109 protein-coding genes, 2 tRNA genes and 1 riboswitch (1 of these 112 cut by a window edge) are annotated in these 111,985 nt (G+C 62.9%); of the genes, 58 read left to right on the forward strand and 53 right to left on the reverse strand.

Annotated features, from left to right (window positions below):
- Window positions 1–701 carry the 3' portion of an IclR family transcriptional regulator gene (locus tag NDI72_RS06560; protein ID WP_283799978.1) on the forward strand. 118 nt of this gene lie to the left of the window's left edge, so the window shows 701 of its 819 coding nt (coding positions 119–819); the start codon falls outside the window, past its left edge; the stop codon is at window positions 699–701.
- A gap of 55 nt (window positions 702–756) precedes the next feature.
- Here the strand turns inward: NDI72_RS06560 and NDI72_RS06565 are convergent, their stop codons facing one another.
- The gene (locus NDI72_RS06565; RefSeq protein ID WP_283799980.1) at window positions 757–1,530 is read right to left on the reverse strand and encodes a MarR family transcriptional regulator; all 774 of its coding nucleotides are present in this window, start codon (window positions 1,528–1,530) and stop codon (window positions 757–759) included.
- Between the two features lie 217 nt (window positions 1,531–1,747).
- On the opposite strand from NDI72_RS06565, the gene NDI72_RS06570 reads away from it, so the two are divergent.
- On the forward strand, window positions 1,748–2,626 hold the full coding sequence (locus NDI72_RS06570) for an SMP-30/gluconolactonase/LRE family protein (protein ID WP_283799982.1): 879 nt from the start codon (window positions 1,748–1,750) through the stop codon (window positions 2,624–2,626).
- Window positions 2,627–2,694: 68 nt separating this feature from the next.
- On the opposite strand, the gene NDI72_RS06575 is transcribed toward NDI72_RS06570, so the two are convergent.
- The 3 genes from NDI72_RS06575 to NDI72_RS06585 form a co-directional block, all read right to left on the reverse strand.
- The gene (locus tag NDI72_RS06575; protein WP_113153208.1) at window positions 2,695–3,978 is read right to left on the reverse strand and encodes a TRAP transporter large permease; all 1,284 of its coding nucleotides are present in this window, start codon (window positions 3,976–3,978) and stop codon (window positions 2,695–2,697) included.
- Between the two features lie 6 nt (window positions 3,979–3,984).
- Window positions 3,985–4,530 carry a TRAP transporter small permease gene (locus NDI72_RS06580; RefSeq protein WP_206553887.1) on the reverse strand — a complete coding sequence of 182 codons (546 nt, stop codon included), beginning with the start codon at window positions 4,528–4,530 and terminating at the stop codon, window positions 3,985–3,987.
- A gap of 166 nt (window positions 4,531–4,696) precedes the next feature.
- Entirely contained in the window at window positions 4,697–5,695 is a 999-nt protein-coding gene (locus NDI72_RS06585; protein ID WP_283799983.1) for a TRAP transporter substrate-binding protein, read from the reverse strand.
- A 326-nt stretch (window positions 5,696–6,021) separates the two neighbouring features.
- Between NDI72_RS06585 and NDI72_RS06590 the strand changes: the two genes are divergently transcribed.
- The 4 genes from NDI72_RS06590 to NDI72_RS06605 all read left to right on the forward strand — a co-directional run bounded on the left by NDI72_RS06590 (window position 6,022) and on the right by NDI72_RS06605 (window position 9,744).
- Window positions 6,022–6,933 carry a LysR family transcriptional regulator gene (locus tag NDI72_RS06590; RefSeq protein ID WP_283799984.1) on the forward strand — a complete coding sequence of 304 codons (912 nt, stop codon included), beginning with the start codon at window positions 6,022–6,024 and terminating at the stop codon, window positions 6,931–6,933.
- Window positions 6,934–6,970: 37 nt separating this feature from the next.
- A complete protein-coding gene (locus NDI72_RS06595) occupies window positions 6,971–8,566 on the forward strand; it encodes a sensor histidine kinase (RefSeq protein ID WP_283799985.1) in 1,596 nt (531 codons plus the stop codon).
- Complete coding sequence (locus tag NDI72_RS06600) at window positions 8,563–9,174, forward strand: response regulator transcription factor (RefSeq protein ID WP_113153204.1); 612 nt, start codon at window positions 8,563–8,565, stop codon at window positions 9,172–9,174. Before NDI72_RS06595 ends, NDI72_RS06600 begins: the two co-directional genes overlap by 4 nt.
- Window positions 9,175–9,261: 87 nt before the next feature.
- Window positions 9,262–9,744, forward strand: a complete 483-nt coding sequence (locus NDI72_RS06605; protein ID WP_090328370.1) for a GlcG/HbpS family heme-binding protein — start codon at window positions 9,262–9,264, stop codon at window positions 9,742–9,744.
- Window positions 9,745–9,877: 133 nt separating this feature from the next.
- Here NDI72_RS06605 and NDI72_RS06610 read toward each other — a convergent pair whose 3' ends face one another.
- The 5 genes from NDI72_RS06610 to NDI72_RS06630 all read right to left on the reverse strand — a co-directional run bounded on the left by NDI72_RS06610 (window position 9,878) and on the right by NDI72_RS06630 (window position 17,694).
- Window positions 9,878–11,863, reverse strand: coding sequence for a copper amine oxidase (locus NDI72_RS06610; RefSeq protein WP_283799986.1), 1,986 nt, complete (start codon window positions 11,861–11,863; stop codon window positions 9,878–9,880).
- 27 nt (window positions 11,864–11,890) lie between these two features.
- Window positions 11,891–13,324 carry an aldehyde dehydrogenase family protein gene (locus tag NDI72_RS06615; protein ID WP_283799987.1) on the reverse strand — a complete coding sequence of 478 codons (1,434 nt, stop codon included), beginning with the start codon at window positions 13,322–13,324 and terminating at the stop codon, window positions 11,891–11,893.
- 80 nt (window positions 13,325–13,404) lie between these two features.
- Window positions 13,405–14,373, reverse strand: a complete 969-nt coding sequence (locus tag NDI72_RS06620; RefSeq protein ID WP_206546158.1) for a helix-turn-helix domain-containing protein — start codon at window positions 14,371–14,373, stop codon at window positions 13,405–13,407.
- A 112-nt stretch (window positions 14,374–14,485) separates the two neighbouring features.
- Window positions 14,486–16,567 carry a TRAP transporter permease gene (locus NDI72_RS06625; RefSeq protein ID WP_283799988.1) on the reverse strand — a complete coding sequence of 694 codons (2,082 nt, stop codon included), beginning with the start codon at window positions 16,565–16,567 and terminating at the stop codon, window positions 14,486–14,488.
- A gap of 116 nt (window positions 16,568–16,683) precedes the next feature.
- The gene (locus NDI72_RS06630; RefSeq protein ID WP_206546160.1) at window positions 16,684–17,694 is read right to left on the reverse strand and encodes a TAXI family TRAP transporter solute-binding subunit; all 1,011 of its coding nucleotides are present in this window, start codon (window positions 17,692–17,694) and stop codon (window positions 16,684–16,686) included.
- 198 nt (window positions 17,695–17,892) lie between these two features.
- Here NDI72_RS06630 and NDI72_RS06635 point away from each other — a divergent pair, with 198 nt between their 5' ends.
- Window positions 17,893–18,288: a VOC family protein gene (locus NDI72_RS06635; RefSeq protein ID WP_283799989.1), complete on the forward strand. Its 396-nt coding sequence runs from the start codon at window positions 17,893–17,895 to the stop codon at window positions 18,286–18,288.
- Window positions 18,289–18,364: 76 nt separating this feature from the next.
- Here NDI72_RS06635 and NDI72_RS06640 read toward each other — a convergent pair whose 3' ends face one another.
- The 5 genes from NDI72_RS06640 to NDI72_RS06660 form a co-directional block, all read right to left on the reverse strand.
- Entirely contained in the window at window positions 18,365–19,567 is a 1,203-nt protein-coding gene (locus NDI72_RS06640) for a beta-ketoacyl-[acyl-carrier-protein] synthase family protein (RefSeq protein ID WP_283799990.1), read from the reverse strand.
- 1 nt (window position 19,568) lies between these two features.
- The gene (locus NDI72_RS06645; protein WP_113153197.1) at window positions 19,569–19,868 is read right to left on the reverse strand and encodes a hypothetical protein; all 300 of its coding nucleotides are present in this window, start codon (window positions 19,866–19,868) and stop codon (window positions 19,569–19,571) included.
- 18 nt (window positions 19,869–19,886) lie between these two features.
- Window positions 19,887–20,690 (reverse strand): SDR family NAD(P)-dependent oxidoreductase, encoded by an 804-nt coding sequence (locus tag NDI72_RS06650; protein ID WP_283799991.1) that lies wholly within the window; start codon window positions 20,688–20,690, stop codon window positions 19,887–19,889.
- A gap of 66 nt (window positions 20,691–20,756) precedes the next feature.
- Entirely contained in the window at window positions 20,757–21,419 is a 663-nt protein-coding gene (locus NDI72_RS06655; RefSeq protein ID WP_283799992.1) for an outer membrane protein, read from the reverse strand.
- Window positions 21,420–21,529: 110 nt separating this feature from the next.
- Entirely contained in the window at window positions 21,530–22,525 is a 996-nt protein-coding gene (locus NDI72_RS06660; RefSeq protein ID WP_283799993.1) for a helix-turn-helix domain-containing protein, read from the reverse strand.
- Between the two features lie 351 nt (window positions 22,526–22,876).
- Between NDI72_RS06660 and NDI72_RS06665 the strand changes: the two genes are divergently transcribed.
- A complete protein-coding gene (locus NDI72_RS06665) occupies window positions 22,877–24,292 on the forward strand; it encodes an amidohydrolase (protein ID WP_283800040.1) in 1,416 nt (471 codons plus the stop codon).
- Window positions 24,293–24,364: 72 nt separating this feature from the next.
- On the opposite strand, the gene NDI72_RS06670 is transcribed toward NDI72_RS06665, so the two are convergent.
- The 8 genes from NDI72_RS06670 to NDI72_RS06705 form a co-directional block, all read right to left on the reverse strand.
- Entirely contained in the window at window positions 24,365–25,576 is a 1,212-nt protein-coding gene (locus tag NDI72_RS06670; protein ID WP_283799994.1) for an aminotransferase class V-fold PLP-dependent enzyme, read from the reverse strand.
- 13 nt (window positions 25,577–25,589) lie between these two features.
- On the reverse strand, window positions 25,590–26,075 hold the full coding sequence (locus NDI72_RS06675; RefSeq protein WP_283799996.1) for a RidA family protein: 486 nt from the start codon (window positions 26,073–26,075) through the stop codon (window positions 25,590–25,592).
- Complete coding sequence (locus NDI72_RS06680) at window positions 26,062–27,027, reverse strand: ABC transporter ATP-binding protein (RefSeq protein WP_283799997.1); 966 nt, start codon at window positions 27,025–27,027, stop codon at window positions 26,062–26,064. The genes NDI72_RS06675 and NDI72_RS06680 overlap by 14 nt, the downstream gene beginning before the upstream one ends.
- The gene (locus NDI72_RS06685; RefSeq protein ID WP_283799999.1) at window positions 27,020–28,018 is read right to left on the reverse strand and encodes an ABC transporter ATP-binding protein; all 999 of its coding nucleotides are present in this window, start codon (window positions 28,016–28,018) and stop codon (window positions 27,020–27,022) included. Before NDI72_RS06685 ends, NDI72_RS06680 begins: the two co-directional genes overlap by 8 nt.
- On the reverse strand, window positions 28,015–29,130 hold the full coding sequence (locus tag NDI72_RS06690) for an amidohydrolase/deacetylase family metallohydrolase (RefSeq protein WP_283800000.1): 1,116 nt from the start codon (window positions 29,128–29,130) through the stop codon (window positions 28,015–28,017). The genes NDI72_RS06685 and NDI72_RS06690 overlap by 4 nt, the downstream gene beginning before the upstream one ends.
- A gap of 3 nt (window positions 29,131–29,133) precedes the next feature.
- Window positions 29,134–29,994, reverse strand: coding sequence for an ABC transporter permease (locus NDI72_RS06695; protein WP_206546170.1), 861 nt, complete (start codon window positions 29,992–29,994; stop codon window positions 29,134–29,136).
- Window positions 29,995–30,200: 206 nt separating this feature from the next.
- Window positions 30,201–31,142, reverse strand: a complete 942-nt coding sequence (locus tag NDI72_RS06700) for an ABC transporter permease (protein WP_113153187.1) — start codon at window positions 31,140–31,142, stop codon at window positions 30,201–30,203.
- A gap of 67 nt (window positions 31,143–31,209) precedes the next feature.
- Window positions 31,210–32,772, reverse strand: a complete 1,563-nt coding sequence (locus NDI72_RS06705) for an ABC transporter substrate-binding protein (RefSeq protein WP_283800001.1) — start codon at window positions 32,770–32,772, stop codon at window positions 31,210–31,212.
- A gap of 142 nt (window positions 32,773–32,914) precedes the next feature.
- Here NDI72_RS06705 and NDI72_RS06710 point away from each other — a divergent pair, with 142 nt between their 5' ends.
- The 7 genes from NDI72_RS06710 (at window position 32,915) to NDI72_RS06740 (ending at window position 39,480) form a co-directional block, all read left to right on the forward strand.
- Window positions 32,915–33,685: an IclR family transcriptional regulator gene (locus NDI72_RS06710; protein ID WP_283800002.1), complete on the forward strand. Its 771-nt coding sequence runs from the start codon at window positions 32,915–32,917 to the stop codon at window positions 33,683–33,685.
- 551 nt (window positions 33,686–34,236) lie between these two features.
- A complete protein-coding gene (locus NDI72_RS06715; protein ID WP_113153184.1) occupies window positions 34,237–34,980 on the forward strand; it encodes an ABC transporter ATP-binding protein in 744 nt (247 codons plus the stop codon).
- Window positions 34,980–35,744, forward strand: coding sequence for an ABC transporter permease (locus NDI72_RS06720; protein WP_224924960.1), 765 nt, complete (start codon window positions 34,980–34,982; stop codon window positions 35,742–35,744). The genes NDI72_RS06715 and NDI72_RS06720 overlap by 1 nt, the downstream gene beginning before the upstream one ends.
- On the forward strand, window positions 35,734–36,522 hold the full coding sequence (locus tag NDI72_RS06725) for a nucleoside phosphorylase (protein WP_206546173.1): 789 nt from the start codon (window positions 35,734–35,736) through the stop codon (window positions 36,520–36,522). Before NDI72_RS06720 ends, NDI72_RS06725 begins: the two co-directional genes overlap by 11 nt.
- Window positions 36,523–36,531: 9 nt before the next feature.
- Window positions 36,532–37,521, forward strand: a complete 990-nt coding sequence (locus NDI72_RS06730) for an ABC transporter substrate-binding protein (protein WP_113153182.1) — start codon at window positions 36,532–36,534, stop codon at window positions 37,519–37,521.
- Window positions 37,522–37,524: 3 nt separating this feature from the next.
- Window positions 37,525–38,268, forward strand: coding sequence for an ABC transporter permease (locus tag NDI72_RS06735; protein ID WP_113153181.1), 744 nt, complete (start codon window positions 37,525–37,527; stop codon window positions 38,266–38,268).
- Between the two features lie 3 nt (window positions 38,269–38,271).
- Complete coding sequence (locus NDI72_RS06740) at window positions 38,272–39,480, forward strand: phosphopentomutase (protein WP_283800003.1); 1,209 nt, start codon at window positions 38,272–38,274, stop codon at window positions 39,478–39,480.
- A 107-nt stretch (window positions 39,481–39,587) separates the two neighbouring features.
- Here NDI72_RS06740 and cls read toward each other — a convergent pair whose 3' ends face one another.
- Window positions 39,588–41,006 carry a cardiolipin synthase gene (gene cls / locus NDI72_RS06745; protein ID WP_283800004.1) on the reverse strand — a complete coding sequence of 473 codons (1,419 nt, stop codon included), beginning with the start codon at window positions 41,004–41,006 and terminating at the stop codon, window positions 39,588–39,590.
- A gap of 220 nt (window positions 41,007–41,226) precedes the next feature.
- Window positions 41,227–41,301 (reverse strand) — tRNA-Gly (locus tag NDI72_RS06750).
- Window positions 41,302–41,516: 215 nt separating this feature from the next.
- Here NDI72_RS06750 and NDI72_RS06755 point away from each other — a divergent pair.
- The 4 genes from NDI72_RS06755 to NDI72_RS06770 all read left to right on the forward strand — a co-directional run bounded on the left by NDI72_RS06755 (window position 41,517) and on the right by NDI72_RS06770 (window position 44,109).
- Entirely contained in the window at window positions 41,517–42,014 is a 498-nt protein-coding gene (locus NDI72_RS06755) for a prolyl-tRNA synthetase associated domain-containing protein (protein WP_113153178.1), read from the forward strand.
- A gap of 90 nt (window positions 42,015–42,104) precedes the next feature.
- Window positions 42,105–43,136, forward strand: a complete 1,032-nt coding sequence (gene trxA / locus NDI72_RS06760; RefSeq protein ID WP_206546176.1) for a thioredoxin — start codon at window positions 42,105–42,107, stop codon at window positions 43,134–43,136.
- A 66-nt stretch (window positions 43,137–43,202) separates the two neighbouring features.
- Window positions 43,203–43,874, forward strand: a complete 672-nt coding sequence (locus tag NDI72_RS06765; RefSeq protein ID WP_206546177.1) for an LON peptidase substrate-binding domain-containing protein — start codon at window positions 43,203–43,205, stop codon at window positions 43,872–43,874.
- A 22-nt stretch (window positions 43,875–43,896) separates the two neighbouring features.
- Complete coding sequence (locus tag NDI72_RS06770) at window positions 43,897–44,109, forward strand: Trm112 family protein (protein ID WP_246751836.1); 213 nt, start codon at window positions 43,897–43,899, stop codon at window positions 44,107–44,109.
- A 66-nt stretch (window positions 44,110–44,175) separates the two neighbouring features.
- On the opposite strand, the gene NDI72_RS06775 is transcribed toward NDI72_RS06770, so the two are convergent.
- The 3 genes from NDI72_RS06775 to NDI72_RS06785 form a co-directional block, all read right to left on the reverse strand.
- On the reverse strand, window positions 44,176–45,105 hold the full coding sequence (locus tag NDI72_RS06775) for an ABC transporter permease (RefSeq protein ID WP_206546247.1): 930 nt from the start codon (window positions 45,103–45,105) through the stop codon (window positions 44,176–44,178).
- A gap of 8 nt (window positions 45,106–45,113) precedes the next feature.
- The gene (locus NDI72_RS06780; RefSeq protein WP_206546178.1) at window positions 45,114–45,893 is read right to left on the reverse strand and encodes an ABC transporter ATP-binding protein; all 780 of its coding nucleotides are present in this window, start codon (window positions 45,891–45,893) and stop codon (window positions 45,114–45,116) included.
- 70 nt (window positions 45,894–45,963) lie between these two features.
- On the reverse strand, window positions 45,964–46,950 hold the full coding sequence (locus tag NDI72_RS06785) for an ABC transporter substrate-binding protein (protein WP_283800005.1): 987 nt from the start codon (window positions 46,948–46,950) through the stop codon (window positions 45,964–45,966).
- A gap of 258 nt (window positions 46,951–47,208) precedes the next feature.
- Between NDI72_RS06785 and NDI72_RS06790 the strand changes: the two genes are divergently transcribed.
- The 8 genes from NDI72_RS06790 to NDI72_RS06825 all read left to right on the forward strand — a co-directional run bounded on the left by NDI72_RS06790 (window position 47,209) and on the right by NDI72_RS06825 (window position 54,876).
- Complete coding sequence (locus NDI72_RS06790) at window positions 47,209–47,979, forward strand: GntR family transcriptional regulator (RefSeq protein ID WP_113153173.1); 771 nt, start codon at window positions 47,209–47,211, stop codon at window positions 47,977–47,979.
- The gene (locus NDI72_RS06795; RefSeq protein WP_283800006.1) at window positions 47,976–49,388 is read left to right on the forward strand and encodes a hypothetical protein; all 1,413 of its coding nucleotides are present in this window, start codon (window positions 47,976–47,978) and stop codon (window positions 49,386–49,388) included. Before NDI72_RS06790 ends, NDI72_RS06795 begins: the two co-directional genes overlap by 4 nt.
- A 286-nt stretch (window positions 49,389–49,674) precedes the next feature.
- Window positions 49,675–50,979, forward strand: coding sequence for an ABC transporter substrate-binding protein (locus NDI72_RS06800; RefSeq protein ID WP_206553864.1), 1,305 nt, complete (start codon window positions 49,675–49,677; stop codon window positions 50,977–50,979).
- A 140-nt stretch (window positions 50,980–51,119) separates the two neighbouring features.
- Complete coding sequence (locus tag NDI72_RS06805; RefSeq protein ID WP_113153170.1) at window positions 51,120–52,001, forward strand: branched-chain amino acid ABC transporter permease; 882 nt, start codon at window positions 51,120–51,122, stop codon at window positions 51,999–52,001.
- Entirely contained in the window at window positions 51,998–52,963 is a 966-nt protein-coding gene (locus tag NDI72_RS06810; RefSeq protein ID WP_283800007.1) for a branched-chain amino acid ABC transporter permease, read from the forward strand. Before NDI72_RS06805 ends, NDI72_RS06810 begins: the two co-directional genes overlap by 4 nt.
- Window positions 52,951–53,691 (forward strand): ABC transporter ATP-binding protein, encoded by a 741-nt coding sequence (locus NDI72_RS06815; protein WP_283800008.1) that lies wholly within the window; start codon window positions 52,951–52,953, stop codon window positions 53,689–53,691. Before NDI72_RS06810 ends, NDI72_RS06815 begins: the two co-directional genes overlap by 13 nt.
- Before the next feature lies 1 nt (window position 53,692).
- Complete coding sequence (locus NDI72_RS06820) at window positions 53,693–54,400, forward strand: ABC transporter ATP-binding protein (RefSeq protein WP_206546181.1); 708 nt, start codon at window positions 53,693–53,695, stop codon at window positions 54,398–54,400.
- 134 nt (window positions 54,401–54,534) lie between these two features.
- Window positions 54,535–54,876 (forward strand): GIY-YIG nuclease family protein, encoded by a 342-nt coding sequence (locus NDI72_RS06825; protein WP_206548345.1) that lies wholly within the window; start codon window positions 54,535–54,537, stop codon window positions 54,874–54,876.
- A 205-nt stretch (window positions 54,877–55,081) separates the two neighbouring features.
- On the opposite strand, the gene pncA is transcribed toward NDI72_RS06825, so the two are convergent.
- Window positions 55,082–55,681 carry a bifunctional nicotinamidase/pyrazinamidase gene (pncA, locus tag NDI72_RS06830; RefSeq protein ID WP_283800009.1) on the reverse strand — a complete coding sequence of 200 codons (600 nt, stop codon included), beginning with the start codon at window positions 55,679–55,681 and terminating at the stop codon, window positions 55,082–55,084.
- A 166-nt stretch (window positions 55,682–55,847) separates the two neighbouring features.
- Between pncA and NDI72_RS06835 the strand changes: the two genes are divergently transcribed.
- The 6 genes from NDI72_RS06835 to NDI72_RS06860 are packed head-to-tail and all read left to right on the forward strand — an operon-like array spanning window position 55,848 to window position 62,921.
- On the forward strand, window positions 55,848–56,702 hold the full coding sequence (locus tag NDI72_RS06835) for an FAD binding domain-containing protein (protein WP_283800010.1): 855 nt from the start codon (window positions 55,848–55,850) through the stop codon (window positions 56,700–56,702).
- Window positions 56,699–59,446: a molybdopterin-dependent oxidoreductase gene (locus NDI72_RS06840; protein ID WP_283800011.1), complete on the forward strand. Its 2,748-nt coding sequence runs from the start codon at window positions 56,699–56,701 to the stop codon at window positions 59,444–59,446. The genes NDI72_RS06835 and NDI72_RS06840 overlap by 4 nt, the downstream gene beginning before the upstream one ends.
- A complete protein-coding gene (locus NDI72_RS06845) occupies window positions 59,443–60,969 on the forward strand; it encodes a 6-hydroxynicotinate reductase (protein WP_206548341.1) in 1,527 nt (508 codons plus the stop codon). Before NDI72_RS06840 ends, NDI72_RS06845 begins: the two co-directional genes overlap by 4 nt.
- On the forward strand, window positions 60,966–61,883 hold the full coding sequence (locus NDI72_RS06850; protein WP_283800012.1) for a UPF0280 family protein: 918 nt from the start codon (window positions 60,966–60,968) through the stop codon (window positions 61,881–61,883). The genes NDI72_RS06845 and NDI72_RS06850 overlap by 4 nt, the downstream gene beginning before the upstream one ends.
- Window positions 61,876–62,460 carry an amino acid synthesis family protein gene (locus NDI72_RS06855; protein WP_283800013.1) on the forward strand — a complete coding sequence of 195 codons (585 nt, stop codon included), beginning with the start codon at window positions 61,876–61,878 and terminating at the stop codon, window positions 62,458–62,460. The genes NDI72_RS06850 and NDI72_RS06855 overlap by 8 nt, the downstream gene beginning before the upstream one ends.
- The gene (locus tag NDI72_RS06860; protein WP_283800015.1) at window positions 62,457–62,921 is read left to right on the forward strand and encodes a MarR family winged helix-turn-helix transcriptional regulator; all 465 of its coding nucleotides are present in this window, start codon (window positions 62,457–62,459) and stop codon (window positions 62,919–62,921) included. The genes NDI72_RS06855 and NDI72_RS06860 overlap by 4 nt, the downstream gene beginning before the upstream one ends.
- A gap of 105 nt (window positions 62,922–63,026) precedes the next feature.
- Here NDI72_RS06860 and NDI72_RS06865 read toward each other — a convergent pair whose 3' ends face one another.
- The gene (locus NDI72_RS06865; protein ID WP_283800016.1) at window positions 63,027–63,659 is read right to left on the reverse strand and encodes a queuosine precursor transporter; all 633 of its coding nucleotides are present in this window, start codon (window positions 63,657–63,659) and stop codon (window positions 63,027–63,029) included.
- Window positions 63,660–63,806: 147 nt separating this feature from the next.
- Complete coding sequence (gene rpmB, locus NDI72_RS06870; RefSeq protein ID WP_113153159.1) at window positions 63,807–64,106, reverse strand: 50S ribosomal protein L28; 300 nt, start codon at window positions 64,104–64,106, stop codon at window positions 63,807–63,809.
- A gap of 257 nt (window positions 64,107–64,363) precedes the next feature.
- On the opposite strand from rpmB, the gene NDI72_RS06875 reads away from it, so the two are divergent.
- Together NDI72_RS06875 and yddG are read left to right on the forward strand one after the other, a co-directional pair.
- On the forward strand, window positions 64,364–65,128 hold the full coding sequence (locus NDI72_RS06875; RefSeq protein WP_206548338.1) for a DUF3108 domain-containing protein: 765 nt from the start codon (window positions 64,364–64,366) through the stop codon (window positions 65,126–65,128).
- Between the two features lie 27 nt (window positions 65,129–65,155).
- Complete coding sequence (gene yddG / locus NDI72_RS06880; RefSeq protein WP_206546190.1) at window positions 65,156–66,046, forward strand: aromatic amino acid exporter YddG; 891 nt, start codon at window positions 65,156–65,158, stop codon at window positions 66,044–66,046.
- A gap of 35 nt (window positions 66,047–66,081) precedes the next feature.
- Here yddG and gloB read toward each other — a convergent pair whose 3' ends face one another.
- Complete coding sequence (gloB, locus tag NDI72_RS06885; protein ID WP_283800017.1) at window positions 66,082–66,849, reverse strand: hydroxyacylglutathione hydrolase; 768 nt, start codon at window positions 66,847–66,849, stop codon at window positions 66,082–66,084.
- 104 nt (window positions 66,850–66,953) lie between these two features.
- Here gloB and NDI72_RS06890 point away from each other — a divergent pair, with 104 nt between their 5' ends.
- Together NDI72_RS06890 and NDI72_RS06895 are read left to right on the forward strand one after the other, a co-directional pair.
- Entirely contained in the window at window positions 66,954–67,739 is a 786-nt protein-coding gene (locus NDI72_RS06890; RefSeq protein ID WP_206546192.1) for a class I SAM-dependent methyltransferase, read from the forward strand.
- Between the two features lie 5 nt (window positions 67,740–67,744).
- On the forward strand, window positions 67,745–68,812 hold the full coding sequence (locus NDI72_RS06895; protein ID WP_113153154.1) for an NAD(P)H-dependent flavin oxidoreductase: 1,068 nt from the start codon (window positions 67,745–67,747) through the stop codon (window positions 68,810–68,812).
- A 5-nt stretch (window positions 68,813–68,817) separates the two neighbouring features.
- Here NDI72_RS06895 and metA read toward each other — a convergent pair whose 3' ends face one another.
- Window positions 68,818–69,753, reverse strand: a complete 936-nt coding sequence (gene metA, locus NDI72_RS06900; RefSeq protein ID WP_283800018.1) for a homoserine O-acetyltransferase MetA — start codon at window positions 69,751–69,753, stop codon at window positions 68,818–68,820.
- Between the two features lie 76 nt (window positions 69,754–69,829).
- Window positions 69,830–69,907: riboswitch (SAM riboswitch) on the reverse strand.
- Between the two features lie 117 nt (window positions 69,908–70,024).
- Here metA and hisC point away from each other — a divergent pair.
- Both hisC and NDI72_RS06910 read left to right on the forward strand, forming a co-directional pair.
- The gene (hisC, locus tag NDI72_RS06905) at window positions 70,025–71,125 is read left to right on the forward strand and encodes a histidinol-phosphate transaminase (protein WP_206546194.1); all 1,101 of its coding nucleotides are present in this window, start codon (window positions 70,025–70,027) and stop codon (window positions 71,123–71,125) included.
- Between the two features lie 3 nt (window positions 71,126–71,128).
- Complete coding sequence (locus NDI72_RS06910; protein ID WP_283800019.1) at window positions 71,129–72,064, forward strand: prephenate/arogenate dehydrogenase family protein; 936 nt, start codon at window positions 71,129–71,131, stop codon at window positions 72,062–72,064.
- A gap of 3 nt (window positions 72,065–72,067) precedes the next feature.
- Here the strand turns inward: NDI72_RS06910 and NDI72_RS06915 are convergent, their stop codons facing one another.
- Window positions 72,068–73,063 carry a DUF2125 domain-containing protein gene (locus NDI72_RS06915; protein WP_283800020.1) on the reverse strand — a complete coding sequence of 332 codons (996 nt, stop codon included), beginning with the start codon at window positions 73,061–73,063 and terminating at the stop codon, window positions 72,068–72,070.
- A gap of 75 nt (window positions 73,064–73,138) precedes the next feature.
- On the opposite strand from NDI72_RS06915, the gene NDI72_RS06920 reads away from it, so the two are divergent.
- Entirely contained in the window at window positions 73,139–73,675 is a 537-nt protein-coding gene (locus tag NDI72_RS06920; protein ID WP_206546196.1) for a gamma-glutamylcyclotransferase, read from the forward strand.
- 15 nt (window positions 73,676–73,690) lie between these two features.
- Here NDI72_RS06920 and NDI72_RS06925 read toward each other — a convergent pair whose 3' ends face one another.
- The 4 genes from NDI72_RS06925 to ftsE all read right to left on the reverse strand — a co-directional run bounded on the left by NDI72_RS06925 (window position 73,691) and on the right by ftsE (window position 77,020).
- Entirely contained in the window at window positions 73,691–74,482 is a 792-nt protein-coding gene (locus NDI72_RS06925) for a lysophospholipid acyltransferase family protein (protein WP_206546197.1), read from the reverse strand.
- A gap of 98 nt (window positions 74,483–74,580) precedes the next feature.
- Complete coding sequence (locus tag NDI72_RS06930; RefSeq protein ID WP_283800021.1) at window positions 74,581–75,297, reverse strand: YdcF family protein; 717 nt, start codon at window positions 75,295–75,297, stop codon at window positions 74,581–74,583.
- Between the two features lie 81 nt (window positions 75,298–75,378).
- Entirely contained in the window at window positions 75,379–76,368 is a 990-nt protein-coding gene (locus tag NDI72_RS06935) for a cell division protein FtsX (protein ID WP_206546199.1), read from the reverse strand.
- Window positions 76,361–77,020 carry a cell division ATP-binding protein FtsE gene (gene ftsE, locus NDI72_RS06940; protein ID WP_113153146.1) on the reverse strand — a complete coding sequence of 220 codons (660 nt, stop codon included), beginning with the start codon at window positions 77,018–77,020 and terminating at the stop codon, window positions 76,361–76,363. The genes NDI72_RS06935 and ftsE overlap by 8 nt, the downstream gene beginning before the upstream one ends.
- A gap of 170 nt (window positions 77,021–77,190) precedes the next feature.
- Here ftsE and NDI72_RS06945 point away from each other — a divergent pair, with 170 nt between their 5' ends.
- The 3 genes from NDI72_RS06945 (at window position 77,191) to NDI72_RS06955 (ending at window position 78,887) form a co-directional block, all read left to right on the forward strand.
- Window positions 77,191–77,838, forward strand: a complete 648-nt coding sequence (locus NDI72_RS06945) for a hypothetical protein (protein WP_206546200.1) — start codon at window positions 77,191–77,193, stop codon at window positions 77,836–77,838.
- Between the two features lie 68 nt (window positions 77,839–77,906).
- Window positions 77,907–78,449: a hypoxanthine phosphoribosyltransferase gene (gene hpt / locus NDI72_RS06950; protein WP_113153144.1), complete on the forward strand. Its 543-nt coding sequence runs from the start codon at window positions 77,907–77,909 to the stop codon at window positions 78,447–78,449.
- A 72-nt stretch (window positions 78,450–78,521) separates the two neighbouring features.
- Window positions 78,522–78,887: a response regulator gene (locus NDI72_RS06955; RefSeq protein ID WP_283800022.1), complete on the forward strand. Its 366-nt coding sequence runs from the start codon at window positions 78,522–78,524 to the stop codon at window positions 78,885–78,887.
- A gap of 63 nt (window positions 78,888–78,950) precedes the next feature.
- Here NDI72_RS06955 and NDI72_RS06960 read toward each other — a convergent pair whose 3' ends face one another.
- From NDI72_RS06960 to argH, 5 genes are all read right to left on the reverse strand, one after another.
- The gene (locus NDI72_RS06960; protein WP_206546202.1) at window positions 78,951–79,304 is read right to left on the reverse strand and encodes a cupin domain-containing protein; all 354 of its coding nucleotides are present in this window, start codon (window positions 79,302–79,304) and stop codon (window positions 78,951–78,953) included.
- 91 nt (window positions 79,305–79,395) lie between these two features.
- Window positions 79,396–81,972: a TIGR02302 family protein gene (locus NDI72_RS06965; protein ID WP_283800023.1), complete on the reverse strand. Its 2,577-nt coding sequence runs from the start codon at window positions 81,970–81,972 to the stop codon at window positions 79,396–79,398.
- Between the two features lie 124 nt (window positions 81,973–82,096).
- Window positions 82,097–83,368, reverse strand: a complete 1,272-nt coding sequence (lysA, locus tag NDI72_RS06970; RefSeq protein ID WP_283800024.1) for a diaminopimelate decarboxylase — start codon at window positions 83,366–83,368, stop codon at window positions 82,097–82,099.
- Window positions 83,369–83,500: 132 nt separating this feature from the next.
- Window positions 83,501–83,704 carry an LPS translocon maturation chaperone LptM gene (gene lptM / locus NDI72_RS06975; protein WP_113153139.1) on the reverse strand — a complete coding sequence of 68 codons (204 nt, stop codon included), beginning with the start codon at window positions 83,702–83,704 and terminating at the stop codon, window positions 83,501–83,503.
- Window positions 83,705–83,740: 36 nt separating this feature from the next.
- Window positions 83,741–85,162 (reverse strand): argininosuccinate lyase, encoded by a 1,422-nt coding sequence (argH, locus tag NDI72_RS06980; protein WP_283800025.1) that lies wholly within the window; start codon window positions 85,160–85,162, stop codon window positions 83,741–83,743.
- 32 nt (window positions 85,163–85,194) lie between these two features.
- Here argH and tlpA point away from each other — a divergent pair, with 32 nt between their 5' ends.
- Window positions 85,195–85,875 (forward strand): thiol:disulfide interchange protein TlpA, encoded by a 681-nt coding sequence (tlpA, locus tag NDI72_RS06985; RefSeq protein ID WP_283800026.1) that lies wholly within the window; start codon window positions 85,195–85,197, stop codon window positions 85,873–85,875.
- A 54-nt stretch (window positions 85,876–85,929) separates the two neighbouring features.
- On the opposite strand, the gene NDI72_RS06990 is transcribed toward tlpA, so the two are convergent.
- A complete protein-coding gene (locus NDI72_RS06990; protein WP_113153137.1) occupies window positions 85,930–86,286 on the reverse strand; it encodes a 6-pyruvoyl trahydropterin synthase family protein in 357 nt (118 codons plus the stop codon).
- Between the two features lie 274 nt (window positions 86,287–86,560).
- Between NDI72_RS06990 and NDI72_RS06995 the strand changes: the two genes are divergently transcribed.
- Together NDI72_RS06995 and NDI72_RS07000 are read left to right on the forward strand one after the other, a co-directional pair.
- Window positions 86,561–87,088: a putative pterin-binding protein gene (locus tag NDI72_RS06995; protein WP_206546207.1), complete on the forward strand. Its 528-nt coding sequence runs from the start codon at window positions 86,561–86,563 to the stop codon at window positions 87,086–87,088.
- 44 nt (window positions 87,089–87,132) lie between these two features.
- Window positions 87,133–89,526, forward strand: a complete 2,394-nt coding sequence (locus tag NDI72_RS07000) for a putative bifunctional diguanylate cyclase/phosphodiesterase (RefSeq protein ID WP_222474110.1) — start codon at window positions 87,133–87,135, stop codon at window positions 89,524–89,526.
- 12 nt (window positions 89,527–89,538) lie between these two features.
- Here the strand turns inward: NDI72_RS07000 and NDI72_RS07005 are convergent, their stop codons facing one another.
- Together NDI72_RS07005 and NDI72_RS07010 are read right to left on the reverse strand one after the other, a co-directional pair.
- The gene (locus NDI72_RS07005; protein ID WP_283800027.1) at window positions 89,539–91,176 is read right to left on the reverse strand and encodes an AMP-binding protein; all 1,638 of its coding nucleotides are present in this window, start codon (window positions 91,174–91,176) and stop codon (window positions 89,539–89,541) included.
- Between the two features lie 85 nt (window positions 91,177–91,261).
- A tRNA-Leu gene (locus NDI72_RS07010) sits at window positions 91,262–91,346 on the reverse strand.
- Between the two features lie 157 nt (window positions 91,347–91,503).
- Between NDI72_RS07010 and NDI72_RS07015 the strand changes: the two genes are divergently transcribed.
- Together NDI72_RS07015 and NDI72_RS07020 are read left to right on the forward strand one after the other, a co-directional pair.
- Window positions 91,504–92,085, forward strand: a complete 582-nt coding sequence (locus NDI72_RS07015) for a YqaA family protein (protein ID WP_113153134.1) — start codon at window positions 91,504–91,506, stop codon at window positions 92,083–92,085.
- A 9-nt stretch (window positions 92,086–92,094) separates the two neighbouring features.
- A complete protein-coding gene (locus tag NDI72_RS07020; RefSeq protein WP_113153133.1) occupies window positions 92,095–92,601 on the forward strand; it encodes a disulfide bond formation protein B in 507 nt (168 codons plus the stop codon).
- 20 nt (window positions 92,602–92,621) lie between these two features.
- Here NDI72_RS07020 and NDI72_RS07025 read toward each other — a convergent pair whose 3' ends face one another.
- Together NDI72_RS07025 and NDI72_RS07030 are read right to left on the reverse strand one after the other, a co-directional pair.
- Window positions 92,622–93,179, reverse strand: a complete 558-nt coding sequence (locus NDI72_RS07025; protein WP_113153132.1) for an HNH endonuclease — start codon at window positions 93,177–93,179, stop codon at window positions 92,622–92,624.
- Between the two features lie 132 nt (window positions 93,180–93,311).
- Window positions 93,312–93,956: a DNA-3-methyladenine glycosylase family protein gene (locus NDI72_RS07030; RefSeq protein WP_206553842.1), complete on the reverse strand. Its 645-nt coding sequence runs from the start codon at window positions 93,954–93,956 to the stop codon at window positions 93,312–93,314.
- An 88-nt stretch (window positions 93,957–94,044) separates the two neighbouring features.
- Between NDI72_RS07030 and gluQRS the strand changes: the two genes are divergently transcribed.
- Window positions 94,045–94,929, forward strand: a complete 885-nt coding sequence (gluQRS, locus tag NDI72_RS07035) for a tRNA glutamyl-Q(34) synthetase GluQRS (RefSeq protein ID WP_283800028.1) — start codon at window positions 94,045–94,047, stop codon at window positions 94,927–94,929.
- Between the two features lie 105 nt (window positions 94,930–95,034).
- On the opposite strand, the gene NDI72_RS07040 is transcribed toward gluQRS, so the two are convergent.
- On the reverse strand, window positions 95,035–95,325 hold the full coding sequence (locus NDI72_RS07040; protein ID WP_206546248.1) for a hypothetical protein: 291 nt from the start codon (window positions 95,323–95,325) through the stop codon (window positions 95,035–95,037).
- Window positions 95,326–95,517: 192 nt separating this feature from the next.
- Between NDI72_RS07040 and NDI72_RS07045 the strand changes: the two genes are divergently transcribed.
- Window positions 95,518–96,423, forward strand: a complete 906-nt coding sequence (locus tag NDI72_RS07045) for a DMT family transporter (protein ID WP_206548321.1) — start codon at window positions 95,518–95,520, stop codon at window positions 96,421–96,423.
- On the opposite strand, the gene NDI72_RS07050 is transcribed toward NDI72_RS07045, so the two are convergent.
- Entirely contained in the window at window positions 96,387–97,241 is an 855-nt protein-coding gene (locus NDI72_RS07050) for a YihY/virulence factor BrkB family protein (protein ID WP_162742204.1), read from the reverse strand. The two genes, NDI72_RS07045 and NDI72_RS07050, sit on opposite strands and share 37 nt — an antisense overlap.
- 101 nt (window positions 97,242–97,342) lie before the next feature.
- Between NDI72_RS07050 and NDI72_RS07055 the strand changes: the two genes are divergently transcribed.
- From NDI72_RS07055 to NDI72_RS07085, 7 genes are all read left to right on the forward strand, one after another.
- Complete coding sequence (locus NDI72_RS07055; protein WP_283800029.1) at window positions 97,343–98,176, forward strand: SDR family oxidoreductase; 834 nt, start codon at window positions 97,343–97,345, stop codon at window positions 98,174–98,176.
- A gap of 19 nt (window positions 98,177–98,195) precedes the next feature.
- Window positions 98,196–98,396: a twin transmembrane helix small protein gene (locus NDI72_RS07060; protein ID WP_113153126.1), complete on the forward strand. Its 201-nt coding sequence runs from the start codon at window positions 98,196–98,198 to the stop codon at window positions 98,394–98,396.
- An 8-nt stretch (window positions 98,397–98,404) separates the two neighbouring features.
- Window positions 98,405–98,986, forward strand: coding sequence for a cob(I)yrinic acid a,c-diamide adenosyltransferase (locus NDI72_RS07065; RefSeq protein WP_283800030.1), 582 nt, complete (start codon window positions 98,405–98,407; stop codon window positions 98,984–98,986).
- A 41-nt stretch (window positions 98,987–99,027) separates the two neighbouring features.
- Entirely contained in the window at window positions 99,028–99,795 is a 768-nt protein-coding gene (locus tag NDI72_RS07070) for a rhomboid family intramembrane serine protease (RefSeq protein WP_206546216.1), read from the forward strand.
- Window positions 99,796–99,984: 189 nt separating this feature from the next.
- Complete coding sequence (locus NDI72_RS07075) at window positions 99,985–100,734, forward strand: electron transfer flavoprotein subunit beta/FixA family protein (RefSeq protein ID WP_113156027.1); 750 nt, start codon at window positions 99,985–99,987, stop codon at window positions 100,732–100,734.
- A 16-nt stretch (window positions 100,735–100,750) separates the two neighbouring features.
- Window positions 100,751–101,680 carry an electron transfer flavoprotein subunit alpha/FixB family protein gene (locus NDI72_RS07080; RefSeq protein ID WP_206546217.1) on the forward strand — a complete coding sequence of 310 codons (930 nt, stop codon included), beginning with the start codon at window positions 100,751–100,753 and terminating at the stop codon, window positions 101,678–101,680.
- A gap of 214 nt (window positions 101,681–101,894) precedes the next feature.
- Window positions 101,895–102,776: a 3-hydroxybutyryl-CoA dehydrogenase gene (locus NDI72_RS07085; protein ID WP_113153122.1), complete on the forward strand. Its 882-nt coding sequence runs from the start codon at window positions 101,895–101,897 to the stop codon at window positions 102,774–102,776.
- 54 nt (window positions 102,777–102,830) lie between these two features.
- Here the strand turns inward: NDI72_RS07085 and NDI72_RS07090 are convergent, their stop codons facing one another.
- The 4 genes from NDI72_RS07090 to secA all read right to left on the reverse strand — a co-directional run bounded on the left by NDI72_RS07090 (window position 102,831) and on the right by secA (window position 110,785).
- Window positions 102,831–105,116: an acyl-CoA dehydrogenase gene (locus NDI72_RS07090; protein WP_283800031.1), complete on the reverse strand. Its 2,286-nt coding sequence runs from the start codon at window positions 105,114–105,116 to the stop codon at window positions 102,831–102,833.
- A gap of 90 nt (window positions 105,117–105,206) precedes the next feature.
- Entirely contained in the window at window positions 105,207–106,409 is a 1,203-nt protein-coding gene (locus NDI72_RS07095) for a GNAT family N-acetyltransferase (RefSeq protein ID WP_502888378.1), read from the reverse strand.
- 68 nt (window positions 106,410–106,477) lie between these two features.
- Window positions 106,478–107,890 (reverse strand): lipopolysaccharide biosynthesis protein, encoded by a 1,413-nt coding sequence (locus tag NDI72_RS07100; protein ID WP_283800033.1) that lies wholly within the window; start codon window positions 107,888–107,890, stop codon window positions 106,478–106,480.
- Between the two features lie 165 nt (window positions 107,891–108,055).
- Window positions 108,056–110,785 carry a preprotein translocase subunit SecA gene (secA, locus tag NDI72_RS07105; RefSeq protein ID WP_283800034.1) on the reverse strand — a complete coding sequence of 910 codons (2,730 nt, stop codon included), beginning with the start codon at window positions 110,783–110,785 and terminating at the stop codon, window positions 108,056–108,058.
- Window positions 110,786–111,028: 243 nt separating this feature from the next.
- Between secA and NDI72_RS07110 the strand changes: the two genes are divergently transcribed.
- Entirely contained in the window at window positions 111,029–111,946 is a 918-nt protein-coding gene (locus NDI72_RS07110; protein WP_113153117.1) for a peptidylprolyl isomerase, read from the forward strand.
- Window positions 111,947–111,985 lie beyond the last annotated feature (39 nt).

Consider the following 111,985-nt stretch of genomic DNA (forward strand, 5'->3'; position numbering starts at 1 on the left):
ATTCCGACATTGTCGAGCGCACGCATCTGCCGGCTGCTACCGTTGCACGATTGACCAAATCCCTCGCGTTGATGGGGCTTTTGCATTACAGCGCCAGCCGTCGTCGCTTTCGCCTGGCTCCAGGGGTTGTGCGGCTTGGATATGGTGCGCGCAGCGAAGCGCAGATCGTCGAGCTGACGCGCCCCTATCTGCAGGAGATTGCGGACAATTTTCGGGTTCACACCGCTCTTGCCGTGATCGACGGCACCGACGCGCTGCATCTGGAAGTGTGCCACAGCAGCGCCACGCTGGTCACCTTACGCCTGGAGGCCGGCTCGCGCATTCCGCTTGCCGCCTCGCCCATCGGCCACGCGCTGATTTCCTGTCTTGAAGAAACACAGCTCGGGCACCTGATGGCGGCTTTAGAGCGGCATCACGGTGGGGACTGGTCGCACCTGGCGCAGCATGTCGAGCAGGGGCTCTCGGAGATAGAGGAGCAGGGCTTTGCGCTGTCGCTGGGCAACTGGCACGAAGATGTGCATGGCGTGGCGGTGCCACTGCGACCTTCGGGCCAGCTGAACGCGATGTCTATCGCCTGTGGTGCGCCGCGCGCCCATACGCCACCATCGCGTCTCAGGGAGCTGGGGCAGGAACTCCTGCATCTGTCTGCTGCCTTATCGACCCGCGCCCAGAACCCCCAGTTTCTCCAGCACGCCGTTTGAGGCGAGGCCCTGCCGACGTCAGGCGTGTCCGCCTGACGCAGAAACGGATGCCGTTTCAGGAATCTTCCAGATAGCGCACACCGAGTGTCGAGCATTTGCGCTGGATCAGCTCGACGGCTGCCAGAAGCTCCTTGATCGCCACTGTCGGATCCTGGCGGGCGCCAGATCCATCTGGAATTGCGAGTTCCAGCGCCAGAACGGCATTGCTGAGATGGAGCGGCGCGCCGAGCAAAAGCAGATCGCATTCGGGAAGCGGCGTCCGGAAGCACCCTGATGCACAGAAGAACGCAAAGCTCTCTTCGAGCGCCCTGGTTTCGACCTCGTTGTAGCCGCGCTCTGCAATCGGTTCGTCTGCTGCATTGTGCATGGTGAAGAGCAGGGCGTGTCCGCCCGCCGTGAATGGCAGGGGGTATGTCGAGCCCACATGGCATTCATGGGCATTCTGGCGGGTCGGGCCGCTGCAGGTGACCAGAAGAAGGGCTTCGTCCCGGTCCGCCACCACGAGCGTTCCGATTCCGTCATGCTGGTCGGCAAGCGCCTGAAGAACGGGGCGGACGATGTCGGTAACGGGCGTGTCGCCAAGAAATTTCTCTGAAAGGGTTCCAGCCATTCTGCCTGGCTGGAAGCGTTTGGCGAACCGTGCGGGTTCGACAAAACCGTGCATTTCCAGCGTTTTCAGAAGTTTGGCGGTCGTGTCGCTTCTCAGGGAAAGGCTCTGTGCCAATTCCTCACTGGTCATCGGACCTTCGTCGGAGAGACGGCGAACCAATTCCAGACCGTTCTGCAATGCGACTGTGCTGCTATTCCCGTCTTCTATCCGTGCTTTCACCGTATGCTTCGCCTTGATGTAGGGCCCCCACGCCTTTTTAAGTGAAAGATCGCCGGTATATCAATATGTTGACGGCTTCTGACGGTGTGCCAGGCGGCATTCTCTCCAAAATGTGATCAAGGCTGGGTCAGGACTCCTTCCGGTGCATTCCGCTTGAAGGCGATGCGGAGGCAGCGCTAAATCTGCGCTGAGGGGCATATGGGCAAAGGAGGGGCATTTGACCGGAACGGTTTGGGAGCGGCTTGAAGGTTTCCGCTGCACGCTGGGCGAGGGGCCGACTTATGACCGGCACACGGACACGGTCTGGTGGTTCGACATACCCGGCAGGGTGTTGTTTGAGCATTGCTTTACAGGCGGCGTAACGCGCCGGCATGGCTTGCCCGAACTCTCCAGCGCGCTCGCGCGGATCGACGGCGAGCGGCAATTGCTGGTGACGGAGAGCGGTCTTTACCTGCGCAGCATTGCCGATGGCAGTCTCAGCCTGCACATGCCGCTGGAGGCGGATCAGCCGCAGACACGCTCGAACGATGCCCGCGTGCATCCGTCAGGCGCCTTCTGGATCGGCACGATGGGCAAGGATGAGAAGGAAGGCGCGGGCTCGATCTACTGGTATCGCAAGGGCGCGCTGCGCCGCCTCTTTTCAGGCATCACGGTCAGCAACGCGATCTGCTTTTCGCCGGATGGCCGCCTGGGTTATTTCACGGACACGCCGACCCGGCAGATCATGCAGGTCGTGCTCGACGCTGGCACCGGTCTGCCCATTGGCGCGCCAACGCCATTCGGCGCACCTTTCGAGGACGGCATGCCCGATGGCGCGGTGGTGGATGCGCAGGGCAATCTCTTGGTGGCGTGCTGGGGAGGGCACGGGGTGCAGGTCTACGCGCCAGATGGCGCATTTCTTCGCAAGATCGCGCTGCCGGCCGCCCTGACCACCTGCCCGGCCTTTGTCGGGCCTGAGGCGGAGCGCCTTCTCGTGACATCGGCCTCGGTGAACATCGACCCTGAAAGCCCCGGCGCGGATGCGGCCGGGGGCGTGTTTCTTGTCGATCTGGGTATGCCGACGGGCAAGTTTGAACCCGACGTTCTGATCGGCTGACGCTGGTCTGACCGGCTGACGCCAGCGGGGGCTGAAGTTAGAGCATTCCCGCTTTTCCCGGAATCGCTTTAGTAGCCGCTGAGGCTTGGCAGCCAGGTCGACAGCGCCGGGATGAAGGTGAGCGACAGCAACACGATCAGATGCACGATCAGGAAGGGCGGCATCTCGCGGATCATGTCGCTGACCCGGATCTTCACCGCTGACGACACGACGAACAGCAACGCCCCGACAGGGGGCGTCAGAAGCCCCAGCGTCAGGTTGACGATCACCACGATGGCGAAGTGGATGGGGTCGATGCCCAGCGAATAGGCGATGGGGCTGAGGATCGGCACGAGTATCATGACGCCCGGAAGTGGGTCCATGAACAGGCCGAAAGCCAGGAGCAGCACGTTGACCGCCAGCAGGAACACGATGGGGCTGAGATCCCATGCCACGATGGTGGCCGCGATGCTCTGCGGGATGCCCTCGATGATGATGATCCAGGCGAAAGCGCGGGCCGCTGCCAGGATGAGCAGAATGGCGACGGTGACGAGCGCGGAGCGATAGATGATGTCCGGCAGGTCGCGAATCCGCAGCGAGCGGTAGACGAACATGCCGCACAGAAGGGCGTAGAACACGGCCACAACCGAGGCTTCGGTGGGGGTGAACATGCCGCTGCGAATGCCGCCGATGATCAGCACGATCAGGAAGATTGCGGGCAGTGCCTGAAAGCTGGTGCGCAGCATCTCGCGCGCGGAGGGGCGCGGGGCGCTGCTCTTGAAGCCACGCTTGCGGCAGACATACCAGTTGGTCGCGGCCATCGCGAGCGAGATCACGACGCCGGGAATGAGGCCCGCCATGAACAGGGCGATCACGGAAACCCGCTCGTCCTGCATGGCGTAGAGGATCATGATGATCGATGGCGGGATGATGGGGCCGACCACCGAGGCCGACGCCGTGAGGGCGCTGGCATAGGACTTGTCGTACCCGTCCTTCTCCATCATGCGGATCATCATTGCGCCGGGGCCGGCAGCATCGGCGAGCGCGGAGCCGGAGATGCCGGCGAACATGGTGGACGACACCACATTGGCGTAGCCCAGCCCGCCACGCAGATGGCCGACAAACTGCGAGGCGAAGCGCAGCAGGATCTGCGTCATCGCGCCGCTCGACATCAGCTCGGCCGCCAGAATGAAGAACGGCACCGCCATGAGCGGGAAACTGTCCAGCCCCGAGAACATCTCCTTGACGATGACGATCTGCGGATAGGTGCTGCCGAGGCTGATCGCGGCCCAGACGGCAAGCGCCAGCGCGAAGGCCACCGGCATGCCGATGATGAGAAGGAGGAAGAAGGATGCAAAGAGGATCAGCGCCACGGCCGTCTAGTCCCGGTTGGCTGCGATATGGGTGTCACCGCTCTCGGCGAGCGCGGCGGATGGGGTGTCGGTCTCGATGTCGACAAACCGGTTTTCCATCACGAAGGAGCGCGCGACCAGAAGCAGATGCACGATGAGCAGGCTGAAGCCGATCGGCATCGCGGCGTAGATGTAACGGAAGGAAACGCGGGTTGCCGGCGTGAGCTGAAAACGGGCGCGCTCCATGTAGTTCAGGCCCATCCAGATCATGAGCGAGAAGAAGGCCAGAAGCAGAAGCAGGATGAGGATGCGCACTGCGCGCTGGCCATACTTGCCGAGCATTTCCTGAAAATTGCTGATTGCCACATGGCCACCGGTGCGCAGGGCAAGGCCGGCGCCGATGAAGGTCATCCAGATCATCAGGTAGCGGGCGACTTCCTCGGACCAGGTGATCGAGTAATTCGTCAGGTAGCGCAGCGTAACATTGGCGAAGACGATGACCGCCATGGCGCCGAGAAGCAGCACCAGCGCCCACTTGTTGAGGGCAACAAAATATCGCTCGAACGTTTTCACCGATCTTCCCCGCCTGGCGGCCGGTTGCGCCGCAGCCCGTTGAACGGGCTTTGTTTAGCCCATCCCCACGAGCGGTGGGAACCGTCTGGCCCGAAAAATTACATTCTGAAACAGAATTCGGACGGCGACCACGGGGCCGCCGTCCGGACGTGATGGCGCGAAGCGCTTATTTCGTCGCGATGATCTGGTCGATCAGCGCCTTGTCATACTGTTCGTAGTACTGCTCATAGGCAGGCTGGACGGCCTGCTGGAAGGTGGCCTTCTGCTCGGCGGTGAGTTCGCCGACATCCATGCCTTCTTCCTTGAGCTGTGCGACGCCGGAGGTCTCGACATTGTCGACAAAGGCGCGCATCGCCTTTGCGGCTTCGGTCGCACCCGTCTGGAACGCCTGCTTGTCTTCGTCAGACATGCCTTCCCAGAGCTGCTTGGAGACGAGCAGCATGGCCGGCGAATAAACGTGGCCGGAGAGCGTCAGATACTTCTGGACCTCGGAGAGGTTGGTCGACGTGATGACGGAGAGCGGGTTCTCCTGGCCGTCGATCGTGCCCTGCTGGAGGGAGCTGATGACTTCCGGCCATGCCATTGGGGTCGGCGCTGCGCCGAGCGTCTCGAAGGCGGTGATGTGGATCGGGTTTTCCATCGTGCGCAGCTTCAGGCCGGCGACGTCTTCGGGCTTGCCGATCGTGTTGCGGTTGTTGGTGATGTGGCGGAAGCCCTGCTCGCCCCATGCAAGCGCAACCAGGCCGACATCATCGAACTTGGCCAGGATGTTCTGGCCGATTTCGCCGTCGAGCACGTCGCGTGCGTGGTTGAGATCACGGAACAGGAAGGGGATGTCAAACACGCCGGTCTCGGGCACGAAGTTGCTGAGCGTGCCGGAGGAGACGATGGTGGCTTCGATCGTGCCGATCTGCAGGCCTTCGATCACTTCGCGCTCACCGCCGAGGCCGGAGGAGGGGAAGTGACGGAAGGAATAGCGGCCATCGGTCTTGGCTTCGACTTCTTCCTGCCATTTGTCGGCGGCGACGCCGTAATGCGAGTTCGGCGCAAGCGCGTAGCCGAGCTTGATTTCCTGCTGAGCCTGCGCGGACTGCGCGCCAGCTAAAATGCCCAGTGCCGTAGCGAACGCTGCCGCAGACGCAAGATTTCTTGCGAAAAGTTTCATCACTCTCTCCCTTTATGGAATTTCATTGCGATTGTTTTCTCCCATTCGCCCAAAGGATCGGGCGTGTCAAACCCATTCGGTCCCCAATTATTCAATCTGACACTGTTCGCCGGGGCGGCGGGATTTGCGGAAATGGCCATGTCCCCCTTGCGATTGTCCGCGCCGCTGCATCGCCGGACCGAGCGCCGGCGGCGCTGTTCCGGGACCCGTCCTCAAGCGCCGTTTCAGGCGATGCGCCACCATCCGGGCAGAGGCTATGGGTGTTTGTGTGATATGAGAAATATATATATCGTATTGAATTAAGTTGCTTTGCAGATGAGAAGCGCATGGACATCCGCCAGATACGGCACTTTGTCAGCGTTGCCGAGGAACTGCATTTCGGTCGTGCCGCAGAACGTCTCGGCATTACCCAGCCACCTCTCAGCCAGAGCATTCAGGCGCTGGAGGCGGAGCTCGGCCTGCCGCTGTTCGAGCGCACGAGGCGCAGCGTGGCGCTGACGCCCGTGGCGCGCGAGTGGCTGCCGCATGCGCGGCGTGTGCTGGAGGAGGCCGGCGATTTGCCGCAGGTGGCGCAGCGTCTGTCGCGCGGCGAAATCGGCACGGTGCGGCTCTCCTTCATCAGTTTCGTCAGCTACAGTTTCCTGCCGGAGCTGGTCAGCCGCTTCAAGGCGCGGTTTCCCGAGGTGGAACTGGTTCTGAGCGAGGCCACGAGCGATGTGCAGATCGCCGAACTGCTCGACGGCACGCTGGATGCCGGCATCGTCATCACCCCGCCGCGCGGCGCGCTGCATTCGCCCCTGCGCTACCGCCCGGTGGAGAAGGACAGGCTGGTGGTCGCCGTGCCGGAGGAATGGGTGATCTCCGGTCGCGTGCGGCCCCGTGGCGGCAAGCTGGACTTTGCAGCCCTGCGTGATCTTCCGGTCATTCTCTTTCCCCGGCATGGCGCGCCGGTGCTGCACGATCTCGTGACCCGCTATTATGCGGAGCGGGGCGCTGCGCCGCTTCCGGGGCAGCAGGCCATGCAGATGCAGACCATCATCAATCTGGTCTCCGGCGGGCTTGGCGTCGCCTTCGTGCCGAGCACGATGCGGCGAATGGTGCGACCGGGTGTTGCCTATTTCCGGCTTGCCGGCGTGCAGCCTGAAATCGAAATCGGTTTTGCGTGGCGAGAGGCCGGTGCCGGCGCGGCGCTGCAGCATCTGGCGGAAATCGTGGCCGAGATGTTTCCGGCACAATGAGCTTGCAAAAGCCCCGCCCTTCCTCAAGATCGCGCGCATGAAACAGAATTCTTCCGACAATCGCATGGGCCTTGGGGGCCCTGGGGGCTTTCGGGGCTTCGGCCGACCGGTCTGGTTCGTTGCCGCGTGGTTCGTGCTGGCGCTCGCAACCATTGCCGCGATTGCCGCCAATGAGCGCTGGCGGCTGCTCTCGGAACTCGATGATGAGAGTGCGGCGCTGCATCGCCTTGCCTCGCAGCGGGCCGGTCAGCACGACGCGCACATGACGGCGCTCTCGGCGGTGGCGCTTGCCGGCGGTGAAAGCGGGTTCGATCTCTTTCTCGACGTGGCCAATGCGCTCCGCCGGTTCTATCCACGCATTGAGGCTGTCGATCTCGTGCCCGTGGATGAGGGCGGCAAAGGCGTGACGACCCGCGCCTCAGCCGATCCGGCGGTCGATGCGGCGATCCGCGCAGCGGTTCAGGCAACCGATGGGTCGCTGGTTCTGGGTCCAATGCCCGGCGGTGTGCCGGGGCACTATCTTCTGGTCAAGCGCAGCCCGAACAGCGATGCGGCGATCTATGGTCTGGGTCTTGAGATCGACGCGCAGGGACTTCTGGAGAGTGACCGCGATTTCTGGCAGACCGCTTCGGCAAGCCAGTCGCTTGTCTTTCCCGATGGCGCGCTTCTGATTGGCGATGAAATCGTCGGGCCACCCGCTTTCGAGAGAACGCTGGGCAGCGCCTCGCAGCCGCTTGTGCTGCGCACGGCAGTCACCCAGCACATGGCGGCGCTGTTCCCCATGTCGAAGATCGTTCCGGCGCTGATCGTGATGTCGGTGCTGTTCCTGGCCGGTCTGGCGTTGTGGCAGCAATGGGCCGGGCGCATGCAGGCGGAACGTGCAGCGAAGCTCTCTGCGCGCGAGACGCGGCTGGCCCATGCCTCGCGGGTCAATTCGCTGGGCGAGATGGCAAGCGGCATCGCCCATGAGCTGACCCAGCCGCTCACCGCCATTCTGACCCAGGCGCAGGCGGGCCGCCGCCTGCTTGGCAAGGGCGATACGCAGGCCGTGGCGTCCGTGCTGGACGAACTTGTCGCGCAGGCACGGCGCGGCGCGGACATTCTCTCGCATCTGCGCCAGTGGATCCGTCCGCCGCGCGGTGAGACCGGCATGACCGACCTGAATGCGGCCATCGGCGGCGTTGAGGCGCTCCTTGCGCCCGAGGCGCGCAAGCGTTCGGTGAAGCTGAAGCTGGACCTTGCCGATGAGGCGCTGGCCGTGCGCGCCGACCGGACGGAGCTCGAACAGGTGATTTTCAATCTCGTGCGCAACGCCTTTGAGGCGCTGGAAGAAACGCAGGACGGGCAGGTGAGCGTCACAAGCCGCCGCGAGGCGGGGCTCGCCATTCTGGACGTGTATGACAATGGGCCGGGCGTGGATGAAGCGCTGGCGGGGCAGGTGTTCGAGCCTTTCGTGACCGGCAAGGAGCAGGGCACCGGGCTTGGCCTCTCGCTCTCGCAACGCATCGTCGAGCGCATGAATGGCGAGATCGAGCTATTGCCCTCGCAAGGAGGCGCCCGCTTTCAGGTGCGCCTCCCTCTGGCGAGCCAACGGCACGAGATCAAGCACGATGACGGGAGGGTTTCGGCATGAGTGGCAGGCCGGTCTATCTGGTGGATGACGACGAAGCCGTGCGCCGCGCTCTGGTGCTGCTTTTGAGCACGGTCGACGTCGACGTGAAATCGTTTCCCGACCCGGAGAGTTTTCTGGCCGCGCTCGGCAAGCTGCCGCCCGGCTGTCTGATCTTCGACATTCGCATGCCCGTGATCTCGGGCCTGAAGCTTCAGGAGCGCCTGATCGCGCAGGGCATAGACTGGCCGACCGTGGTGATCAGCGGCCATGGTGATATCGAGGCCTGCCGCCGGGCTTTCCGCAATGGCGCGGTGGATTTTCTGAGCAAGCCCGTCGATGAGCAGGATCTGATCGACGCCATCCAGAAGGCGCAGGACATGCTGGACCGCTCTGAGCGGGAAGCGGCCGAACACGCCGAAACGGCGGATCTTCTGGCGAGCCTGACGGGCCGTGAAAGCGAGGTTCTGGAGCGCATTGCCGGCGGCTTCACCACCAAGGAGATTGCCGCTTCCATGGCCGTTTCGCCACGCACGGTGGAAAGCCACCGCGCTTCCATCGGCGCAAAGCTCGGCACGACATCGGCGGCGGAAATGACGCGGCTCTGGCTGCAGGCGAACAGGCATCCGTAGAACTACGGAGCCCCCCGCCAGCGCTACCGATGCGGTGGAGCGGGGCAGCTTGCTAGAAACGGATCATCCAAACCCAAGGAGTTCCCGATGATCCGTTCGATTGTTCTTTCCGCCTCGCTTCTGGCCGCGACCGCCGTTTCGGCTCAGGACCTGCCCACCGCTCCCTACCTGCCGCTCGACATGGCGCAGAAGGCTGCTCAGGCTGCACTCGACGCCTGTGCGGCTGAAGGTTACGCGGTGAGCGTTGCCGTGGTGGAGCGCAGCGGCGCAACCAAGGTTCTCGTGAAAGCCGACAATTCCGGCCCGCACACGACCGGCAGCAGCGTCGGCAAGGCCTTCACCTCCGCAAGCCTTGGCCGCGACACGGCTGGTCTGGCCAACTTCATCGGTGAGAACCCGCAGAATGACGGCCTGCGCGACATGGATTCCCGTCTGGTGATCCAGGCCGGTGGTCTGCCGGTGCGCATCGGTGGCGCTCTGGTGGCGGGCATCGGTGTCGGCGGCGCGCCTTCGGGCGACATTGACGCCACCTGCGCCCGCGCCGGTCTCGACGCAATCGGCGCCGAATAATCACCCCTACGGGTTGAACAGAAGAGGCGCGACCTTTCGGTCGCGCCTCTCTTCGTTTCTGCCATCTGATTTATTGATGGAGCATCGGAATGATCCGAAAACCGGACTCCATTTTTCGGTCCGATGCTCTGGCCTATTTGGGCAGTCGCACGGTGAGCGCCGGATTGTGCGGGAAGAAGTTGTAGGGTTTTAGCGTGATGCCCTTCCACATGGTCGACATGACCGGCCAGTCCTCCATCTGCGGCACATGATGGAACCCCATCGTGTACCAGGTCACGATGTCGGTGTTGTCGATGCTGCGGTCCTGCTTCACCCACTCGGCGAGCGTGTCCGACCCGTCGCTCTGGAAAGCGTATTCGCCGCCGGCATAGCGTTCGTTTGCCGCATAGGGCGTGTTCCAGAACGTGTAGTCGATATAGGCGTTGCGCTTTGCGGGCGGATCGTTCTCCGTGTCCAGCGGGCTGTAGGCGACGCTGTTCTGCGGCAGGATCATGTAGCCCGGCGCATGGCCGACGCCGATTTTCCGGCCCATGTTCATGATGTGATACATGGCCGGCGTTGCCGGGTTCACGCGATAGCGCGCTTCCATTTCGGTCTTCGGCATTGTCGCCTCGGTCACCCACATGGAGCGGCGCGGCACGCCATCTGGCATGTCGCCCTTCACGAGGCCGGTGCGCATGAAGACATTGTCCTGACCGTCAATGTCGAAATCGAGCCGGAAGTTGAAGAAGTGGTCGTGGTTGGGTGCAACCAGATTGGGCACGATCAGCGTGCCGTAGCGGGTTTCCTGTTCGGCGGTTGCGTCCTCCATGGAGGTAGAGGCAACGCCCTTCACCGCATCGAGGCCGGTTGCGCCGACCATCACGCGGATGCGCCCGTTCTGCTCGAACACATAGTCGATAAGATAGTCGTAATTGCCCACTTGTGAGGCGGAACGCACCACCAGCTCGCTTGCCGGGCGGCCTTCCGCAGGCACGGACTGTTCCTCGCTCTGGGCGAAGATCTCGTAATGCCGCCAGGCGGGGTCGCCGATATTGCGTTCGAAGATGCATAACGCATCCGGAATTTCGATCGGGTTGCCCAGATCGTCATGCACGGTGGCGGGCAGGAAGCGCGCATAGGCGGGGCAGTCCACGCCCGCGCGCAGCGGGCTCAGGAAGATGCCGAAACCATATTCGCCGCTGTCCATATAGGTGCGCCAGTACCAGCCTTCGTCCGGGTCCATATAGGGCACGAAGACTTCCGACAGATGGGCCTGATAGAGCACAGAGCGCCAGTCGTCGCGGTCATTGACCTCGATGTTGGACAGAACCACGCCGGGGCGCTTGTCGACGCGCCAGCGGAAGCGCCAGATGTCCCAGTTCACCATGCTGCCGTCGATGGTGAAATTGGGATCGCCTTCCTGGCGAAGCGTGGCGGGATTGCTTTCGGGCCGCAGCGCGCCCGTTCGCGCCTCGACCTCATCTTCCATGTAACCCCAGGCATCCTGCGGCACCGGCACGACGCCATTGTCGATCACCTCGACCACGGATTTGCCGGCGAGATCGACCACGGCGTAAAGCCCCTCGATGGGCTTGGCGTAGAAGTTGGAGCCGGTCGGATTGACGTAGCAGGGCACCTTCATCAGGCGCTGACCGGCTTCCGCCTCCATGTCGAACGAGCCGGCCGTGAGCGGCAGGCAGAACACGTCGCCGGGCTCCAGATCGCGCTTTGCGAGGGCGGCGACGAAGTTTTCGTCGGAAAGGGCCAGATCCATGGCCCCGATGAATTCTTCCAGAAGCACCATGTGCTGGCCGCCAATGGCGCCGAAATCGCTGATTTCTCCGGAAACGAGATTGACCTCGGCCTTGTAGGTCTCGTCGCCCGAGATGACATGGACGGTGGCGGCGCGTGGGCCTTCATCGCCTTCTTTCCAGGCAAGCACTTCGGCCTTTTCCGGTTCTTTCAGCTCGATCAGCGGAAAGCGGGCCTCGTCGGAAATCCGGTCATCGGATTTCATGATGGTGACGACCTCGGCGATCTCCTCTTTCGACAGGCCGTCCAGCGGGTGAGCCAGAGCGCCGCCGCATAAGGCGGTGAGCGCCATGGCCGCGCAGGTGGCGGATAAGTGTCTCTTCATCGTGTCTCCTCCTCTTGAAGCGTGCCGTTACATGATCAGGGTCTGGCCGACGGTGTTCTCCATCAGCCCTGCCTCGGCGAACTGCACGCCGACGCCGGATTGCTTGATGCCGCCAAAGGGGGCGTTGGGCTGGATCATGCCGTGCTTGTTGATCCATGCGGTGCCGCATTCGAGTTGCAGCGCCAGCGCCTTGGCGCGTTCGGTGTCCTGCGACCAGACGGAGCCGCCAAGCCCGTTCGGATTGTCGTTGGCCCGCGCAATCACGGCCTCCACATCCGTGTAGCGGATGACCGGCAGGACCGGGCCGAACTGCTCTTCATCGACAAGGCGCATGCCGTGTTCGGCATCGGCGACGATGGTGGCGGGATAGAAATAGCCCGGCCCGCCGGAGGGCGCGCCGCCAGTGAGAATGCGCGCGCCGGAAGCCCTTGCCTCCTCGACCAGCTCTTTCACGCGCTCGAACTGCATGACGTTCTGCACCGGGCCGAGCGCGACGCCATCCTGCCGTCCGTCGCCCATGGGAATGGCGGCGGCCAGCGCCGAGAGCGCATCGCAGACGGCGTCATAGATGCTGTCATGCACATAGAGCCGCTTGATGCAGGCGCAGGTCTGGCCGTTGTTGAGGAACGCGCCCCAGAAAAGCCCTTCGGCGACCGCCTGCGGATCGACATCGGGCAGCACGATGGCTGCATCATTGCCGCCGAGTTCAAGCGTCAGGCGCTTCACCGTTTCGGCGGCCGAGGCCATGATCTTGCGGCCGGTGCCGGTGGAGCCGGTGAACACCATCTTGTCGATGCCGGGATGGGCGGACATGGCCGCGCCGATTTCATCTGCGCCACACACGATGTTGACCACGCCGGCCGGCAGCACCTGATTGATGATCTCGACGAAGCGGATCGTGGCGAGCGGTGTGTTGGGCGAGGGCTTGATGACCACGCAATTGCCGGCGCGCACGGCGGGAATGATGTGCCAGGCGGCGATCAGCACGGGAAAGTTCCACGGTGTGATGGAGCCAACCACGCCGATGGGCTTGCGGTGCACCTCCACGCGGCCCTCATTGTTGTCCTGCAGGACGGAGACCGGCAGTTCGAGGCCTGCCGTGTGCCGGGTCCATGCGGCGGCAGCCCCGATTTCCCATTGCGAGCCGAAACCGCCAATGGGCTTGCCCTGCTCAGCCGTCAGAAGGGGCGCAAGCTCCGGGATCGCCTGTTCGAGCCGGTCTGCGATCTTCAGGCAGGCTACCTGACGGTCCGCATCGCTGGCAGCCGCCCATGCGGGAAAGGCTGCGCGGGCGGCGTCCACCGCCGCTTCGAGATCCTCAACCGTGCCAAGCGGCATCTGGCCGACCGGTGTTCCGGTTGCCGGATCAAGCACGGGCTGGCTTCCCGCGGTTGGCGCGGGGCGGCCATTGATGATGTTCTGGAACGCATCTGCGCCTGTGGCTGTCGCGGTGTCTGCCATCGTCTTCCTCCTCCGATAGCGCCGCCTTTCAGGCGGCATCAATCGGGCATAGTGGAAGCGGGCCGGCCACCGGTCTTGGACTATTGCGTCACGCTTTTGGCCGATGGCGTCGCCGCATGCAGGCGGTATTCGCCGGGCGGCACCCGGTAGCGGGCGCGGAACTGGCGGTTGAAATAGGACAGGTCGTTGAAGCCCGCGTCGAAAGCGATCGTCGAGATGCGGTCCGAGGTTCCCGCCGCCTCCTGCGCCATCAGCCGCTGGCACACATAGTCGAGCCGCGCGCCGATGAGACATTCCGACAGGGAGGAGCCGGCGGCCTGAAACCGGCGCTGCAGGGCGCGCAGGCTGACGCCCATGGCGGCTGCGACGTCTGCCGGCGTGCATTCCGGATCGCGGAAACGCTGCCGGATATAAGCCCGCGCCTTGGCCATGAGCAGTTCGTTGCTCGTCTCCGATGAGGGCAGGTCGCCTGCCTCCATGCCGCAGAGATAGGCCCCCATAAGGTTGAAGAAGGCCTCGCCGATGAAATGCTGCTGCGCGGCAGCTCCCTCGCCATCGACGATGCGGTCGATGGTGGCGCGCAGCGCCATGCCGATATCGGTGGAGCCGGGGATCGGACAGCCACCCAGCGCGCAGGTGCCAAAGCGATGGGCGAATTCGGCGCGGTTGAGGTGCACGGAATATTGCAGGCTGCCACTGTCGCCATAGAGGAAGCGGGAGGGATAGGCGGAGTCGATCATGATGAAGTCGCCGGGCGCAAGCCGTACATCGGCATCGCCCTGACGCATCACCGAATGGCCCGCCTTCTGCAGAACCAGAAACAGGTGCTCGGCGGAATCCTGCCTGATGCAGCGCCAGTCGCGGTTGATCCGGGCAGCACTGTTGCGCACCACGGCAACCGCCAGCGCTTGACGCTGTTTCAGTGTGATGATGCCGCGCATATCCCGTGCGCCGTCCGGCGGCGAAACCAGGAACTGCCCGCAAACATTGCGTACGCCAGCCTGGAAGGCGTCCAGCGGCGCCAGGCTGTTCGTCTCGTCAGACGGCATGTTTCTCCTCCCGCCGTCGCCTGCCATCGCATTGCGGGCAGGAAGCGGCGGGGGAAGCGTAGTCAGCTTTCAGCGGCTCGGCAAGGTGGGGTATGCACCGCCCCTGCCGTCCTCAGTTTTCCGCCGTGACGGTGTCTGCCTTGCGCGCCGAGACCTGGCGGACGAAAACCGGCGCGGCGATGATGGCGCCGGCCAGCGTGGCGTAGAGATCCGGCGCGACGAACAGGATGGCGGAGAGCGCGAGCAGCAGCCGCTCATAAACGCGCAGCGGCGCGAACAGCCAGCTTGAGAACGCCGCCGACAGCATCCAGATGCCGAGCATCGCGCCGATGGTCGCCAGGAAGAACTCGTTCCAGGTGAAGCTGTCTGTGACCAGCAGCATGGAGGGCGAGAAGACGAAGACGAACGGCACCAGCGCCTTGCCCATGCCGAGCCGGAAGGCGGTGTTGCCGGCCTTGAAGGCATTGGCCCCGGCAATGCCGGCCGCCGCATAGGCCGCCAGCGCCACCGGCGGGGTGATGTCTGCCAGAACGCCGAAATAGAACACGAAGAAATGCGCCACGATGGGCTCGACGCCGAGCAGGCTCAGAATGGGGGCCGCGACGGCGATCATGATCAGATAGTTCGCCGTGGTGGGGATGCCGCAGCCCATCAGAACGCAGACAATTGCGGTCATGATCAGGGTGAAGAGCAGGGTGAGCGTGCTCACGCTGAAGAGCTCGAACGGCAGGAAGGCGAGACTGTCGGCCACGCTCTGCGCCCAGCCGGCGGCAACGGATGTGACCATATAGGCGATCTTGAAGCCGACGCCGGTGAGCGTGACCACGCCGATGATGACACCGACAAGGGCTGCCGCCGCCGTGACGGAGAGCGAGTATTTCGCACCGACAACGAACCCGTCCCACGTTTCGCGCACGCTTTCGCGGATCGCGGTCTTGATGTCGTGGCGGATGAAATTCTGGATGACGAGCACCAGAAGACAGGCCGTGATGCCCCAGAAGGCGGCGAGATAGGGCGTTTTGCCCGACAGGAGAATGGCCACCAGCACGAAGAGCGGCAGCGTGGTGAGCCAGCCGGCCTTGAAGACGGTCCAGGCGACGGGCAGCTCATCCCTGGTGAGGCCGCGCAGGCCGCGACGGCGGGCTTCCAGATGCACCTGCACCAGAACGCCGAAGAAGTGCATGAAGGCGGGCACGAGGGCAGCGGTCAGAATGGTGGTGAGCGGCACGCCCAGATATTCGATCATCAGGAAGGCGACGGCGCCCATGACCGGCGGGGTGATCTGACCGCCGGTGGAGCTTGCCGCTTCCACGGCGGCTGCGAAATGGCGCGGATAGCCGATGCGGATCATCGCCGGGATCGTCAGCGAGCCGGTGGTCACCGTGTTGGCGATGGACGAGCCGGAGATCGAGCCGAGCATGGCGGAAGAAAGCACAGACACCTTGGCCGGGCCGCCGGAATAGCGTCCGGCAAGGGCCGAGGCGAGGTCGATGAAGAGCTGGCCGAGGCCGATGCGCGTCGCAAGAACGCCAAACAGCACGAAGTGGAACACATAGGTGGAGATGACGCCCAGCGCGGTTCCGTAAATCCCCTGGCTCGTCAGGTAGAGATGGTTGACGATGTTGCTCCAGCTCGCGCCCGGATGCGCCAGAATGCCTGGCATGGACTGACCGAAATAGGCATAGGCGATGAAGAGCAGGGCGATGACCGGCAGGGGCCAGCCCATGGCGCGGCGCGTGGCCTCAAGCAGCACGACGATAAGCACCGTGCCCATGAACACGTCGATGGGCAGGGGATCGCCGACACGGAAGGCGAGATCGTTGAAGATCCACGGCACATAGAGCGCCGCCACTGCGCCCGCGATGGCGAGAACCCAGTCGATGACCGGCATGCCGAGCGGGTAGAGCAGGCCCTTACGCGGCTCGCGCGGCTGGTTCCAGGCGGCGAAGAAAACGAAGATCAGCGCCAGCGTGAAGGCCAGATGCACGCCGCGATGCGTGGTCGCCTGCGGAATGCCGAAACCGGCCGTGTAATAGTGATAGCAGGAGAGGACGAACAGCGCGCCGCCGGCGATCCAGCCGAGCAGTTCGGGCAGGGGTCTGAAACGGACTTCCGGATCATAGCGCTCTTCGAGCGCCTTCATCTGTTCTTCGGTCAGCGCTTCCGCGCGTTCGGATTCAGATGGATGGGCCATCCTGCAAAGCCTCTCTGGAAATCACGTTTGGTGCGCGCGTCGACGCCTGAAAAGACGGACCCGGCCCGTGGTGACAGGCCGAGTCCGTTTGCGTTGGCGATGCTTGCCGGCAGGGCTTAGTCGCCCAGCACACCCGCTTCGCGGTAGAACTTCTCGGCGCCCGGATGCAGCGGGATGCCGACGCCGTCAAGCGCGGTGTCGAGCGTGATCTGGCGGCCCTTCAGGTGGCCGGCGTCCAGAAGCTTGCGGCTGTTGTCGTTCCACAGCGCCTTGGTGATCTCGTAGACCATCTCTTCGGGCTGGTCTGCGCTGGTGATCCACTGTGCGCCGACGGAAAGCGTGGTGACGTCTTCACCCACGCCCTCATAGGTGCCGGCAGGAACCGTGTTGGCGGCAAAGAAGCCATGCTCGCCCGTCACCTTGGCTGCTTCGTCGCCGGAGATGGAGACGAGCGTGATGTCGTGCTGGCTGGCGAGCTCGGCAATGGCGCCGGCGGGGAAACCGCCAACGAAGAAGAAGGCGTCCATTGCGCCGTCGCGCATGCGCTCGGCAGCCTGGTCGGGCTTCAGGTAATGGGCTTCAACGTCCTTCTCGGTGAGGCCGTAGGCATCGAGAATGATGCGGGCGTCAACCAGCGTGCCGGAGCCCGGCTCGTCGAGGGAGACGCGCTTGCCTGCCAGGTCATCGACGCTGTCGATGCCGCTGGACGCGCTGGCGACCAGGTGGATCGTCTCGGGATAGAGATTGGCGATGGCGCGCAGTTTTTCGACCGGATCACGCTCTTCCCAGATGCCCGTGCCGCTGTGCGCCCAGGTGGCGACATCCGACTGCGAGAAACCGGATTCCAGCGAACCGCCGGCAATGGCGTTCACATTGGCAACCGAACCATTGGCCGAAAGGGCGGTGGCGATCAGGCCGGGAACACCGCAGGAGCCGCCTTCCTCACAGGGGCGCGAGCCGGGCGGATTGGAGATGGCGTTGGCGATGAGGCCGCCGATCGGATAGTAGGTGCCGGCCGTGCCGCCGGTGCCGATGCGGAAAAACTGCGGCTGCTGGGCAAGCGCCACACCGCTCGCGGCGATGCCGCACAAGACTGCTCCAATAATCGCAAAACGCCGTCTGTTCACGGAAACCTCCCAAGAGATAAAAACAAGTAACGTAACGTGAGCTAGCATTCCTGCCGGTCAGCATCAATCTTTCAAGTGAGATGGTGGCAAGATACCATCACATTTATGCCTCAACTCTGTTATTCGGGTGCCTCGACAACGGAAAATCAGGCGCCCGGTAGATTAGCCAGCGCCGCTTGAAACGCTATTGGAGGCATCTTGGCCAAGTGCATTCACACCATGATCCGCGTTCTGGACGAGGCAAAATCGGTCGCTTTCTACAAGGAAGCGTTCGGCCTTAAGATTGCGGACCGTCTCGATTTCGACAGCTTCACGCTGGTCTATCTGAGCAATGCGGAGACCGGCTTCGAGGTCGAGCTCACCATCAACAAGGATCAGACCGAGCCCTATGATCTGGGCAATGGTTATGGGCATCTGGCGGTTGTCGTCGATGATCTCGATGCCGAGCACGCCCGTTTCAAGGCGGCCGGTCTTGCGCCGCGCGACATTGTCGCCTTCGAGCGCGAGGGCACGCTTCTGGCGCGTTTCTTCTTCGTGCAGGACCCGGACGACTACAAGATCGAAGTGCTGCAGAAGCACGGCCGCTTCCATTAACTGCCAGAGAAATTCCGGCAGAACCGGCAACCGGTTTTGCGTCCGGAGTTTCTCGAGATCAATGAAATGGAACGTTTCAGGCCCGTCGCACGACGAGGCTTGCATTGATGCCACCGAAGGCGAAGGAGTTGCAGAGCGCAGCGTCCATCGCCGCCGGCCGGCGTTCATTGGGCACGGGATCGAGCGGAATTTTCGGGTCGGCCCCGAGCCAGTTGATCGTGGGCGGCGCGATCTGTTCGCGCAGGGCAGCGACGGTGACGATCAGCTCAATTGCGCCAGCCGCACCGATGCAGTGCCCGTGAACGGGTTTGGTGGATGAGACCGGCAGGTCTTGAAGGCGTGCGCCAAACACGGTGCGCAGCGCCTCGGCTTCCGCAAGATCATTGTAGACCGTGCCCGTTCCATGGGCGTTCACATAACCGATGGCGTCGGGCGCGAGGCCGGCCGATTGCAGCGCTAGCTGCATGGCGCGGGCCGCGCCATCGGCATCGGGGCGCAGCATGTCGCGCGCATCGCTGGTGGTTCCATATCCGGCGAGCAGGGAGAGCGTTTCAGCGCCGCGCGCCCGCGCGCTTTCTTCAGCCTCAAGCACGAGAATGGCTGCGCCTTCGCCCAGCACCATGCCATCGCGGCGACGGGAAAAGGGGCGTGAAGCGACGGGCGTGAGAACGTGCAGCATTTCCCATGCGCGGAAAACGGCGGGCGTGAGCATGGCCTCCGATCCACCGACGATGACCCGGTCCAGCGCACCGGAACGGACTAGCTCGAAGCCGAGGCCGATGGCCTGGGCCGATGAAGCGCAGGCGGTGGAAATGGTCAGTGCGGGGCCGGTCATGCCGTATTTCATCGAAAGAAGCGAGGCGGCGGCATTGGGCATGACCTTGGGCACGCTCATCGGCTCGGCGTCCACATCCTTCACATAGAATGCGCGGGCGTTGCGATCCGTGCTGACAGCGCCGCCAGCACCAGTGCCCAGCACAATGCCGCAGCGCTGGCCGAAGGCTTCGCCCGGCAGGTTCGCCTGACCGAACGCTTCCCGTGCCGCCAGAAGCGCCATGGCTGCAAAGCGGTCCGTGGTCGTGTTGGTGTGTTCCGCGATGCGCGCGTCCGTCGCCTCATCCAGCGCCGCAGCGATGTTGACGCGCGCCTTTTCCCGCCCCGGCAGATCGACGGTGCGAACGGCGGAGCGCCCGGCCGCTGCCGCGTTCCAGAGCGTGTCCGCACCAATGCCCGCCGCCGTGACGGCGCCCATGCCGGTGATGGCAACCTGCCTTGTCATGTCAGCAGGCTTCGCTTGCGGCGGGTTCCGCCTGCGCCTGATGCTCCATGATCCGGCTGGTGAGGAGGCCAAGCAGCTGATCGAGCGTTTCGACATCGGCGAAATCGCTGTCGACGGCGACATAGAGGTCGAAAGTTTCCTCGATGCTCATCAGCACGAGAACGAGATCGTGCGAGGCGATGCCGATCGTGTCGAGTGTGGCTTCGGGAATGAGGCGCTCCGGCGCGATCTCGCCCTCGCGGGCGATGATCCGCGTCAGTTCTGCCCTGATGGCGGTGCCTGTGTGCGGTGGTTTGCTCATGGTGCCTCGCGGGTCGTCTCAGCCAAGACTGTCTCTGCCCCAGATCACGCCGCCATCGGCCACGATGTCGGAGCCTGTGACGAAGGCGGATGCATCGGAAGACAGGAAAAGCACGATCTCTGCGATGTCGCCCGGCTGGCCGAGATGCGGCAGCGCCTGACGGGAGACGAACACCTTGCCGAGCCCCTGCACGAAGCGCGCGCCGCGCGCCTCGCTTCCGGGAATGGCGGCGGCGTGAATGTCCGTCGACACGAAGCCCGGCGAGATCGAGTTCACGCGGATGCCATCCTTGCCGAATTCCGCCGCTGCGCAGCGCGTGAGGTGCTGGAGCGCGGCCTTGCTGACCGAATAGGCGACGGATGATGCGCCGACACGGTGCCCGGCGATGGAGGCCATGTTGACGATGCTGCCGCCGGCCGGGCGCATCAGCGGCGCAAGCGCGGACATGGTGAGCCATGGCGCGCGCAGATGGACGGCAAGCGTCTGATCAAGCGCCTCGGGCGTGGTGTCTTCGACGCCCTGCGGGCTGCCCAGGCTGCCTGCGTTGTTTACGAGGATGTCCAGTCTCTCGAAACGCTCGCGCACCGCTTTGGCGATGTGGTCGGCATGGTCCGGGGCAGCGGCGTCGGCGCGCAGAAAGGTTCCGCCCATGCGCTCCTGCGCCTGCCGGCCGCGGTCGGCATCGGTGCCGGTGAACAGCACGCTGGCCCCCGCCTCAAGCATGCGTTCGACCACAATGGCTCCGATGCCGCGCGTGCCGCCGGTGACGACGGCAAATTTGCCGTCGAGGTCGGCGAAGCTCGTCTTGTTGTCCGGCTTCATTCTGATGCGGGCCGGCTTGGGTATGCGTGTGGTTTCTGTGTGTGCATTGCGCGCGTCGAAGCCTGTTCAGAACTGATAGTTCAGGCCAATCGTGACGTTGGGCGCGTTTTCTTTGTAGCCCGAGGGGCAGGAAAACCCGCCGGTGCAGAAATCGTAATCCTTCTCATTGGAGAAGCTGTAGACGAAACGACCGTCGAGCGACCAGTTGTCGGCAAACATGTATTCGACGCCCGCGCCCACAACGCCGCTGAGATGCGTTGCGCTGGAAGACGTGCCCACGGGGTCTGTGACCTTGACCCGCGCGACGCCGAGGCCGAACAGGCCATAGGGCATCCACTGGCCATAGGCGCGGCCGATCTTCACGCCGGAATAGGCGGCCCAGCGCGGATCGACGTCATAGGTGCCGAAGATCGGCACGTCTGCGTCTTCCTGCGGCTTGAGAAGCGGAACATTGGCGAAGACGCCGAGCACCCAGTTCTGGTCGACGGCAAAATTATAGCCGACTTCCACACCGCCAACCGCACCGCTCAGGTCCAGATCGTCGCCGCAAATGCCGTTACAATAGGTGTTCTCGATATTGCCCCAGTGATAGCCCAGCCATGCGCCGGCATAGAAACCCTGCCACTTCTCGGCTGGCGCTTCACCCGCCGAGGGAAAGGTGTCGGCGGCGTGGACACTGGTTGCGCCGACGGCGAGCAAAAGCGCGGTCGCGATGGTCAGTCGTTTCATGTAACCCCCCGGGAACCCCCTTGAACATTTTCCGGAGCCTTATCAAAAAACGGCCATGCAGGGTGTCTCACGGCTGTGCGCAGGGTCTCAAACGACACAGATGAACCGGCTTATCTGTCGGTTTCCTGATGGCGCTCGCGGTAATCCGATGGGGTGAGGCCCGTCGCGGCGCGAAACGCGCGGGCGAAGGCGGCGGCGTCGGCATAGCCGCAGCCATGGGCGATCTGCTTCACCGGCGTGTCGGGGCGATTGACGAGCTGTGTCGATGCAAGGTCGATGCGGGCGTTTCTGATGGCGTCACCAACAGCCTGCCCATTGGCCGCGAAGACGCGGTAAAGGCGGGCCCGTGAGCAGCCAATCGCGTCGGCGATTGCGGCTGCGGTGAGGTCGAGCTGGCTGGTTCTGGCGCGGATGTGGCGCAGCGCTGCGGTGAAGATCGCGCCGTCATGGGGCCTGTCCGGTTTCGTTTCCAGCGCATCGCGTGTCTGGGAGAGTGCGCCCAGCGCGAGATCGGTGGCGACCTTCAGCGCCAGTTCGGCAGAGCGTCTGTCCATGCCGTCGCCCTCACGGGCGATCATCTGCAAATGGGCTTCCAGAATGCGCGACAGGCCGCTTTGCGGAAGAAAGGCGAGGCCGTCTTTCAGGACGCCCGTTTCCTCTCCGGCAATGGCGGCAACCATGTCGCGCGGTAGCGTCATCCAGAGCGTGGCGTGTCCGTAGGTTTTCGTCCGGAAGGGCTTTGTGCCGTCCAGCGCGAGAAGGCCGGATGCGGCGTCGATCACATGCCGGCGGTCGCCGGAGAGCTCAAGCTCCGCGCGGCCTGAAAGCGTGAGGTTGAGCAGCACGAAATCGCTTTCCGGCCTGGCGAAACGCGCATGGGTGTTGTCATTCGCGCCGAAACCGAACACGCACCCGTCCGGCGCCTGGTAGCGCATCAGCTTGGCCTTGAACTGGCGAATGCGGCTCTTGTCCGAAATGTCGAGCTCGATAAGGGGAAACAGGCTGCGCCAGAATTCGAAGCGCTGGTCGGGTCTCTGGTCGAGGGTGGAGACGCTCGCAAAGGCGCTGCCGGGTGGTTGGTCGCCGGTTTCCTGCTCCCCTGTCATGCGCGTTCCCCCTGTCGGTAGTGTTGCCTGAAGCCGACTACCTTGTTTCCCCTAGGAAAGGTGGAGGAGGGGCGGGTGTCAAGGGTGCGGACTTTGCATGATTTCCGGGCTTTGTAGAGTTTTCTTTCTGTTTATGTGTTTACAGAAAACGTGCGAAAAATACATGCGGTTTCATCATATTTCTCTCTCTGGAAAATAGAGAATCCGCATTTTTCAAAGATCGTCTGTCGAAAAGCGCAAATTGTGCTTCCTCATGGTTCCAATCCGCTGCTAGCCTGCTTTGCCAATTAATAAAACTACGAGGATGCAATGAGATTGTCGGTTACGTATGCGTTGGCTGCGGCCTTGGCTATGGCGAGTGCGCCGCAGGCTCTGGCTGCGCCGCTTACGGAGGAACAGCGTGCGGAACTGGCCGGGCTGGTGCAGGACTACAGCCCGCGCATGAACGAGATCGCGACCCAGATGTGGGCCAATCCCGAGCTGGGATATCTGGAGGAGGAAACTTCAGGTCTGCTGATCGCGGAACTGGAAGAGGCCGGTTTCGAAGTGGAGCGCAATGTCGGCGGCATTCCGACGGCTTTCATCGCCCGCAGCGGGTCCGATAGCGGTCCGGTGATCGCCATTCTGGCGGAGATGGATGCGCTGCCGGGCATGTCGCAGGCGGCGGTGCCGCATGAGGAAGAGGCCGAGGGCGTTGAAAGCGGGCATGCCTGCGGCCATCATTTGTTCGGCGCGGGCTCGGTTGCAGCCGCCATCGCGGTTTCCAAATGGCTCAAGGAAAACGGTGTCGAAGGCCAGGTCCGGCTCTATGGCACGCCGGCTGAGGAAGGCGGTTCGGGCAAGGTCTACATGGTGCGCGACGGTCTGTTTGACGATGTCGACGTGACGCTGCACTGGCACCCCTCCAGCACCAACCGCGCAGGGCAGGGCCGTTCGCTCGCCAATGTCAGCGCCAAGATCCGCTTCGAGGGCGAGTCCGCCCATGCGGCCATGTATCCCGAGCGCGGTCGTTCCGCACTCGACGGTGTCGAGGCCATGCATCACATGATCAACATGATGCGCGAGCACGTGCCGCAGGAAACCCGCATCCACTATGTGATCACCAATGGCGGCGCGGCCCCGAACGTGGTTCCGAATTCGGCGGAAAGCTATCTCTATGTGCGCCATCCCGATCCTGCCGTTGTGGCCGATGTGTTCGAGCGCATTCAGAAGGCTGCCGAAGGCGCGGCACTGGGCACGGGCACCGAGTTCTCCGTCGAGCGGGTCGGCGGCGTCTATTCGGTTCTTCCCAATGACGTGCTCGGCAAACTGATGGACCGCAATCTGCTCGCTGCCGCTCCGATCGAGTGGGACGCGGAGGAAACCGACTTCGCCACGAAGCTCCAGACCACGCTGCGCAAGAAGCCGGCCCTGAGCTCGGTGGCGGATGTGCAGGACTATTCGTTCGGCGGTCAGGGCTATTATTCCACCGATGTGGGCGATGTGAGCTGGGTCTCGCCGACCGTGGGCCTTGGAACGGCAACCTGGGTGCCGGGAACGGCCACGCATAGCTGGCAGGCCGTTGCGGCGGGTGGCATGTCCATCGGCCACAAGGGCACGCGCCTTGCCGCCGAAACGCTGGCGACGGCGGCGGCTGAACTGTTCCAGTCTCCCGACGTGATCGAGGCCGCGAAGGTCGAGTTCGAAAACGCGCGTGGCGAAGAATTCAGCTATTCGGCCCTGATCGGCGACCGTGAGCCGCCGCTGGATTACCGTCTGTCCAACTGATTGTCGGACACAATGCGTCGGCCCCACTCCCTCTTGTGGGGCCGACACACCGGCGCGACCTGAAAGGCCGGCTCAGGAGAGCCAGTTGAGATAGGGATCGACGCCGCCATTGCGGGCCGCGTGATAATCGTCGGGCCGTTCTTCCAGATCACCTGCTTCCGCACAGACCTTTGCCAGAATTTCTGCGGCGACTTCGGCCTGTCCCGGTTTCAGATTGCACGGATCGAGCTGGAAATAGCCAAGCTCCACCTCATGATTGCGCACGATGAGGCGCGGTTCCTGCTCGCCGAGCGCGCGGGCGATTGTCGCTGCGCTTGTGCCAAGCTTCTGCGCATCGATATGGACCTGAAGACGCTCCAGCGGATTGCCAGTGGGGTCCGGCACGATCACCGGGTTGATGCCGGCGAAGGCGGAGAGCGTTTTCTGCCAGAGCTCCAGCGCGGCGCGCTCCTGCCGGCGGATGCCCTCATGATCGCGCTTCTGCCATTGCCTCAGAGCGGCGATGGCGCCGGCGATGCTTTCCTTGCCGACCTTCATGCCGCGCCCGATGCCGATGTTCTGAAGATAGGCGGCGCGCACCAGATCGCGCCGTCCGGCGATGAGGCCGGATGTGGGGCCGCCGAGGAATTTGTGGCCGGAGTAAATCACGATATCCGCCCCCTGATCGATGAACCCGGTGAGGTCGTATTCCGAAGCGGCGTCGACGATGACGGGAACATTGGCGCGGTGGCAGATCTCCACAAAACGGGCGAAGGGGATCTGCCCGTAATGGACCACATGGTGCGACACCACATAGAGGGCTGCCGCCGTCTTTTCGCTCAGCGCGCTTTCAAGCTGGTAGTCCATCACATGGGTAGACTGGCCGATTGGGCGCACGGTTGCGCCGGTCAGGTCCACGGCCTGCGAGACGGGCGCGCCATAGCCGCAGAGATGACCAAGCTGGACGACCACTTCATTTTTCTCGCCGGGATTTTTTGGCAGAGCCTCCACGCGGCCCGGGTTCAGGCCGGTCATGCTGGCTGCGATCGCAAGCGAGATGCCGGCACTCGCCGATGCCGTGACGCAGCCGGCTTCCGCGCCCGTCAGGTCGCAGATGGCGCGGCTGGCGTGCGCCTGCAGCTCATGCATGTTGACGAATTCGCCCATGATGGCCGCCGTCTCTTCCTGCACGGCGGGGCTGGTGATCGAGCCGCCCAGGCTCGTCATGGTTCCCGATAGATTGATCAGCCGGGAGCAATCATGGGTGTCGTGCCAGGACCACATGCCGTTTGTTTCGCCTGCCATTTTCAAAAGTCCCCTAGTCGTGCAGCTCGAAGACCGCTTCGATTTCCACGGTGATGTTGTTTGGCAGCGAGCCTACGCCGAATGCGGAGCGGGCGTGAATGCCGTTTTCTCCAAAAATGTCGGCGAACAGGGTGGAAGCGCCATCGATGACATGCGGGTGCCGCTCGAAATCCGGCGTCGCGTTGACGAGCCCCAGAAGCTTGATGACGCCGCTGATGCGCTCAAGCCCGCCCAGATGGTCGCGCAGCGTGGCGAGAATGTTGAGCGCCACGAGTTGCGCATGTTCGCGGGCCGTGTCTGCGTCCACGTCTGCACCCACCTTGCCGCGCAGCAATGTGCCGTCCGGCAGAACGGGGCCCTGGCCGGAAACATAGGCAAGGCGACCTGTCTGGCGCACATTGCAGAATGCGCCGATGGGCGAGGGAGCGGCAGGCGGCAGCTCGATGCCGAGCGCTGCGAGCCGTGCGGAAGCGGGTTCTTTGAGATCAGGCTGGGGCATAGAGTTCTTCTGTTCGCTTGCAAAAGGAATGGTGGTCGGGCCCCGTTTCAACGGGAGCGGGAACGCCTTCGGCGCAGATGTCGGCTGCATGCGGACACCGTGTGCGGAAGACGCAGCCCGATGGCGGATCGAGCGGGCTTGGAATGTCGCCGCGAAGAATGGTGCGGCTGTGATCGCGCGCCGGGTCGGGCACGGGGATCGCTGAAAGAAGCGCGCGTGTATAGGGGTGGCGGGGATCGCTGTAGAGTGGCCGCGAGGGGCCTTTCTCCACCAGCCGCCCGAGATACATGACGATGATCTGGTCGCAGAGATACTCCACCACCGAAAGATCGTGCGCGATGAAGAGCATGGTGAGGTTGCGACGCTCGCGCAGGTCGAGCAGCAGGTTCAGCACCTGCGCCTGAATGGAGACGTCGAGCGCCGAGACGCTTTCATCCGCGACGATGAACTCCGGCTCCAGCGCAAGGGCGCGGGCAATGCCGATGCGCTGGCGCTGGCCGCCGGAAAATTCATGCGGAAACTTGTTCATGTGATCGGCCTGAAGGCCGACCTCTTCCAGAAGTGCGGCAGCCTTGTCGCGCCGTGAGGCGCGGTTGCCGATGCCGTGGGCGCGCAGGCCCTCGGTGATGATGTCGGCAACGCGCAGGCGTGGATTGAGCGAGGAAACCGGGTCCTGATAGATGATCTGCATGCGCCGGCGCGCATCGCGCAGCTCAGAGGCGCTCAGCGTGTTCAGATCCTGCCCGTCGAAAATGGTCTGGCCTTCGGTCGGTTCGACAAGGCGAAGCAGCGTGCGGCCAAGCGTGGTCTTGCCGGAGCCGCTTTCGCCCACCAGACCGGTGATGGAACCGCGCGGTATGTCGAAGCTCGCATCGCTCACCGCATGGATGGTGCCGCGCGGCGTGACGAAACGCTTGGACAGATTGCGGATCTGCAGAAGCGGTTCAGACATGGGTCACCTCCCGTCCGGCGTGGAAACAGGCAACACGGTGGTTGGGCGCAAAATCGCTGAGCGAAACCGGTTTGCGACAGGCTTCATCCGCCAGCCCGCAGCGCGGTGCGAAGGCGCAGCCCTCCGGCATGGCGTGGAGCGGGGGAACCGTGCCGGGAATGGGCACAAGGCGCTCGCCCTCCGGCCTGCCGGGCATCGGGATCGAGTTCAGCAGACCGCGCGTGTAAGGGTGGCTTGGCCGCGCGAACAGTTCGGCAGCACCGGCCTGCTCGACGATTGCGCCGGCATACATGACCGCCACATCGTCGGCCATTTCCGCCACCACGCCCATGTCGTGGGTGATGAACAGGATCGACATGCCGAGTTCTTTTTGCAGGCGGCGCATCAGGTCGAGGATCTGCGCCTGAATGGTCACGTCGAGCGCCGTGGTCGGCTCGTCGGCGATCAAGAGGGCGGGATTGCAGACCATGGCGAGCGCGATCATCACGCGCTGGCGCATGCCGCCGGAAAGCTCGTGCGGATAATTGTCGATGCGGGATGCGGCGGCGGGGATTTCCACCAGCTCCAGCATTTCCAGAACCCGCTGGCGGCGTTGCCGGGCGTCGAGATCGGTGTGCAGGAGCAGCATCTCGCCAATCTGGTCGCCGATGGTGAACAGCGGATTGAGCGAAGACATGGGCTCCTGAAAGATCATGGCGATCTCCGCGCCGCGTCGGGCGCGCATCTCGCTCTTCGATGCTTTCGTGAGGTCCGAGACGCTGCCGTCCACCGCGCGATAGTGGATCGTGCCACCCGTCACCGCGCCATTGGGCGGCAGAAGCCCCATGATGGCGAGCGAGGAGACGGACTTGCCCGAGCCGCTTTCGCCCACCAGCGCCAGTGTGCGGCCCGGGTGCAGCGTGAAGCTGACATCACGCAGCGCCGTCACCGAAGAGCGGCGTGCGCGGAAGGCGACCCGCAGATTGCGGACGTCGAGAACGGGTTCGTTCATCCGCTCCTCCTCGCGGCCGGCATGGCCGATGCGCCGATCACCGTGAGGCGCGGCTCGAACAGTTGTTCGAGTTTCAGATGCCCGCCGAGACTGTCGACGGCATCGATGTTCGCGGCATCCACATCGAAGATCGTGAAATCGGCTTTCTGGCCCGGTGTCGCGCCGCCCGATGCGCCAAGGCCCAGAACGGAGCGGGGCCGTTCGGTCACGCCGGCGATGACGTCTTCGAAGGAAAGGCCCACCGCCAGCAGTTTCGACATGGTCGTGGCGAGGTCGTAAACCGGCCCGTTCACATTGCGCAGATGCAGATCGGTGGAGATCGACCAGGGTTTCAGCCCGTTGGCGATGGCTTCGCGCGCGGTATCGAAGCTGAACGAGGCGACGCCATGGCCGATATCCATGCGCACGCCGTTCCCGGCCAGTTGCTGCGCCTGCGCGAACAGCGCCTTCGTATCGCGGATCGAGCCGGCCTTCTTGCCGTTGAAGCAATGGGTGACGATGTCGCCGGGGGTGAGAATGTCGAACACTTCGTCGATCAGCGGCGGCGGTTCACCGATATGAACCATGAGGGGCAGATCGAGAATTTCCGCGACCCGCTTGGCGATCTTTGCAGGCGTGATGCCCCATGCGCCGGAAATGACGCCGCTTGCCCGCACCTTGATGCCGCAGATGACATCGCGGTTCGCCTCGGCGACGGCCAGCGTGCGGTCCACATCGATGGAGCGCAGATCGATCAGCTCCGGCACGCGGTTGCAGGCGACAAGCCCGATGGAGCCGATGTTGAGGAAGGCGCGAACCGTCTCCTGCTGCTGTTCGATCACATATTCGCGCAGGCCATGAAATGCAGCTTCGCCGGATGAGCCAGCATCTGCCATGGCGGTAACGCCGGTCCTGCGGCCCGCATCGGAAGCGCGCACCGAAATATCCGTGCCGCCGTGCCAGACATGCACATGCAGATCGCACCAGCCGGGCGAAAGATATGCGCCCTTGCAGTCGATGGTTTCCGCGCCGGCGATCTGCGCGCCGGCCACAAGCCCGTCATCGCCGACGAAGATTTCAGCCGGTGCGTTGTCGAGGCCGACAGGGCGGAAATTGGTAAGCCTGAGCGCCATGTCTCAAAGATCCTTGCTCAAACGGGGGTCGAGCGCGTCGCGCAGTCCATCGCCGATCAATTGCAGGGAGAGCACTGCGATGGAGATCGCGATGCCGGGGAAGAAGATCAGGAATGCGGCCTGATCGATATATTGCCGGCCCTCATTGATCATCGTGCCCCAGCTTGGCGTTGACGGATCGATGCCGACGCCGAGGAAGGAGAGCCCGGCCTCCGCCAGCATGGCGTAGGCGAAGATGAAGGTTGCCTGCACGATGATGGGCGACAGGATGTTGCGCAGCACATGGGTGGTCATGATGAAGAAGGTGGAGGAGCCGAGCGAGACCGCCGCCTCCACATAGGGCAGTTCGCGGATCACCAGCGTTGAGGCGCGCACGATGCGTGCAATACGCGGTGCGTAGACGATGGAGAGCGCGATCACCACATTGACGATGGAACCGCCGAGGATCGAGACCAGTGCGATGGCCAGAAGAATGTCCGGGAAGGCCATCATCGCATCGACAAGGCGCGACATTGGAGCGTCCAGCCGGCGGAAGAAGCCGGCCATCAGGCCGATCACGATGCCGATGGCCGAAGAAACAGCGGCAACGCCAAGCCCGATGGAGAGCGACACGCGGCCCGCATAGAGAAGACGTGAGAACACATCGCGGCCGAATGCGTCGGCGCCCAGAAGATAATCCGCGCCGGGCGCGGTGAGGCGTGCGCGCACCGACATTTTCGCCGGATCTGCGGGCGCGATGAGCGGGGCGAAGACGCACAGAAGGACCAGCACGACGAAGATGACGAGTGCGATGAGAACGGCGCGCCTTGAGAAGAGGGCGGTGAAGAATTTTGGTTGATCTGCGACAGCGGATGCAGCGGCCATGATGCCTTCTCCCTAGAGCGCCGTGCGTCCATTCGGACGCACAAAGGACGCTCTAACCTGTTGAATCTACGCATTGCGCTTTCCGGAAATCGATTCCGATTTCCGGGCCGATGCGCTAGTACCGAACACGCTTGTCGACGGTCAGATAGAGCAGGTCCNACGCATTGCGCTTTCCGGAAATCGATTCCGATTTCCGGGCCGATGCGCTAGTACCGAACACGCTTGTCGACGGTCAGATAGAGCAGGTCCGTGACAAGGTTGATGAGCACATAGAGCGACGCGACGACGATGAGCGCGCCCTGAATGACGGGGTAGTCGCGGCGCAGGACCGCGCTGACCACCAGGTTTCCCATGCCGGGAATGTTGAACACGCGCTCGGTGACCACCGCGCCGGAAACCAGAAGCGCGAAGGTGAGGCCGATGACCGTGATGATGGGAATGGCCGCATTCTTCAGCGCGTGGCGCAGCACGACGCGCGGTTCGCCCATGCCCTTGGAGCGGGCGGTGCGGATATAGTCCTCGCCCAGAATGTCGAGCATGGACGCGCGGGTGAAGCGCAGGATGAGCGCGGAATTGACGATGCCGAGCACGATGGAGGGCAGGATCAGATAGCCCATCCGCTCGATGAAGCTGGCGTCCGGCCCGCCATAGCCCGATGCGGGAAAGAGACCGAGATCGGTGGCCAGATAGCGCTGGAACATGAGGCCGGTCCAGAAGCTGGGAATGGAGGCGGCGAGCATGGCCGTGCTGATGGCGCTCTGGTCGAGAAACGAGCCCCGCCGATAGGCCGCGTAGATGCCGATGGGTGTTGCGATGACCAGCGCGAATACGAGAGAGAAAAGCGCGAGGAAGATGGTGGGCTCTGCCCGCGCCGCCAGCACCTGCGTGACCGGCTGGCGGAAGAACAGCGAGGTGCCGAGGTCGCCCTGGGCCGCGTTCACGACGAAGGTGAAATATTGCACCACGATCGGGCGGTCGAGGCCGAGTTCGGTGCGCAGCGCGGCTGTTTCTTCAGGCGTTGCCTCCGGCCCCAGCATCAGGGCGGCGGGATCACCCGGCGCAAGACGAACGATCAGGAAGGCAATCGTCAGTACGAGAAAGATGACGATGAACATTCCCAGGATGCGCTTGAGGATATAGCGCGTCATACGCGTTCTCCGAACTCAGATCGAAAAAGGGGCCGCCGGGAGCGAAGCGGCCCCTGAAGAGTGGCCGTTACTGGACCTGTGCGTTCCAGAAGAAGGGCCACGGAGAAGCCGGCACACCTTCAAGACCCTTGCGGGTGCCCTGAAGCGCGTTGAATGCGCCGATCTTGATGAAGCCTACATCCTCGAAGACCTGCTTCTGCAGTTCGGCGAAGAGCTCCTTGCGCTTTGCAATGTCGGTCTCGCTGGTGAACGCGTCGAGGATCTTGTCCTTCTCCGGGTTCGACCAGCCAAGGCGGGACGACTTGTCATAGAGCGAGGTGAGCGCCGGCTCGGGCAGGAAGGGCGAATGGGTGATGTAGATGTCCCATACGGCCGGATCGTCGCGGCGCTGGCCGAGCGTTGCCCAGTCGACCACGTCCATCTGAACTTTGAAGCCTGCCGATTCCAGCGCCATCTTGGCCACTTCGGCCATCTTGAAATGGAACTCATACTGGCGCGAGGTGAGGATGCGCAGCGGGGTGCCGTCATAGCCGGCTTCCTTGAGCAGCTCACCGGCCCTGGCCTGGTCGTTCTGGTTGAACAGTTCGGCGCCTGCTTCCGTGCGCCATGCCCAGCCTTCCGGGTAGAGCGGCCCGTCGGTGATGAAGAAATTGTCGTCGCCAAAGGCGGCAAACAGCATGTCATCGATGGGCAGCGCCGCCTGAACAGCCAGACGGATGTTCTTGTCCGTCAGGAGGCCATCCTTGTGATTGACGGCGAAGATCGGCCAGCCGAACGGCTTGAGAAGCAGCGGGTCGGCCGTTTCGTTCTCTTCAAGGCGCTTGTAGCTTTCAGCCGGCAGGCCGTCGGCGAAGTCGAACTGGCCGGACAGAAGGCCTTCGACGCGGGTGTTCGGATCGGGAACCGGAATGAAGCGGATTTCATCGGCCAGCTGTGCGCGCTTGCCGGCAGCGCCGTCCGGCGCTTCGTCGCGCGAGGCGTAATCTTCAAAGCGCACGAGCTGGAGATGCTGGTCCGGCATGTGCTCGGCGATCTTGTAGGGGCCGGTGCCAACCACGGTTTCAATCGTGTCGGCGATGATCTCTTCCGGATAGACCGCGGCGGCGGAATTGGAGAAGGCCAGCAGCGACAGGAGGGGCGAATAGGGCTCCTTCATCGTGATGGTGACTTCGTAATCGCCGGTCGCTTCGACCGAGGCCACCTTGTCGGCCACGCCCTTGCCGCGTGTGGCCACTTTCAGCCAGCGGTCGAGAGACGCCACGACGTCCTTTGCATCCATGCTGGAGCCGTCATGGAAGGTGACGCCTTCGCGGATGCCGATCTTGTAGGTGAGGCCGTCATCGCTGATTTCCGGCAGCCCGGTCGCCAGAAGCGGCGCAATGTTCCAGCCGCCATCGAACGTATAGAGCGTCTCGACGAAATGCTGGGTGACGATGGAGACCACGTCCTTGGTCGACATCATCGGGTCGAACGTGTCGGCCTCACCGATGATCGCGACGTCCAGCGTCTTGCCCTCGGCAAATGCCGGGCCTGCTGAAAGCGAGAGCGCGCTTCCGGCCAGAAGGGCGGCCAGAGGGGCGCTCAGAAGGGATGATTTTCCGGTGAACTTCCCAGTGATCTTCAATGCCATTTTCTCCTCCATTATTATGTATTATATTTTACAATAACGGTATATGCGTGCTAAACATCCGTCAAGTCTGCGTGCGCCCTCTGCCCGTTGGGTGCGGGTGCGTGCTAAGGCGGCTGAATGGAAACGGCAGCGGGAGCGTCAGATGAGCGGTGAAGCGAGAAAGCGGGTTGGGGCCATCGACCGGACGCTTCAGATTCTGGACATTCTGACCGAACGCCAGCAGCCGATGAGCACCTATGATCTGGCGCGCTCCACCGGTGCGCCGGCCTCGACCATCTACAAAATTGTCGATGAGCTTCTGGAGCGCTCCATGCTGTCGCGCAGCGGGGAGAATTCCGTGTGGCTCGGCCCGCGGCTGATGCGCTACGGCCTCACCTATCGTTCACGCATGGATGTGTTCAAGGAAGCCAAGCGCGAGATGGAAGCTTTGGCGGAAGAGCTGGGCGAAACCATTCAGATCTGCGCGCGCGACGATGACATGATGACGGTGATCGGCATGTCGCGCGGTGAGGATCACTTCAATGTCGCGTCCGATGTGGGCACGCGTGTGCCGCTTAACTGGACGGCGTCGGGCCGTTTGCTGCTGGGCCATCTCGAGGAGGCCGAGCGCGTGCGCATCTTCAGTGAAATCGCGCGGCCCTCCACCACCGGGCGCGCCGAGACCGATGCGGTTCTGCTTGCCGAACAGGCCGGGCGCGAATTCAGCGAGCGGCTCGCAGTCCAGATGAGCGCATCGGAATATGCCGTCGCCTGCATTGCCGCGCCGATCTGTGATGAGACGGGGGCCTGTGTGGCGACAATCTCCATCGTGCTGCCGGAGACCAAGGCGCGCGCCGAAACGCAGCGCCTGTCCGACGCCGTGCGCCAGTCGGCCCGCAACATCGAGACGGCCCTGGGGCGGCGCGCCGGCTAGGCTGAGCGGTCGAATAATCGTTTCCCAGCAAAATTGATTGTTGATTGCCGCAGCAGCGTCTGACGAGCCGCGCAATTATCCGCTAATCACCCGTTGAACTGTTAGCCGGGTCGCGCGTTTTCGCGCTTCCCCGGGCTTGTTGTGACGTGGGCTGAAATTTTCTCGATGGCCGGTCCGGGGCGTCGGGAGACGGAGCAGAAAACGACTTGTATCAATAATTAGAATTCCCCCTCCAGTCTCTGGTGCGCGTCGCTCTTCTATGCGTGTTGCAGAAATTAGTCGGCGTCATGTAATGCTCGATGAATATTCTGGTGTGTCTGTTTCTGTTGTGGCGGTCTACTTTTAATGTGCTGAATTCTTTTGAGAATTTTTCTCTCTTGTCATGACCTCCCAAAACGCTTTGGAAAATCCTGTGATGATCCGCGTCGCATTCACGACAGGCGCTGCCTTCCCGGCGTCGCTGGACAAGGTGTCTAAATTTTGAGAATATGCGTTGAAACGTCGCATTTTTATGCGTCTAATCGGTTCAGTTACCTCTGAAAGGTCTCAGATTGATAACAACCTCTGGTCTGACGAAGAGCTTCGATCTTGATGGTGGAAGCATCCTCGCCCTGGCGCCTCTCGATCACCGGATTGAAAAGGGTGCATTTGTCTCCATCGTCGGGCCGTCCGGCTGTGGCAAGTCCACTTTCCTTCGTCTGATCGCGGGGCTGGAAGACGCTTCCGGCGGCACGATCGAACTCGATACGGGTTCGGCCAAACGCCCGGTCGGTTTCGTGTTTCAGGACGCCGTTCTGCTGCCGTGGAAGACCGTTCGCGACAACATCCGCTTTCCGCTCGACACCGCCGGTGTGCGCCGCGACGAGGGCAACCGGATCGTCAGTGAACTGATCGAACTGGTGGGGCTCTCCGGCTTTGAGGACGCGCTGCCCAAACAGCTTTCCGGCGGCATGCGCCAGCGTGCGGCCATTGCCCGGGCGTTGTCCGACGATCCGCCGATCCTTCTGATGGACGAGCCGTTCTCCGCCGTGGACCTTCTGACCCGAGAAACGCTGAACGACGAATTGCTGCGCATCTGGCAGCGCACGGGCAAGACCATTCTTCTGGTCACGCACAGCGTTGAAGAGGCGGCTTATCTCGGCAGCGAGGTCATGGTCATGTCGCCGCGTCCCGGTCGACTGAAGAAGACCTACACGGTGGATCTGCCGCATCCGCGCGGCGAAGCCACCAAGCTTGATCCCGCTTATCATCAGCTGGTCGCGGAGCTGCGCCAGGACATGCGGGAAACGGAATGATGAGCCGCTTTCGTCCCGTTTTCGAATATGGTGTGGCGCTGGCGCTGCTGACCGTGGCCTGGTGGTACGCCAGCGGGCCGATGGGCATTCCCAAATATCTCCTGCCGTCGCCGCAAAGCACGGTTTCGACGCTCTGGGATTCGCTTGTGAGCGGCGAACTGTGGCCGCATCTCTGGTTCACCGTGCGCAACATTCTTCTGGGGCTCGGCATTGGCAGCGTGGCAGGCATCGCCGTCGCCTACCTGCTCTACAAGATGCCCCGGCTTTCGACCTTTCTGGATGGCCCTCTGGTCGTCTTCCAGACCGCGCCGAAGATTGCGCTTGCGCCGCTGTTCGTCGTCTGGTTCGGCCTTGGCCTCACGGCCAAGATCGTGCTCATCGTCTCGCTGGTTTTCTTCCCGGTTCTGATGGGCGCGCTTGCCGGCTTCCGCAGCATCGACAGCCGCATGCACGACCTTGCGAAGCTCTTGAAGCTGAACCCGTTCTCCCTGTTCTGGCGCATCGATCTGATGGCGGCGCTTCCGGGCATCTTCGTCGGTCTCAAGATCGGCGCGGTGCAGGCGCTCGTCGGCGCGATCCTTGCCGAGTGGATCTCCGGCAGCGACGGCCTCGGCTATCTGATGACCTTCGCCTCCGCCACCTACAAGACGCCGCTGCTGTTCGGCGCGGTGCTTCTGACTTCGCTTTTGGGCATCGCCCTTCACGGGCTTCTCGGTGTGATCGAGGGGCGTCTCTTGTCATGGAAGGTGCAGGATGGCCGATAGTTCAAAACCCACCGCGCGGCTGCCGTTTTCCGGCGGTCGCCCGCCGCATCTTCCCTGTGGGCCGGGCGATGTGGCCGAAGATGTTCTGGTGCCAGGTGATCCCGACCGTGTTGCGCTGCTGCGCGACATGCTCACCGATGTGCAGGATTTCGGCCGCAAGCGCGAGTTTGCGCTTGTAACGGGAACGTTTGAAGGCCGGCGTCTGACCATCTGTTCCAGCGGCATTGGCGGTCCGTCGACCGAGATCGCCATGGTTGAGCTCGCCATGCTGGGCGCAAAGCGTCTCATCCGCATCGGCGGGTGCTCCGCGCTGGTGCCGGAAATTCCAACGGGCGATTACATCGTGCCGCACACGGCGACCGGCCTGACCGGCGTTGCAGCGCTCTATGCCGAACACGGTTACACGCCGGAGGCCGATCCCGCACTCGCGTCTGCGCTGGAAGAAAGTGCTGCGGCGCTGGGGCTTGGCGCGCACCGGGGCATGATCGCCTCGACCGACAGTTATTACCTCGGGCAGGACCGGCCGCTCAGGCTTGATGCGGTCGACAGCCCGGACGCTGGATATCTGGACCGTTTCCTTGCCGAGGGGGCCATCGGAGTGGAAATGGAATCGCAGGTGATCCTGGCCGTTGGCCGGGCTCTTGGCCTCAGGGCGGCCTGCCTCTTGGGTGTGCACGGCAATCGCGCCACCGACAATTGGCTTGTCGATTATGAAAACACGCAGCGAAACCTGCTCCGCATTGCGGGCCGGGCTCTCGCGCATGATGCGTCCCAATAGGAGAGAACAATGAATGTGATGCTGAAAACCGGCGTAGCCACGCTTGCCCTTATTGCTTCGGGTGTTGCTGCACTTGCTGCCGACAAGGTGGTCATGCAGATCGACGGCGCTGCAGTGCCTTTCTATTCGCCGCTTTATGCCGGTGTTGAAAACGGCTTCTTCGCCGATCAGGACATCGAGGTTGAATTCATCTATGCCGGCGCGTCCGACATCCTGACCAACATTGCCGCCGGCAATGTGGATTTCGGCTTCCCGAACGGCGACGCCGTTGTGGCGGCTGCGGCCAACGGCCTGCCGGTGAAAGTGGTTCATACCACCTACCAGCGCGGCATTGGCGCATTGCTGGCAAAGGCTGAAACCGGCATCGAAACCTATGCAGATCTGAAGGGCAAGACGGTCGCCGTCACCTCGCTCGGCTCGCCCAACTACCTGCAGCTTCAGGTCGGCCTCCAGGATGCGGGCCTCTCGCTCGACGACATCAAGCTTGAAGTCGTTTCCACGGGTGCAATCGTTCAGGCGCTGCAGAGCGACCAGGTCGACGCCATCGTGTTCTCCGAGCTGCGCAAGTACAATCTGGAAGGCGCCGGCGTCGATGTCACGATGATCCTGTCCAACGATTTCCTGCCGTCCTTCGGCAATGTCGTTGTCACCTCCAGCCGTCTGCTCGAGGAAAATCCGGATCTCGTGAAGCGCTTCACCAATGCAGTCACCGCATCCTATGAGTGGGTGATCGACGGTCACGTGGACGATGCTCTCGAAATTTCCTTCGAGAAGTACACGCCGACCTGGGCCGACCAGAAGGAGCTTCTCTCCACGGCATTCAAGAACAGCTTCGTCGCTTCCGTCTGGCAGAGCGACCTGACCAGGGAAAAGGGCCTCGGCGCTGCCGATCTCGACGCCTGGCAGGCCAATGCCGACATTCTGGCGAAGTATGAAGTCGTCGACGAAGCGCCGAAGGCTGCCGACTTCGTGGTCGATCCTTCCTCGATCGGCGAATAAGCCATGCTGAAGCGCGGGATCGCGGGCCTGGTTCTCATCGTCGCCCTCTGGGGCGGCGGTGTGTTCCTCTTCAATGTGCCCGATTATCTGTTGCCAAGCCCGGCAGCCGTCATGGAGCGGATGGTGTTTCTCTACAAGAACGCCAATCTTCTGGGGCATGTCTATGTGACATTGATCGAGATCTTCTGGGGCTTCCTGCTCGGCGCTCTGGCCGGTGTCGCGGCCGCATTGCTGTTTGCCCGCTTTCCCGTTGCCGAGCGGATGTCCACGCCGCTCATTCTGCTTCTGCAGACCGCGCCCAAGATCGCCATCGCGCCATTGCTTTTGCTCTGGCTCGGTCTTGGGCCGGCTCCCAAAGTGGTGCTGATCGCCATCGTCACCTTCTTCCCGGTGATGACGGGCATGCTTTCGGGCCTGCGCTTCGTCAACAAATCCTATCTGGATCTGGCGCGCGTGCTGAAGCTCTCGCCCCTGCAGCGCTTCCTGCATATCGAACTGCCTTCGGCGCTGCCGACGCTCTTTGCCGGCGCGACAGTGGCGACCACGCTTGCCATGACGGCTGCCGTGATCGGCGAGCTGATGGGCGCCAATGAGGGCGTGGGCTACCTCCTTTCTTCTGGACAGGAGAACGCCGACACGGCCACAGTGATCGGCATGGTGCTGCTCCTCTCCCTCATGGGCTGGAGCTTTTATGAAATATTCGAAGCGTTGCGGCGTCGCATGGAGGCGCGCTTCGCGGAAGGGTGACGAATGTCTGTGAACGGTCGTGTCTTCCTGTGCGTTCTGGATTCGGTGGGCATAGGCGGCGCACCGGATGCCGAGCGGTTCGGCGATGCCGGTTCCAACACGGTTCTGCACATCGCCGAAGCCTGCGCCGCAGGCCGGGCGGAAGAGGGGCGCTCCGGCGCGCTTCATCTGCCCAATCTTTCCGCGCTTGGCCTTGGCGCCGCGCTCGAACTGGCCTGTGGCCAGTCCGCGCCGGGGCTTTCCGCACCCGAGGCCCATGCTTCCTGGGCCGCGCTTCAGGAAGAAAGTGCCGGCAAGGACACCCAGACCGGGCACTGGGAGCTGGCAGGCCTGCCGCTCACCAGGGACTGGCACTATTTCCCACACGAAGTTCCGGCCTTTCCGGAAGAGGCGATGGCGCGGCTGCGGCGCGCAGGCGGGCTGGAACGCACGCTTTTCAATGCGCATGGTTCGGGCTCGGATGTGCTGGAGCGCTTTGGCGCGGAGCACATGGAGACCGGCGCGCCGATCGTCTACACCTCGGCTGACAGCGTGGTGCAGATCGCTGCTCATGAGGAGACATTCGGCCTCGAACGGCTGTTACGTCTGTGTGAGGCGGCAGCCGGGATTTTCCATCCGATGAATGTGGGCCGCATCATCGCGCGGCCCTTCGTCGGGGACGCGGAGAACGGCTTCACCCGCACCGCCAACCGGCGCGATTTCGCCATTCCGCCTCCCGGCGACACGATCTGCGACCGTGTGGTGGCCTCTGGCCGCACCGTGCATGCCGTGGGCAAGATCGGTGATATCTTTGCTGGCAAGGGCATTTCCCGCGTGCTGAAGGGGCCGAACGACGACGCGCTGTTCGACCGGCTTCTGGAGACGGTCGAAAGTGCCGCCGATGGCGATCTTGTCTTTGCCAATTTCGTCGAGTTCGACAGTCATTACGGCCATCGCCGCGATGTGGCGGGATATGCGCGGGCGCTGGAGTGGTTTGATCGCCGTCTCGCCGGGCTTCTGCCGAAACTGCGCCCCGGCGACCTGCTCATGCTGACCGCCGATCACGGCAACGACCCGACCTGGACAGGCACGGACCACACGCGCGAGCGGGTTCCGCTGCTTCTCGCCGGCGATGCGAGGCCATGGCAGGGAAGCGCCGGCGTGCTGCCGTTCACGCAGGCTGCGGCGATTGTCGCCGAGCATCTGCAGATAGATCCGGACAACGGGGACTGACGCGCCGCGCCGGGGCCGTACCTCCAGTCCGCATGCAGGCGGGTCTAGAGTATTGTTTTTACGCAATTCCGGACGGAAAACCGGTCCCCACTTTTCCTGGAATTGCTCTAGAGTATCGGCCCCACAATCGCGAGTGCGTTCTGCTTGAGCCGCTGGAGCATGCTCCAGCCGCGCACCTCCTCAAGCGTGATTGGCCGGCTCTGGGCGAGATACTCCTCCTGCCGCGCGCGCATTGCGGCGGTGGTCTGCGGGTCGTGCAGCAGGATGTTGTTTTCGTAATTCAGGTCGAAGCTGCGCCGGTCCATATTGGCCGAGCCGATCAGCGTCACGTCTCCATCCACGGTCAGCGACTTTGTATGCAGAAGGCCGGGCTTGAACTCATGCACTTTGACGCCCGCTTCCAGCAGGCTTTCATAATGGCTGCGGCAGGTCGCGCCGACGGCAAAATCGTCGTTGCGGGCGGGGAAGATGATGGTGACATCGACGCCGCGATTGCCGGCGGCGCAGATCGCAGCCTGAAGCGCCTGTGTCGGCACATAATAGGGGGTGGTGATGAACACGCTGCGCCTCGCCGAATAAATCAGGCTCTCGAACATTTCGGGCATGGCGGAGGCGCGGAAGGTCGGGCCGGTCGCCACCACCTGCGCGAAGAAGCCGCCTTTCGGCGCTTCCACGGGCTCTTTCAGAATATCGGTGATGTCGTCGCCGCCATTGCCCATCCAGTCGCTGGCGAAGAGGTGCTGGTTCTGGCGCACCACTGGCCCGGTGAAGCGCATGACGGCATCGAACCATGGCGCGAATTTCGCCTTGGGCAGAAATGCGGGATCGGCGCAGTTCTGGCTGCCGCAATAGGTGATGGCGTTGTCGATGACGAGCACCTTGCGGTGATTGCGCAGATCGATGCGGCCATCGAGAATGCGCAGGAAGGGATTGCCCACGGGCAGGGCGGTGCGCGTGTGCACGCCGGCCTCCGAGAGCTTGCGCCAGAGCGGCGCCTTCACCAGGGCGCGTGAGCCGATGTCGTCGACCATGGCGCGGCAGGTGACGCCGCGGGCGGCGGCGCGCATCAGCGCATCGGCGATCTTGTTGCCATTGCCGTCATCCAGCCAGATGTAGAAGACGAGGTGCACGTGATCGCGGGCCGCGTCGATATCGGCCACCATCGAATCAATCGCGGCATCCGAATCCTTCATCAGCTTTGCATGGTTGCCGCTGACCGGCTCATAGCCGGAGATGGAGCGCCCGACCCGGAACAGGGCTTCGTCCCATGCTGAAAGCGGTGTCCGGGCTTCTGCGTTCTGCGTCGGGGGGCGCGGCAGGTCGTTGAAGGCGCTGGTCAGCCTCTTGATGCGCTTGCGGCCAACGCTGGTCTGACCGAGCAGCAGATAGGCGAGGGCTCCGAGATACGGAAGCGTCATGACCACGACGAGCCACGCCATGCGCGATTCCGGCTGTCTGTTGCGGCGCAGCAGGATGTGGAGCGTCGCAGTGGTGACGATGGTGATATGGATAAGGACAGCCAGCATTCTCGAAACCTTCAGCTAAATCACGGTCAGCATGGCATAAGCCGGCTGCCGGACAAGCGTCGGGTTGCATGAATTCGCGCTGGCTGCAAGGCGTCTGGCCGTCTGCCGTGCGGGCGCTTGGCCAGTGCCGGTTTCACAGAGGAATTTTCGGGAGCGCGATTTTCCTGATCCGGAAAACACAAAAGCCGCGGATGACCGCGGCTTTTTGAGTTTCGGAAACTGGAGCGGGCGATGAGATTCGAACTCACGACCCCAACCTTGGCAAGGTTGTGCTCTACCCCTGAGCTACGCCCGCTCGCTTCGTCGCTTCCGACGATGGGCTTATAGTCTGATCCCGCTCGCAGATGCAACAGGAAATCGACAGTGATGTTGCGTTTTTTTAAAAACGCCTTCGCAGGCGCAAAAAAGTCGGCGGTGGAGGAACCTTCAATGTCGCTCAAGGGCTTGCATTTGCTGGCTTTCAGCGGCTAGTTCGCTCTGAAGACGCCGTTGTTGAAAAGGGGTGAAACCGTGCCGAAAACTCCCGAAAACCTGCTCGAATATCTCGAAACGCTGGGAATCGACGCGAAAACCCATCGGCACCCGCCGCTTTTCACCGTTGCAGATTCCCAGTCGCTGCGCGGGGAGATTGAGGGCGGGCACACGAAGAACCTCTTTCTGAAAGACAAGAAGGATAATTTCTTTCTTGTGACCGTCGACGAGGATGCGCAGGTCGATCTGAAGACGATTCATCACAAGATCGGCGCTGCCAGCCGCGTTTCCTTCGGCAAGCCTGACAGGCTGATGGAATTTCTCGGCGTGGAGCCGGGCTCGGTGACGGTTTTTGGCGTGATCAATGATGAAGAGCACAGCGTAAAGGTGGTGCTCGACGCGGATTTGATGGAAAATGATCTCATCAACGCGCACCCGCTCACCAATGAGGCGACCACATCCATCCGGCGTGACGACCTGATGCGCTTTCTGGAAGCGGTCGCACATGAGCCGCTCGTCTTGAAAGTGACCGAGTGATCGCCACATTTGGAGCGACGAAACGATTTCTATCGGCCGGCCGGGCGCTGCACGAACAGCGAGCCGGACCGCAAGCAGGAAGAGGCTTTTATGAACAACGGTGACAATCCTTACGGGAAGTCCGGCGGTTATGGCGCAGCCGGTGGGGACTACACCACCAATGTGGATTTCGGCGGCGGCGCAGCGCCCGCATCCGCTCCCGAGCCGGCTTCGCAGACCTTCACGCTGTCGGATGAGCCCCAGCTCGCAGCGGCCGATCTGATCAAGGACACGACGACGGCCGCTTTCACGGCTGACGTGATCCAGGAATCGCGCAATCAGCCGGTTCTGGTGGATTTCTGGGCGCCCTGGTGCGGCCCCTGCAAGCAGCTCACCCCGATCATCGAAAATGCGGTGCGCGCGGCGGGCGGCAAGGTCAAGCTGGTGAAGATGAACATCGACGAGCACCCGGCCGTTGCCGGCCAGCTCGGCGTGCAGTCCATTCCCGCCGTCTTTGCCTTCAAGGATGGGCAGCCGGTTGACGGGTTCATGGGCGCATTGCCTGAAAGCCAGGTGAAAGCGTTCATCGACAAGCTCACCGCCGGCGCGGGCAATGACGAGATCGCCGGCGCGCTTGAGGCCGCCAAAGAGGCTGTCGCCAATGGCGACCAGCAGATGGCGGCACAGATCTATTCCGCGATCCTTCAGCGTGAGCCGGAGAATGTGGACGCCATTGGCGGTCTTGCCGATCTGCTTTTCGAAGCGGGTCAGACTGAGCAGGCGGCACAGGTGCTTGCGCAGGTTCCTGAAAAGCAGAAAGATGCAGCGCCCATCGCCGCCGTGCAGGCCAAGATGGCGCTTGCCGAGCAGGTGGCCGATCTGGGCGACGCAGCCGCTCTGGAGCAGCGGCTTGCCGCCGACCCGAACGACCATCAGGCCCGCTTCGACCTGGCGCTTCTGCAGAATGCGAAGGACGACCGGGCGGCGGCGGCGGAAAGCCTGCTGGCCATCGTGCGGGCGGATCGCGAGTGGCAGGAAGACGGCGCGCGCGCCCAGCTTCTCAAATTCTTCGAGGCCTGGGGCGCAACCGATCCGGCAACGCTTTCGGCGCGGCGCAAGCTGTCGTCGCTTCTGTTCTCATAAGCTGCCCGATTATTTGCCTATTGGCGAGGCTGCTCCAGATATCGGGTAAACATCGGGAGACGTCGTGTGAAGGCAGGTAATTTTTCGTATCGCAGCGGCCGCGATATCGACAGTGTGATCCCCGTGTTTCCATTGTCGGCGGCCCTGCTTCTGCCGGGTGGACGATTACCGCTCAACATTTTCGAGCCGCGCTACCTGGCCATGACGGACCATGCGCTGTCCGGTGGGCGGCTCATCGGCATGGTGCAGCCGCGCCTTGATGGCGCGACGCGGCCCGATGGCGAACCGGCTCTCTGCGATGTGGGGTGTGTCGGGCGGCTGGGTTCCGTTTCCGAGACGGGAGACGGGCGCTATCTGATCACCCTGATCGGCATTTGCCGGTTCCGGCTGCTTGAGGAACTGAGCGTCAAGACGCCGTTCCGCCAGTGCCGCATCCTGCCCTTCGAAAGCGATCTGCATGACGATCCGGAAGAGCCGGAGGTGGACCGTGCGGCGCTGTTGCGGGCGTTTCGCGCCTATCTGGAGGCCAATGATCTCGAGGCCGACTGGGACAGTGTTCATCAGGCCGAGGATGCGAGCCTCGTCAACGCCCTGTCGATGATGGTGCCTTATGGTCCGGCGGAAAAGCAGGCGCTTCTGGAAGCGCCTGATCTGAAGACGCGGGCCGACACGCTGATCGCCATTACGGAGATTGTTCTGGCACAGGGTGAGGGCGACGCCACGCACCGGCTTCAGTGACGGGTTCTCGAGGGAAAAGACGATGAATGATGAGAAACAGGGCGGTCAGGCGGTCTCTGCGGTCGCGCCGATGGATGGCAAGCTTCTTGAGCTTCTGGTCTGTCCGCTGACCAAGGGCCCGCTGCGCTGGGACCGGGAGAATGGCGAACTGGTCTCGAAGAGCGCCAAGCTCGCCTATCCCGTGCGTGACGGTATTCCGATCATGCTGCCTTCCGAGGCGCGGCCCCTCGATTAGAACATCCGCCCTAATAGGTCCTGACCCTAGAGCGGTAAAATGCTCTGAGGCCGCGCCCGGAGTTTTCTACTCGCGGAAGCTCTCGCGCGGCGTCGCCGCCTGCCGGCTGCGCGCGGCGCGCAGCGTGGGCAGGGCCAGCATCAGCAGCACGAATGCGCCGGTTGCAAGCTTCAGGTCGGGTGGAGGCATGCCTGCCGCCAGACACAGCGAGACGAGCTGGTAGTAGACCATCGCGCCGGCGAAGGGCGCGAGGAGCTGCCGCCACACGGTCGCCTTGCCGACGATTGCCTCGCCGATCATCAGCGCCGCAAGGCCGTTGATGAGGATGCCGAGGCCCATGTTCACATCGGCGAAGCCCTGCGACTGCACCATCAGCGCGCCGCTGAAGGCCGAGAACGCGCCGGCAAGGCCGATGCCGCCAATGGTTGCCGCCCAGACATTGATGCCCTGTGCTTCCGCCATCACCGGGTTTGCGCCCACGGCGCGCACTGCCGTGCCCTTCTCCGTCGTGAAGAAGAAGTTGAGCGCCAGGAAGATCACCAGCGTGATGAGGCCGACGGCGATGATCTTGGCGAGCGGGAAGCCCGGCTGTACGAACGGCACCCAGTCGAAGATGGTTTCCGTGCCGAACACCGAGAGGTTCGAGCGCCCCATGATGCGCAGGTTCACGCTGTAGAGCATGGTCATCACCAGGATGCCGGCCAGTAGCGTGTGGATGCGGAAGCGCAGATGGATGAAGGCGGTGCAGCAGCCGGCGATGAAGCCGGTGAGCAGAGCCAGTCCGATGGCCGTGAGCGGGCCGAGGCCGGACGCAAGCGCCAGGCCGCAGACGCAGCCGCCCAGCGGAAATGCGCCCTCGCTGGTGAGATCCGGAAAGCTCAGCATGCGGAAGGGGATCATGATGCCGGCGACGACGAAGCCGAGGATCAGGCTTTGCGCGAGCGTTACGGGGATGAGTGCGACGAAGCTCGTCAGAGTGGTTTGCAGAAAATCGATCATCGGGGTCAGCTCGCGAGCAACATGCTGTCGGTCTTGATGGCGAAATGGCCGACCAGGTCGGCCACGGTCACATTGGCCTTTTCTTCTCCGCCGATTTCCAGATGCACGCGCCCGGCATTGAGCATGATGACGCGATGGCCGTAATCGACGGCGTGCTGCATGTTGTGCGTCACCATAAGCGTGGTGAGCTTCAGCGCGTCCACCGCGCGCACGGTCGCTTCCATCACGATGTCAGCGGTGCGCGGGTCGAGAGCGGCCGTGTGCTCGTCGAGCAGCAGGAGGTCGGGCGAGCCGCCCACCGCCATGATGAGCGACAGCGACTGGCGCTGGCCGCCGGACAGAAGATCGACGCGTGTTTCGAGGCGCTCTTCAAGGCCGAGGCCCAGAATGGCGAGCCTGTCGCGGTAATCGGCAAGGCGCTTGGCGTTGAGCCCGTGGCGCAGCGTGCGCTTCTTGCTGCGCAGCTCTGCAAGCAGCATGTTTTCCGCCACCGTCATGCTTGCGGCGGTGCCGAGCATGGGGTCCTGAAACACGCGGGCAATGCGGGTTGCGCGCTTGTGCACGGGCAGGGCCGTGATGTCGTCGCCATTGATGAGGATCTGGCCTGAATCAAGCGAGAGCGACCCGGAAATGGCATTGAGCATGCTGCTCTTGCCCGCTCCGTTGGAGCCGATCACGACGCCGAATTCGCCAGTTTTCAGGGTGAGGTCGAGCCCGTTGAGGGCAATCTTTTCGTCGGGTTGTCCCCGGTAGAACACTTTGCGTGCGGCACGAACTTCAAGCACCGGCACCTCCCTTAAAGCTGACGCGGCGTCCCGGAAAAGGGGGAGACGCCGCGTCTGGTCTCTTGCCGTATCAGTCGACGATGCAGTTGCAGTCGGCGAGCTCTTCGGGGATCTCGAGGCCGAAGGTCGCCATGGCCTTTTTCGAGATGCGCGGCGAGTGATCTTCATAGGCCGGGTTCATCGGCGGGATCGACTTGGGGTCCGTGCCGTCGAGGATCTGCAGCGCGATCTTGCCGGCGTTGAGGCCGACCTGCTGGTAGTTCACGGCGAAGCTTGCCGGAACCACGCCATCGGAAACGGCGCCATCATCGGAATTGATGATCGGGATGCCGGCCTGTCGGGCGGCAGCCGAAACGGCGGCGATGGCCGGCTGCAACAGGTTGGAGGCGGGCGTGTAGATCACGTCGGCCTTGCCGGCCAGCGACGCGACGCGCTGCTGAATGTCATTCACATTGTCGACGCCCACGGCCACGACCTCGAAGCCGGCGGCGGGAGCGGCTTCCTGGACCTTTTCAAGCAGTGCCACGTCGTTGGCCTCGCCCGGATTGTAGGGCTGGCCGATGCGCTTTGCGTCCGGAACGAGCTTCTTGGCAAACTCCATGACGGCGGCGACATCCTGCAGGTCGGTCGCGCCGGTCATGCCTTCATCGCCGGCTTCCCAGGAGGGGACGAGCTTGGCGGCCACCGGATCGGTGACGGCGGAAAAGACGATCGGAATGCCGGAACCGGCAAGCGCCTTCTTGGCGATCTGCGAGACCGGCGTCGTCACGGTGTACATGAGCACCGGACCTTCGGCCTGCAGCTTGGCGATCATCTGCGGCACGAGCGATGCATCGAAATTGGTGTGGCTCTCGGAGTAGACAACGTCCTTGCCTTCCTCGTAGCCGCCGGCGGCCATGGCGTCTTTAAAACCCTGGATCGCGGTGTTGAGCTGCGGATGCTCACCGAAATTGGCGATACCGATGCGGATCGGCTCGGCGCTTGCCGCGCCAAGACCCAGAGCCATAGCGCCGGCGGCAACAACGCCGCGCAGCCATAAGCGTGATTTTACAGTCATGTCATTCCTCCCGTGGGGGCCCGAGGGGCCTGAAACATGAGGATGGCCTCCACGCCATATCTCATGTCAAACATCAAATCAGAGGTCGCCGGTTTGCCCGCATCAACCTCTGTCGGATGGGCTTTGCATGCTGGATGCGTCTCCTCCCATCCGAATGCGTAGGGCATCATATCGCGGGCGCTATGCCTGTCAAACGCTATATATAATCGTTGAACACCTCTTGAATTATATATACTTTTGTTCTGAGGAGGAGCCATTTTGCATCATACGGTCGTGGACGATGACGCGCCTTTGACGAAGACGGAGGCAGCCTATCACCATCTGCGCCGCGACATTCTCGCGACGCGCCTGATGCCGGGGCAGCCGCTGCGGATTGCGGCGCTGCGCGATGCCTATGGCTTTGGCTGGACGCCGCTGCGCGAGGCGCTTTCACGGCTGGAGGCCGAGCGCCTCGTCACGGCGGAGAGCAATCGCGGATTTGCCGTTGCGCCCGTTTCGCGCGCGGAGCTTGAAGACCTCTCCAAGGCGCGGCTTGCGGTGGAAACCACGCTTTTGGAGGAATCCATTCGCAAGGGCGACGCCGACTGGGAGGCTGCTGTCGTCACGGCGCATTATCGTCTTTCTCGCTGCCAGATACCGGCCGAGGGGCTTTCCGACGACGCCTTGCATGAATGGGTGGAGCGGCATCAGGCCTTTCACGAGGCGCTGCTTTCTGCGGCGGACGCCACCTGGCTAAAGCACTTCTACACCCAGATCTGGGGGCAGCTCTGCCGGCATCACATCTTTCTGACAGTCACGCCGACGCTGCGCGCGGCGGCGGGTGCGGAGGATGGCCATGAGGCGGCCATTGCCGCGCTCGATGCGGCCATGTCCCTTGACCAGCACACGCAACTCATGGAGCTTGCCCTGGACAGAAATCTGGAGGGGGTGCTGGCGCTGATGAAAGAGCATGTGGGGCTGACCGTCGACGTGTTCACGCTTGCCGATCTTGATGGAGCAACGGCTGGAGACCACGGAAAACAGGCATGAAAACGCTTGTATCGCGTGCGTTTCTGACCGGGGTCGCCTTATGCGCCGCCGCCGGTGAGGCGCTGGCGCATGCCTCCGAGCGCGGCCATGTTCTGCTTCTGCCGACCGACTATTATCTGTTCGGCGGCATGCTCTCCGTTGCGCTGAGCTTTCTGGTTCTGGTCTTTCTGCCGGTGCATGGTTTCGAGCGGCTTTCGGCAAGAAGGGTTGCGCTGTTTCCGATGCCGCTGGATGGGCGTTCGCTTTTAAGCACACTCTCATTCCTTGCGCTTGCAGGTCTTGTGTTTGCCGGTTTTCACGGCAGCCGCGATCCGCTTTCCAATCCGCTGCCGCTGGTGATCTGGACGCTTCTGTGGGTCGGCGTGACCATTGTGCAGGGCGTTCTTGGCAATGTCTGGGACTGGATCAACCCCTGGTATGGGCCGTGGCGCATGCTGGTGCGTGCGGGTGTTCCGAAAGACGGGTTCTGGCGTCTGCCCGCCTGGCTGGGGATGTGGCCGGCCTTCGTGACGCTGTTCGGCTTTGCCTGGTTCGAGCTTGTCTATCTTGCGCCTTCCGACCCCGAAAGGCTTGCGATTGCCGTCTCGCTCTACTGGGGCTTCACCTTTGCGGGCATGGTCCTGTTCGGGCATGAGCGCTGGAGCGGCCGGGTGGAGTTTCTGTCGCTGTTTTTCACCATGCTTTCGCGCCTTTCTTTCTTTGCGCTGGAGGCTGGCGACAGGGGGCGGCGGCTGGTGATCGGCCTGCCGGGCTACAAGCTTGGAGAGGCAGCGGCGCTGCCGCTTTCCGGCATCGCCTTTCTGCTTCTGGCCTTAAGTTCGGTGTCCTTCGACGGGCTCACGCACACATTCTTCTGGCTCGATCTCATCGGCATCAACCCACTGGAATTCCCCGGCCGTTCGGCGGTTGTCGGGGCGAACTCGCTGGGGCTCGCCCTGATGTTCGTGCTTCTGTTTTCCGCCTTCATGGGCGCGGTCTGGCTGGGTTGCCGGTTTGTGGGGGAGGCGGATGTCGTGAAGACGGGCGGTCTTCTGGCCTGGTCGATCATTCCCATCGCGCTCGCCTATCATTTCTCGCATTATCTGGTGGGGTTCACCATCAACAGCCAGTATGCGCTTGCCGCGCTCTCCGACCCGTTGATGCAGGGCTGGAACCTGTTCGGCACGGCGGGGATGCATGTGCAGGCCGGCGCGACGCTCGGCGCGCGGTCTGCGTGGCTGATCTGGAACGCGCAGGCGGTGGCGATCATTGGCGGGCATGTGCTGGCCGTTGTTCTGTCGCATCTGATCGCCTATCGGCATTTCGGCTCTGCGCGGGTGGCGACCATCAGCCAGATTCCGCTTGCCGCGCTGATGGTCGGTTACACCGTTTTTGGCCTCTGGCTGCTCTCCGCGCCCACCGTGGGCTGAGAAAGCGGATTAAAATTTCTTGATCCCGGCATTTGCGTTACGGCTGTTTCTGCCGGGTGGACCTTCTTGGTAACTCTTTGTTTCTTCGTCACTTTGTCCCCCATCTGCAATTCCGCTGCGACTTAAAATGTTTTAAAAGACAGGCGCGTTTCCCTTGGGGCATGTCCTGTTGCCAAGGGATTGGATTGGTGATTTAGTTTGTACACAAGTGATTTTTCCAACGCTGGAAAATGCTTCCAACCGTTGGAAATGCTCGGTCAAACGATCACAACAATGGGGAACCGGCATGAGTGAAAATCGCAAGTCTCTGGTTAATTTAAACAGCGGTCTCAGCCGCAGGTCGGCGCTCAAGGGCCTCGGCGCTGCGGCCGGTCTCATCGCCGCGCCCGGCTTCGTGCGTTACGGGCAGGCGCAGTCTTCCGAGCCCATCAAGATCGGTTTCCAGTGCCACCGCACGGGCATCGGCGCGGCCTATGGCCGTTGGTACGATCGCGTCACGGCGGCGGCAGCCAAGCGCATCAACGATGCCGGCGGCATCAACGGGCGGCCGCTCGAAATCGTGATCGAGGATGACGGCACGGACCCGAAGCGCGGTGCCGAGGTGGTCGAGAAATTCGCCAACCAGCACAAGGTCGATCTGGTTTACGGAACGCTGTTCAGCCACGTGGTCGTCGGTTCGGCTCCGGCGGCGGGCGAGCTGAAAATCCCCTATTACGTGGTCAGCGAGGGCTATCACGTCGCATCCGGCAAGCTGAACCGCTACTGCGTGCAGCCGGGCATCACCGATGTGAAGTCGCAGGCCCGCTCCATGGCGCCGTGGATCGCCGACAATCTCGGCAAGAAGGTCACGCTGGTCTATCCGGACTATGCGTTCGGACATGACCACCGCGACTTCTTCACCCCGGCCATCGAGGCGCAGGGCGGGCAGGTGGTGGCCAAGGTGCCGATCCCGCCGACGGAGACCTCGTTCACGCGCTATTTCCCGCAGATCCCGCGCGACACGGACGTGATTTATCACGTCATGGTCGGCCCGGCCGTGCTCACCTTCGTGAAGGAAATGGGCGAGTTCTTCGGCTCCGGCGGGCCGCAGCTCTTCGGCTTCATCGACTCGCTCGAGGCCGTCGATATCGCAAGCCCGGGTCTGGAATTCCTTGAAGGAAGCCATTTCTGGGAAGGCATGCCGCGCTACGCGCAGCCGGATCAGCCGGACTATGTCACCGCCTATCGCGAGACGGTGGGCATCGACGACAATGGCGCGAGCGTGAATGACGGCAAGGACATCTCCACCGCCGCTCACATGTTCGGCTGCTGGGAGACGCTCAACGTCATCAAGGCCGCGATGGAAGCCTGCGACTACAAGGGGCCGGATGACCGCGCCGCCATGATCGAGGCCACCGAGGCGATGACCGGGATGGAAGCCGGCCCGGACCATCCGCAGGGCAAGAAGCTGTTCAACGGCAAGATCCACCAGGTCTTCGGCGAGCAGAGCATCAGCCAGGTCAAGGACGGCAAGCTCGAAGTTGTGCACCGCACCTCCATCGAGGACGGCGCTTACGAGCCCGAGGCCGACTACACGGCGATGTCGTTCTAAGACATCAAGGCGGGCGGTGTTTGCCCCTCACCCTTGCCCTCTCCCCGCACGCGGGGAGAGGGGACGTCAGCGTTGCGGCTTTTCCCATGGGACGGTTCGGCGGCGTGTCTTCGGCTCCTTTCATGAAAGTGCGTTTGTGAATGGCCTTCGGTCCGTATTTTCTTCTCGCCACGCTTGAAGGGCTGGTGACGGCGGCTGTGCTGGCGCTGATGGCGCTTGGCCTGTCACTGGTCTTTGGCGTCATGCGGGTGGTGAACGTCGCCCATGGCGAGTTCTACATGCTGGGCGCGGTGCTCGCCTGGTGGTTCGCGTCGCTGTTCGGCGGTCATCCGGCGATCGGCTTTCTCGTGGCGCTGGTGCTGAGCCCGCTTGTGGTGGCTGCCATCGCCTTTGTTGCCGAGCGGCTGGTCTTGAGCCGTCTCAAATATGAGCCAGAGGCGACCATCGTCGCCACGATCGGCCTGATGTACATCATCCAGCAGCTTGCCCTGACTTTTTACGGGCCGGAGGCGCGGCCGGTCGAAGCGCCGTTCAATTACCGCATGCAGCTGCCCTGGTTTGGCTATTCCGCCTACAAACTCGCGGTGATCGGCTTCTCCATCCTGATGATGCTGGCGACATGGTTTGTGCTGACGCGCACGAAGATCGGCCTCGTCATGCGCGCCACCCAGTTCGACCGTGAGACGGCGCAGGCCTTCGGCATTCCGGTCGGGCGCGTCTATGCCGGCGTGTTTGCGCTGGGGGCGGGGCTTGCCGCCGTGGCGGCCGTGCTGATCGTGCCGATCCAGCAGGCGCATTACCTGATGGGTCACGATCCGCTGCTTCTGTCGTTCATCGTCGTGATCATCGGTGGTCTGGGCTCGCTGCGCGGCACGGTTCTGGCGGCGGTGCTGATCGGCCTGTCGGATGGCATCATCTCGATGTTCTTCTCGCCGACGCTCGCCAAGATGCTGGCGACGCTGGCGGTCGCGATGATCCTGGTGTTTCGCCCGCAGGGCCTTTTCGGAGAGGCCGCGCGATGACCAGACTGACCCCTTCTGCAAAGACCATTGCCCTTCATGTCGGCGTGGTCCTCCTGCTTCTGGCGCTCAACTTTCTGCTGCCGGAATATCATCGCGGCGTGTTTGCGCGCGTTCTAGTGCTGGCCGTTTTCGCCATGGGCTACAATCTGGCCTTTGGCTACACGGGACTGCTCAGCCTCGGCCACGCCATGTTCTTCGCCGCCGGGCTCTATGGGGCGGGGCTGACGATCTACCATCTGGAATGGAGCGTCTGGCCGGCCTTCGGGACGGGGCTTGCCGCCGGTGCGGCGCTGGCGCTGGTCGTCGGCTTTCTGGCGCTGCGCACAACCGGCGTCGCGTTCATGATCGTCACGCTGATGTTCGCGCAGGTCTTCTATCTGATGACCCTTTACTTCACGACCTATACGCGCGGCGAGGAAGGGCTCGTTCTGCCGCAGGCCTCGCGCGTTCTGGAATTTCCCGGCGGGGCGCTCGATCTCTCCGATCCCTCCACCCGCTATCTCGTGGCGCTTTCGCTTTTCACGCTGGTTCTGGGAGCGATCCTGTTTCTGGTGTGCGCGCCCTATGGCCGCTCGCTGATCGCCATTCGCGAGAACGAGGAGCGCATGCGCATGCTGGGTTATGACGTGTTCGCCAACAAGCTCATGTCGATGGTGCTTTCGGGCATTTTCTGCGCCGCCTCGGGCGCTGCCTATGCGGTGCTGTTCGGCTATGTCGGGTCTGGTTTTGCGGCGATCCAGTATTCCATTCTGCCGCTGCTCTGGGTGCTGGTCGGCGGTGCCGCGACGACACTCGGCCCGCTCATCGGCACCCTGTTCATGTTCTATGTCATCGACACCGCGTCGAGCTACACCACCGCGCATCTGCTGGTGGTCGGTCTGGTGCTGATCGGCGTCATTCTGTTCTTCCCCAAAGGCATCACCGGTACGGTGCGTGAAAGGTGGTTGCCATGGCTGCCGTGAGCCCGCTTCTTGAAACCATGGGGCTTGCACGCGCCTTCGGCGGCCTGCGCGCGGTCGATGGCGTCGACTTCTCGCTGCCCGAGGGAGAGACCCACGCCATCATCGGCCCGAACGGGGCCGGCAAGACGACCTTTGTGAGCCTCATCTGCGGGCGTGTCGCGCCGACGGAAGGACGCGTGGTTTTCGACGGGCAGGACATTTCGCAGATGCCGGCCCACAAGCGGGTGCGCGCCGGCATCGCCTACACGTTCCAGATCACCAGCGTGTTCGCCAATCTGACGGCCTTCGACAATGTGGCGCTGGCGGTTCAGCGGCAGTTGATCGATGACCACGCGCGGGGGCTTTCAGCGCGCGCGCTCACCGAACACGGCATGGACGCGCTGGAGAAGGTGGGCCTTGCGGAGCACGCGCAAAAGGTGGCCGGCAATCTGTCTTACGGGCATCAGCGGCTGCTTGAAGTGGCGATGGGGCTGGCGCTGCGGCCGCGTCTCCTGATTCTCGATGAACCCACGCAGGGTCTCTCCGACAGCGAGATCGAGAATTTCATCGCGCTGGTGCGCCAGATCGGCGAGGAGGCGACGGTGCTTCTGATTGAACACAACATGGATGTGGTCATGGCGCTTGCCGAGCGCATCACGGTGATGGAGCAGGGGCGCATTCTTGCGCAGGGCGCGCCTGCCGAGATCCGCGCCAACCAGGCCGTCCAGCAAGCCTATCTCGGAGGTTGAGATGACGGCTGCCCTGAAAATGGAAAATGTCGACAGCGCCTATGGCCATGTGCAGGTGCTGCGCGGTTTCGATCTGGAGTTACGCTCCGGCGAGGTGCTTTGCCTGCTTGGCCGCAATGGCGCCGGCAAGACCACGGCGCTGAAGACGATCATGGGTCTGGTGCCGGCAACGGCAGGCCGCATTCTGCTTGGCGATGTGGAGTTGAACAGCCTCGCGCCGCACGAGGTTCCGAAAGCCGGCGTTGCCTATGTGCCGCAGGGGCGTCGGCTGTTTTCGGAACTGACCGTGGGCGAAAACATCGAGATCGGGCTGATGACACGCGGCAAGGGTGCTGCCACGCGTGACAGCGTGCTCGAGCTCTTCCCGGTTTTGCGCGAGCGGCTGAAGCAGCGCTCCGGCACGCTTTCGGGCGGCGAGCAGCAAATGCTGGCCATGGCGCGCGCACTCTGCCTTGAGCCGCAGGTGCTGCTTCTGGATGAGCCGACGGAGGGTCTCATGCCCTCGATGATCGCGCGCATTCGCGAGACCGTGGCGGGGCTGCGCGAGCGCGGCGTTTCCACCATCCTTGTCGAGCAGCGGGTTGATGCCGTTCTGCCCGTGGCGGATCGCGTTGCCTTCATCGAGAACGGCCGCAACCGCGAGACGGTGGATGTGGAGCGCCTGCGGGAAGACCCGGATATGGTGCACCGTTATGTGGGGGTGGGGTGACGCGGGACGTTGGTGCCAGGCGCCCTCGCCCTTCAACAGCCCTCATCCTGAGCTTGTCGAAGGGCGAGGGCGCTTGACTCCGTGGCCCGCATGAAATGCAATCACAGGATGCATTTATTCTGGCGGGAAGCGCGATGGAAGCCACGGTCTATATCCTGCGATGCGCGGATGGCTCCTACTACACCGGATTGACCAAGCAGCCGGTTGAAGCGCGTGTGTGGGAGCACAATGCGGGCATTCTTGAGTGTTACACCAAGCCTCGCCGCCCGGTGGAGCTGGTGTTTACCGAAACCTATGATCGCATTCTCGACGCCATTGCCCGGGAACGGCAGATAAAGGGCTGGTCGCGCGCCAAGAAGGAAGCGCTGATGGCACTCGACTATGAAGCGCTGCCGGACCTGTCGCGGAACGGGCAGGGGAATGGTGCCGGGTGCCTTGGCGATCATCGCTCGAAAAGCGCGGGTGGTCGAGAATGAGGAGCGTCGAGAGAAGGTGACCTGGCTTCGGTCATGGTGCCTGGCACCCTCGCCCTTCGACAGGCTCAGGATGAGGGTTACTTTAGCGCTGTCGCAATGTGGGTGGATGACAGGCGCAGCGCTCCAACAGCCCTCATCCTGAGCCTGTCGAAGGGCGAGGGCGCTTGGCATCCTGACTTGGCTCCCAACTCAGCAAGCCCATCACTCACACCAGCGTAACGCCGGCCTCTTTCATCTTCTCGGTCATCGCCGCCAGCGAGCCGCCAAGGTCGATGGCGCGGCAGCCTTCGAGGATGACGGTGGCCTCAAATCCCTGACGGCGGGCGTCGATGGCTGAATAGGCGACGCAGAAATCCGTCGCCAGACCGGCGAGCGTCACCCGGGTGATGCCGCGTTCGCGCAGATAGCCCGACAGGCCGGTCGGCGTTTCGTGATCATTCTCGAAAAAGGCCGAATAGCTGTCGATCGACTTGCGGAAGCCCTTGCGAATGACAAGCTCGGCCCTGTCCCATGAAAGCCCGTCATGGAAGGCTGCGCCCCCGGTGCCCTGAACGCAGTGGTCGGGCCACAGCGTCTGGGTGCCATAGGGCATTTCGATTGTCTCAAACGGGGCTTTGCCCGGATGCGAGGAGGCGAAGCTGGAATGGCCCGCCGGGTGCCAGTCCTGCGTCAGAACCACGTGGTCGAAGCGCTCGATCAGCCCGTTTATGACCGGTACAACCTCGTCGCCTCCGGCCACGGCAAGTGCTCCGCCGGGGCAGAAATCGTTCTGCACATCGATCACGATCAACGCCTCGTCGGCCATGCCCTGTCTCCTTCTCGCATGAAATCGCCGGGAAGGTGGACCGAATGTTCCCCTTTGACAAGCGTGCAGAGGAGCGTATCATTCGTGTACAAATGAATTTAAGCCCCGCCGTCAGAGCAGCAAAAAGGGCTTGGGAACGACATCGCGATTGGCAGGCAGGCGCAGCATGGACTATGCCAGACCGACCGAACTGGAGGAAGCGCTGGGGCTTTTATGCTCAAGGCGCTGGACGATTCTTGCCGGTGGCACGGATTTCTATCCCGCCCTCGGCGCGGGCCCGCTGAAGAGCGATGTGCTCGACATCAACGGCTTGTCGGCCCTTGAGGGCATTCACGAAACCGCGACGCACATCGTCATCGGCGCGCGCACGAGCTGGAGCGCGGTGATCGATGCGCCGCTGCCGCCCGCCTTCGACATGCTCAAGCTTGCCGCCCGTGAAGTCGGCTCGGTGCAGATCCAGAATGCCGGCACGGTGGCCGGCAATCTGTGCAATGCTTCGCCGGCGGCCGATGGGGTGCCGCCGCTTCTGGCGCTTGATGCAGAGGTGGAGCTGCGGTCTGCGGAGGGTGTTCGGTATCTGCCGCTTGCGGCCTTCATTCTCGGCAATCGCAAGACGGCGCGTGCGCCCAATGAACTGCTTACGGCGATCCGTGTGCCAAGGGCCTCGGCGCGCGGGAACTCGGGCTTCGTGAAACTGGGCGCGCGGCGCTATCTGGTGATTTCCATCGCCATGGCCGCTGCGCGGGTGGTGATTGATGGCGGGCGGATCGCGGAAGCGGCGGTCAGTGTCGGTTCTTGCTCGGCGGTGGCGCAGCGGCTCTCAGGCCTGGAGGCGCAGCTGAAAGGCGCGCGGGTTGCGGATATCCGCTCTGCGGTGGCGTCGTGCGACCTGTCCGAGCTGTCGCCCATCGACGATGTGCGCGGCACGGCCGCCTATCGGCTGGAAGCGGCGCGCGAAATCACGGCGCGGGCGCTGGAGCAGGCGCTTGGCGTTGCAGCGGAAAGAGGGGCCATGGCATGAGCGCAGAGCGACTTTCCGTTTCGTTCGAGGTGAACGGCGAGCCCGTTGTGGCGGAGGTTTCTCCACTCCAGCGGCTTTCTTCCGTGCTGCGTGACGGGCTGGGGCTGACCGGCACCAAGGTTGGCTGCGATGCGGGCGATTGCGGGGCCTGTTCGGTTGAGGTGGATGGCGCGGTGGTCTGCGCCTGCCTCGTGCCGGCGGCGGGGCTGTCGGGCAGCCGCGTGCGCACGGTGGAGGGGCTTTCCAATGGCAGCCTGTCGGCGCTTCAGGAATCCTTCCTGCGCCATGGTGCAGCCCAGTGCGGCATTTGTACGCCGGGCGTTCTCGTGAGCGCGGCAGCACTTCTGGAAAAGAACCCTGCGCCATCTGAAACCGAGGTTCAGGATGCGCTTGGCGGCGTTTTGTGCCGCTGCACCGGCTATCGCAAGATCATCGATGCGGTGATGAACGCCAACCGTTCGGTTGCTTCGGATGCGGCCATGGTGGAGCAGGGCCGCGCCGTTGGCGCGTCGCCCATCAGGCTCGATGGCGAACGCAAGGTGAGTGGGGCTGAGGTGTTCGGCGCGGATGAACGTCCGGCCGATGCGCTTTCGGTGGCGGTGGTGCGCTCGCCGCACTGGCATGCGGATTTCGAGATCGGCGACACGGAGGCGTTCATCGCGGCGCATCCCGGCATTGTCGCGGTCTTCACGGCAGCCGACATTCCGGGCGAAAACCGGTTTGGCGTCATTCCGCCTTTCGCCGACCAGCCGGCGCTGGCCGGGGGGCGGGCGCGGTTTCGTGGTGAGGCTGTGGCGCTGATCGCCGGCGAACGCGCGGCCATCGAGGCGCTGGACATGGATGCGTTTCCGGTCAGCTGGAAGGCGCTGCCCCATGCGCTTACGCCGGATGAGGCGCGGCGTCCGGACTTTCCCGATCTGCATGAGGGGCGCACGGGCAATCAGCTCACACAGGGCTTTGTGGAGAGTGGTGATCCCGAGGCGGCTCTGGCGGGTGCTTTCGTTTCTGTCTCCGGCGAGATCGAGACATCTTATGTGGAGCATGCCTATATCGAGCCCGAGGCGGGGTTTGCGGCGATGGAGGGCGACACGCTGGTCATCAAGGCCTGCACGCAGGCGCCTTACATGGACCGCGACGACACCGCCAGGGTTCTGGGCCTGCCGCCTGAAAAGGTGCGCATCGTGCCGCTGGCGGCGGGGGGCGGTTTTGGCTCCAAGCTCGACATCTCGCTACAGCCGCTGGTGGGGCTGGTGACGCTCAAAACGGGCCGGCCGGCGGCGATGGTCTACACGCGGGGCGATTCCATGCGCTCCACCACCAAGCGGCACCCGGCGGCCATGCGCGCCTCAATCGGTGCGGATGCGGCGGGGCGCGTCACCGGCATGGTGTTCGAGGGGGATTTCAACACCGGTGCCTATGCAAGCTGGGGGCCGACCGTGGCGAACCGTGTGCCGGTTCACGCCTCCGGCCCCTATCGCACGCCGAATTATCGCGCCACGGGTCGGGCGATCCACACCAATGGTCCGGTATCGGGCGCGTTTCGCGGCTTTGGCGTGCCGCAGGCGACCATCATGCAGGAAACGCTTTATGACCGGCTGGCGGAGAAGCTTGGCCGCGACCGGCTAGCGTTCCGCATCGACAATGCGCTTGTCGATGGTGATCGCACCACTTGCGGGCAGGCGCTTTCAGGCGTTGGCATTCGCGACTGTCTCGAGGCGCTGAAACCGCACTGGGCGCGTGCCCAGGCGGAAGCCGATAGCGCCAATGCGGGCGACGGGAGGCTGCGGCGCGGCATCGGCGTTGCGTCCTGCTGGTATGGCTGCGGGAACACGGCGCTGCCGAACCCCTCGACGATCCGCGTCGGCATCACGGCGTCCGGTGCGGTGATGCTGCATCAGGGCGCGGTGGATATCGGGCAGGGCTCCAACACGGTGGTGACGCAGATCTGCGCGGACGCCAGCGGTTTGCCGCTTTCGGCGTTCCAACTCGTGGGCGGGGATACGGGCGTCACGCCGGATGCGGGCAAGACGTCTGCCTCGCGCCAGACCTATGTGACGGGCAAGGCTGCGGAGAAGGCGGGCCGCGCTTTGCGGGAGAAAATTTTGCGCTTCGCAAATGTGTCGGATGCGGCGGTGATCGGTCTTGAAGACGGGGCGCTTGTCATTCGCGAGGGGGCGGTGCGGCGGCGTGTTGAGCTCGCTGAGATTGAAGCCGGTTCTGATGGCTATGTGTTCTGCGCGGAGGAAACCTACGATCCGCCCACAACGGCGCTGGACGAGAAGGGGCAGGGTGTTCCCTACGCCGTTTACGGCTATGGCGCGCAGCTTGTGGAGCTGGAGGTCGACACCACGCTTGGTACGGTGCGGCTTCTGCGGATCGTCGCCGCTCACGATGTGGGCCGCGCCATCAACCCGCTTCTGGTGGAAGGCCAGATCGAGGGCGGCATTGCGCAGGGCATCGGCCTGGCACTGATGGAGGAATATGTTCCGGGCCGCACGGAAAACCTGCACGATTATCTGATCCCGACCATTGGCGACGTGCCGCCCATCGAAACCATTCTCGTGGAAGTGCCGGACCCGGAAGGGCCGTTCGGGGCGAAGGGGCTGGGCGAGCATGTGCTGATCCCCACCGCGCCGGCGATCCTCAATGCGATCCGTCATGCGGTGGGTGTCGAGGTGACGAAAGTGCCGGCCACGCCAAGCCGCATTTTGGCGGCCATCCGGGCGCGGGAGGCAGGACAATGAACGAGCTGACCGAACGTTTCGAGGCGACGCCGCCCAAAAAACCGGCAGGCGACAAGCTGCGCTGCGATGCATGCCCCGTCATGTGCTACATCGCCGAGGGGCGCACGGGCGCTTGTGATCGCTACGGCAATTTCGACGGGCGCATCACACGCTGCGACCCGGTGACCATTCTCGAACACGCGGCCGAGGAAGGCGACCCGGTGGTACCCTTTGAGGGGGAAGCGCCGTGGGATGGCGAACTGGTCAACACCAAGCGCCGCTTCGTGAGCGCGGTCGGCGCGGGCACCACCTATCCCGACTACAAGCCCGCCCCCTTCATTGTGTCGCAGGAGGTGGAAGGCGTCGATCTCGTCACGGTCGTGACGGAGGGGATTTTCTCCTATTGCGGCGTGAAGGTGAAGATCGACACCGACCGGCATCTCGGCCCTGAAGCCGCGACGGTGCGCGCGGATGGCGAGGCGGTCGGCCATGTGACCACGGCTGAATATGGCAGCCAGATGCTCTCGCTCGGCGGGGTGCAGCACCTGACGGGCGGCTCCAAGGCGGAAGGCCGTGTCACCTGCCAGGCGCTGATGGACCTGTGCAACAAGAAGCCGGTGGAACTGACCATCGACGGCGGTGCAGGCATTGTCGTGCAGGCGGGAAAGCCGCCGGTCATCGACGGCACGCGCGAGGAGCGCATGCGGGTCGGCTGCGGGTCGGCGACCATTGGCATGTTCGCCTCGCAATGGAAGGGGCTGGTGGACGAAGTGGTTGTCGTCGATGACCACATCACCGGCGTCGTGTCCGAGCATCAGGCGGGCAAGGTGATCGGCTGGGAAGACACCGGCATCAAGATCATCGGCCGACGCTCCACACCGGGGCGCTATTTCAAGGTGTCCGAGCCGGGGCTGGGCTGGGGCGGCACGACCATTGACGATCCGCTGGAAATTCTTGGCCCCTTCAATGAGAAGAAGGGTGCACGGCCCGGACTTTCGCTGCTCATGGTGTCCACCACGGGCGAGCAGTTTTCCTATTACGAGCTCGATGAGGCGCTGAAGCCCGTCAAGAAACCATTCCCCGAACGCCTGCGCAAATCCGTGGAGCTGATCGAGGAGAATTGCGAGCCGGCGCTTTGCACCGTTCTGTTCATGGGCGGTGCGGGAGGCAGTCTTCGCGCTGGTGTGACGGAGAATCCGGTCAATCTCACGCGCTCGGTTCAGGGGCTCAGAACCTATGTCACGGTTGGCGGCGCGCCGGTTTATGTGTGGCCGGGCGGTGGCATCACCATCATGGTGGATGTGATGCGCACGCCCGAGAATGCTTTTGGTTATGTGCCGACCCCGGCGCTGGTCGCGCCCATCGAGTTCACGCTCCGGCGGGAGGATTACATTCGCCTCGGCGGCTATGCGGATGAGATCCGCAGCGTGGAAGACGTGCTGGAAAAGGGTGGCGAATATTTCAATCAACGTGAGGCGCGGGGCGCTGCCGCATCGAACCCCTGGCCGCCGCTACACCAGTTGCGCCGGGAGCCGAAGCGGTGAGCGGCCCGACCGCCAGCTGGTTGGCCGATGGGCGTCGTCTGCATCTGAACCACGGCCCGATTGATCTGATTGTCGAGGCGTTCGGCGCGGAAGATGAATGCCGTGCGGCCTGTCGGCAGGCCGTTGCGCGGTTCGATACGATCCTTGAAGAACTGGTGGCGGAACTGCCGGCTCTGCGCAGCCCTGTCGGTGAAGAGCCGCGCAGTTTTGCATCCACCACCGCGCGCCGCATGGAGGCGGCGGTAGAGCGCCATGCGCCTGCCTTTGTCACGCCCATGGCGGCGGTGGCCGGGAGCGTTGCCGATGAGGTTCTTGCTGCTCTCGTTGAGGGGCGGACGCTGGCGCGCGCCTATGTGAACAATGGCGGCGACAGCGCGTTTTATCTCAGGGAAGGCGAAAGCCTCGAAGCGGCCATTGCCGGAACTGGAAATAGCTTCGCCGACCGCGTGACAATCCGCTCAGGCGATCCCGTGCGGGGCATGGCGACGAGCGGGTGGCGCGGGCGCAGTCATTCCCTCGGCATCGCCGATGCGGTGACGGTGCTGGCGCGTTCCGCTGCTTCTGCCGATGTGGCGGCGACGCTGATCGCCAATGCGGTTGATCTGCCGGGGCACCCGGCAATATCCCGCGTTCCGGCCTGTGAAATCGATCCCGACAGTGATCTGCGCGACCGTCTGGTGACGCAGGCTGTTGGCGCGCTCTCGGGTTCCGAGGTTGCGCAGGCGCTTGGGCGCGGTCATGCCGTGGCCGAGGCGATGCGCGACCGTGGTCTCATCGAGAGTGCGGCCCTTTTCCTGTGCGGTGCGGTGCGCGAATGCGGCGCTGCCCCGCTTGTCAGCATGCGTGATCGCGCCGCCAAAGGCGCAACCGGACCCAGAAACATTTCCAGCAACAGGATTGCCCATCATGCCTGAATTCACCCTGCGCAAGATCGCGCTCGTGACCGAAGAAATTCTCCATGAGGGCGGCCCGGCCCCGATGAAGCCGCGTCGCCGCGCCGCCGCTCTGGCACTGGTGAAGAACCCCTTCGCCGGGGGCTATGTGGAAGAGGTCGAGAGCGCGATGGAGGATTTGAAGCCGCTCGGGCTGGAGATGTCCGACCGCCTCATCGCTGCGCTTGGCGGTGACATTGCGGTGATCGACGGTTTCGGCAAGGGCGCCATTGTCGGCACGGCCGGTGAGCTGGAACACGGGGCGCTGTGGCATGTGCCGGGCGGTTACGCCATGCGTGAGCGGCTGGGCGATTCGAAGGCCATCGTGCCCTCATCCAAGAAGGTGGGCGGGTTTGGCGCGCGCATCGATATTCCGCTCGGCCACATCAACGCGGCCTATGTGCGCAGCCATTTCGACGCGATGGAAGTGGGGATGCCGGATGGTCCGCGCCCCGACGAAATCCTGTTTGTGCTTGCCATGGCCTGTGGACCGCGTATCCATGCGCGCATGGGCGGCCTGACGGTCGACGAAGTGAAAGGCGAGGACGGTCTCAGATGACAGTGGAGCGCGACGGGCTCGGGACGCAGGCCGATAACAACACGGCCGATGTCTATGAGCTCGGCGAGCAGGTTGGCTTCATCCTGCGCAAGGCCAACCAGCGCCATCTGGCGATTTTTGCGGCGCGCATCAGCGATCTGACGCCGCCGCAGTTTGCTGCGCTGGCAAAGCTTCACGAGGTTGGCGCAACCTCCCAGAATCAGCTTGGCCAGCTTGTGGCGATGGACGCCGCGACCATCAAGGGCGTTATCGACCGGTTGAAGGCCCGCGATCTCGTTGCGCTTGAGCCGCATGGCAGTGACCGGCGTCGTCTGGTCGTCAGCCTGAGCGACAAGGGCAGGGAGACCATCGAGGCGCTCCTGCCCGATGCGCTGGAGGTGAGCGAGGAGACGCTGGCTCCGCTGACCCAGCGCGAGACCGCCACCTTTCTGCGCCTTCTGGCAAAGCTCGCCGAAGGCTGAGGCCAAAGCGCCGTGCGTCCGAATGGACGCACAAAGGACGCTCTAACCTCTTGAAAACACGCATCGTGCTTTCCGGAAATCGATTCCGATTTTCGGGCCGATGCTCTAACCCCGGTTATAGGCGGGTTTTGCGCTCAGGAATGTGAGCAGTGCGCCATAAGGCGCGAGCATGGCGAAGCCGATCAGCAGTTTTACAGCGAAATCGCCCAGCGCCAGCGAAAGCCACAGGGGCGCTTCGATGCCTGTGCCGAACAGCGAGACCGGGAAGGCCAGAGAAGCGTCTTCCAGGCCGAATGCCGTGTCGAGAAAGGCAAACCGCGCGGCGAAAGCCAGCGAGAAGAAGAGCACCGTGTCGAGCATGGAGCCGATCAGCGTCGAGATGAGCGGCGCGCGCCACCATGCGCTGCCGCGAAGCCGGTCGAAAACGGCGACGTCGAGAAGCTGTGCAAAGAGGAACGCTGCGCCCGAGGCAATCGCGATGCGCGGGCTGGCGAGCCAGATCGAGAGAATCACCGCCAGCACGAAGCCTGAAAGCACCACCCGCCGGGCGGCGCCGGGGCCAAAGCGGCGATTCGTCAAATCGTTGATGAGAAACGCCACCGGATAGGTGAAAGCGCCCCAGGTGAGAAGCTCACCCAGGCCAAAATGGCGAAACGGAAACTGAACGAGAAAGTTCGAGGCGGTCACGATGATCGCCATGGAGGCCATGAAAGGCCAGATCGCATAAAGCCGATTCATTTTTTTATCCTGGGTGATGGAACCAGAAAGCTCGCCAGCGGTACAAATCCTGAAAAGGCTTGAAGCCTCAACCCGGGAAATGCACGCCCCATGGCGAGCCGATCATCCTGTCAAACAGTGCCCCGGCTTTGCCGGGGCGCAGAAGCCTCAGGCAGCTGCAACCTGTTCGGACATCTTCTTCTCGACCTGCTTCTTCAGCAGACGTGCACGCTGGGAAAGCTCATTCGCTTTCGCCTTCACGAGGAACGCGTCGAGGCCACCACGGTGCTCCACCGTGCGCAGGGCGCTGGCGGAAACGCGCAGACGCACGTTCTGGCCAAGAGCCTCGGACTGCAGGGTCACGTGGCACAGGTTGGGCAGAAAGCGACGACGCGTCCTGTTGTTCGCGTGGCTAACATTGTTGCCGGTCATTACGGCTTTGCCGGTCAGTTCGCAGGCGCGGGACATTTTTCAAACCTTCATCGTCTTGGCCCGTCCATACCCCACTGCCGCACCTTGAATTGGCGGCGCGCGGTTGATCATTGGCGGCCTTATGGAAAAAGTTGCCGTTCCATAGAGATATTTGGCGAGCGGGTCAAGCACCCAGCGCCCCTGTTCGGACAATCTCCATGGCCCTTTTCCAAAGAAATGCCTTAATATTCCTCTTCACGCAAGGGGAAGGGACGCTGCCGGTTCGCTGGCCTGGCTAGAGGAGACCGCTCGTGATGCGGCCTGCTGGATATTGTCTTGTTGTTGCGATTGGCTTTTGCGCCGCTTCAGGAACCGCTCTGGCGGAGACCGAGACGCACCGCCTTCGCTATGATGCGTTTCTCTATGGCATCCCCATTGGAAAGGCCGATTTCACGAGCCGTCTGGACGAAAGCCGCTTCGAGGTTTCGGGGCGGTTCGCCAGCGCCGGCATTGCGCGCCTGTTCGACAAGACGGATGGCACGGTGATTTCGAAAGGCCGGCTCTCCGGCGATGCCGTGACGCCATCTTCCTATGAGCTTGCCTATCTGAGCGGCAAAAAGCGTGAAACGACCACGATCCGTTTTTCCAAGGGGCAGATCACGGAGACGGTGATAACGCCGAAGCCCAAGAAGCGCGGCAGGGACTGGGTGGCCGTGTCGAAGAAGGATCTCGCCGGGGCCCTTGATCCGCTGTCGGCCCTGCTGTCGCCAGCGGCAAGTGCAGCCGACGTCTGCAACCGCCGCTTCAAGGTGTTCGATGGCGAAATGCGTGCAGACATCGTTTTTTCTCCGGCAGCCAGGGGAGAGCGGATCGGCACGGACCTGATCACCTGCAGGGCGAAGTTCATCCCGGTCTCGGGTTATCGCAAGGGCCGCTCGACCATCGCTTTCCTGCGCGACAAGGCTCGTCTATTGGTAGCCTTCAGGCCGCTGGGGGCGCGTGGCCATCACACGCCCGTTGAAGCGCGGATCGGTACCAAGGTCGGCACGGTGCATATCAGAGGCCGTCCGGTTGATTGAGGGGCGCATCTGCGCCGGGAGGGGATTTTGGCGCGCGCCACGCTGATCGGATTTACCGCTGTTGCCATGTGGGCGCTTCTGGCGCTTTTTACAGCCGGGTCGGGCGCTGTCCCGCCATTTCTCCTGTCGGCGCTGGCCTTTTCGGTAGCCGCGCTGATCGGTCTCGTCATGCGGGTGGCCGCGCCGTCCTCTGCGCCTGCCGCGCCCATTCCGCCCGTGGTCTGGCTGATCGGCATTGCCGGCCTGTTCGGCTACCACTTTTTCTATTTCACCGCCCTGCGCAATGCGCCGGCGGTGGAGGCGAGCCTGATCGCCTATCTCTGGCCGTTGCTCATCGTGCTCGGCTCCGCGCTCATGCCGGGCGAGCGGCTCGGCTGGCATCACATTGCCGGCGCGCTTCTGGGGCTTGCGGGCACCGCGCTCATCATCACCAAGGGCGGGGGCTTCACCTTCGAGAGCCGCTATGCGCTGGGCTATGCGGCGGCGGGGGCCTGCGCGTTTTTCTGGTCCGGTTATTCGCTCCTGTCGCGCCGTTTTCAGGCCGTGCCGACGAGCGTCGTGACCTGGTTCTGTGCGGCGACGGCGATCCTTTCCGCGCTCTGCCATGTGCTGCTTGAAGAAACCGTCTGGCCGGGCTCCACGAGCGAGTGGCTGAACGTGCTCGGTCTCGGGCTGATGCCGGTGGGCGCTGCGTTCTACGCCTGGGATTACGGGGTCAAGCGCGGCAACATTCAGGTTCTGGGCGCGGCGAGCTATGCCGCGCCGCTTCTTTCGACGCTGATCCTGATTGGAGCCGGCGCGGCGGAACCCTCCACCAGCATCATCGCCGCCTGTCTGCTGATCACCTTCGGCGCGGTGCTCGCGGCAAAGAACATGATCCTGAGACCGTCGCGGAAAAAGGCCGGTGAGCCGGCCTGATCCCGTGGCGTGAGGTCAGGACCTGTGGTGTGAGGTCAGGAAATGTCCTTGCGTTTCCTGATTTCGGCGAAGACTTCCTCTTCGCTCGCGCCTTCCATACCGAGATTGCGGCGGATCACCGGATCATGCGCGCGCAGGAATGGATTGGTGGCCATCTCCGCGCCGATGGTGGTTGGCAGGGTGGGCCTGCCCTCGCTGCGCAGACGCGCAATCTCCTTTGCACGCTCCTTGAGCACCGGGTTGGTGGGGTCCACCGTCAGGGCGAAGCGCGCATTGGTTTCCGTATATTCGTGGCCGCAATAGACGGTTGTCTCAAGCGGCAGGGCGGCAAGCTTCTGGAGTGAGGCGAGCATGACCGGCGGCTTGCACTCGAACAGCCGCCCGCAGCCAAGCGCAAACAGCGTGTCGGCGGTGAACACGACGCCGGAATCGGCGAAGTAATAGCTTACGTGCCCCGCCGTGTGCCCTGGCGTTTCGATCACCCGAACCGCCTGCTTGCCGACGCGTACCGTGTCGCCTTCCTTCACAGTGCTGTCGATGCCGGGAATGCGTCCGGCTTCTGCCGCCGGGCCGATGATGGTCAGGCCGAAACGCTCCTTGAGCGCGAGATTGGCTTCCACATGGTCGGGGTGATGGTGGGTTGTCAGGATCATCGTCGGACGCCAGCCGGTGCGTTCCACGGCTGACAGGATGGCGCGTTCTTCCGGCGCGTCGATCAGCGCCGTTTCGCCGGTTTCGCTGTCATGGGCCAGAATGCCGAAATTGTCGCTGCGACAGATGAATTGTTCGATTTCCAGGGCCATGAATCTCTCCGTTGTCGGCTGGACGATAGGGCGGGGGCGGCGGCTTGTCACGCCGGGTGCGACAATTCTTGCCGGTGTCGTGGAAGGGGGGTACCGTCCCTGCCATGATTTCGGACATTGTCGCGCTTCGCGCCTTCTATTCCTCCCTGCTCGGTCATCTGGCCGAGCGCTCCATCGCCATGGCGCTTTCCGCCATCTGGTCGAAAAGCACCAGCGAGCGGTTTGTCGGTCTCGGCTACACGCTGCCCTGGCTCGACCGTTTCGGCGCGGATGCGGAGCGCACCTTCGCCTTCATGCCGGCCATGCAGGGCGCGGTGCCGTGGCCCTCGGGCAAACCCTCCGCCACCGCTCTGGTGTTCGAGGAGGAACTGCCGCTGCCCGACGCCTCCGTCGACCGTGTGCTGATGGTGCATGCGCTGGAGCATGTGGAGAACCCGCAGCAGGCGCTTCTGGAAATCTGGCGTGTGCTGGCCCCGGGCGGGCGGCTGATCATTGCCGTGCCGAATCGGCGTGGCATGTGGGCGCGTTTCGAGCACACGCCGTTTGGCACCGGGCGGCCCTATTCGCGCGCCCAGCTTGCCGAGGCGCTGCGCGAGGCGAATTTCACCGCCACGGCCTGGGGGGACGCGCTGCACTTCCCGCCATCCGAGCGGCGCTTCATGCTGCGGCTGCATCAGCTTCTGGAGCAGGCCGGGCGGCGCTTCTGGCCGATTTTCTCGGGCGTTCTGGTGGTCGAGGCTGAGAAGCGCCTTTATCAGGGATTGCCGGTGGCGGCGCGGGCCTCGCGGCGCGTTTTCGTTCCGGTGCTTTCGCCGCAGGGCGCAACACGGGTTGGCGGCCTTCGTCGCGCTGGGGGGCGCAATGGGAGCCGAAACGGGGGAAAGGGATAACCATCATGGCAATGAGCACATCCGTTACGGAACTCTTCGGCATCGAACTGCCGATCCTTCTGGCGCCCATGGCGGGATCTGCCGGATCGGCGCTTGCGATTGCCGTGAGCAGCGCCGGCGGTCTGGGCTCACTGCCCTGCGCCATGCTGACGCCGGAGAAGATACGCGCCGAGATGGAGGCCATCCGAAAGGGAACGGACGGACCGGTCAATCTGAACTTCTTCTGCCATGTGCCGCCTGAACCCGATCCCGCGCGCGAGGCGGCATGGCGCGAGCGTCTGCGGCCTTTTTATTCCGAATTCGGCATCGATCCCGATGCGGCCCCGCCCGGTGGCGGGCGCAATCCTTTCAACGAGGAAAGCTGCGTCATCGTCGAGGAGACGCGCCCGGAAGTGGTGAGCTTTCACTTCGGCCTGCCGGATGAAGCGCTGATGGCGCGCGTGCGCGAAGCGGGGGCGAAGATCATCGCTTCGGCGACCACCGTGGCCGAGGCGCGCTATCTGGAGGAAAACGGCTGCGACGCCATCATCGCGCAGGGCGCGGAAGCCGGCGGTCATCGCGGCGTCTTTCTGGAGCCGGAGATTGCGACGCAGCCCGGCACGCTGGCGCTGGTGCCGCAGGTGGTGGACGCGGTTTCCGTTCCGGTCATTGCAGCCGGTGGCATCTGCGACGGGCGGGCGGTGGCGGCTTGCTTCATGCTGGGAGCTTCCGCAGTGCAGGTGGGGACGGCCTATCTGCAATCGCCCGAGGCGCTGACCGGCGCGGGCCATCGCGATGCGCTGGCGCTGGCGCGGGACGACCGCACGGTTCTGACCAATGTGTTCACCGGCAGGCCAGCCCGCGGGCTTTTGAACCGCTTCGTCAGCGAAGTGGGACCGATGAGCGATGATGCGCCGGAGTTTCCGCTGGCGACGGCTGCCATTGGCCCGCTGCGCGCTGCGGCGGAAAAGGCCGGGGTGAGCGATTTCTCGCCCTTATGGGCGGGGCAGGCGGCGGCTCTGGCCGCGCCCATGCCGGCGGGCGAACGCACGGTGAAGCTCGCCCGCGACGCTGCCGCGCTTCTACGCGGCTAGCAATTTCATTTCGTAGCCTGATGCCCTGCGCCGATCTCCGCCAGATCGTAGGGCGTTGATTGGTAGACCTGGTTGATCCAGTTGCCGAACAGAAGATGCGCGTGCGAGCGCCAGCGGTTTAAGGGCGGGCGGCTCGGATCATCATCGGGGTAATAGCCGTGCGGCACGGCGACCTCGGTTCCCGAAGCCACATCGCGATCATATTCCTCCTTCAGCGAGGTGGAATCATATTCGATGTGGTTGAACATGTAGAGCCGGTTGCCCGTCTCCTCCGTCAGCAGGCATGGCCCGGTTACATCCGATTCCATCAGCACCTGCAGGCCCGTTTCGGGCTTAATGTCGGCGGAGCGCACTTCGGTCCAGCGGGACACCGGAATGGCGAAATCGTCGGAGAAACCGGCGAGGAAGGGCGAGGCGGGTGCGTTGTTGCGATGGCGGAAGACGCCGAACGCCTTCTTCTCCAGCGTGTATTTGGGAATGCGGTGAAAGTGCCATGCGGCGGCCATTGCGCCCCAGCAGATGAAGAAGGAGGAGTGGACGTTGGTCAGCGTCCAGTCGAAAATCTTCTCCAGTTCCTTCCAGTAGGTGACGTCTTCGAACGACAGAAGCTCGATGGGCGCACCCGTGATGATGAAGCCGTCGAACTTGCGGTCGAGCACTTCTTCCCAGGTCTGGTAGAAGGAGATGAGGTGGTCTTCCGACGTGTTCTTGGCGCGGTGGTTGCCGATGCGCACAAGCGTCAGCTCCACCTGAAGCGGCGAAGCGCCGATGAGGCGGGCGAACTGCGTTTCGGTGCGGATCTTGTTCGGCATGAGGTTGAGCAGTCCGATCTGCAGCGGGCGGACGTCCTGCCGCAGCGCTGTTTCCTCGTCCATCACGGACACACCTTCACGCACGAGCACGTCGCGGGCGGGAAGCTGGTCGGGGATCTTGATCGGCATTGTTTTGCTCCAAACAAAAAGGACCGGGCTCCAAACAAAAAGACCGGCAGCGAAATCGCGGCCGGTCTCAGCAATATTCTTGCATCGCACGGCCTTTTAGCGAGTTGTTTTACGTGGCTGCAAGCCGACCGGCCAAATCACCACGAATGGAGATCATTATTTAAGGTGGCGTTTTCTTTGCGTCAATCGCCGTCATGGTCTAAAGCATCTGACGGATTTTCGCCTGAGACAGGCGTTCCCATCAACCGTTTCCCTAGAGCAGGACCATTCAATGAGCACGTCCGACCGTCCCGAACCGAAGCCCGGTGTCATGGATATCGCCGCTTATGTACCCGGTCGCGAAAGCGCGCCCGGCGCCATGAAGGTGTGGAAGCTCTCCTCCAACGAGTCCCCGCTTGGCCCTTCGCCAGCGGCCGTTGAGGCGATCTCCAAAGCCATGGGACATCTGGAGCTCTATCCGGACGGTTCGGCGACGGCGCTGCGCGAGGCGATTGCCGAGACCTATGGCCTGAACCCGGCCAACATTCTCTGCTCCAATGGTTCTGACGAACTGCTCGGCCTGCTGGCCCAGACCTACATCAAGCCCGGCGATGAAGGCATCTTCACCGAGCATGGCTTCCTCGTTTACCGCATCCAGATCCTGGCCGCCGGCGGCAAGCCGGTGGTGGTGAAGGAAGACAATGAGCGCACCGACGTGGATGCGATCCTTGCGGCGGTGACGCCGAAGACGCGCATCGTTTTCCTGGCCAACCCGAACAATCCGACCGGCACCTATATTCCGGTTGAAGAGGTGCGCCGCCTGCAGGCCGGCCTGCCGAAGGATGTGCTTCTGGTGCTGGACGCCGCCTATGCGGAATATGTGCGCCGCAACGACTATGAAGCCGGCATCGAGCTGGTGTCGTCGAGCGAGAATGTCGTCATGACGCGCACCTTCTCGAAGATCCACGGCATGGCGGCGCTGCGCATCGGCTGGATGTATGCGCCGGCTCACGTGGTGGACGCGGTGAACCGCGTGCGCGGCCCCTTCAACGTCAATGCGCTGGCCATTGAGGCCGGTGCTGCGGCGATCCGCGACAAGGCGCATCTGCAGCGCGCGCTTGAGCACAACGAGACCTGGAGCGCCTGGCTGGTTGAAGAGCTTGGCAAGCTTGGTCTGCGTGTGACGCCCAGTGTCTGCAACTTCCTGCTGATCCACTTCCCGGAGAATGGCGGCAAGACGGCTGCGGAGGCCGATGCCTTCCTTGGTTCGCGCGGTTATGTGCTGCGGCGTGTGGTGCCTTATGGTTTCCCCAACGCCCTGCGCCTGACCGTCGGCCCGGAAGAGGCCAACCGCGGCGTCGTCGCCGCTCTCAAGGAATTCATGGAAGGCTGAATCGTGCCTGACCCTCTTTTTAACAAGGTCGCGCTGATCGGCATCGGCCTGATTGGCTCGTCGCTTGCACGCGCCATCAGGCATGCCGGTCTGGCGTCGACCGTCGCCATCTCGACGCGCAGTGAACAGACGCTGGAAAAGGCCCGCGAGCTGGAACTGGGCGATGTCTACGAGCAGGACGCCGCTGCGGCGGTGCGCGATGCCGATCTGGTGATCATTTCGGTGCCCGTTGGCGCTTCGGGTGCGGTGGCGCAGGCGATTGCGCCGGCGCTGAAGTCGGGCGCGATCGTGACCGACGTTGGCTCCACCAAGGCATCTGTTGTCGCGCAGATGCAGCCGCATCTGCCGGACACTGTGCATTTCATTCCCGGCCATCCCATTGCCGGTACGGAGGATTCCGGACCTGCCGCCGGTTTTGCCGATCTGTTCGAGGGGCGCTGGTGCATTCTGACGCCGCTGCCGGACACGGATGCGGATGCGCTGGCGCGTCTGTCAGCCTTCTGGGAAGGCTGTGGCGCGATGGTCGACAGCATGGACCCGGAGCACCACGACATGGTGCTGGCCATCGTTTCGCACCTGCCGCACATCATCGCTTACAACATTGTCGGTACGGCGGACGATCTGGAAGCGGTGACGAAATCCGAGGTCATCAAATATTCGGCCTCCGGTTTCCGCGACTTCACGCGTCTGGCAGCGTCAGACCCGACCATGTGGCGCGATGTGTGCCTGCACAACAGCGACGCCATTCTGGAGATGCTGGCGCGTTTTTCGGAAGACCTTTCCGCGCTTCAGCGCGCGATCCGCTGGGGCGATGGCGACAAGCTGTTCGAGATGTTCACGCGCACCCGCGCCATCCGTCGCTCCATCATCGAGGCGGGCCAGGACATCGACGTTCCGGACTTCGGACGTCACGCGCTGGCCCATCCCGAAAAGCCGTAAGGCTTATCTGACGGGCGGTACGCGCCCGAGCGGAATGAAACCGACAAAGACACGGCCCTGGCGGATATTGACCGGCAGGGTCGGCGCCTTGCCGAGATTGGCAAGCCCCGACGTGATGCTTTGGATCTGATCGCGCTGTGCGGGGAAAAGATCGCCGGCAAGACGCGCAATGGTCTGCGGCTCGTTGACCGTGACGCGCAGCTCGGCGTCAATCAGACCGTTCTCCGCAATCCGGATCGGCCCCTGAAGGCTGAGCCCGGCCTCGGTGCCGGCCACGCTGAGGCGCAGGTTCTGCACATTGCCGGAGCGTCCACGCAGCCCGTTTCGTGCATTGGCCAACAGCGCCACGCCATCATCCAGCGACAAAAGCACTTCACCATCAAGCGCCGGAATGGTCGCGCCGCTGGTGAGAGCCGGGTCGAGCGAGAGCTTTTGCGCGATGAAGGCGAAATCCACATTCGCGCCGTTCTGGCGTGTGTGGGTCTGAATGCTGTCTGCGCGCGCAATGGGCTGACGCGTATCGTCGTCCAGCGTCAGGACCACATTGGTGGCCTCGCTCGAAACGCGCTCCGGCAGGCGGGTGGTGAGACGCGCGCTGAGGCGCATATTGTCCCAATTCGCTTCAACCGGCGGGAAATGGGGGGCGGTAATTTTCGCGGGCGAATCCAGTTCACCCACGGTGCGCATCGGCTGATAGACCTGCGCTGCGGAACGGAACGCGCCGGCATTCACGGAGACGCCGGTCTCGGCGTTTTCGAAGGAAACGCTGCGGCAGAACAGGCCGATGCGGAAGGGATAACCCCGGGCCGTCGGTTCCTCGCAATTGACGTTCTGCTGGCCGAGATTGATGTCCTCGATGGCCGTGATGGTGCGGCGCTCCAGCGTGTCGGCAGCATAGAACCAGCCGCCGGTGTAAACGAGAATGGCCAGCACAATGAACAGCGCGAACAGCAGGAAGCGGCGGCTGGTATTGCGTTTGGTGCGTTTTCTTGACGGCATGAAGTCCTCCGGTTAACCCGTTCGCCACCAGTGATGACGACACAGCAACACCCTTTCAAGCATTGGGCAGGCGATATGGACGATTTTTGGGTCTTTGGCTACGGATCGCTGATGTGGCGGCCGGGTTTCGCCCACACCGAGACCCGCAAGGCCAGACTGCACGGCTATCGCCGGGCGCTCTGCATCCATTCGCATGTGCATCGCGGCACGCCGGACCGGCCGGGGCTGGTGCTCGGGCTGGACCGTGGCGGTTCATGCCTTGGGCTTGCTTTTCGGGTGCCGGGAGAATTGCAGCGCGAAGTGGTGGACTATCTGCGCGAGCGCGAGCTGGTCACCAATGTCTATCTGGAGCGCCGGGTGGGCATTCGGCTTGAGGATGGTTCGGCGGTCGAGGCTTTGACCTATGTGGTCGACCGCGCCCACGGGCAATATGCCGGCAGCATGGATATCGACCACGCGGCGCAGCAGGTGAGCGCGTCCGTCGGGCAATCCGGGCCCAATGTCGACTATGTGCGCAACACGGTCGAGCACCTGCAGGCGCTGGGCATTCGCGATCACTGGCTTGAAGCGGTGGCTGCCCGCATCGGCAATGCGGGCAAGGGCGCTATCTAGGGGCAGGACACGGCTTCAGGAGGCGGCGGTGACGCCCAGCTCCTGAAGGCGTTTGCGGGCTGTCTCCGGCAGCGGCGGCGGATTGGCCGATGTGGCTGCCTCCACCAGCATTTCATCGCAGGCCGCTTCCGTTTCGCCGACAAGGCGCTTCTGGAACTCCTCGCGCGACAGGCCGGGTTCGATGGGCGGCAGGAAGCGCGCGCGAATGACGCCCGGATGGCGCAGGAACTTGCGCCGGGGCCAGAACAGGCCGGCCGCATGGGCAACCGGCACCACCGGGACGCCAAGCTGTGCGTAGAGCTCGACAATGCCGTATTTATAGGCCGGTTCCGCGCCCGGCGGACGGCGCGTGCCTTCGGGATAGATGATGAGCTGGCGATTTTCCTTCATCAGCTCATGGGCCTGTTTTACCGCCTGCTTGAGGGCCTTGGTGCGGCTGCCGCGATTGATCGGGATCATGCGCATCTTGGCCACGTACCAGCCGAAGAAGGGGATCCACATCAGCTCGCGCTTCAGGATGTAGAGCGCATCGGGGATGTGCGGCAGAAAGGCAATCGTGTCCCAGAAGGACTGATGCTTGGGCGCGATGATGCAGGGACCGTCCGGGAGGTTCTCCAGCCCCGAAATCTCCGAGCGCCCGCCGGTCATTGCCTGTTGCAGCCACAGGCTTGAGGCGGCCCAGAACTTCGGCACGAACCACGCCTTCTTGCGTGGCAGCAGGAAGAAGATGGGTGTCCAGAACAGCATCTGCACGATGAGGTTCAGGTAGAAGACGGCATTGAAGGCGGCTGATCGGATGAGGAGCATGAATAGGGCCCGTTAGGTTCTTGTGAGGCTCTTACAGCAACCGGGGAGCGAGGCAAAGCGCCTGTGGCAGAGCATCATGGGGCGAGCGCCAGTGGATTTCAGTTCTCCTGCAGATCGGCCTGGGCGGTTTCTGCCGTCTTTTTCAGGAATGTCATGCGGGGAAGGGGGACGACCTCGCGCACCAATGCACCGACATATTTCGTGTATTCCGTGGCGAGCACGCGCAGCGCGTTCGGCTTTGCGAGCCACGCGCCATTGTCGAGTGGCGTGTTGACCACGGGATAGGGATGCACCTGCGCATCGGGCAAAAGGCGGCGCATTTCCAGAAGGCTGCGCGGCATGTGGTAGTTGTTGGTCACCAGGATGATGCTGTCATAGGCGTTGGCCTGCACCCATTTGGCGCTTTCCTCGGCATTGCCGATCGTGTCGAGCGCGGCATGGTCGATGTCGACGCAGCATTCGAAGAGTTCTGTCTCGCTGCCGGTGGCGATCCGCAGATCGTCTGCCCGGGCGATCGGGTTGACGCCGCTGATGAGAAGGCGTTTGCCCTTGCCGTTTTTCAGGAGTTCGACAGCGGCGTCGATGCGCGACTGGCCGCCGGTGAGGACGACGATGCCGTCTGCATCGTCAATGTCGCGGGGGACGGAGAGATGGCCGATATGGTCGGCAAATAAACCGAAGCCTGCGATGAAAACGAACACACCGATGGTGCACACCAGCAAAAGCACCCTGAACACGCGACGCGCGCCGGATCGCCGGCTGCGGCGTGGTGCGTGACCCTGGCCTTTCAGGCCATGCTGGGGCTCCTGTGTCATGCGGTGATCGTTAACTGCAAATTGCGGCGATGGATAGTCGACACGCATCCGGTGAACAGGTCAATTGGGACATCATCGCGGCTACATCGTGTCGGGATGGGCGGTGTCGACATTCTTCAGATAGGAGAGCACCGTCACATGGGTGGTTGCCGCTGTCAGGACGGCAATCACGATCACGATTGCGCCGACGCCGATATAGCCGGATGGACCGATGGCGAAATTGCCGAACAGGGCCGTGGCCTGATCGGCCTCGGGCGTGGCCATGTTGCGCGATGACCACCAGTAGAAGCCGATGAAAACGAGGATGGCGGCAAGGCCGCCGGCGGCAGCGCCTTTCATGCCGGCAAACAGGAAGTGCCGGCGGAATTGCGAGGCGATGAAGGGGGCTTCCGCTCCCACGAAATGCAGCACCTCGATGATGTGTCCATTGCCGGCCATCGCGCCGCGCGTGGCGAAGATGACGGTGAGCGCCGTGGCCGAAAGCATCAGCGCCAGCGCGGACATGCCGATGGTGACCGTGGTGCGCGCCATGGCGACGAGCCGGTCGACCCAGGTGCGGTGATCGTCCAGCGTCGCATTGGCGACGTTTTGCGACAGTTCTGCGCGCATGGCCGCGAAATCGGGCCGCGCTGTCGGGTCGATGGTGACGATCACGAGCCGGGGGACGGGCAGGCTCTCAATGTCGAGACCGGTTCCGAGCCACGGTTCGAGCAGGCGTGCGGTGGCCTCGGCGTCGACGATGTTTGCGTTGAGAACGCCATTGTAACCGGCGGCGATGTCGCGGGCCTGGGCGAGGGCGGCGTCCATGTCCAGCCCCTCATCGGGTTTGATCTGGATGGTCGCTTCGCGGGAGATCTGCGTCTGCCAGGTGGAGGCGGTATCGCGCACCAGCGTCACCGCGCCCAGGGTGAGGCACGAAAGAAAGGTCATGATCGCGATCACGAGCACCATGGCGCGGCCGGCAATGTTGTCCGACGGCACGATGGGTGTCTGCTTGCGCGACACCGCGCCGCGCGCGCCCGAACTCAGGCGTGCGCCGACATTCTTCAGGAGGCGGGTCGTCTCAGTCATAGATTTCCAGCCTTCCGCCCGAAAGCACCATGCGGCGCGCATCCACCTGATCCATCAGGCCGAGGTCGTGGGTGGCGATGACGACGGCGGTGCCGAGCCGGTTGAGCTCCAAAAGAAGCCGCAGCAGGCGGCGGGCGAGTTGCGGGTCCACATTGCCGGTCGGTTCGTCGGCGAGCAGGATGCGGGGCTGCTCGATGAGCGCGCGGGCGATGGCCGCGCGCTGCTTTTCACCGCCGGACAGGATGGGCGGCAGCACATGCATGCGCTCGCCTAAACCCACCCATTTCAGGAGTTCGATCACGTCGCTGCGATAGGTGGATTCATCGCGCCCGCGAACGCGCAGCGGCAGCGCCACATTCTCATAGGTGGTGAGATGATCCAGCAGGCGAAAGTCCTGAAAGACCACGCCGATATTGCGGCGCAGGAGCGGCAGCTCCGTGCGGGTGATCTTGGAGCGGTCCTTGCCGAAAATCGTGATCAGGCCGCGCGTCGGCTTCAGCGACATGAAAAGCAGGCGCAGGAGCGTTGTCTTGCCGGCGCCGGAAGGGCCGCTCAGAAACTGGAAGGATCGCTCCGGCAAATGAAACGAGACATCGCGGAGGATCTCCGGACCCATCCCGTATCTATGGCCGACATTTTCAAATCGAATCACGAGGAACCTGCGTTCGTTGGGTGGCGGGTGTTGCCGGGACGCATTCTGTCAGACCATCAATGCGCATGGTTAATAGCAAGTTAACTCCTGCTTGATATGCGGGAGGTCGAAGCATTAACCATTTCCATTTAGCCCGGAAAGGCGGATCACGAAAGGATAGTCTGCCGGCTATGAGGCACTCCGACAGCGCACGCCCTCTTTCGGGCGAAATCATGATGCCTGACCGGGCGCGCGGATCGCAGCGCCAAAGCGATGCCGGGCGCGATGCCGGGCGCGATGTGGTCGATGTGGGCTTCGAAACGCTTGCGCCCGGCGAGAACACCGAAGCGCGCAAGCCGCGCGCGGCGCTGCCGTCGGGTGAAACCGTCTCGGGCCTCGACATGCTGAAGCCGGGCGCAGCACACCGGCGCGTGAAGCGCGGGCCGGCAGGCCCGCTGTTCTGGGCGGTGGGCGCGCTTTTCATCGCCGGCGCGTTCTGGGTGTCTGGCGGGCACAGCCTGGTGCAGGCGATGGATTTCGGTCAGCGGGAGACGCCGTCGCAGGCCCTGCGTCTGGTGGAGGTGACATCGCGCGTCGAACGGCAGGGATCACAGGCGCTTCTCATCGTTGATGGCGCAGCCTTTAACGGCGGCAGCAAGATTGTCGCCATTCCATCAATCTCCATCAACGTTACCTCCGAAAACGGCTCGACAACGCGTTATTTTTTGGGGACAAACGAACAACACCTCGGACCGGGCGCGCGCTTTCCCTTCTCCAGTCGGCTGGTCGCGCCTAGTGAAGGTGTAAAGTCCGTTTCTGTGACGTTTCGTTCGTCGTAGATCATCTGCTGAATACCCGGTTCCGGACCAGATCGTTTCGGGCCGCCCTTACAGGAGTTCGCCGCCCCATGCCTGTTGTACGCGGCAAGGAAATCGAGGTTTTGTTCTCGGCCTCGACCATCGCAAGGCGCAATCTGGAACTCGCCAAGGACATCGCTTCGCGCGAGTATGACGACCTTCTGGTGATCTCCGTTCTCAAGGGATCGTTTATTTTCGCAGCCGATCTGATCCGCGCGATGCACGATGTGGGCATCTCGCCGGAAGTGGAGTTCATCATGATCTCCAGCTACGGGGCGGGCACGGAGAGCGGCAAGATCAAGGTGTTGCGCGACATCGACAACGATGTGAAAGGGCGCGACATCCTTCTGGTCGATGACATTCTGGAATCCGGCAAGACACTGAAGCACACGAGCGAACTGATGATGTCGCGCGGCGCAAAATCAGTGTCCGTTGCGGTGCTGCTCGACAAGCATTCGCGGCGGCAGACGGAAATCGACGCCGATTTTGTCGGTTTTGAATGCCCCGACTATTTTGTCGTGGGCTATGGAATGGACGTGGCGCACGCGTTTCGCGAGCTGCCTTTCGTCGGCATCGTCAAGGGCGATGCCTGAACGGAGTGATTTTTAGAAAAGTGGGGGCTGGCGTATTTACCGAAGGGTAATCGGATCGGGTGAAAACAGGTCATGGCTAAGCTTCTTATTGTCGAAGACGACGACTCCGTACGTAATTTTACCGCCCGCGCGCTGAGCGCTGCCGGTCACACCGTGGAAACCGCGGGTGACGGGCTGGAAGGGCTTGAGCGAATCAATGAAACGGCCGGCGATTACGATCTGGTCCTGTCGGACATTCGTATGCCGGCCATGGACGGCATCGAGATGGCGCGGGCCGTGGCAAACGCCTTTCCGGGCCTGCGTCTTCTCCTGATGACCGGCTATGCGGATCAGCGCGAACGCGCCGTGGAGCTTGAAGGCACCGTCAGGGGCGTCGTGAACAAGCCCTTCACGCTGAGCGAACTGCGCCAGCGGGTTGGCGAGGTTCTCGCCGCCTGACCGGCGCTTCTGCAATGGTTCAGATTGCCCGCCATGCCTCCGGATGGGGGCGGGGGCGGGCGATCAGATGACCGTGCGTTTCGCAGCCGTGGCTGCGTCGCCGGTGTTCGGTGTGCCCGTTGGCTCGATCAAGAGGAGATGCGCTTCCTTGCGGGCCACCGGGCAATGCTCGACATCTTTCGGCACGACGAACATTTCACCCGGTTTCAGCGTGACGGTGCGGTCGCGCAGCTGAATGTCGATTTCGCCCTTTAGCACGAGAAAGAAGTCGTCGGTGTCGGGGTGAGAATGCCATTTGAATTCGCCCTCGACCTTCACGACCATCACGTCATGGCCGTTGAAGGTGGCCACGGTTCGCGGTGACCATTTTTCGTCAAAGGCAGACAGTTTTTCCGCCAGATTTATCGCATCACTCATCGCACCCCTCCGCTTCATGAAATGAAAATACGCAAAATGCCGAAACGTGACGGGTCCGGGTTGTTCTGCGGGCGAAGGCCCCGGCAGTCGGCTACTGCATGTTGAGTAGCCGTTCGAGATATTCCTTTTCGAGGGCAGGGCTCAGCGCATCGCCGAGGCGCTTGCGGATGGCGTCCAGAATGCGGCGCGCGCGCTGGGTGTCGATCTCGTCGGGAACGTCGACCGAATCGCCGAAATCCGGCCCCGTGGTCGCCTGCGGACGCCCAAGCGGATCGCGGCCATTATTGCCCTGCCGATAGCCCTGTTCGCCGCCGCCCTGCTCACCCTGCATGGCCTGCTGCATCTGGTTCATCATGTCCTGCGCGCCGCGCCGCAGGGCTTCGAGCGCACGGCCCTGTTCGCCCACGGCCTGCTCGCCTTCGCCCTCGCCAAGCGCGCCTTCGGCTTCGCCCATGGCCTCGCCGGCCTCGCCGAAACCTTCGCCGGGCTTGATGCCCAGCCCCTCAAGGCCCTCCATCAGGCTTTCCAGATCCTGCCGCAGCATGCCCTGACCCTGTTGCAGGCCGCGCATGGCGTCGGCGAATTCTTCAGGCGTCATGCCCTGACCCTGTCCGGGCTGCTGGCCCTGACCGGGCTGGTTCTGCCCTTCCTGCCCCTGTTGACCGCGCTCGCCCTGCTGGCCTTCCTGACCGCGCTGCCCGCGTTCCATCTGGTCCATGCGGAAGGTCTCGTTCATCAGCTCCTGCTGCTTGCGCATCAGATTGCCGAGCTCGTCCATCTGCTGGCGCATTTCCGACTGCTGGCCACCCTGCTGCCCCTGCTGGGAGCGGCCGGCCTGCAGGTTGTTCATCATGTTCTCAAGTTGGGAGAGCAGTTCCTGCGCCTGATCGCGCGCGCCGGATTTGGCCAGTTCCTCGATCTGGTCGAGCATGCGCTCCAGATCGCTCTGGTTCAGCATCTGGCTGTTCTCCGGCATCTGTTGCGCCAGATCGGGGTTCTGCTGCGCGCGCTCGGCGAGTTCGCGCATGAACTCCTGCATGGCGCTGCGCAATTCGTCCATCAGCTGGGCGATTTCCTCGTCGCTCGCACCGTCTTCAAGCGCCTGCCTCAGGGCTTCCTGGGCCTGCCGCAAACGCTTCTCGGCGGCGGTGAGGTCACCATCCTCGATGATGAGTGCGATCTCCCAGAGATAATCGACCACGCTGCGCAGCTGGTCGTCCGACTGCGCCGTTGCAAGCCGCGAGCGGGCCGCCGAAACACCGAGGAAATGGGCGAGATCGCTCAGCGTTCTCTCCGGCCATGTCATGACCGCGTCCATCAGGTCGAGAACGCGCTGCTTGCCATTGGCGTCCAGCGCCAGAATGCGTCGCTGCTCCACCAGCGCCTTGGCCAGCGGATTGGTGAAAATGCGCTCCGGCAGGGTAACGACTTTCGCTTCGCTCAGCGCTTCCTGCCCTGCATCGTCGACCGCGCGCAGCGTAATCGTCACCGAACTGCCGGCCCACGGGTGCTCGGTAAGGTCGCGTGAGGTCTTCGCGGCGATGCTCTTGCCATCGCGGCGCGGCAGGGTGAGCGCCAGGTCGGGCGCTTCATAGAGCGGGCGCGCATCGGTCGCCTGCCAGGCCTGCCTGAACAGCGCCTGGGCTTCGGCAGCCCCGTAATCGTCCTCGATTTCATAGAAGAGTTCCAGCGCGCCATTGACGGCGCGTCTGGGGTCTTCGGCAAAGCGGATTGCCGGGGGATTGTCCGGCGTCACCGAAAAGAGCCAGCTTTCGATCTCTTGTCCGTCGCGCTTCAGGATGAGCTTGCCATCGCCGGCAAGCGTGCTGGCGAAACGGCGGGCGGTGGCGGCAGAGGAGAGCGTTTCGCTCTGCGACGCGCCTTCCGGCTCGATCAGGGTTTCCGCGTCATCGACGCCAAGGAAGGAAAGCGTTTCCGTGCCCGATCCGCCGGTGACCCGCAGCGCGAGCATGCTGCCCTGCGGCACGGTGAAGTGGTCGGTTTCGCGGTTGGCTTCAGCGGTCAGGTAGAGCGGTGCGCGGCGGGTGTAGTTGGGGGGCGTGACCCAGGCGTCGATGCGCGGGGGGATAATCTCCGCCCCGCCATTGGCCCGGAACCCGTCCAGAATGCTGCCGCCATAGGGGCCGGTGGAGAAGGCTGCCGCAATGACCAGAAGCAATGCAGCGGCGGCGCGCAGGCCCCAAGGGTCTTTTTCCGGCACGCCGGTTTCCGGCAGGTCGCCGCGCAGATTGTTCAGCCTTCCGGCCATGCGCTTCTGGTGTTCGCGCCATAAGGCGTCGGCAAATTCGTTCTGGCTACCGGCGAGCCGGTCCGATTGCGTTGCGACGGGCTCATGCTCAAGCTGATTGACGCGCTCGATGCGCCGGTCGATTTCAGCCGGTTGCGGGCGGCGGAAGCCGCGCAGACGCCAGAGTGCGGCGAGGCTTGCAAGTCCGAGCAGACCGAGAACGGCGGTCCGCACCATGTCGGGCATGAGCCTGAAGAGGCCAAGCCAGGAAATGCTCAGGAACAGGCTGATAAGGACAATGAGCGGCAGGACAAGCGGCCAGAGACGTTCCACCACCATGACGGAACGAATGGCAAACCGGGTGCGCGCGAGGCGCGCGAACCGGCTCCTGTGCGTTTGCCCTGTCGGTGTTTCAGCCATAGGCGCTCTCTGCACATTGCCGCAGCGCGCGTGAATCGCACGCCCTGTCATCATGAAGGATAGCAGTAAACGCGGCGAAGGCGAGGCGGCGCGCGAAATTGTGATCCGCGCGCTGCAGGTGGTTTTACTCGGCGAGCCAGTCCGGCATCGAATCGAGCGCGATCAGCTCTTCAAGGCTCAGCCGGGGCCGAATCACGTGGAAACGGTCGCCATTTACCAGAACTTCCGGCACAAGCGGGCGCGAATTGTAGGTGCAGGCCTGCACCGCGCCATAGGCGCCGGCAGAGCCGACGGCGATCAGGTCACTGGCCTTGAGCGCAGGCAGCTCGCGGTCGAGCGCCAGATAGTCGCCCGTCTCGCAGACCGGACCGACAACATCGGCGACGAGCGTGCCGGCATTCTCGTCCGGTTCGGCGACGGGGCGGATGGCGTGGAACGCCTCGTAAAGCGTGGGGCGGATGAGATCGTTCATCGCTGCGTCCACGATGACGAAGTTCTTCGCTTCGCCTTCCTTCACATAAACCACTTCCGACACGAGGATGCCGGCATTGGCGGCGATCAGGCGGCCGGGTTCGAGCATGACCTTCAGGCCGAGCTTTTTCATGTGCTTGCGCACGACTTCGGCATAGGCGTCGGGCAGGGGCGGCTGGTCGCCATCCTCCGCGTAGGGAACGCCAAGCCCGCCGCCGAGATCCACATGCTCGATGGCGTGGCCGTCGGCGCGCAGGGTTTCGGTCAGCTCCGTCAGCAATGCGAAAGCATCGTCAAAGGGCTGCAGTTCGGTGATCTGGCTGCCGATATGCATGTCGATGCCGGACACTTTCAGGCCGGGAAGCCCGGCGGCGCGCGCATAGGCGGCGCGGGCGTCCTTCCAGCTGATGCCGAACTTGTTCTCCGCCTTGCCGGTGGAGATTTTCTTGTGCGTTTTCGCGTCGACATCGGGATTGATGCGCAGCGACACATTGGCCGTCAGCCCCAGCGCGGTGGCGCGGGCGGAGAGCTGTTCAAGCTCGGGCATCGATTCGACGTTGAAGCAGAGAATGCCGGCCTGGAGCGCGAAGTCCATTTCGCGCGCGGTCTTGCCGACACCGGAAAACAGGATCTTGTTCGCAGGCACGCCGGCGGCCAGCGCACGGCGCAGCTCGCCTTCCGAGACCACATCCATGCCGGCGCCGAGGCGGGCAAGCGTGGTCAGAACGGCCTGGTTGGAGTTTGCCTTCATGGCGTAGCAGACGAGCGCGTCCAGCCCCTCGAAAGCTTCCGAGAAGACACGGTAATGGCGCGTCAGCGTTGCCGTGGAATAGCAGTAGAACGGGGTGCCGACGGCTTCCGCAATGGCGGGCACCGGCACGTCTTCGGCGTGCAGCACGCCGTCACGATATTCGAAATGATTCACGGCAGCAGGCTTTCGGCTGAGCGTTTGGTTGTCTGGCTCGCGCCGTCATGCCGCGCAAGCCTTTTCGGTCCGGACTTATCGATGGAGCATCGGATTATCCGAAAACCGGTTCCCACTTTTCGGTCCGATGCTCTAGAGCAGACCGTCGAGGATGAACGGACGATCTTCGACCGGTTTTTCCGGCGCCGGCGGGACGGGCTGGTCGTTGCGTTCAGCTTCCTTGCGCGCATCCACTGCCGCCTCATAGGGCGAATCAAGTGGCGCCTTGCGCCCGCAGGCGGCAAGGCCGAGCGCGAGGCCGAGCATGACAAGGGTGAGCGTGCGGCGGGCCGTCATGAGCGTTCCATTCCTCGAAAGTGCGTGGGCTGCGTTTTAGCGCTTTTTGGCGGGCGTTGCATCCCGTTTCAGGCGTTTCTTCCATGCGCTGATCTGGCGGGTCACTTCGGAGGGCGCGGTGCCGCCATAGGAGGTGCGGCTTTTCACGGAGTTGCTGACCGACAGCACCGAGAAAACGCCATCGTGAATGGCCGGGTTGATCGCCTGGAGGTCTTCCAGCGCAAGCTTTTCAAGCCCGCACTTCTTTTCCTCGGCAAGCGCCACGGCGCGGCCCGTCACGTGATGCGCCTCGCGGAACGGCAGGCCCGCTTCACGCACCAGCCAGTCGGCCAGGTCGGTTGCGGTGGAGAAACCGGCTCCGGCGGCCTCCTTCATGGCGGTCGTGTTGACCTCCATGTCGCCGACCATGCCGGTCATCGCGGCAAGCATCAGGTCGAGCGTCTCGGCAGCGTCGAAGACGGCTTCCTTGTCTTCCTGCATATCCTTTGAATAGGCGAGCGGCAGGCCTTTCATCACCGTCAGCAGCGCGATCAGGTCGCCATTGATGCGGCCGGTCTTGGCGCGGATCAGTTCAGCGGCGTCCGGGTTCTTCTTCTGCGGCATGATCGAGGAGCCGGTGGAGAAGGAATCGGACAGGCGCACAAAGCCGAACTGCGGCGTCGACCAGATGACGATTTCCTCGGCCAGACGCGAAAGGTGAATGGCGCAGATGGCCGAAAGCGACAGGAACTCCAGCGCGAAATCGCGGTCCGACACGGTGTCGATGGAGTTGCGGGTGGGCTCACGGAAACCAAGCGCCTCGGCCGTCATGTGACGGTCGACGGGGAAACCCGTGCCGGCAAGGGCGGCAACGCCGATCGGGCTTTCATCCAGCCGCTCGATGGCGTCGCGCACGCGCGAACGGTCGCGGCCGAACATTTCGACATAGGCCATCAGATGGTGGCCGAACGTGACCGGCTGCGCCGACTGCAGATGCGTGAAGCCCGGCATGACGCTCGCGGCGTGTTCCTCGGCGCGGATGAGAAAGGCCTCGATGAGGCCGCCAAGCGCGACATCGACGCGCTGCAACTCTTCCTTGACCCAGAGGCGGAAATCGAGCGCCACCTGATCATTGCGCGAACGCGCCGTGTGCAGCCGTCCTGCGGCCGGTCCGATCAGCTCGGCCAGACGCGCCTCGACATTCATGTGAATGTCTTCGAGCCTGGTGGAAAAGGTGAAGGAGCCAGCCTCGATCTCTGACAGGATCGTGTTCAGGCCCTCAACGATTTTTTTCTCGTCGTCAGCCGAAATTATGCCAGTCTTTGCCAGCATGGCGGCGTGGGCCAGGCTGCCGCGAATGTCCTGGGCGTAAAGCTTCTTGTCGAAACCGATGGATGCGTTGATCGCTTCCATGACGGCATCGGGTCCTGAGGCAAAACGTCCGCCCCACATGCGGTTGCTGGCTTGGTCTTCGCTCATCATGATAACCGGGCGCTAGTGTGGAAAGAAGAATGTCGAAGCAGAAACAAAAATTCCCGGCACTTCGCTTGGTCGTCCTGGCTGTTGCCGCGGGCGCTATAGCGGGTGCGATTGCGGTATACGTGAAGGGTGGGCTGGATGGCAACAAGCCGGCGACCCAGATTGCCGTCGATGCAGACAATGCGGTCTGTGAGGCTAAGCAGGAGCAGGCGCGCGCCATTGGCGCTGCGGCAACCGGTCACGTGGCGGCCATGCTGGCTGCCGATCCGCCGCGCTCTTTAAAAACACTGGCCTTTGCCGGTCCCGACGGCGAGGCGATGTCGGTCGGAGATTTTTCGGGCCGTGCGATCCTGATCAATCTCTGGGCCACCTGGTGCACGCCCTGCCGTGAGGAAATGCCGGTGCTTGATGCGCTGCAATCTGCCAAAGGCGGCGACGATTTCGAGGTTGTTGCGGTCAATGTGGATCGCGGCGACGATGAAAAGCCGACCGCGTTCCTGGAAGAAACGGGCATTGAGGCCCTGGGCTATTACCGCGACAGTTCGATGAAGATTTTCAACGATCTGAAAAGTCAGGGGCTGGCGCTTGGCCTGCCGGTGACGCTGCTTCTCGATGGGGAAGGCTGCCTCATGGCGCATATGAACGGACCCGCCGAATGGGCGAGCCCGGATGCCGAGCGTCTGATCGACGCGGTGGTTGCGAACCAGAAATGACCCTGTCGGGGAGCTTCATGCTCCCCTAAATCGCTCCGGCAGCGGAAAGCCTTTTCAGGCAGCCGCGCGCGGGCTGTAGACGCAGCCTTCGGCCTGCCCGTCAGGTCCACGCTTGACCTCAACACGATCAACCGTGAGCGTTGTCTCCGAAAGCTTGTCGAAAATCCATTTGGCAAGATTTTCGAGCGAAGGGACCGACAGGCCGTCGATCTCGTTCAGATAGGTGTGGTCCAGGGTCTTGTGGACGACGGCTATCTGTTGTTCGACTTCATAGAGATTAGCCGCCCAGCCATAAACCGGGTCAGGTTCGCCGACGAGATGGACGGAGACCTTGAAGGAATGCCCGTGCAGACCGGAATAAGGCTCCAGCTTGTGCGCGGCCTCGAATGTAAATTCCTTGTACGTTTCCACTTCCTAATCCCCTGACTTTAAATGGATTTTCGGACTCACGATCGTTTCTTCCGGAGGAAGCTTTACCTTTCCTCAAGGCTGAGCGACGCCTGCCGTAGGTCGATCGGACGATCTGTTGTATAATCCTTTTGGCTTAAAGGTTTGGCACCCGCTTTGATGCCTGTCAATCTACCGGGACGAGTGTGCCAAAAGAGGTGTGCCGTTAACCTGTTGTTTGGTTAGCCGGCATTATCCTTGGCTGCGTTTTAATTTACGCCAGCAAAGAGGCTCAAGAATGACCAATAAAAATAACCGCGGAGGCTGGTTTGCGGCACTGGCGGTGCTGCTTTTCTCGTTTGTGGCTCCGGCCGCTGCGCAGAATGCCGAACTGCCAAAGCCCGAGGGCAATGTCATCCTGACGATTGACGGCAATATCGGTGCGACCAATGGGGAAGGCGTCGCCGATTTCGATATCGCCATGCTCGAGAAGCTGAAATCCGCAAAGATCAAGACGAGCACACCCTGGTTCGACAATGAGGTCGAGTTCGAAGGGGCGCTGATGACCGAGCTGATGAAGCTCGTTCAGGCAGATGGCAAGGAAGTGGTTGTCACGGCGCTGAACGACTATCAGGCGCCGGTGCCGATTGCCGATTTTGCCGAACATGGCACGATCCTCGCCTACAAGCGCGACGGAGAGTACATGCCGGTCAGCGACAAGGGGCCGCTTTTCATCGTCTATCCTTACGATTCCTCACCTGAACTGAACACGCAGAAATACTACTCTCGTTCTGTTTGGCAGATTCGACGCTTTACCGTTCGCTAGGCGTCTGACAAGCGCTGTTCATGGCGGAACCGGAAACAATACATATGAAGCGTCGCACGGCCTCTCGTGTAGTGCAGGTGGTTCTTTCCATCGGCATGATCGCATTGGCCGTTGCGGCGCTTTATATTTCTGTTCTGGTGTTCCAGCGTCAGGAAGCACTGACGCAGATCTTCCGCTACAACATCGCCTATAGCGCCAGCCAGGGCATGAACGAGCTCCTGCGCTTCAGGCGGACCCTGACGGCGGCTCTCATTGATCCGCCGCAGGTTACCAAGCAGGATGTGGAGCTGCGCTACCAGATCCTGCTCAGCAGGCTGAGCCTGTTCGAGCAGGGCGAATTCATGAACTTCGTCACTGCATTGCCGGAAAACCGGGAAACGGTCGACGAACTGGCAAGCGCGCTGGACGAAATCGGCGGATTTATCGGCGAAATCGACGATCCGGAAGTGGCCCAGCAGGCGCTCGACCTGACAGCGCCGCTTGAACGCAAGATGGTCGCGCTCGCTTCCAAGGCGAATGAATATGGAGCGACGGCGCAGGCGGAGGATCAGCGGCAGCTTCTCACGCTGCACTGGATATTCTCATCCCTTGCGCTTTCGCTCGTCGTGTCGGGCTTCATCTTCATCGCCATGCTGCGATGGCAGCACCGGCTGCAGATCAGTGTGCAGCAGCGGCTGAAAGCGACCAATGAGGATCTGTTGCGAACGAGCGCGGAGCTCAGCGAAAGCGCTGCCGCCGCACGTCGCGCCAATGAAGAGCTGATTACCCAGAACCTGCTCTTCAACACGGCGCTGAACAACATGTCCCACGGCCTTTGCATGTTCGATGCAGAGGGCAAGCTCATCGTCAGCAATCAGAAGATGGAGAACATCTACGGTCTGAGCCAGGAGCAGCTCCGGCTGGGCACGTCGCTCGACATGCTGATCCAGCACATGGTCGAGACCGGCGCCTGCGCGGAATATGAGGCCGAACAGCTCTCTCAGATGCAATGCAAGCTGATCGAAGAGGATCGGTCCGATACGCTGATACAGGAACTGCGCGATGGGCGCACCATTCTGATTTCTCACCAGCCGATGCGCGGCGGCGGCTGGGTTGCGACTTATGAAGACATAACCGAGCGGCACAAGGCGCAGGCGCAGGTTGCCTATATGGCCCGCCACGACACGCTGACCGATCTTCCCAATCGCATTTTGATGCGTGAGCAGCTGGAGGACATTCTTGCCTCCAGCAGCGACCGGGGCCTCGCCACGGCGGTGATGTGCGTCGACCTCGACAATTTCAAAAGCATCAACGACACGCTCGGCCACCCGGTTGGCGACGCTCTTCTGCGCGCTGTTGCCGGGCGCATTCGCAACACGGTGCGCGAGACGGATGCGGTGGCGCGTCTTGGCGGCGACGAATTTGTGGTTGTTCAGGGCAATGTCGAAAAGCCGGAGCAGGCGAGCAGCCTGGCCAAGCGGCTGATCGAGGCGCTGGACGAACCCTATATCATCGAGGGGCATCAGGTGCTCACCGGCGCAAGCGTCGGCATCGCCATTGCCGAAGCCGACGAACAGGGCGGTGACCTTCTCATGCAGGCGGACGTAGCGCTCTATCAGGCCAAGGGCGATGGACGCGGTGTGTTCCGCTTCTATGAGGCAGGCATGAACAAGCGCCTGCAGCGCCGTCGCTCGCTGGAGGCGGAGTTGCGCGCGGCCAATCTGGACGAGCAGTTCCATCTCGTCTTCCAGCCGATCATCGGGCTTGGAACCAACCGGGTCACCACTTTCGAGGCGCTGCTGCGCTGGACGCACCCGGTGCACGGACCGATCTCGCCGGACGAGTTTATCCGCATTGCCGAGGAAACGGGCGCGATCGTGCCCATCGGCGAATGGGTGCTGCGCCGCGTCTGCCTTGAGATGAAGTCGTTGCCGGACAATATCAGCATCGCTGCGAACCTCTCGCCGATGCAGTTCAAGCGGGATGACATCGTGGAGACGGTCGCGCGTGTTCTCTCCGAGACCGACACGCCGGCAAACCGCCTCGAACTCGAGATCACCGAAACGCTGCTTCTGGAAGACAGCCGCAAGCTGCACACGGATCTGCGTCGCCTGCGCAAGCTGGGCACCCGCATCTCGCTCGACGATTTCGGCACCGGCTATTCATCGCTCAGCTATCTGCAGAAATTCGCCTTCGACAAGGTGAAGATCGACCGCCTTTTCATCAAGGAAATCACCAAGAGCGCGGATCAGGCGGCGATTGTTCAGACCATCGTGAACCTGGCCTTCACGCTGGGCATGACCACGGTGGTGGAAGGTGTCGAGATGGAAGAGCAGTTGCGCATCATTCGCGCCATGGGTTGCGATGAAGCGCAGGGCAATCTGTTCAGCAAGCCGATCCCTGCCTCCGACATTCCTGACTTCCTGGCTGCGCACAAGCTTCGCCGCTATGCGGCCTGATCCCGAAAGCCTTTAATCTTCTGCACGTTCGTTTCGCGCGCGCTCGCGGAAAATGCGCCGTATGACCTTGCCGGTCGTCGTGAGGGGCATGGATTCCACGAAAGCGATTTCGCGCGGATATTCGTGGGCTGAAAGGCGTTCACGCACCCATAATCGAATGTCCTCGGCGAGCGCGTCGCTGGGGTCGGCTCCCTCGCGCAGGACGATATAGGCCTTCACGATTTCGGTGCGCACGGGATCGGGCTTGCCCACGGCGGCGGCGAGCGCCACGTCGGGATGGCCCGTCAGGCAATCCTCGATCTCCGTTGGCCCGATGCGGTAGCCGGCCGAGGTGATGACGTCATCGTCGCGTCCGACGAAATGGATGTAACCGTCTTCATCGCAAGCGCCCTGATCGCCGGTCGTCATCCAGTCGCCGATGAATTTTTCGGCGGTCGCGGCTTCGTTCTCCCAGTAACCCAGAAACATCACCGGGTCGGGCCTCAGAATGGCGATGTCGCCAGCCTCATGGGCGGGCAGGGGGCGACCCTCCCTGTCGATGACGGCAACCCGGTGTCCGGGAACCGGCAGGCCGATCGCGCCGGGCCGCCCCACATTGAGCGCATGGCAGGACGAAAGGACGAGGTTGCATTCGGTCTGTCCGTAGAACTCGTTGATCTCCAGACCAAGCGCATTGCGCGCCCACTCGAATGTTTCGCGCCCGAGCGCTTCGCCGCCGGAGCCGATGGTGCGCAGGGAAAGGTCGAAACGCTTCCGGATATCGGGAACGGCTTTCAGCATGCGCAGCGCCGTGGGCGGGATGAAGGCGTTGCGCACCTTCATCTTCTCCATAAGGCCAAGCGCCGTTTCGGGGTCGAATTTCTCAAACCGGCCCGCGACGACGGGAGTGCCGAGATAAAGGCCGGGCAGGAGCACGTTGAGCAGTCCGCCTGCCCACGCCCAGTCGGCCGGGGTCCACAGGAGATCGCCTTCCTGCGGCAGGAATTCATGGTGGAACTGAACGCCCGGCAGGTGCCCCAGCAAGACCCGGTGCCCGTGCAGCGCGCCCTTGGGCGGTCCGGTGGTGCCGGATGTGAAAATCATCATGGCCGGATCGTCCGGCCCCGTAGCGGCCGCTTCGAAGGGGCCGGCATTCTCGGCGATGATGCGGTGAAAATCCTGCGTGTCGCCGCTTGCCCCGTCCACACAGACCGAAAGCCTCAGTGCGGGGAGCCTGTCCCGGATGCGCGCAATCTTGGAGAGCCCGGTATCATTGGTGATCACCGCTGCAGCGCCCGACGTGAACAGCCGGTATTCGAGCGCTTCGGCCCCGAAGAGGAGGGCGAGCGGCACGGCGATTGCGCCAAGCTTGTAGATCGCAGCATGCGCAATCGCGGTCTCGAAGGATTGCGGGAGGAGCAGAGCAACCCGGTCGCCACGCCTGATGCCGGCTCGTGCAAGGCCTGCGGCCAGCGCATCGGAGTGCGCGGCAAACATGCCGTAGGTCAGCGTGGCTGGTGTCTCTCCGGGCCTGTATTCGAAAAGGGCTATGCGTTCGGGCGCGTGTTTCGCCCAGTCATTGGAGATGGCTGTACCGATATTGAACGTCTGCGGGATGTTCCAGCGGAACCCGTCATAAAGCGCTTTGTAGCTTTCGCGCCGTTCAAGCATCGTCGTGACATGTCCTCCCCTGTCCGTCGCCTTGATGCTCTCGGGAGCCAGTGTCCCTCTAAGGAACCAGTGTCCCTTGGGGAAATGGTGCCCCTGGCCGGACTCGAACCAGCACTCCTTGCGGAACTCGATTTTGAGTCGAGCGCGTCTACCAATTCCGCCACAGGGGCCCGCCGCGAACGGCCGGACAGGCAGCGGACTATACGGGGAAGCGGGGCTCCGTCAACACTTTGCGAGACAAAACGCCCCGCGTTTCGCGTCTTTTGTCGCCAGCGTTGCACATGGCCGCCGCAGCGGCTAGACAAAGCGCCTCATCGAGGGCCATCCATGCTTCGCAAACTCTACGACTGGACCATGTCGCTGGCAGCCACACGGCATGCCGAAAAAGCGCTGGCCTCCGTGTCTTTCATCGAAAGCTCCGTGTTTCCCATCCCGCCGGATGTGCTGCTGATTCCGATGGTGTTATCGGAGCGCGCCAAATGGCTGCGCTACGCGCTCATCTGCACCGTCAGCTCCGTTCTCGGCGCGCTTCTGGGCTATTTCATCGGCGCGTTTCTCTACGAAGCGGTCGGGCAGCCGATTCTCGCCTTCTATGGCAAGGAAGACGCCTTCGATCAGGTGGCCGGCTGGTACAACACCTGGGGCGGCTGGGGTGTGCTCTTCGCGGCGGTAACGCCGTTCCCCTACAAAGTGCTCACCATCTTTTCGGGCGCGACGGGGCTCAACCTCGTCACCTTCGTCGTGGTGTCGATCATCGGCCGCGGCCTGCGCTTCTTTTTGGTGTCGTGGCTGCTCTACAAGTTCGGCCCGCCGATCCGCGTCTTCATCGAAAAGAATCTTGGCCTTCTTTTCACCCTTTTCATGGTTTTGCTGGTCGGTGGTTTTGTCGCCATCCGCTACATTTTCTAGAGGCCTTCCATGTCCCTTACCGCTCCCACCGGCGCCACCCAGAAATTGAGCGCTGCGCTGCTGGCCGTTGGCATGGCGGCGACCGTCGGCATTGCCCTCGGCTTCGAGCACATTGGCGGCTATATTCCCTGCATGCTGTGCCTTGAACAGCGCACGCCCTATTACATTGGCGCGCCGTTGATGCTTCTGGCGCTGCTGGCGTCATGGTTGAAAGCGCCCGCCATTGTCACGCGCGGCCTGCTTCTGGCCGGTGGCGCGCTCATGCTCTACGGCATGGGGCTCGGTGCGTATCATTCCGGTGTGGAATGGGGCTGGTGGGAAGGCCCTGCCGATTGCGGAGCCGGTGCCGCAAACCAGGATTTCGGCGGCAATCTGCTCGATCAGCTCAACGCCGTGATCCCGCCGTCCTGTAGCGAGGCGGCCGGTCGTTTCCTCGGCCTGTCATTTGCTGGCTGGAACGTTCTGGCAAGCGCGCTCTGGGCGGTCATCGCCCTTCGCGCCGCCTTCAAGCGGTAGGAAAGCCGCTAGCGAACAGGCTAGGGCTGCAGTTCAACATCCCAGTAAAGGTAATCCATCCAGCTTTCGTGCAGATAGTTGGGTGGGAAGAGCCGCCCGTTGTTGTGCAGATCCTGCACGGTGGGGCGGTAGGGTTTTTGCTGCGGCCACATCTTTGCCCGTGAAGGCATGACGCCGCCTTTTTTCAGATTGCAGGGCGAGCAGGCCGCGACCACGTTTTCCCAGGATGTGACACCGCCAAGGCGGCGGGGAACAACATGATCGAAGGTGAGGTCTTCATGGGTGCCGCAATACTGGCACCGGAAGCGGTCGCGCAGGAACACGTTGAAACGTGTGAAGGCTGGATAGCGCGACGGCTTTACATAGGTTTTGAGGCAGATCACGCTCGGCAGCTTCATCGCGAAGGATGGCGAGGAAACCTGCTGGTCGTACTCGGCAACGATGTTCACCCGGTCGAGGAAGACTGCCTTGATGGCATCCTGCCACGACCACAGTGACAAAGGATAATAACTGAGCGGTCTATAGTCCGCATTCAGCACCAGAGCAGGCATGCTGTCTGGCGAGGCCGCGATCGTCACGTCTTTGAAGCTCCTTCAACTGACCAAGTCGATCGATGCAAATACTGTAAGCCCGCCGTGACAGGATTGTGAAGCGCATATTTTGCTTTATGACATTTCAAACAGCTGGTTTTTCGCTGTTTTTTGCGTCGATCAGGGCAAAGGAGCGGCTTCGTGCCCTTTTCTCTCCCGATAATAGGCCCAGAACAGGCGTGCGGCGACGGCGCGAAGCGGCGTCCATGATTCGGCCAGCATGGCCAGATCGCGGGGATTGGGGCGCTCGGACAGGGCCAGGGCATCGGCAACGGCAGCCTGAAGCGCGACATCGCCGGCCGGAAACACATCCGGGTGACCGGCGGCGACAAGCAGATAGACCTGCGCGGTCCATGGGCCGATGCCGGGCAGCGCGGTGAGCCGGGCGATGGCCTGATCGGCGTCAAGCGCACACAGCGCCTCAAGGTCGAGCCCGTCATCCCGGATCGCGCAGGAGAGCGCCAGAACGGTGCGCTGCTTGGCGCGTGAGAGGCCGGCAGCGATCAGCGGTTCTTCGCCGCCCGAAAGCACTGCGTCCGGTGTCAGCGGATTCACCAGCCTGACAAGCCGCCCTTCAATGGCGTCGGCGCTGGCGCGGGAAACCTGCTGGGATACAATGATGGAAACGAGGCTCGCAAATCCGGGTGCGGTGCGCCGGAGCGGAACCTCGCCCGCCCGCGCGCGCACGGCTTCAAGGCGGGGATCGATCCCGACAAGCGCGTCCAGCGCCTCCAGAATGTGCGCATCCGTGTCTATGCGGTGCATGGCGGCGCTGTGTCCTCTTCTTGCCGAGCACGAAAGAAAGCCGTAGCAATCGATGAATGCCGACCGCAACCCGATTCACGATTTACCCATGACACGCCCGGTTTTCCGGTTCGCGCCGAGCCCGAACGGCCAGCTTCATCTTGGCCACGCCTATTCCGCGCTTTTGAACCATCAGATGGCGCGCGAGGCCGATGGCCGGTTTCTCCTGCGCATGGAAGACATCGACGTGACGCGCTGCACGCCCGAGCTGGAGCGTGGCGTGCTGCATGATCTGGCCTGGCTGGGGCTTAACTGGGAGCAGCCGGTGCGCCGTCAGTCGGAGCATTTCGACGATTATCGTGCGGCTCTGGAACAGCTTGTCGAGGCGGAGCTTGTCTATCCCGCCTTCATGAGCCGGGGCGAGGTGCGGGCAAGCATTGCCTGTTACGAGGCTGATGGCGCGTCATGGCCGCGTGATCCGGATGGTGCGCCGGTTTATCCGGGCGACGACAGGTATCTCACGCCGGAAGAGCGCGAAGCGCGCATTGCCGAGGGGGCGGCCTTCGCGTGGCGTCTCGACATGCGAGCGGCGATTGCGCATGTGGGCAAACCGCTTTTCTGGGACGAGACGGGGCAGGGACCGAAGGGCGAGACGGGAAGCGTTGCCGCCGATCCAGAAGCCTGGGGCGACGTGGTGATTGCGCGTAAGGAAATCCCCGCAAGCTATCACCTGTCAGTCGTCGTCGATGATGCGCTTCAGGGCGTCAGCCATGTGGTGCGTGGGCGTGACCTGTATTACGCGACGGCGGTTCATCGCCTGCTTCAGGAGCTTCTGGGCCTGCCGGTCCCGCAGTACCACCATCACGATCTGATCCTCGATGATGATGGTCGCAAGCTTTCCAAAAGCCGGGGTGACACCAGCCTCGACGCCCTCAGGGCAAGCGGCGCAACGCCGGAGGACATCAGGCGCATGATCGGCTTTTCGGTATCCTGACCCTGGATCGCCGTTGGTCTGCACCGACGCACAAAGGGTGCTCCAAGCTATTCCTGGAGCATCGGAACAACCCGAAAACCAGATTCCATTTTTCGGGCCGAGGTTCTAGCCGATCCTTTTGATGATGGCCTTGATGATGACGAGGAGGAGCAGCGCGCCAAACGCGCCGCCGAGGCCCGCCAACGCCGCGTCGAGCAGGCTCCCGAAGCGCGTGCCACGTTCGTTGAAAACATAAATGGTGCCGAAAAAGGCGAGCGTGATGATCGTGGCGTTGCCGAGTGTGCCGAATCCATCATCGCCCAGCGCGGCGCTGAGGCCGAGCGAGAGGATATAGGAGATCATTGTCACGGCAACGAGCGCGAACAACAGCCAGCTCGTGTCCAGTTTCATCAGCATTCGCGCATCCCCCCGGTGGCGCAACAGATCATCTTTCTTGATCGTATGATGGAAATGTTTCGCTTTCCTTGCGGGGTGCGTGGCTGATAAAGCCGCGCTCAGACCGCCAGCCAATGGATTGCCGTGCGTCCATGGGGACGAACAAAGGGCAATCCGGCCTTCCGATGCTCCAGACGCAGGGACAAGAGACCGATGCAAGACCTTACGCGGGCCATCCCGGCCCTGTTCGTCCTCCTCTGGGCGACGGGCTTCATCGGCGCGCGTTACGCCATGCCCTGGGCCGAGCCCTTCACCTTTCTGTGGGTGCGCTTTGCCATCACCTTCGGCGTCCTGCTTCTGATCATCCCTCTGGTGAAAGCGAAGGCGATTGGCCCGTTGAACGCCATGCACGCGGCAATCGCCGGCGTGCTGATGCATGGTGTTTATCTGGGAGGCGTGTTCTGGGCTGTCCGTCAGGGGCTTCCGGCGGGCTTTGCCGGCCTGATCGTCGGGCTCCAGCCCATGCTGACTGCCGTGATCGCCGGGCTTTTCCTTGGCGAGACGGTGACGCGCAAGCACTGGCTTGGCCTTGTGGTCGGGCTTGTTGGCGTCGCCACCGTGCTGTCGCCGAAATTCGGCTCGGCCACGGACGGCGTCACGGTTGCAACGCTTGGCGCGGCCATCGTCGCGGTGATCGCCATGAGCGTTGGCACGGTGTGGCAGAAGCGTTTCGTGGCGACGGCCGATCTGGTCACGGTGACGCTTTGGCAATATGTCGGCGGCTGGGCGGTGGCTTTCCTGATCGCCACGCTGTTCGAGACCGGGGATTTCGTGCTGAACGGCGAACTGGTGTTCGCCATGGTCTGGCTGGTCTTCGTCCTGTCGCTGGGCGCGATCTTCCTTCTGATGATCCTCATCCGCGAAGGAGAGGTGGCCCGCGTGGCTTCGCTCTTCTATCTCGTGCCGGGCGTGACCGCCCTGATGGCGTGGGTGCTGTTTGACGAAACGCTGAGCCCGATCCAGCTTGTCGGCATGGCCATCACCACATTCGGGGTGGCACTGGCGACGCGCCGCAGCCCGCGTCAGTCGGCTCCGGCCACGATGCGTGCTTCGCGATAACGCTTGATCGAGGCGTTCAGCTCACCGCCGAGAATGAACATCGCCGAGATGATGTAGAGAAACACCACCGCGATCATGATCGAGGCGAGGCCGGCATAGGTGCTGGCATAGCTGCTGAAACGGCCGAGATAGGCCGCGAAGACGCTCGAGCCGACGAAGGAGCCGAGCAGGGTGAAGGCAATGCCCGGCAATACATCCAGAAGGCTGCGACGCCCCGCCGGCAACCATAGATGCACGGTGATCAGCGCCAGGATGAGAACCGTCAGCGCGATGACGTAGCGCCAGAACGTGATGGTGCCGACATAGGGCGCGATCCACTCGAAATTGCTTTCGGCGATGTTCAGCGCCACGGGCGCGATGACGAGAAGCAGGCTGATCGCCAGAAAGCCGATGGTCGCCACCAGCACGAAGATCAGGCTCTGCGCGCGCAGCCGAAAGATCGAACGCTGTTCGCTGACCCGGTAGGCGCGGTTGAGCGAGAGGCGCAGTGCCTCCACGCCATTGGACGCGAAAACGCCCGCAAGCACGACACCGAAGGTCAGGACGTCGCTGCGGCGCACGCCAAGCACATTGTGCACTTCCTGCGCGATCGGCTCTGCAACCTCTTTGGGCCATGTGTCGAAGATCAGGTCCACCGCCTGCTGCGAAAAGGCGTCGGCTCCCAGAAAGCTGGCGAGCGCCGTGGCGAAGATCAGGAACGGAAACAGCGCCATCAGCGCAGAGATCGCCACGTGACTGGCCATTGCCCAGCCGTCATCGGTGTTGAAGTGGCCGAGCGCATCGCCGAGGATGCGTCTTGTGGCGTTCAGTCCGCGCACGGCTGTTCCTTTCAGTTCGATTCCAAGACTGCTTTTTATTGTTTCGCACCGGTCAATATGTGAAACCGAGGCACTTATAAACAAGTGCAGACGGGAATTTCATGGGCCAGGGCCGGACAATTCTGATCACCGGAGCATCATCGGGCATCGGGGCCTGGTGCGCCAGTGCCCTGCAAAAAGACGGCTGGCGGGTCTTCGCAACGGTGCGCCGCCCGGAGGATCGCGCGTCGCTGGAGGCGCAGGGGATCGAGCCGCTATATCTGGATTACGCCGAGCCCGAATCAATTGCCGCCCTTGTCGAAGAGGTGCTGCAACGCACCGGCGGCACGCTTGATGCGCTTTTCAACAATGGCGCTTATGCGCAGGCCGGTGCGGTCGAGGATCTGCCGGTGGAGGCGCTGCGTCATCAGTTCGAGGTGAATGTCTTCGGCTGGCACGATCTCACCCGGCGCATCGTACCCGTCATGCGCCGGCAGGGGCATGGCCGCATCGTGCACTGCTCGTCGATCCTCGGTCTCGTGCCGATCAGGTTTCGCGGAGCCTATGCCGCGTCCAAACATGCGCTGGAAGGGCTGATGCTCTGCCAGCGGGCGGAACTGGAAGGATCGGGCATTCATGTTTCGCTGATCGAGCCGGGGCCGATTGCCTCGAAGATGGCCAGCAATGGGCTGCCCTGGTTCGAGCGTTTTATCGACCATGAAAACTCCGTCCACCGCGAGGCCTATGACGCGCAGCTGGCGCGGTTGCGGCAGGGCGGCGTGAAATCACGCTTCAAGCTTGAGCCGGATGCCGTCTATGTTCAGCTCGCCCACGCGCTTCTTTCCCCACGCCCGAAGCCGCACTATGTGGTAACCACACCGGCGCGCATCGGTGTCGCATTGAAACGTCTCCTGCCTGCGCGCATGCTCTACAGCTTCCTGTCGAATCAGGGTTGAATCCGAGAAGAAAACCGCCATGGAAACACTCTTCAATATCCTCTCCATCCTCGTGATGATGGCGGTCGTGATCGTCCTCATTCGCGGCCTCATGAACATGATGCGCGGCGGGTCCGCCAACACGTCCAACAAGCTGATGCAGGCGCGCGTCATCCTTCAGGCAATCGCCATCGTCTTCGTCGTTCTCGCGCTCTATTACGCGCGCTCGAAGGGCGGCTGAGGCGCTTCATGGTCAAGCTGAACAAGATCTACACCCGCACGGGCGATGACGGGACGACGGGGCTTGGCTCGCGCGAGCGCCGCCTGAAGAGCGATTTGCGGGTCGCCTCCTACGGCACGGTGGACGAGGCCAATGCCTGCATCGGCATGGCCCGCATTCATCTGGCCGAGACCGCGCCGGCAATCGACGCGATGCTTGTGCGCATCCAGAACGATCTTTTCGACCTGGGTGCAGATCTTGCGACGCCCGACACGGGCGAGGTGCTGGAATATGAGCCCCTGCGCATCGTCCAGAGCCAGGTGGACCGGCTGGAGGCGGATATCGATGCGCTGAATGCCGAGCTTGCGCCGCTGCGCTCCTTCGTTCTGCCCGGAGGCAAACCGGCGGCGGCGGCGCTGCACCTTGCCCGCACGGTCTCGCGGCGGGCCGAGCGCCTCATGGTGGAACTCAGAACCATTGAGGGCGAAATCGTCAGTAACGAGGCCATGCGCTACATCAACCGCGTGTCGGATTTCCTCTTCGTCGCCTCCCGGGCCGTCAATGACAATGGCGCGCTCGACGTGCTATGGGTGCCTGGGCAAAATCGCTGACGAAAGTCGGGCCGGGATCGGGGCCCGCGAAGAGGGCTCCGATGTTCATACCGCTGCACGACGCAAACAGCCTGCGGCATATCAATCGCCAATATGTCACGCTGACCATCATTGCGGTCAACGTGATCGCCTATCTGATAACGACGGTCGGCGGCACTGATTTCGCTTTCGCCGCCGCGATTGGCCTGGGTTACATTCCCTCCGTCTCCTACGATCTCGCCGTGCTTCCGCCCGAGCTTGATCTCGTGCCGGAACCGCTGACCTACATCACCTACACTTTCCTGCATGGCGACCTGATGCATCTGGGCGGCAACATGCTGTTTTTGTGGGTGTTCGGCGACAATGTGGAAGATGCGCTCGGCCATTTCCGCTTTCTGGTCTTCTATGTGCTCTGCGGCGTGGCCGGCGCCTATATGCATGGCTTCATTGCGCCGGCTTCCAATGCGCCGCTGATCGGCGCTTCTGGCTCGATTGCCGGCATTGTCGCCGCCTATCTGATCCTGCATCCCCGGGTGAAAGTGTGGGTGCTGGCCTTTGCCCGCATTCCGCTGCGCATTCCGGCCTTCGTTCTTCTGGCGCTGTGGATCGGATTTCAGTTCCTGATGCTGGTGATCGACACGGAAAACCAGATCTCCTGGGCGGCCCATGCCGGCGGCATTCTGGCGGGTGCCGTGCTGGTGTTTATCCTCAAGCGCCGGGATGTGCCGCTGTTCGACCGCAGCATCGAAAAACCGCGGGCGGTGGAGCTGGAGAAACCCGACATGGCGCGGCCGCTCGAAAGCAGCCAGCCCCGCTGGGGACGACAATAGGGCGTTTCGACATATTGACGTGAACGTTAGGCCTCTCTACGGTCCCGCCAACTCCGGCGGCGAGCCGCATGAAGGGGGGAGGAGGCGTGTTCTGAATTTCCCCGCACATGTCGGCATTCGGCTAACCGGTTAATCCGTCTGCTGTTATTCAGCATCAGAACCGAAGTCCACCATGGAAGGTGAATGCGCATGAAAGTCCTTGTTCCGGTAAAGCGGGTCATCGACGCCAATGTGAAGCCCCGCGTGAAGGCGGATGGCTCGGGTGTCGAGCTGACGAACGTCAAGATGGCGATGAACCCGTTCTGTGAAATCGCGGTCGAAGAAGCGATCCGCATGAAGGAAGCCGGCAAGGTCGAAGAAATCGTCGCCGTTTCGATTGGCCCGGACAAGGCCCAGGAAACGCTGCGCACCGCGCTCGCCATGGGCGCTGACCGCGCAATCCTGGTGAAGACCGACGATGCGGTCGAGCCGCTCGACGTCGCCAAGATCCTCAAGGGCGTGGCCGATGAAGAGAAGCCGGAGATCGTGATCCTCGGCAAGCAGGCCATCGACGATGATTCCAACCAGACCGGCCAGATGCTTGCAGCGCTGCTCGGCTGGAGCCAGGGCACGTTCGCATCGGATGTGGAGCTTGCCGACGGCAAGGCCAAGGTCACCCGTGAGGTGGACGGTGGTCTGCAGGTGGTCGAGCTCAAGCTGCCGGCCATCGTGACCACGGATCTGCGCCTGAACGAGCCGCGCTACGCGTCTCTGCCCAACATCATGAAGGCCAAGAAGAAGCCGCTCGACGCCAAGACGCCGGGTGATTACGGGGTCGAGGTCAAGGCGCGTCTCAACGTGCTGAAGACCGAGGAACCGGCTGGCCGCAAGGCAGGCATCAAGGTGGGCTCCGTCGCCGAACTGGTCGACAAGCTCAAGAACGAAGCCGGCGTGCTTTAAGGGGAAGGGAAAAAAGATGGCTATTCTTCTGGTTGCCGAACACGACAACGAAACCCTTTCCGACCAGACCGCCAAGGCGCTGTCCGCCGCGAGCCAGATCGGCTCCGACGTTGATGTGCTGGTTGCCGGCAAGGGCGCAAAGGCTGCTGCCGATGCTGCAGCGAAGCTTGCCGGCGTGCGCAAGGTTCTGCTCGCCGAGAGCGACGCGCTTGCCGAGCGTCTCGCCGAGCCGCTGGCCGATCTGGTCGTCTCGCTGGCTGGCGATTATGACACCTTCGTCGCGCCCGCCACCACCACCGGCAAGAACGTCATGCCGCGCGTTGCAGCGCTGCTCGACGTGATGCAGGTGTCCGACATCGTCGAAGTGGTCGACGCCAAGACCTTCAAGCGCCCGATCTACGCCGGCAACGCGATCCAGACGGTCGAATCGACCGACGACAAGCGCGTCATCACCGTTCGCACGGCCACTTTCCAGGCTGCCGCCGAGGGTGGTTCGGCCGCAGTCGAGACCATCGACGCGCCTGCCGCTTCCGATCTGTCGAGCTTCGTTGAAAACCGCATCGCCGAGAGCGACCGTCCCGAACTGACGTCGGCACGGGTCATCATCTCCGGTGGCCGCGCGCTCGGTTCGGAAGAGAAGTTCAACGAGGTCATCCTGCCGGTGGCCGACAAGCTGGGCGCTGCCGTTGGCGCTTCGCGCGCTGCCGTCGATGCGGGTTATGCCCCGAACGACTGGCAGGTGGGTCAGACCGGCAAGGTCGTTGCACCCGAACTCTACATTGCCTGCGGCATTTCCGGCGCGATTCAGCACCTGGCGGGCATGAAGGATTCCAAGGTGATCGTCGCGATCAACAAGGACGAGGAAGCCCCGATCTTCCAGGTCGCCGATTACGGCCTGGTTGCAGACCTTTTCGACGTGCTGCCGGAGCTCGAAAAGGCGCTTTAAGCCAATAATCAGAACACCGGAATCTCAGGCAACAGCCCCGCTTTCGAGCGGGGCTTTTTTTATGCGGCGTTCACGGCTCCGCCAGCGCCACCGTTCGCGGCAGAGCTGGCCAAGGATTTTGTAAGCGGGGGTAGACGCCATTGCGCGGCCCATCTAGTTTGCACTGCAACAACAGCGACGAAGGGTGCGGACCGCACTTCACGGGGTTTTCGACATGACTGGAAAGATTGAAAAAGTGGGTGTGATCGGTGCGGGTCAGATGGGCAGCGGCATCGCCCATGTGGCTGCACTGGCAGGTTTCGACGTGAAGCTCTACGACCTTTCCTCCGAGCGGATCGAGGCCGGCATCGCAACCATCTCCGGCAACATGGCGCGCCAGGTCTCTTCGGGCAAGCTGGAAGACAAGGTGCGCCAGGATGCGCTGGCCCGCATCGCGCCCGCGACCACCATGGAAGCACTGGCCGACATGGATCTGGTCATCGAGGCGGCCACCGAGGATGAGACGGTCAAGCGCAAGATCTTCGCCCAGCTCTGCCCGGTTCTGAACCCCGAGGCCATCGTCGCCACCAACACCTCGTCCATCTCGATCACGCGCCTTGCCGCACAGACGGATCGCCCCGAGCGCTTCATCGGCATTCACTTCATGAACCCGGTTCCGGTGATGAAGCTGGTCGAGCTGGTGCGCGGCATCGCCACGGAAGATGACACGTTCGAGAAGGCGCGCGGTTTCGTCGACAGCCTTGATAAGACCATCACGGTTGCCGAAGACTTCCCGGCCTTCATCGTCAACCGCATCCTGCTGCCGATGATCAACGAGGCGATCTACACGCTTTATGAGGGCGTCGGCACGGTCGAGGCCATCGACACCGCCATGAAGCTTGGCGCGAACCATCCGATGGGCCCGCTGCAGCTTGCCGACTTCATCGGCCTCGACACCTGCCTGTCGATCATGCAGGTGCTCTATGAGGGCTTAGCAGACTCCAAGTACCGCCCATGTCCGCTTCTCGTGAAATATGTCGAGGCAGGCTGGCTTGGCCGCAAGACCGGTCGCGGCTTCTACGATTATCGCGGCGAAACGCCGGTGCCGACGCGCTAGAATAATCGCGGTCAGGTGTATGAACCTGACTGCTTTTGCCGGTCCCGACCGGCGCTATTCGGCAGCCTGTCGTCGCGGTGTCTTTCGCCGCGCGGCAGGCTTCTTCTTTTTGTGCTGGCCGGCGGTGGCCGAGATGTCCTTCATCGGAAAGGCATCCACCGCGATCACCCGCGCGACCGCCTCCTGCGCTTCGCGAAGCTGCGTGAACTCGCCATCGGTGATGAGGTCCATGTCGTGTGCTTCCTGCGGGTCGCTGACCTTGCTGGCGCGCATCTTCTTCTCGATGGGCGCTGCATCGACGACGAGCCGGAACGCGCGTTCCAGATCCTTCAGCGGATGGTGGTCATGCCCCTGACCCAGATAGAGATCCGGCGTCAGCCGGTCCCGCTGCTCTGACGGTTTCATGAGGATTTCGGCAAGCTGCGAGGAGAGCCTGTCGGACGGCGCCGGTTTGGGCACGCCAAGGGGGAAGGCGATCAGGCGCACCAGCCAGGCGGCGGGCCGTGCCGGCAGATTGTCCAGAACGCCACGGAAGGCAACGCCGAGGCGTGCTTCGCCCTCAAGCATCAGATAGTCGACGACGGGCTTGTCTTCGGCAAACCGCCCCTCGCTCTCATAGCGTTTGAGCACTGCACCGAGGAGGTAGAGTTCGGCCAGAATGTCGCCGAGCCGCGCGGAGATCATCTCCCTGCGCTTGAGGGAGCCGCCAAGCGTCAGCAGGGCGAAATCCGAGAGCAGGGCGAAGGCCGCCGAATAGCGCGACAGCTTCTTCCAGTGATGCGGCATCGCGGCACTTTCGGGCGCGGGCCCGAGGAAGCCGCCGCTCCAGCCGCGAACGAATGCGCGTCCCGCAGTCTTGAGGGCGTGGCCGACATGCTTCCAGAACGTGTCGTCGAAATGATCGAGCCCTTCTTCCCTGTTGTCGCTCGAAAGCGCCAGAAGCTCTTCCAGCATATAGGGGTGGGAGCGGATTGCACCCTGTCCGTAGATCATCAGATTGCGGGTGAGGATGTTCGCGCCTTCGACCGTGATGCCGACGGGAACGGCGCGATACATCGCGCCCATATAGTTGTTCGGCCCGTCGATGACGGCCTTGCCGCCATGAATGTCCATGGCGTGCTCCACGGAGCGGCGCATGCGCTCGGTGGCGTGGTATTTCATGATTGCCGAGACAACCGAGGGCTTGTGCCCTTCATCCAGCGCCGCCAGCGTGACGCGCCGCGCGGCATCGATCAGATAGGCGTTGCCGCACAGTTCGGCGAGCGGCTCCTGAATGCCCTCGAACATGCCGATGGGCACGTTGAACTGCGTGCGCACCCGCGCATAGGCCCCGGTGGCGCGCGCGCACATGGCGGCGGATGCGGCCGACTGAGAGGGAAGCGAAATGCTGCGACCGGCGGCGAGCGCCGTCATCAGCATGGTCCAGCCCTGGCCGATCTGTTCCTCGCCGCCGAGAATGTGATCAAGCGGCACGAACACGTCCTCGCCGTAGAGCGGTCCGTTCTGGAAGAAGGTGTATTGCGGAATGTGCCGGTCGCCGTGGCGCACGCCCTTCGTGTCGGTGGGCAAAAGCGCGACGGTGATGCCCAGATCCTCGCCCCGGCCAAGATGGTTTTCCGGGTCGTGCATCTTGAAGGCGAGGCCCATCACCGTGGCGATGGGGCCAAGCGTGATGTAGCGCTTGTGGAAATTGAGACGCAGGCCGAGCACCTTCTTGCCCTTCCACGTGCCGTATTCCACCACGCCCGTGTCGGTCATGGCGGCGGCGTCGGAGCCCGCATGGGGCGAGGTGAGGCCGAAACAGGGCACTTCGCGGCCGTCGGCCAGCCGCGGCAGCCAGTATTTGCGCTGCGCCTCTGTGCCGAAATGCATGAGCAGTTCGCCGGGGCCGAGCGAATTGGGCACCATCACCGTGACGCCCGCCACGATGCTGGCGGAAGAGAGCGTGCGCACCACTTCCGAATGCGCGGTGTTGGAAAAGCCGAGCCCGCCGAACTCCTTCGGGATGATCATGCCGAAGAATTTGTTCCTGCGCATGAAGTCCCAGACGGCGGGCGACAGGTCGCGGTCACGCCAGTTCAGCGTCCAGTCGTCGACCATGGCGCAGAGTTCGCGCACCGGCCCGTCCATGAAGGCCTGTTCCTCGTCCGAAAGAAGCGCCGGCGGCATTGCCACAAGCTGCTCCCAATCGGGATCGCCTGTGAACAGCTCGCCATCCCACCAGACCGTGCCTGCGTCGATCGCCTCGCGTTCCGTTTCCGAAATCGGCGGCATGATCTTTCGCGCCCAGTTGAAGATGGGCTTCGAAACATGGTCGCGGCGGAAAGTCTTCAAACGCATGGCCAGCCTCCGATGTTGCGCCAATATATCAGGCTTGCACGTTATAGGCGAACGACGGACGGCCCGGGTTTGTTCCCGAACGTGGAAGCTTTACCCGAGCGCGCTGCGCAGGCGGTTTCGGGCAATCCGGAGCCGGTTTCGCACACGCCGTGTCAGGCTGAGCTGCGCCGCCGCCTTGCGGACATGCCGGTCCGAATCGGGCGTGAGCCCCACAACCATGGTGCCGAGCGGCCTCCGCTCGCTCCACAGGCGGCTCATCACGGGATGATCCGGCACCGCGCAGGAATCCGTCATGATGATGTTGGGATCGTCCAGATGCGTCTTGGTGACCTCGATCATGAGAAGCGTGCCGGGCGAATAGGCGGCGAAGCCTTCGTCATAGGCCGTCTTCCACGTATAGGCGGTGCCGTTTTCGATGAACACGATGAGGCAGGCGATCACCGCGTTATCGAGCGTCAGCATGTGAATGCGGCACATGTCGCGCTCGCACAGCCGGTGCACGGCTTCGCGGGCGAAGGCGGCGCGGTAGCGGTCGATGGCCATGGCCGAGCGTTCGCGGCCCTTCCAGCCCGAAGCCTCGAGTGTCAGAAACGCTTCGATGCCGTGGCGCACTTCGTCGGGGTGGCGGGCGATCCTGTAGTCCAGCTTGCCCATTTCGCCCAGCCGGCGCTTGAGGCGGCGGAACTCGCGATAGTGATGGGCGCGCAGCGAATCGCGCAGATAGGTGTCGCCATCAAGCGCGCTTTCCAGCGTCGGGCGCTCGATGCGGTTGGTGATCTGGAAGGGCAGGTTCCGCGCATCCACCACCGTGCGCAGGATCGCCGCAAATGCGCCGTCCAGTCCCACATCCGGCAGAACGAACACTTTCGGGTGGTCGAGATGGGGCCGCGCCAGCATGGCGAAGAAATCTTCGATCACGCCGGCCGGATCGTCATAGTCGACCAGTGGCGTGCCAAGAGGGCCAAACGGGTTCGACCAGGTGCGCAGAACCGGAACGCTGAAAGGCAGAAGCGGGCGCTCGATGGTGAAGGGAACGAGAAGCCGCAGGCGATTGCGCTCCTCCGTGCCGTCGCGGATGACCGCAAGCCGCACTTCGCGGTCTTCAAGACGCGGCATGGCCGGCGCCAGAAAACGCGGATTGAAGAAGATGTTGGTCTCGATGGAGCGCGCCGCCAGATAGTCGAGCTCGTCCACCAGCTCGAAGCCGGCGGACGCCGGATAGATGGCGAGCTTGCGTTCGCTCTGCTCGGCTGCAAGCAGCGCCAGATGTCTGGTGTCGGTTTGCTGCGCGATATCGGTCAGGTGATCGCTTGCCGCGCCCGATGCGCCGCTGCTCGATTCTTCGAGGAGAGGGGGGATGCTCAAGAGGAAGCCTCCTTTCTGGCGCGCGGGAGGAACACCAGCATGCGGATTCCAAGCTTCCGCCAGGCGGTGAATGAGAGGGATGCTGCTTCGAACAGAATGGCGAGCCCGGTGGCGATGGCTGCGCCCCACAGGCCGTAGACCGGGATCAGAGCCATGTTGAGCCCGATATTGATGCCGAGCGTGATGGCGTAGATGCCGGCGCACACTTTCTGGTAGCCGCTCATGGTGAGAAGGCTCTCCGCAGGCCCCACGGCCGCGCGGGCAACCACGCAGGAAACCAGAAGGAAGAGAAGCGGATAGCCGGCCGTGAAGCCGCTGCCGAACAGCATGAGCATGGGCCTGCCGATGATGAGCACGACAACGCCCATGGCGAGCGATGGCCAGAAGGTCCAGGTGACCGTCTCTGCCGCGAAGGCTGCAAGGCCTTCCCTGTCGCCGCCATGCATGTAGGCCGAATAGCGCTGCGCAACGCTGGCCTTCACCGCGAAATAGACGAAATGCACCAGCGCCAGCGTTTTCACGGTGGCGAAGTAGATGGCCACATCCGTGGGCGTCATGTAGCGACCGACCATCAGCACATCGGCATTGGTGAGCAGGAAATAGAAGCTCTCGACCAGAAAGATCGGCAGCGAAATGCCGACCCAGTGCTTCATCAGGAAGCGGGGTTTGCCGGGCGGCGTGCTGCGCTTCACCCGCGTCGTGATGCTGACGAATTGCAGGAGCGTGGTGGCATAGGTGGCCAGAATGGCCGTGATGATGGCCGTCTTTGCGTCGGGCGCGTAGCCGGAAAGAACCGCTCCCGCCATGAAGAGCAGGATCAGTATGGGGCGGATGAAATAGGCGGGAAGCAGGGCCCAGACCACCCATGCATTTGCCCGCGAGACGCCCTGCAGAAGGTCGCTCAGCGCCAGCATGGGCAGGCAGATGAGCCCCAGATAGAACGGAACCACGTAATAGGATTCGATATAGGGTTCCAGAAAGCGCAGGCCCGCCAGGCCCGCGAGCATGAACAGTGTCGAGGTGCCCAGCACGAAGAACCGGCCGGCAATGTTGACGCCGCGCAGCTCCGCAAAAGCACCCTTGGTGCGGTATTCGGGAATGAAACGGATGATCGCCGTGTGAAAGCCGAGGCACGAAATGTTGCCGAGGATGATCATCGTCACCCAGACCAGCACATAGATGCCGTATTCGAAACTGCCCATCCAGCGGGCCAGAAAGACCTGGCTGAAAAACGCGATGACCGCGTTGACAATGCGGATCGCGAAGGCAAGCAGTGCGTTGCGACCGGCCTCGCCACGCGCATCGCGTGCAGAAATGAGGGTGTCGAGCTTCGCAAGCCAGGGACGCGCGCGCGCGGCCAGCTGCTCCGGCAGCAAGCGTTCACCGGTCCCCGTCGCTGAAAAGCGCACCCGCCCCACTCCTCTCAAGTCACTCGACCTGCGGTTTAGCGCAAACTGCTTAAGAAAAAGAAAGGGCGGGCCGGGCGGTCGCTTCTTTGTTCCGGCAAAGAAAAAGGCCGGATGAAAACCCGGCCTTTTCGTTATCTGTTGAGAGACGCGCGAGCGCCGGACCGCCTAGGCGAAAGCGCCGTGGCAGTGCTTGTATTTCTTGCCCGAGCCGCAGGGGCAGGCTTCGTTGCGCCCGACCTTGCCCCAGGTTGCGGGGTCGTTCGGGTCGCGGTCCTCTGCGGCGACCATGCCGCCTTCGGCGCGGGCGAGCGTCATCGTCTCGCCGTCCGCGAACTCGTCTTCGCCCGTCGAACCGTCGATATGATGCGCCTGCATTTCCGGTGCTTCCGGCGGCGGTGCATCGGCGGCCTCGCGCACCAGCTCGACGCGCATGAGCTGCGACGTCACCACCTGGCGCAGATTGCTGAGCATCGACTGGAAGAGCTCGAATGCCTCGGTCTTGTACTCGTTCAGCGGATCGCGCTGGGCGTAGCCGCGGAAGCCGACGACGGAGCGCAGATGGTCGAGATTGACCAGATGCTCGCGCCACAGATGATCGAGCGTCTGCAGCAGGATCGACTTCTCGACATAGTTCATGATGTCGGGGCCGAAACGCTCGGCGCGGTCCTTGGCGGCAGCCTCGGCGGCCTCGCTGATGCGCTCGCGGATATCGTCTTCGGCGATGCCTTCTTCCTGCGCCCATTCCTCGATGGGAAGGTCCAGGTTCAGCGAATTCTGCACCGCTTCGCGCAGTTCCTTGGTCTGCCACTGCTCGGCATAGGCCTTTTCGGGGATGTGGCGTGCGACCAGATCGTCGACCGTGTCCTGACGCATCTCGGCGACGGTCTCGGAGAGGTTCTCACCGTCCATCAGCTCGATGCGCTGCTCGAAGACCACCTTGCGCTGGTCGTTCATCACGTCGTCGAACTTGAGCAGGTTCTTGCGGATGTCGAAGTTGCGCGCCTCGACCTTTTTCTGCGCCTTTTCAAGCGCCTTGTTGATCCAGGGATGGACGATGGCCTCGTCTTCCTTGAGGCCGAGCTTTTGCAGCATGCTGTCCATTCGGTCGGAACCGAAGATGCGCATCAGGTCGTCCTGGAGCGACAGATAGAACTTGGAGCGGCCCGGATCGCCCTGACGGCCGGAACGGCCACGGAGCTGGTTGTCGATGCGGCGGCTTTCATGGCGCTCGGTGGCCAGAACGAAAAGGCCGCCGGCGGCCAGCGCCTGCTCCTTGAGGCGCTTCACGTCCTCGCGGATGGCCTGTTCCTTCGCATCGCGCTCGGGGCCGGCTTCCATGTCGCCAAGCTCTTCGGCAATCCGCATTTCCGGGTTGCCGCCGAGCTGAATGTCGGTGCCGCGACCGGCCATGTTGGTGGCGATGGTGACAGCGCCCGGCTTGCCGGCCTGCGCCACGATGAAGGCCTCGCGCTCGTGATGGCGCGCGTTCAGGACCTCAAAGCCCTGCAAGCCTTCTTGACGAAGACGCTCGGCCAGGAATTCCGATTTCTCGATGGACGTCGTGCCGACCAGGATCGGCTGCCCCTTGGCGGCGGCTTCCTTGATCTCGCGGACAATCGCCTTGAACTTCTCTTCGACGGTCCGGTAGACCTCGTCGTCCTCATCCAGGCGCTGGATCGGCAGGTTGGTCGGGATCTCGATGACTTCGAGCCCGTAAATGTTGCCGAATTCTTCCGCTTCCGTCGAAGCCGTACCGGTCATGCCGCCCAGCTTGTCGTACATGCGGAAGTAATTCTGGAAGGTGATCGAGGCGAGCGTCTGGTTCTCCGGCTGGATCGCCACGTGCTCCTTGGCCTCAAGCGACTGGTGCAGGCCTTCCGAGAAGCGGCGGCCCGGCATCATGCGGCCGGTGAATTCGTCAATGATGACGATTTCACCATTGCGGACGATATAATCCTTGTCGCGCTGGAACAGTTTGTGCGCCTTCAGCGCATTGTTCAGGTGGTGCACGATGGCGACATTCTCGATGTCGTAAAGCGAATCGCCTTTGAACAGATCCGCTTCGCGGAGCATGTTCTCCATCTTCTCCGTGCCTTCTTCCGTGAAGGTCGCGGTGCGCTGTTTCTCGTCGATTTCGTAATCGTCTTCCACGAGATGCGGAATGAAGGTGTCGATCTTGTTGTAAAGCTCGGAGCGGTCGTCCAGCGGGCCGGAAATGATGAGCGGCGTGCGCGCCTCATCGATCAGGATGGAGTCCACCTCATCGACGATGGCGTAGAAGTGTCCGCGCTGGACCATCTGGTCGCGCTCATACTTCATGTTGTCGCGCAGATAGTCGAAGCCGAGTTCGTTGTTCGTGGCGTAGGTCACGTCGCAGGCATAGGCCGCGCGGCGCTCGTCATCCGACATGCCATGCACGATGACGCCGGTTGAAAGACCGAGGAAGCCGTAGAGGCGGGCCATCCACTCGGAGTCGCGCTTGGCCAGGTAGTCATTGACCGTGACCACGTGCACGCCCTTGCCGGACAAGGCGTTGAGGTAAACGGGAAGCGTCGCAACCAGCGTCTTGCCTTCACCCGTCTTCATCTCGGCGATGGAGCCTTCGTGAAGAACCATGCCGCCGATCAGCTGCACGTCGAAGGGGCGCATGCCCAGCGCGCGGCGGGATGCCTCGCGCGCCACGGCGAAGGCGGGAACGAGAATGTCGTCGAGCGACTTTCCGTTCGCGAGCTCCTTGCGGAACTCTTCTGTTTTTCCGCGCAATGCCTCGTCGGACAGCGCCTTCATTTCGTCTTCAAGCGCGTTGATCGCGGCGACGCGCGGGCGGAAACCCTTTACGCGACGATCGTTCGAGGAGCCGAAAACTTTGCGGGCGAGACCGCCGAGACTGACCATCCAGTGGTCCTTTCACTTTCTGACAGACGGCATTCAAGAGCGGGGTAAAGACCCTGCTCGCGCCGAGCGAGAGCAATTATATAACAATTCGTGTCCTGAAATGCGTTCTGGACGCAGGACATCAGGACAGATAAGAGGGGCCAAGAGTGATGTCAACGCCGCGTTAAACATGCGCTCTTGCGCAAAATTCCGCCATATTGATAAGCGGTTTGGGCTAAAACGGAATCACCAACGGAGAGTTTCATGCTGAAATCGTTTCGCCGTTTCCTGGCCATTCAGGTTGGGGCCGGTCTGACGCTGGCCGCTGTAGGCTTCATGCCTGCTCATGCTGCCGATGCCGATGTCGTCGCCACTGTGAATGGCATGGAGATCACGGAGGGCGATTTGGCTATCGCCAGCGCGGAGTATGGCGCGCAGTTCGGTAATCTGCCCGATCCGCAGCGCCGCGCAGCACTTCTTTCGGCGCTGATCGAGATCCGCCTGCTGGCCTCCGAGGCCGAAGAAAAGGGCCTTGCCGAGGGTGAAGCCTTTGAAAAGCGCCTGGCATTCCTGCGCAATCAGGCGCTTCATGCGGCCTTCATCGAGAAGATCGTCAACGACGCCGTGACCGAGGAAGATGTCCGCGCCAGCTACGACAAGCAGATCGCTGATGCGCCTGCCGTCAACGAGGTGCGCGCCCGTCACATTCTGGTGAAGACCAAGGAAGAAGCCGAAGCGATCATCAAGCAGCTCGAAGAGGGCGGCAATTTTGAAGAGATCGCCAAGGAGAAATCCACTGACGGTGCGGCAGCCAATGGCGGCGACCTCGGCTATTTCGCTTCCGGCCAGATGGTGCCCGAATTCGAAAAGGCTGCATTTGCGATCAATCCGGGCGAATTCTCCAAGGAGCCCGTCGAAACCCAGTTCGGTTTCCATGTGATCAAGGTTGAAGACAAGCGCGCCAAGCAGCCCCCGGCATTCGACGCCGTGAAGGATCGGGTACGCTCCCTTCTGGTGCGTGAGCGCTATGTCGAACAGGTTTCGGCGCTGCGTGACACCGCTGAAGTCGACGTCAAGGACCCGGCTCTCAAGGAATTCATCGACGCAGCCGAGAAGCAGCAGGAAGAAGCCGCTTCCGGGGCTGAAGCAGCCGGTGAAGGCGAAGAGACCAAAAGCGAATAGCGCTGAAGCGCAGGTTCAAATGGAAACGGCGGGCGCCTG

The sequence above is a fragment of the Nitratireductor sp. GZWM139 genome (assembly GCF_030068685.1).
In the GTDB taxonomy this organism is placed as follows: Bacteria; Pseudomonadota; Alphaproteobacteria; order Rhizobiales; family Rhizobiaceae; genus Nitratireductor; species Nitratireductor aquimarinus.

Coding starts and splice junctions, on each gene's coding strand:
- NDI72_RS06860 (WP_283800015.1), top strand. CDS start 62,457: ATGACAGTGGAGCGCGACGGGCTCGGGACGCAGGCCGATAACAACACG.
- NDI72_RS06875 (WP_206548338.1), top strand. CDS start 64,364: ATGCGGCCTGCTGGATATTGTCTTGTTGTTGCGATTGGCTTTTGCGCC.
- NDI72_RS06805 (WP_113153170.1), top strand. CDS start 51,120: ATGGCCTTCGGTCCGTATTTTCTTCTCGCCACGCTTGAAGGGCTGGTG.
- NDI72_RS06895 (WP_113153154.1), top strand. CDS start 67,745: ATGGCAATGAGCACATCCGTTACGGAACTCTTCGGCATCGAACTGCCG.
- NDI72_RS06930 (WP_283800021.1), bottom strand. CDS start 75,297: ATGACACAGGAGCCCCAGCATGGCCTGAAAGGCCAGGGTCACGCACCA.
- trxA (WP_206546176.1), top strand. CDS start 42,105: ATGAACAACGGTGACAATCCTTACGGGAAGTCCGGCGGTTATGGCGCA.
- NDI72_RS06890 (WP_206546192.1), top strand. CDS start 66,954: ATGATTTCGGACATTGTCGCGCTTCGCGCCTTCTATTCCTCCCTGCTC.
- NDI72_RS06770 (WP_246751836.1), top strand. CDS start 43,897: ATGAATGATGAGAAACAGGGCGGTCAGGCGGTCTCTGCGGTCGCGCCG.
- NDI72_RS06740 (WP_283800003.1), top strand. CDS start 38,272: ATGTCTGTGAACGGTCGTGTCTTCCTGTGCGTTCTGGATTCGGTGGGC.
- gloB (WP_283800017.1), bottom strand. CDS start 66,849: ATGGCCCTGGAAATCGAACAATTCATCTGTCGCAGCGACAATTTCGGC.
- NDI72_RS07000 (WP_222474110.1), top strand. CDS start 87,133: ATGAAGCGTCGCACGGCCTCTCGTGTAGTGCAGGTGGTTCTTTCCATC.
- rpmB (WP_113153159.1), bottom strand. CDS start 64,106: ATGTCCCGCGCCTGCGAACTGACCGGCAAAGCCGTAATGACCGGCAAC.
- NDI72_RS06585 (WP_283799983.1), bottom strand. CDS start 5,695: ATGAAACTTTTCGCAAGAAATCTTGCGTCTGCGGCAGCGTTCGCTACG.
- NDI72_RS06925 (WP_206546197.1), bottom strand. CDS start 74,482: ATGCTCCTCATCCGATCAGCCGCCTTCAATGCCGTCTTCTACCTGAAC.
- NDI72_RS06800 (WP_206553864.1), top strand. CDS start 49,675: ATGAGTGAAAATCGCAAGTCTCTGGTTAATTTAAACAGCGGTCTCAGC.
- NDI72_RS06640 (WP_283799990.1), bottom strand. CDS start 19,567: ATGACAAGGCAGGTTGCCATCACCGGCATGGGCGCCGTCACGGCGGCG.
- NDI72_RS07015 (WP_113153134.1), top strand. CDS start 91,504: ATGCTTCGCAAACTCTACGACTGGACCATGTCGCTGGCAGCCACACGG.
- NDI72_RS06730 (WP_113153182.1), top strand. CDS start 36,532: ATGAATGTGATGCTGAAAACCGGCGTAGCCACGCTTGCCCTTATTGCT.
- NDI72_RS06920 (WP_206546196.1), top strand. CDS start 73,139: ATGGACGATTTTTGGGTCTTTGGCTACGGATCGCTGATGTGGCGGCCG.
- NDI72_RS06995 (WP_206546207.1), top strand. CDS start 86,561: ATGACCAATAAAAATAACCGCGGAGGCTGGTTTGCGGCACTGGCGGTG.
- NDI72_RS06825 (WP_206548345.1), top strand. CDS start 54,535: ATGGAAGCCACGGTCTATATCCTGCGATGCGCGGATGGCTCCTACTAC.
- NDI72_RS06735 (WP_113153181.1), top strand. CDS start 37,525: ATGCTGAAGCGCGGGATCGCGGGCCTGGTTCTCATCGTCGCCCTCTGG.
- NDI72_RS07110 (WP_113153117.1), top strand. CDS start 111,029: ATGCTGAAATCGTTTCGCCGTTTCCTGGCCATTCAGGTTGGGGCCGGT.
- NDI72_RS06935 (WP_206546199.1), bottom strand. CDS start 76,368: ATGACTGAGACGACCCGCCTCCTGAAGAATGTCGGCGCACGCCTGAGT.
- NDI72_RS07055 (WP_283800029.1), top strand. CDS start 97,343: ATGGGCCAGGGCCGGACAATTCTGATCACCGGAGCATCATCGGGCATC.
- NDI72_RS07075 (WP_113156027.1), top strand. CDS start 99,985: ATGAAAGTCCTTGTTCCGGTAAAGCGGGTCATCGACGCCAATGTGAAG.
- NDI72_RS07060 (WP_113153126.1), top strand. CDS start 98,196: ATGGAAACACTCTTCAATATCCTCTCCATCCTCGTGATGATGGCGGTC.
- NDI72_RS06855 (WP_283800013.1), top strand. CDS start 61,876: ATGCCTGAATTCACCCTGCGCAAGATCGCGCTCGTGACCGAAGAAATT.
- NDI72_RS07090 (WP_283800031.1), bottom strand. CDS start 105,116: ATGCGTTTGAAGACTTTCCGCCGCGACCATGTTTCGAAGCCCATCTTC.
- NDI72_RS06945 (WP_206546200.1), top strand. CDS start 77,191: ATGAGGCACTCCGACAGCGCACGCCCTCTTTCGGGCGAAATCATGATG.
- NDI72_RS06865 (WP_283800016.1), bottom strand. CDS start 63,659: ATGAATCGGCTTTATGCGATCTGGCCTTTCATGGCCTCCATGGCGATC.
- NDI72_RS06785 (WP_283800005.1), bottom strand. CDS start 46,950: ATGACTGTAAAATCACGCTTATGGCTGCGCGGCGTTGTTGCCGCCGGC.
- NDI72_RS06820 (WP_206546181.1), top strand. CDS start 53,693: ATGACGGCTGCCCTGAAAATGGAAAATGTCGACAGCGCCTATGGCCAT.
- NDI72_RS06915 (WP_283800020.1), bottom strand. CDS start 73,063: ATGCCGTCAAGAAAACGCACCAAACGCAATACCAGCCGCCGCTTCCTG.
- NDI72_RS06700 (WP_113153187.1), bottom strand. CDS start 31,142: ATGACGCGCTATATCCTCAAGCGCATCCTGGGAATGTTCATCGTCATC.
- argH (WP_283800025.1), bottom strand. CDS start 85,162: ATGAGCGAAGACCAAGCCAGCAACCGCATGTGGGGCGGACGTTTTGCC.
- NDI72_RS06695 (WP_206546170.1), bottom strand. CDS start 29,994: ATGGCCGCTGCATCCGCTGTCGCAGATCAACCAAAATTCTTCACCGCC.
- NDI72_RS06965 (WP_283800023.1), bottom strand. CDS start 81,972: ATGGCTGAAACACCGACAGGGCAAACGCACAGGAGCCGGTTCGCGCGC.
- NDI72_RS07045 (WP_206548321.1), top strand. CDS start 95,518: ATGCAAGACCTTACGCGGGCCATCCCGGCCCTGTTCGTCCTCCTCTGG.
- NDI72_RS06660 (WP_283799993.1), bottom strand. CDS start 22,525: ATGACAGGGGAGCAGGAAACCGGCGACCAACCACCCGGCAGCGCCTTT.
- NDI72_RS07070 (WP_206546216.1), top strand. CDS start 99,028: ATGTTCATACCGCTGCACGACGCAAACAGCCTGCGGCATATCAATCGC.
- NDI72_RS07040 (WP_206546248.1), bottom strand. CDS start 95,325: ATGCTGATGAAACTGGACACGAGCTGGCTGTTGTTCGCGCTCGTTGCC.
- NDI72_RS06835 (WP_283800010.1), top strand. CDS start 55,848: ATGGACTATGCCAGACCGACCGAACTGGAGGAAGCGCTGGGGCTTTTA.
- NDI72_RS06600 (WP_113153204.1), top strand. CDS start 8,563: ATGAGTGGCAGGCCGGTCTATCTGGTGGATGACGACGAAGCCGTGCGC.
- NDI72_RS07030 (WP_206553842.1), bottom strand. CDS start 93,956: ATGCACCGCATAGACACGGATGCGCACATTCTGGAGGCGCTGGACGCG.
- gluQRS (WP_283800028.1), top strand. CDS start 94,045: ATGACACGCCCGGTTTTCCGGTTCGCGCCGAGCCCGAACGGCCAGCTT.
- NDI72_RS06705 (WP_283800001.1), bottom strand. CDS start 32,772: ATGGCATTGAAGATCACTGGGAAGTTCACCGGAAAATCATCCCTTCTG.
- hisC (WP_206546194.1), top strand. CDS start 70,025: ATGAGCACGTCCGACCGTCCCGAACCGAAGCCCGGTGTCATGGATATC.
- cls (WP_283800004.1), bottom strand. CDS start 41,006: ATGCTGGCTGTCCTTATCCATATCACCATCGTCACCACTGCGACGCTC.
- NDI72_RS06645 (WP_113153197.1), bottom strand. CDS start 19,868: ATGAGCAAACCACCGCACACAGGCACCGCCATCAGGGCAGAACTGACG.
- NDI72_RS06625 (WP_283799988.1), bottom strand. CDS start 16,567: ATGGCCCATCCATCTGAATCCGAACGCGCGGAAGCGCTGACCGAAGAA.
- NDI72_RS07020 (WP_113153133.1), top strand. CDS start 92,095: ATGTCCCTTACCGCTCCCACCGGCGCCACCCAGAAATTGAGCGCTGCG.
- NDI72_RS06815 (WP_283800008.1), top strand. CDS start 52,951: ATGGCTGCCGTGAGCCCGCTTCTTGAAACCATGGGGCTTGCACGCGCC.
- NDI72_RS06960 (WP_206546202.1), bottom strand. CDS start 79,304: ATGAGTGATGCGATAAATCTGGCGGAAAAACTGTCTGCCTTTGACGAA.
- NDI72_RS06590 (WP_283799984.1), top strand. CDS start 6,022: ATGGACATCCGCCAGATACGGCACTTTGTCAGCGTTGCCGAGGAACTG.
- NDI72_RS06605 (WP_090328370.1), top strand. CDS start 9,262: ATGATCCGTTCGATTGTTCTTTCCGCCTCGCTTCTGGCCGCGACCGCC.
- NDI72_RS06680 (WP_283799997.1), bottom strand. CDS start 27,027: ATGTCTGAACCGCTTCTGCAGATCCGCAATCTGTCCAAGCGTTTCGTC.
- NDI72_RS06840 (WP_283800011.1), top strand. CDS start 56,699: ATGAGCGCAGAGCGACTTTCCGTTTCGTTCGAGGTGAACGGCGAGCCC.
- NDI72_RS06650 (WP_283799991.1), bottom strand. CDS start 20,690: ATGAAGCCGGACAACAAGACGAGCTTCGCCGACCTCGACGGCAAATTT.
- tlpA (WP_283800026.1), top strand. CDS start 85,195: ATGTCGAAGCAGAAACAAAAATTCCCGGCACTTCGCTTGGTCGTCCTG.
- NDI72_RS06810 (WP_283800007.1), top strand. CDS start 51,998: ATGACCAGACTGACCCCTTCTGCAAAGACCATTGCCCTTCATGTCGGC.
- NDI72_RS06685 (WP_283799999.1), bottom strand. CDS start 28,018: ATGAACGAACCCGTTCTCGACGTCCGCAATCTGCGGGTCGCCTTCCGC.
- NDI72_RS07065 (WP_283800030.1), top strand. CDS start 98,405: ATGGTCAAGCTGAACAAGATCTACACCCGCACGGGCGATGACGGGACG.
- NDI72_RS06675 (WP_283799996.1), bottom strand. CDS start 26,075: ATGCCCCAGCCTGATCTCAAAGAACCCGCTTCCGCACGGCTCGCAGCG.
- NDI72_RS07085 (WP_113153122.1), top strand. CDS start 101,895: ATGACTGGAAAGATTGAAAAAGTGGGTGTGATCGGTGCGGGTCAGATG.
- pncA (WP_283800009.1), bottom strand. CDS start 55,681: ATGGCCGACGAGGCGTTGATCGTGATCGATGTGCAGAACGATTTCTGC.
- NDI72_RS06710 (WP_283800002.1), top strand. CDS start 32,915: ATGAGCGGTGAAGCGAGAAAGCGGGTTGGGGCCATCGACCGGACGCTT.
- NDI72_RS07080 (WP_206546217.1), top strand. CDS start 100,751: ATGGCTATTCTTCTGGTTGCCGAACACGACAACGAAACCCTTTCCGAC.
- NDI72_RS06795 (WP_283800006.1), top strand. CDS start 47,976: ATGAAAACGCTTGTATCGCGTGCGTTTCTGACCGGGGTCGCCTTATGC.
- NDI72_RS06665 (WP_283800040.1), top strand. CDS start 22,877: ATGGCGAGTGCGCCGCAGGCTCTGGCTGCGCCGCTTACGGAGGAACAG.
- NDI72_RS06670 (WP_283799994.1), bottom strand. CDS start 25,576: ATGGCAGGCGAAACAAACGGCATGTGGTCCTGGCACGACACCCATGAT.
- lptM (WP_113153139.1), bottom strand. CDS start 83,704: ATGACGGCCCGCCGCACGCTCACCCTTGTCATGCTCGGCCTCGCGCTC.
- hpt (WP_113153144.1), top strand. CDS start 77,907: ATGCCTGTTGTACGCGGCAAGGAAATCGAGGTTTTGTTCTCGGCCTCG.
- NDI72_RS06720 (WP_224924960.1), top strand. CDS start 34,980: ATGAGCCGCTTTCGTCCCGTTTTCGAATATGGTGTGGCGCTGGCGCTG.
- NDI72_RS06955 (WP_283800022.1), top strand. CDS start 78,522: ATGGCTAAGCTTCTTATTGTCGAAGACGACGACTCCGTACGTAATTTT.
- NDI72_RS06615 (WP_283799987.1), bottom strand. CDS start 13,324: ATGGCAGACACCGCGACAGCCACAGGCGCAGATGCGTTCCAGAACATC.
- NDI72_RS06595 (WP_283799985.1), top strand. CDS start 6,971: ATGAAACAGAATTCTTCCGACAATCGCATGGGCCTTGGGGGCCCTGGG.
- NDI72_RS06655 (WP_283799992.1), bottom strand. CDS start 21,419: ATGAAACGACTGACCATCGCGACCGCGCTTTTGCTCGCCGTCGGCGCA.
- NDI72_RS07005 (WP_283800027.1), bottom strand. CDS start 91,176: ATGCTTGAACGGCGCGAAAGCTACAAAGCGCTTTATGACGGGTTCCGC.
- NDI72_RS06845 (WP_206548341.1), top strand. CDS start 59,443: ATGAACGAGCTGACCGAACGTTTCGAGGCGACGCCGCCCAAAAAACCG.
- NDI72_RS06610 (WP_283799986.1), bottom strand. CDS start 11,863: ATGAAGAGACACTTATCCGCCACCTGCGCGGCCATGGCGCTCACCGCC.
- secA (WP_283800034.1), bottom strand. CDS start 110,785: ATGGTCAGTCTCGGCGGTCTCGCCCGCAAAGTTTTCGGCTCCTCGAAC.
- NDI72_RS06620 (WP_206546158.1), bottom strand. CDS start 14,373: ATGCCGTCTGACGAGACGAACAGCCTGGCGCCGCTGGACGCCTTCCAG.
- NDI72_RS06725 (WP_206546173.1), top strand. CDS start 35,734: ATGGCCGATAGTTCAAAACCCACCGCGCGGCTGCCGTTTTCCGGCGGT.
- NDI72_RS06690 (WP_283800000.1), bottom strand. CDS start 29,130: ATGGCGCTCAGGCTTACCAATTTCCGCCCTGTCGGCCTCGACAACGCA.
- metA (WP_283800018.1), bottom strand. CDS start 69,753: ATGCCGATCAAGATCCCCGACCAGCTTCCCGCCCGCGACGTGCTCGTG.